The sequence below is a fragment of the Vibrio cionasavignyae genome, assembly GCF_050337155.1.
Lineage (GTDB): Bacteria > Pseudomonadota > Gammaproteobacteria > Enterobacterales > Vibrionaceae > Vibrio > Vibrio nomapromontoriensis.
In genome coordinates this window covers 1-115,343 of sequence record NZ_JAKJSR010000009.1, presented here as the reverse complement: position 1 = coordinate 115,343, position 115,343 = coordinate 1, and the positions used below count along the sequence as shown (strand labels likewise).

112 protein-coding genes, 19 tRNA genes, 1 rRNA gene and 1 other RNA gene (1 of these 133 running past the window's edge) are annotated in these 115,343 nt (G+C 44.7%); 46 read left to right on the top strand and 87 right to left on the bottom strand.

Translation table 11 applies throughout. The annotated features are described in order from the left end of the window. On the bottom strand, window positions 1–818 hold the start of the coding sequence (relA, locus tag L4D74_RS01205) for a GTP diphosphokinase (protein ID WP_428750349.1). Its footprint begins 1,405 nt before the window's first position; 818 of the gene's 2,223 nt are visible here — the first part of the coding sequence; it begins with the start codon at window positions 816–818; the stop codon falls past the left edge of the window. Window positions 819–900: 82 nt separating this feature from the next. Next, the gene (gene rlmD / locus L4D74_RS01200) at window positions 901–2,217 is read right to left on the bottom strand and encodes a 23S rRNA (uracil(1939)-C(5))-methyltransferase RlmD (protein ID WP_428750348.1); all 1,317 of its coding nucleotides are present in this window, start codon (window positions 2,215–2,217) and stop codon (window positions 901–903) included. A gap of 202 nt (window positions 2,218–2,419) precedes the next feature. On the opposite strand from rlmD, the gene barA reads away from it, so the two are divergent. After that, window positions 2,420–5,236, top strand: a complete 2,817-nt coding sequence (gene barA, locus L4D74_RS01195; RefSeq protein ID WP_428750347.1) for a two-component sensor histidine kinase BarA — start codon at window positions 2,420–2,422, stop codon at window positions 5,234–5,236. Between the two features lie 179 nt (window positions 5,237–5,415). Here the strand turns inward: barA and acpS are convergent, their stop codons facing one another. From acpS to rpoE, 11 genes are all read right to left on the bottom strand, one after another. Then, window positions 5,416–5,796, bottom strand: a complete 381-nt coding sequence (gene acpS, locus L4D74_RS01190) for a holo-ACP synthase (protein WP_428750346.1) — start codon at window positions 5,794–5,796, stop codon at window positions 5,416–5,418. 52 nt (window positions 5,797–5,848) lie between these two features. Next, window positions 5,849–6,583: a pyridoxine 5'-phosphate synthase gene (gene pdxJ, locus L4D74_RS01185; protein ID WP_265673615.1), complete on the bottom strand. Its 735-nt coding sequence runs from the start codon at window positions 6,581–6,583 to the stop codon at window positions 5,849–5,851. 17 nt (window positions 6,584–6,600) lie between these two features. After that, window positions 6,601–7,305 (bottom strand): DNA repair protein RecO, encoded by a 705-nt coding sequence (gene recO / locus L4D74_RS01180; protein WP_428750345.1) that lies wholly within the window; start codon window positions 7,303–7,305, stop codon window positions 6,601–6,603. 40 nt (window positions 7,306–7,345) lie between these two features. Next, window positions 7,346–8,320 carry a GTPase Era gene (gene era, locus L4D74_RS01175; RefSeq protein WP_428750344.1) on the bottom strand — a complete coding sequence of 325 codons (975 nt, stop codon included), beginning with the start codon at window positions 8,318–8,320 and terminating at the stop codon, window positions 7,346–7,348. Beyond that, the gene (gene rnc, locus L4D74_RS01170) at window positions 8,313–8,990 is read right to left on the bottom strand and encodes a ribonuclease III (RefSeq protein WP_265673612.1); all 678 of its coding nucleotides are present in this window, start codon (window positions 8,988–8,990) and stop codon (window positions 8,313–8,315) included. The genes era and rnc overlap by 8 nt, the downstream gene beginning before the upstream one ends. Window positions 8,991–9,000: 10 nt before the next feature. Further along, window positions 9,001–9,897, bottom strand: a complete 897-nt coding sequence (gene lepB / locus L4D74_RS01165) for a signal peptidase I (RefSeq protein WP_428750343.1) — start codon at window positions 9,895–9,897, stop codon at window positions 9,001–9,003. A 93-nt stretch (window positions 9,898–9,990) separates the two neighbouring features. After that, on the bottom strand, window positions 9,991–11,784 hold the full coding sequence (gene lepA / locus L4D74_RS01160; RefSeq protein ID WP_265673610.1) for a translation elongation factor 4: 1,794 nt from the start codon (window positions 11,782–11,784) through the stop codon (window positions 9,991–9,993). 112 nt (window positions 11,785–11,896) lie between these two features. Further along, window positions 11,897–12,367 carry a SoxR reducing system RseC family protein gene (locus tag L4D74_RS01155; RefSeq protein WP_428750342.1) on the bottom strand — a complete coding sequence of 157 codons (471 nt, stop codon included), beginning with the start codon at window positions 12,365–12,367 and terminating at the stop codon, window positions 11,897–11,899. After that, window positions 12,364–13,356, bottom strand: coding sequence for a sigma-E factor regulatory protein RseB (gene rseB / locus L4D74_RS01150; protein ID WP_428750341.1), 993 nt, complete (start codon window positions 13,354–13,356; stop codon window positions 12,364–12,366). Before rseB ends, L4D74_RS01155 begins: the two co-directional genes overlap by 4 nt. Continuing rightward, the gene (locus L4D74_RS01145) at window positions 13,353–13,985 is read right to left on the bottom strand and encodes an RseA family anti-sigma factor (RefSeq protein WP_428750340.1); all 633 of its coding nucleotides are present in this window, start codon (window positions 13,983–13,985) and stop codon (window positions 13,353–13,355) included. Before L4D74_RS01145 ends, rseB begins: the two co-directional genes overlap by 4 nt. Window positions 13,986–14,012: 27 nt before the next feature. Further along, window positions 14,013–14,591: an RNA polymerase sigma factor RpoE gene (gene rpoE, locus L4D74_RS01140; RefSeq protein WP_250615821.1), complete on the bottom strand. Its 579-nt coding sequence runs from the start codon at window positions 14,589–14,591 to the stop codon at window positions 14,013–14,015. 371 nt (window positions 14,592–14,962) lie between these two features. Between rpoE and nadB the strand changes: the two genes are divergently transcribed. Then, the gene (gene nadB, locus L4D74_RS01135; protein ID WP_428750339.1) at window positions 14,963–16,582 is read left to right on the top strand and encodes an L-aspartate oxidase; all 1,620 of its coding nucleotides are present in this window, start codon (window positions 14,963–14,965) and stop codon (window positions 16,580–16,582) included. Window positions 16,583–16,666: 84 nt separating this feature from the next. Here the strand turns inward: nadB and L4D74_RS01130 are convergent, their stop codons facing one another. Further along, the gene (locus tag L4D74_RS01130; protein ID WP_428750666.1) at window positions 16,667–17,080 is read right to left on the bottom strand and encodes a protein YgfX; all 414 of its coding nucleotides are present in this window, start codon (window positions 17,078–17,080) and stop codon (window positions 16,667–16,669) included. A 23-nt stretch (window positions 17,081–17,103) separates the two neighbouring features. After that, window positions 17,104–17,364 carry an FAD assembly factor SdhE gene (locus L4D74_RS01125; RefSeq protein ID WP_428750338.1) on the bottom strand — a complete coding sequence of 87 codons (261 nt, stop codon included), beginning with the start codon at window positions 17,362–17,364 and terminating at the stop codon, window positions 17,104–17,106. A 179-nt stretch (window positions 17,365–17,543) separates the two neighbouring features. Between L4D74_RS01125 and ygfZ the strand changes: the two genes are divergently transcribed. The 3 genes from ygfZ to L4D74_RS01110 all read left to right on the top strand — a co-directional run bounded on the left by ygfZ (window position 17,544) and on the right by L4D74_RS01110 (window position 19,913). Beyond that, window positions 17,544–18,515, top strand: a complete 972-nt coding sequence (gene ygfZ / locus L4D74_RS01120) for a tRNA-modifying protein YgfZ (protein ID WP_428750337.1) — start codon at window positions 17,544–17,546, stop codon at window positions 18,513–18,515. A 2-nt stretch (window positions 18,516–18,517) separates the two neighbouring features. Beyond that, on the top strand, window positions 18,518–18,982 hold the full coding sequence (locus L4D74_RS01115) for an aminoacyl-tRNA deacylase (RefSeq protein ID WP_428750336.1): 465 nt from the start codon (window positions 18,518–18,520) through the stop codon (window positions 18,980–18,982). Window positions 18,983–19,706: 724 nt separating this feature from the next. Continuing rightward, window positions 19,707–19,913: a DUF1107 domain-containing protein gene (locus L4D74_RS01110; protein WP_250615826.1), complete on the top strand. Its 207-nt coding sequence runs from the start codon at window positions 19,707–19,709 to the stop codon at window positions 19,911–19,913. Window positions 19,914–20,025: 112 nt separating this feature from the next. Here L4D74_RS01110 and L4D74_RS01105 read toward each other — a convergent pair whose 3' ends face one another. The 3 genes from L4D74_RS01105 to L4D74_RS01095 form a co-directional block, all read right to left on the bottom strand. Continuing rightward, window positions 20,026–21,252, bottom strand: coding sequence for an FAD-dependent 2-octaprenylphenol hydroxylase (locus L4D74_RS01105; RefSeq protein WP_428750665.1), 1,227 nt, complete (start codon window positions 21,250–21,252; stop codon window positions 20,026–20,028). Between the two features lie 6 nt (window positions 21,253–21,258). After that, window positions 21,259–22,413 carry a 2-octaprenyl-6-methoxyphenyl hydroxylase gene (gene ubiH / locus L4D74_RS01100; RefSeq protein WP_428750664.1) on the bottom strand — a complete coding sequence of 385 codons (1,155 nt, stop codon included), beginning with the start codon at window positions 22,411–22,413 and terminating at the stop codon, window positions 21,259–21,261. Between the two features lie 83 nt (window positions 22,414–22,496). Next, a complete protein-coding gene (locus L4D74_RS01095) occupies window positions 22,497–23,078 on the bottom strand; it encodes a YecA/YgfB family protein (RefSeq protein WP_428750335.1) in 582 nt (193 codons plus the stop codon). A 290-nt stretch (window positions 23,079–23,368) separates the two neighbouring features. Between L4D74_RS01095 and L4D74_RS01090 the strand changes: the two genes are divergently transcribed. From L4D74_RS01090 to serA, 5 genes are all read left to right on the top strand, one after another. Beyond that, entirely contained in the window at window positions 23,369–23,680 is a 312-nt protein-coding gene (locus L4D74_RS01090) for a cell division protein ZapA (RefSeq protein WP_265673599.1), read from the top strand. Then, window positions 23,681–23,864, top strand: a non-coding RNA gene (gene ssrS / locus L4D74_RS01085) — 6S RNA. It abuts the gene before it with no gap. Between the two features lie 3 nt (window positions 23,865–23,867). Beyond that, complete coding sequence (locus tag L4D74_RS01080) at window positions 23,868–24,455, top strand: 5-formyltetrahydrofolate cyclo-ligase (protein ID WP_428750334.1); 588 nt, start codon at window positions 23,868–23,870, stop codon at window positions 24,453–24,455. 189 nt (window positions 24,456–24,644) lie between these two features. Continuing rightward, window positions 24,645–25,301, top strand: coding sequence for a ribose-5-phosphate isomerase RpiA (gene rpiA / locus L4D74_RS01075; RefSeq protein ID WP_428750333.1), 657 nt, complete (start codon window positions 24,645–24,647; stop codon window positions 25,299–25,301). 240 nt (window positions 25,302–25,541) lie between these two features. After that, on the top strand, window positions 25,542–26,771 hold the full coding sequence (serA, locus tag L4D74_RS01070) for a phosphoglycerate dehydrogenase (RefSeq protein WP_428750332.1): 1,230 nt from the start codon (window positions 25,542–25,544) through the stop codon (window positions 26,769–26,771). A gap of 72 nt (window positions 26,772–26,843) precedes the next feature. Here the strand turns inward: serA and L4D74_RS01065 are convergent, their stop codons facing one another. Then, window positions 26,844–27,539, bottom strand: coding sequence for an oxidative stress defense protein (locus tag L4D74_RS01065; RefSeq protein WP_390902884.1), 696 nt, complete (start codon window positions 27,537–27,539; stop codon window positions 26,844–26,846). Between the two features lie 154 nt (window positions 27,540–27,693). Beyond that, window positions 27,694–28,590: a LysR family transcriptional regulator ArgP gene (locus L4D74_RS01060; protein WP_428750331.1), complete on the bottom strand. Its 897-nt coding sequence runs from the start codon at window positions 28,588–28,590 to the stop codon at window positions 27,694–27,696. 108 nt (window positions 28,591–28,698) lie between these two features. Here L4D74_RS01060 and L4D74_RS01055 point away from each other — a divergent pair, with 108 nt between their 5' ends. Both L4D74_RS01055 and L4D74_RS01050 read left to right on the top strand, forming a co-directional pair. After that, window positions 28,699–29,319, top strand: coding sequence for a LysE/ArgO family amino acid transporter (locus L4D74_RS01055; protein WP_428750330.1), 621 nt, complete (start codon window positions 28,699–28,701; stop codon window positions 29,317–29,319). 3 nt (window positions 29,320–29,322) lie between these two features. Further along, complete coding sequence (locus L4D74_RS01050) at window positions 29,323–29,823, top strand: YbaK/EbsC family protein (RefSeq protein WP_428750329.1); 501 nt, start codon at window positions 29,323–29,325, stop codon at window positions 29,821–29,823. Between the two features lie 32 nt (window positions 29,824–29,855). Here L4D74_RS01050 and L4D74_RS01045 read toward each other — a convergent pair whose 3' ends face one another. The 4 genes from L4D74_RS01045 to epd all read right to left on the bottom strand — a co-directional run bounded on the left by L4D74_RS01045 (window position 29,856) and on the right by epd (window position 34,535). After that, complete coding sequence (locus L4D74_RS01045) at window positions 29,856–30,719, bottom strand: mechanosensitive ion channel domain-containing protein (protein ID WP_265673591.1); 864 nt, start codon at window positions 30,717–30,719, stop codon at window positions 29,856–29,858. Window positions 30,720–30,981: 262 nt separating this feature from the next. Next, a complete protein-coding gene (fbaA, locus tag L4D74_RS01040) occupies window positions 30,982–32,058 on the bottom strand; it encodes a class II fructose-bisphosphate aldolase (RefSeq protein ID WP_265673590.1) in 1,077 nt (358 codons plus the stop codon). 137 nt (window positions 32,059–32,195) lie between these two features. Further along, window positions 32,196–33,359 (bottom strand): phosphoglycerate kinase, encoded by a 1,164-nt coding sequence (locus L4D74_RS01035; protein ID WP_428750328.1) that lies wholly within the window; start codon window positions 33,357–33,359, stop codon window positions 32,196–32,198. 150 nt (window positions 33,360–33,509) lie between these two features. Beyond that, window positions 33,510–34,535 (bottom strand): erythrose-4-phosphate dehydrogenase, encoded by a 1,026-nt coding sequence (gene epd, locus L4D74_RS01030; protein WP_428750327.1) that lies wholly within the window; start codon window positions 34,533–34,535, stop codon window positions 33,510–33,512. A gap of 282 nt (window positions 34,536–34,817) precedes the next feature. On the opposite strand from epd, the gene L4D74_RS01025 reads away from it, so the two are divergent. After that, window positions 34,818–35,048 (top strand): hypothetical protein, encoded by a 231-nt coding sequence (locus tag L4D74_RS01025; protein WP_428750326.1) that lies wholly within the window; start codon window positions 34,818–34,820, stop codon window positions 35,046–35,048. A gap of 52 nt (window positions 35,049–35,100) precedes the next feature. Here the strand turns inward: L4D74_RS01025 and tkt are convergent, their stop codons facing one another. Then, entirely contained in the window at window positions 35,101–37,095 is a 1,995-nt protein-coding gene (gene tkt / locus L4D74_RS01020) for a transketolase (RefSeq protein WP_428750325.1), read from the bottom strand. Window positions 37,096–37,422: 327 nt separating this feature from the next. Between tkt and metK the strand changes: the two genes are divergently transcribed. From metK to ruvX, 8 genes are all read left to right on the top strand, one after another. Continuing rightward, window positions 37,423–38,577 (top strand): methionine adenosyltransferase, encoded by a 1,155-nt coding sequence (gene metK / locus L4D74_RS01015; RefSeq protein ID WP_265676298.1) that lies wholly within the window; start codon window positions 37,423–37,425, stop codon window positions 38,575–38,577. A gap of 349 nt (window positions 38,578–38,926) precedes the next feature. Beyond that, window positions 38,927–39,721 (top strand): DUF2189 domain-containing protein, encoded by a 795-nt coding sequence (locus L4D74_RS01010; RefSeq protein ID WP_428750324.1) that lies wholly within the window; start codon window positions 38,927–38,929, stop codon window positions 39,719–39,721. 64 nt (window positions 39,722–39,785) lie between these two features. Continuing rightward, window positions 39,786–40,292: a SprT family zinc-dependent metalloprotease gene (locus L4D74_RS01005; protein ID WP_428750323.1), complete on the top strand. Its 507-nt coding sequence runs from the start codon at window positions 39,786–39,788 to the stop codon at window positions 40,290–40,292. A 105-nt stretch (window positions 40,293–40,397) separates the two neighbouring features. Next, the gene (locus tag L4D74_RS01000) at window positions 40,398–41,096 is read left to right on the top strand and encodes an endonuclease (protein WP_428750322.1); all 699 of its coding nucleotides are present in this window, start codon (window positions 40,398–40,400) and stop codon (window positions 41,094–41,096) included. 98 nt (window positions 41,097–41,194) lie between these two features. Further along, window positions 41,195–41,926 (top strand): 16S rRNA (uracil(1498)-N(3))-methyltransferase, encoded by a 732-nt coding sequence (gene rsmE, locus L4D74_RS00995; RefSeq protein ID WP_428750321.1) that lies wholly within the window; start codon window positions 41,195–41,197, stop codon window positions 41,924–41,926. A 13-nt stretch (window positions 41,927–41,939) separates the two neighbouring features. Continuing rightward, window positions 41,940–42,887, top strand: coding sequence for a glutathione synthase (gene gshB, locus L4D74_RS00990; protein WP_250615845.1), 948 nt, complete (start codon window positions 41,940–41,942; stop codon window positions 42,885–42,887). Between the two features lie 100 nt (window positions 42,888–42,987). Next, window positions 42,988–43,557, top strand: coding sequence for a YqgE/AlgH family protein (locus tag L4D74_RS00985; protein WP_428750320.1), 570 nt, complete (start codon window positions 42,988–42,990; stop codon window positions 43,555–43,557). Between the two features lie 2 nt (window positions 43,558–43,559). Then, window positions 43,560–43,985, top strand: a complete 426-nt coding sequence (gene ruvX / locus L4D74_RS00980) for a Holliday junction resolvase RuvX (RefSeq protein WP_428750319.1) — start codon at window positions 43,560–43,562, stop codon at window positions 43,983–43,985. Between the two features lie 105 nt (window positions 43,986–44,090). Here the strand turns inward: ruvX and luxS are convergent, their stop codons facing one another. From luxS to pncC, 22 genes are all read right to left on the bottom strand, one after another. Continuing rightward, window positions 44,091–44,609 (bottom strand): S-ribosylhomocysteine lyase, encoded by a 519-nt coding sequence (gene luxS / locus L4D74_RS00975; protein ID WP_428750318.1) that lies wholly within the window; start codon window positions 44,607–44,609, stop codon window positions 44,091–44,093. Window positions 44,610–44,745: 136 nt separating this feature from the next. Then, a complete protein-coding gene (gene gshA, locus L4D74_RS00970) occupies window positions 44,746–46,323 on the bottom strand; it encodes a glutamate--cysteine ligase (protein ID WP_428750317.1) in 1,578 nt (525 codons plus the stop codon). A gap of 87 nt (window positions 46,324–46,410) precedes the next feature. After that, window positions 46,411–49,266, bottom strand: coding sequence for a M16 family metallopeptidase (locus tag L4D74_RS00965; RefSeq protein ID WP_428750316.1), 2,856 nt, complete (start codon window positions 49,264–49,266; stop codon window positions 46,411–46,413). Between the two features lie 9 nt (window positions 49,267–49,275). Next, a complete protein-coding gene (locus L4D74_RS00960) occupies window positions 49,276–49,731 on the bottom strand; it encodes a YqaA family protein (protein ID WP_265676308.1) in 456 nt (151 codons plus the stop codon). Next, window positions 49,725–50,675, bottom strand: coding sequence for an NADP-dependent oxidoreductase (locus tag L4D74_RS00955; RefSeq protein ID WP_428750315.1), 951 nt, complete (start codon window positions 50,673–50,675; stop codon window positions 49,725–49,727). The genes L4D74_RS00960 and L4D74_RS00955 overlap by 7 nt, the downstream gene beginning before the upstream one ends. 183 nt (window positions 50,676–50,858) lie before the next feature. Continuing rightward, window positions 50,859–51,989, bottom strand: a complete 1,131-nt coding sequence (locus L4D74_RS00950) for a sodium ion-translocating decarboxylase subunit beta (RefSeq protein WP_250615855.1) — start codon at window positions 51,987–51,989, stop codon at window positions 50,859–50,861. Between the two features lie 9 nt (window positions 51,990–51,998). Further along, the gene (oadA, locus tag L4D74_RS00945; RefSeq protein WP_428750314.1) at window positions 51,999–53,786 is read right to left on the bottom strand and encodes a sodium-extruding oxaloacetate decarboxylase subunit alpha; all 1,788 of its coding nucleotides are present in this window, start codon (window positions 53,784–53,786) and stop codon (window positions 51,999–52,001) included. A 31-nt stretch (window positions 53,787–53,817) separates the two neighbouring features. Further along, window positions 53,818–54,075 (bottom strand): oxaloacetate decarboxylase subunit gamma, encoded by a 258-nt coding sequence (locus L4D74_RS00940; protein ID WP_265676312.1) that lies wholly within the window; start codon window positions 54,073–54,075, stop codon window positions 53,818–53,820. 400 nt (window positions 54,076–54,475) lie between these two features. After that, a tRNA-Arg gene (locus tag L4D74_RS00935) sits at window positions 54,476–54,552 on the bottom strand. A 38-nt stretch (window positions 54,553–54,590) separates the two neighbouring features. Continuing rightward, window positions 54,591–54,667: transfer RNA gene (locus L4D74_RS00930), tRNA-Arg, on the bottom strand. A 62-nt stretch (window positions 54,668–54,729) separates the two neighbouring features. Then, window positions 54,730–54,806, bottom strand: a tRNA-Arg gene (locus L4D74_RS00925). 40 nt (window positions 54,807–54,846) lie between these two features. Beyond that, window positions 54,847–54,923, bottom strand: a tRNA-Arg gene (locus L4D74_RS00920). Between the two features lie 63 nt (window positions 54,924–54,986). Continuing rightward, a tRNA-Arg gene (locus L4D74_RS00915) sits at window positions 54,987–55,063 on the bottom strand. A 39-nt stretch (window positions 55,064–55,102) separates the two neighbouring features. Beyond that, a tRNA-Arg gene (locus tag L4D74_RS00910) sits at window positions 55,103–55,179 on the bottom strand. Window positions 55,180–55,244: 65 nt separating this feature from the next. Next, window positions 55,245–55,337 (bottom strand) — tRNA-Ser (locus tag L4D74_RS00905). Between the two features lie 35 nt (window positions 55,338–55,372). Then, a tRNA-Arg gene (locus tag L4D74_RS00900) sits at window positions 55,373–55,449 on the bottom strand. Between the two features lie 51 nt (window positions 55,450–55,500). After that, window positions 55,501–55,593: transfer RNA gene (locus L4D74_RS00895), tRNA-Ser, on the bottom strand. Between the two features lie 210 nt (window positions 55,594–55,803). Beyond that, window positions 55,804–56,001 carry a carbon storage regulator CsrA gene (gene csrA, locus L4D74_RS00890; RefSeq protein WP_009847619.1) on the bottom strand — a complete coding sequence of 66 codons (198 nt, stop codon included), beginning with the start codon at window positions 55,999–56,001 and terminating at the stop codon, window positions 55,804–55,806. A 92-nt stretch (window positions 56,002–56,093) separates the two neighbouring features. Next, window positions 56,094–57,281: an aspartate kinase gene (locus L4D74_RS00885; protein ID WP_428750313.1), complete on the bottom strand. Its 1,188-nt coding sequence runs from the start codon at window positions 57,279–57,281 to the stop codon at window positions 56,094–56,096. A gap of 257 nt (window positions 57,282–57,538) precedes the next feature. After that, a complete protein-coding gene (gene alaS / locus L4D74_RS00880) occupies window positions 57,539–60,124 on the bottom strand; it encodes an alanine--tRNA ligase (protein ID WP_428750312.1) in 2,586 nt (861 codons plus the stop codon). Between the two features lie 235 nt (window positions 60,125–60,359). Further along, a complete protein-coding gene (recA, locus tag L4D74_RS00875) occupies window positions 60,360–61,400 on the bottom strand; it encodes a recombinase RecA (protein ID WP_428750311.1) in 1,041 nt (346 codons plus the stop codon). A 148-nt stretch (window positions 61,401–61,548) separates the two neighbouring features. Then, on the bottom strand, window positions 61,549–62,049 hold the full coding sequence (gene pncC / locus L4D74_RS00870) for a nicotinamide-nucleotide amidase (protein ID WP_428750310.1): 501 nt from the start codon (window positions 62,047–62,049) through the stop codon (window positions 61,549–61,551). 122 nt (window positions 62,050–62,171) lie between these two features. On the opposite strand from pncC, the gene mutS reads away from it, so the two are divergent. Continuing rightward, window positions 62,172–64,730: a DNA mismatch repair protein MutS gene (gene mutS / locus L4D74_RS00865; protein WP_428750309.1), complete on the top strand. Its 2,559-nt coding sequence runs from the start codon at window positions 62,172–62,174 to the stop codon at window positions 64,728–64,730. An 88-nt stretch (window positions 64,731–64,818) separates the two neighbouring features. On the opposite strand, the gene L4D74_RS00860 is transcribed toward mutS, so the two are convergent. Both L4D74_RS00860 and rraB read right to left on the bottom strand, forming a co-directional pair. Then, window positions 64,819–65,622, bottom strand: coding sequence for a glycosyl hydrolase 2 galactose-binding domain-containing protein (locus L4D74_RS00860; RefSeq protein ID WP_428750308.1), 804 nt, complete (start codon window positions 65,620–65,622; stop codon window positions 64,819–64,821). A gap of 127 nt (window positions 65,623–65,749) precedes the next feature. Next, entirely contained in the window at window positions 65,750–66,166 is a 417-nt protein-coding gene (rraB, locus tag L4D74_RS00855) for a ribonuclease E inhibitor RraB (protein WP_250615864.1), read from the bottom strand. Window positions 66,167–66,725: 559 nt separating this feature from the next. On the opposite strand from rraB, the gene arcA reads away from it, so the two are divergent. The 5 genes from arcA (at window position 66,726) to L4D74_RS00830 (ending at window position 71,263) form a co-directional block, all read left to right on the top strand. Further along, window positions 66,726–67,946: an arginine deiminase gene (arcA, locus tag L4D74_RS00850; RefSeq protein ID WP_428750307.1), complete on the top strand. Its 1,221-nt coding sequence runs from the start codon at window positions 66,726–66,728 to the stop codon at window positions 67,944–67,946. A gap of 119 nt (window positions 67,947–68,065) precedes the next feature. Continuing rightward, a complete protein-coding gene (gene argF / locus L4D74_RS00845) occupies window positions 68,066–69,073 on the top strand; it encodes an ornithine carbamoyltransferase (protein ID WP_428750306.1) in 1,008 nt (335 codons plus the stop codon). 288 nt (window positions 69,074–69,361) lie between these two features. Beyond that, window positions 69,362–70,291, top strand: coding sequence for an aspartate carbamoyltransferase (pyrB, locus tag L4D74_RS00840; RefSeq protein ID WP_428750305.1), 930 nt, complete (start codon window positions 69,362–69,364; stop codon window positions 70,289–70,291). Window positions 70,292–70,303: 12 nt separating this feature from the next. Next, window positions 70,304–70,765: an aspartate carbamoyltransferase regulatory subunit gene (gene pyrI / locus L4D74_RS00835; protein WP_428750304.1), complete on the top strand. Its 462-nt coding sequence runs from the start codon at window positions 70,304–70,306 to the stop codon at window positions 70,763–70,765. A 108-nt stretch (window positions 70,766–70,873) separates the two neighbouring features. Continuing rightward, complete coding sequence (locus L4D74_RS00830) at window positions 70,874–71,263, top strand: RidA family protein (protein WP_428750303.1); 390 nt, start codon at window positions 70,874–70,876, stop codon at window positions 71,261–71,263. Window positions 71,264–71,348: 85 nt separating this feature from the next. Here L4D74_RS00830 and L4D74_RS00825 read toward each other — a convergent pair whose 3' ends face one another. The 9 genes from L4D74_RS00825 to L4D74_RS00785 all read right to left on the bottom strand — a co-directional run bounded on the left by L4D74_RS00825 (window position 71,349) and on the right by L4D74_RS00785 (window position 76,866). After that, a complete protein-coding gene (locus L4D74_RS00825) occupies window positions 71,349–72,077 on the bottom strand; it encodes a 1-acylglycerol-3-phosphate O-acyltransferase (protein ID WP_428750302.1) in 729 nt (242 codons plus the stop codon). A 70-nt stretch (window positions 72,078–72,147) separates the two neighbouring features. Continuing rightward, window positions 72,148–73,413 (bottom strand): UDP-N-acetylglucosamine 1-carboxyvinyltransferase, encoded by a 1,266-nt coding sequence (murA, locus tag L4D74_RS00820; RefSeq protein ID WP_428750301.1) that lies wholly within the window; start codon window positions 73,411–73,413, stop codon window positions 72,148–72,150. A 9-nt stretch (window positions 73,414–73,422) separates the two neighbouring features. Next, window positions 73,423–73,677: a BolA family iron metabolism protein IbaG gene (gene ibaG, locus L4D74_RS00815; RefSeq protein ID WP_250615872.1), complete on the bottom strand. Its 255-nt coding sequence runs from the start codon at window positions 73,675–73,677 to the stop codon at window positions 73,423–73,425. Between the two features lie 9 nt (window positions 73,678–73,686). Continuing rightward, a complete protein-coding gene (locus L4D74_RS00810; RefSeq protein ID WP_428750300.1) occupies window positions 73,687–73,986 on the bottom strand; it encodes an STAS domain-containing protein in 300 nt (99 codons plus the stop codon). After that, window positions 73,983–74,624 (bottom strand): ABC transporter substrate-binding protein, encoded by a 642-nt coding sequence (locus L4D74_RS00805; RefSeq protein ID WP_428750663.1) that lies wholly within the window; start codon window positions 74,622–74,624, stop codon window positions 73,983–73,985. The genes L4D74_RS00810 and L4D74_RS00805 overlap by 4 nt, the downstream gene beginning before the upstream one ends. A gap of 4 nt (window positions 74,625–74,628) precedes the next feature. Beyond that, a complete protein-coding gene (gene mlaD / locus L4D74_RS00800; RefSeq protein WP_428750299.1) occupies window positions 74,629–75,117 on the bottom strand; it encodes an outer membrane lipid asymmetry maintenance protein MlaD in 489 nt (162 codons plus the stop codon). A gap of 17 nt (window positions 75,118–75,134) precedes the next feature. Continuing rightward, window positions 75,135–75,914 (bottom strand): lipid asymmetry maintenance ABC transporter permease subunit MlaE, encoded by a 780-nt coding sequence (gene mlaE / locus L4D74_RS00795; RefSeq protein WP_428750298.1) that lies wholly within the window; start codon window positions 75,912–75,914, stop codon window positions 75,135–75,137. A 1-nt stretch (window position 75,915) separates the two neighbouring features. Beyond that, the gene (mlaF, locus tag L4D74_RS00790; RefSeq protein WP_428750297.1) at window positions 75,916–76,710 is read right to left on the bottom strand and encodes a phospholipid ABC transporter ATP-binding protein MlaF; all 795 of its coding nucleotides are present in this window, start codon (window positions 76,708–76,710) and stop codon (window positions 75,916–75,918) included. A 21-nt stretch (window positions 76,711–76,731) separates the two neighbouring features. Continuing rightward, on the bottom strand, window positions 76,732–76,866 hold the full coding sequence (locus L4D74_RS00785; protein ID WP_428750296.1) for a hypothetical protein: 135 nt from the start codon (window positions 76,864–76,866) through the stop codon (window positions 76,732–76,734). A gap of 144 nt (window positions 76,867–77,010) precedes the next feature. Between L4D74_RS00785 and L4D74_RS00780 the strand changes: the two genes are divergently transcribed. The 12 genes from L4D74_RS00780 to mgtE all read left to right on the top strand — a co-directional run bounded on the left by L4D74_RS00780 (window position 77,011) and on the right by mgtE (window position 86,194). Further along, window positions 77,011–77,979, top strand: a complete 969-nt coding sequence (locus L4D74_RS00780; protein WP_428750295.1) for a calcium/sodium antiporter — start codon at window positions 77,011–77,013, stop codon at window positions 77,977–77,979. 10 nt (window positions 77,980–77,989) lie between these two features. Next, window positions 77,990–78,958 (top strand): KpsF/GutQ family sugar-phosphate isomerase, encoded by a 969-nt coding sequence (locus tag L4D74_RS00775; RefSeq protein WP_428750294.1) that lies wholly within the window; start codon window positions 77,990–77,992, stop codon window positions 78,956–78,958. Beyond that, on the top strand, window positions 78,958–79,515 hold the full coding sequence (kdsC, locus tag L4D74_RS00770) for a 3-deoxy-manno-octulosonate-8-phosphatase KdsC (protein ID WP_428750293.1): 558 nt from the start codon (window positions 78,958–78,960) through the stop codon (window positions 79,513–79,515). Before L4D74_RS00775 ends, kdsC begins: the two co-directional genes overlap by 1 nt. Next, entirely contained in the window at window positions 79,512–80,075 is a 564-nt protein-coding gene (gene lptC / locus L4D74_RS00765) for an LPS export ABC transporter periplasmic protein LptC (RefSeq protein ID WP_428750292.1), read from the top strand. Before kdsC ends, lptC begins: the two co-directional genes overlap by 4 nt. Continuing rightward, window positions 80,056–80,550: a lipopolysaccharide transport periplasmic protein LptA gene (gene lptA / locus L4D74_RS00760; RefSeq protein ID WP_428750291.1), complete on the top strand. Its 495-nt coding sequence runs from the start codon at window positions 80,056–80,058 to the stop codon at window positions 80,548–80,550. The genes lptC and lptA overlap by 20 nt, the downstream gene beginning before the upstream one ends. An 11-nt stretch (window positions 80,551–80,561) precedes the next feature. Then, entirely contained in the window at window positions 80,562–81,287 is a 726-nt protein-coding gene (gene lptB / locus L4D74_RS00755) for an LPS export ABC transporter ATP-binding protein (protein ID WP_428750290.1), read from the top strand. Between the two features lie 45 nt (window positions 81,288–81,332). Then, window positions 81,333–82,799: an RNA polymerase factor sigma-54 gene (locus L4D74_RS00750; RefSeq protein ID WP_428750289.1), complete on the top strand. Its 1,467-nt coding sequence runs from the start codon at window positions 81,333–81,335 to the stop codon at window positions 82,797–82,799. A 25-nt stretch (window positions 82,800–82,824) separates the two neighbouring features. Continuing rightward, entirely contained in the window at window positions 82,825–83,112 is a 288-nt protein-coding gene (hpf, locus tag L4D74_RS00745) for a ribosome hibernation promoting factor (protein WP_265676343.1), read from the top strand. Between the two features lies 1 nt (window position 83,113). Next, the gene (gene ptsN / locus L4D74_RS00740) at window positions 83,114–83,560 is read left to right on the top strand and encodes a PTS IIA-like nitrogen regulatory protein PtsN (protein WP_428750288.1); all 447 of its coding nucleotides are present in this window, start codon (window positions 83,114–83,116) and stop codon (window positions 83,558–83,560) included. Window positions 83,561–83,578: 18 nt separating this feature from the next. After that, window positions 83,579–84,436, top strand: coding sequence for an RNase adapter RapZ (rapZ, locus tag L4D74_RS00735; protein ID WP_428750287.1), 858 nt, complete (start codon window positions 83,579–83,581; stop codon window positions 84,434–84,436). Window positions 84,437–84,445: 9 nt separating this feature from the next. After that, entirely contained in the window at window positions 84,446–84,721 is a 276-nt protein-coding gene (locus L4D74_RS00730) for an HPr family phosphocarrier protein (RefSeq protein WP_428750286.1), read from the top strand. A gap of 114 nt (window positions 84,722–84,835) precedes the next feature. Next, window positions 84,836–86,194: a magnesium transporter gene (gene mgtE, locus L4D74_RS00725; protein ID WP_265676347.1), complete on the top strand. Its 1,359-nt coding sequence runs from the start codon at window positions 84,836–84,838 to the stop codon at window positions 86,192–86,194. Between the two features lie 154 nt (window positions 86,195–86,348). Here mgtE and rplS read toward each other — a convergent pair whose 3' ends face one another. The 5 genes from rplS to ffh form a co-directional block, all read right to left on the bottom strand. Then, window positions 86,349–86,702, bottom strand: a complete 354-nt coding sequence (gene rplS, locus L4D74_RS00720) for a 50S ribosomal protein L19 (protein WP_006074418.1) — start codon at window positions 86,700–86,702, stop codon at window positions 86,349–86,351. Between the two features lie 49 nt (window positions 86,703–86,751). Beyond that, window positions 86,752–87,501, bottom strand: coding sequence for a tRNA (guanosine(37)-N1)-methyltransferase TrmD (gene trmD, locus L4D74_RS00715; protein ID WP_428750285.1), 750 nt, complete (start codon window positions 87,499–87,501; stop codon window positions 86,752–86,754). A gap of 35 nt (window positions 87,502–87,536) precedes the next feature. Beyond that, on the bottom strand, window positions 87,537–88,091 hold the full coding sequence (gene rimM / locus L4D74_RS00710) for a ribosome maturation factor RimM (protein WP_265676350.1): 555 nt from the start codon (window positions 88,089–88,091) through the stop codon (window positions 87,537–87,539). A gap of 20 nt (window positions 88,092–88,111) precedes the next feature. After that, window positions 88,112–88,360: a 30S ribosomal protein S16 gene (gene rpsP / locus L4D74_RS00705; RefSeq protein WP_250615891.1), complete on the bottom strand. Its 249-nt coding sequence runs from the start codon at window positions 88,358–88,360 to the stop codon at window positions 88,112–88,114. Window positions 88,361–88,778: 418 nt separating this feature from the next. Next, window positions 88,779–90,161, bottom strand: coding sequence for a signal recognition particle protein (gene ffh, locus L4D74_RS00700; protein WP_428750284.1), 1,383 nt, complete (start codon window positions 90,159–90,161; stop codon window positions 88,779–88,781). A 172-nt stretch (window positions 90,162–90,333) separates the two neighbouring features. Between ffh and L4D74_RS00695 the strand changes: the two genes are divergently transcribed. Together L4D74_RS00695 and L4D74_RS00690 are read left to right on the top strand one after the other, a co-directional pair. After that, entirely contained in the window at window positions 90,334–91,128 is a 795-nt protein-coding gene (locus L4D74_RS00695; protein WP_428750283.1) for a cytochrome C assembly family protein, read from the top strand. A gap of 104 nt (window positions 91,129–91,232) precedes the next feature. Then, window positions 91,233–92,504: an HlyC/CorC family transporter gene (locus L4D74_RS00690; RefSeq protein ID WP_428750282.1), complete on the top strand. Its 1,272-nt coding sequence runs from the start codon at window positions 91,233–91,235 to the stop codon at window positions 92,502–92,504. Window positions 92,505–92,581: 77 nt separating this feature from the next. Here the strand turns inward: L4D74_RS00690 and metH are convergent, their stop codons facing one another. Next, window positions 92,582–96,259, bottom strand: a complete 3,678-nt coding sequence (gene metH / locus L4D74_RS00685; protein ID WP_428750281.1) for a methionine synthase — start codon at window positions 96,257–96,259, stop codon at window positions 92,582–92,584. A gap of 300 nt (window positions 96,260–96,559) precedes the next feature. Here metH and L4D74_RS00680 point away from each other — a divergent pair, with 300 nt between their 5' ends. Then, window positions 96,560–97,885 carry a cation:proton antiporter gene (locus L4D74_RS00680; protein WP_428750280.1) on the top strand — a complete coding sequence of 442 codons (1,326 nt, stop codon included), beginning with the start codon at window positions 96,560–96,562 and terminating at the stop codon, window positions 97,883–97,885. Window positions 97,886–98,226: 341 nt separating this feature from the next. Here L4D74_RS00680 and L4D74_RS00675 read toward each other — a convergent pair. The 7 genes from L4D74_RS00675 to mutY all read right to left on the bottom strand — a co-directional run bounded on the left by L4D74_RS00675 (window position 98,227) and on the right by mutY (window position 101,288). Further along, window positions 98,227–98,302: transfer RNA gene (locus tag L4D74_RS00675), tRNA-Asn, on the bottom strand. A 54-nt stretch (window positions 98,303–98,356) separates the two neighbouring features. Beyond that, window positions 98,357–98,432: transfer RNA gene (locus tag L4D74_RS00670), tRNA-Phe, on the bottom strand. Between the two features lie 7 nt (window positions 98,433–98,439). Then, window positions 98,440–98,515 (bottom strand) — tRNA-Thr (locus tag L4D74_RS00665). 74 nt (window positions 98,516–98,589) lie between these two features. Further along, a tRNA-Phe gene (locus L4D74_RS00660) sits at window positions 98,590–98,665 on the bottom strand. Window positions 98,666–98,768: 103 nt separating this feature from the next. Further along, entirely contained in the window at window positions 98,769–99,902 is a 1,134-nt protein-coding gene (gene mltC / locus L4D74_RS00655) for a membrane-bound lytic murein transglycosylase MltC (RefSeq protein WP_428750279.1), read from the bottom strand. 52 nt (window positions 99,903–99,954) lie between these two features. Next, a complete protein-coding gene (locus L4D74_RS00650; RefSeq protein WP_250615898.1) occupies window positions 99,955–100,227 on the bottom strand; it encodes an oxidative damage protection protein in 273 nt (90 codons plus the stop codon). A gap of 14 nt (window positions 100,228–100,241) precedes the next feature. Continuing rightward, window positions 100,242–101,288: an A/G-specific adenine glycosylase gene (gene mutY, locus L4D74_RS00645; RefSeq protein ID WP_428750278.1), complete on the bottom strand. Its 1,047-nt coding sequence runs from the start codon at window positions 101,286–101,288 to the stop codon at window positions 100,242–100,244. Window positions 101,289–101,440: 152 nt separating this feature from the next. Between mutY and trmB the strand changes: the two genes are divergently transcribed. Together trmB and glsB are read left to right on the top strand one after the other, a co-directional pair. Continuing rightward, window positions 101,441–102,160, top strand: a complete 720-nt coding sequence (gene trmB / locus L4D74_RS00640; protein WP_265676359.1) for a tRNA (guanosine(46)-N7)-methyltransferase TrmB — start codon at window positions 101,441–101,443, stop codon at window positions 102,158–102,160. Between the two features lie 71 nt (window positions 102,161–102,231). Further along, the gene (glsB, locus tag L4D74_RS00635) at window positions 102,232–103,152 is read left to right on the top strand and encodes a glutaminase B (RefSeq protein ID WP_265676360.1); all 921 of its coding nucleotides are present in this window, start codon (window positions 102,232–102,234) and stop codon (window positions 103,150–103,152) included. Between the two features lie 89 nt (window positions 103,153–103,241). On the opposite strand, the gene L4D74_RS00630 is transcribed toward glsB, so the two are convergent. The 8 genes from L4D74_RS00630 to L4D74_RS00595 all read right to left on the bottom strand — a co-directional run bounded on the left by L4D74_RS00630 (window position 103,242) and on the right by L4D74_RS00595 (window position 109,899). Beyond that, window positions 103,242–105,095, bottom strand: coding sequence for an LTA synthase family protein (locus L4D74_RS00630; protein ID WP_428750277.1), 1,854 nt, complete (start codon window positions 105,093–105,095; stop codon window positions 103,242–103,244). A gap of 95 nt (window positions 105,096–105,190) precedes the next feature. Continuing rightward, window positions 105,191–106,342, bottom strand: coding sequence for a radical SAM family heme chaperone HemW (hemW, locus tag L4D74_RS00625; protein WP_428750276.1), 1,152 nt, complete (start codon window positions 106,340–106,342; stop codon window positions 105,191–105,193). A gap of 2 nt (window positions 106,343–106,344) precedes the next feature. Beyond that, window positions 106,345–106,947 carry an XTP/dITP diphosphatase gene (locus L4D74_RS00620; protein ID WP_428750275.1) on the bottom strand — a complete coding sequence of 201 codons (603 nt, stop codon included), beginning with the start codon at window positions 106,945–106,947 and terminating at the stop codon, window positions 106,345–106,347. A gap of 45 nt (window positions 106,948–106,992) precedes the next feature. Beyond that, window positions 106,993–107,424: a DUF4426 domain-containing protein gene (locus L4D74_RS00615; protein ID WP_428750274.1), complete on the bottom strand. Its 432-nt coding sequence runs from the start codon at window positions 107,422–107,424 to the stop codon at window positions 106,993–106,995. 26 nt (window positions 107,425–107,450) lie between these two features. Then, the gene (yggU, locus tag L4D74_RS00610) at window positions 107,451–107,738 is read right to left on the bottom strand and encodes a DUF167 family protein YggU (RefSeq protein WP_428750273.1); all 288 of its coding nucleotides are present in this window, start codon (window positions 107,736–107,738) and stop codon (window positions 107,451–107,453) included. After that, the gene (locus L4D74_RS00605; protein ID WP_428750272.1) at window positions 107,738–108,295 is read right to left on the bottom strand and encodes a YggT family protein; all 558 of its coding nucleotides are present in this window, start codon (window positions 108,293–108,295) and stop codon (window positions 107,738–107,740) included. Before L4D74_RS00605 ends, yggU begins: the two co-directional genes overlap by 1 nt. A gap of 28 nt (window positions 108,296–108,323) precedes the next feature. After that, a complete protein-coding gene (gene proC, locus L4D74_RS00600; RefSeq protein ID WP_265676366.1) occupies window positions 108,324–109,142 on the bottom strand; it encodes a pyrroline-5-carboxylate reductase in 819 nt (272 codons plus the stop codon). A gap of 49 nt (window positions 109,143–109,191) precedes the next feature. Then, entirely contained in the window at window positions 109,192–109,899 is a 708-nt protein-coding gene (locus L4D74_RS00595; protein ID WP_428750271.1) for a YggS family pyridoxal phosphate-dependent enzyme, read from the bottom strand. 25 nt (window positions 109,900–109,924) lie between these two features. Between L4D74_RS00595 and L4D74_RS00590 the strand changes: the two genes are divergently transcribed. Together L4D74_RS00590 and L4D74_RS00585 are read left to right on the top strand one after the other, a co-directional pair. Then, window positions 109,925–110,965 carry a type IV pilus twitching motility protein PilT gene (locus tag L4D74_RS00590; RefSeq protein ID WP_428750270.1) on the top strand — a complete coding sequence of 347 codons (1,041 nt, stop codon included), beginning with the start codon at window positions 109,925–109,927 and terminating at the stop codon, window positions 110,963–110,965. Window positions 110,966–110,973: 8 nt separating this feature from the next. Next, on the top strand, window positions 110,974–112,083 hold the full coding sequence (locus tag L4D74_RS00585) for a PilT/PilU family type 4a pilus ATPase (RefSeq protein WP_428750269.1): 1,110 nt from the start codon (window positions 110,974–110,976) through the stop codon (window positions 112,081–112,083). Window positions 112,084–112,201: 118 nt separating this feature from the next. Here the strand turns inward: L4D74_RS00585 and L4D74_RS00580 are convergent. The 8 genes from L4D74_RS00580 to rrf form a co-directional block, all read right to left on the bottom strand. Next, a tRNA-Asn gene (locus L4D74_RS00580) sits at window positions 112,202–112,277 on the bottom strand. A 26-nt stretch (window positions 112,278–112,303) separates the two neighbouring features. Further along, a tRNA-Thr gene (locus L4D74_RS00575) sits at window positions 112,304–112,379 on the bottom strand. A 33-nt stretch (window positions 112,380–112,412) separates the two neighbouring features. Further along, window positions 112,413–112,488, bottom strand: a tRNA-Asn gene (locus L4D74_RS00570). A gap of 21 nt (window positions 112,489–112,509) precedes the next feature. After that, window positions 112,510–112,585, bottom strand: a tRNA-Thr gene (locus tag L4D74_RS00565). Window positions 112,586–112,641: 56 nt separating this feature from the next. Beyond that, window positions 112,642–112,717: transfer RNA gene (locus L4D74_RS00560), tRNA-Phe, on the bottom strand. 225 nt (window positions 112,718–112,942) lie between these two features. Continuing rightward, window positions 112,943–114,571, bottom strand: a complete 1,629-nt coding sequence (locus tag L4D74_RS00555) for a methyl-accepting chemotaxis protein (RefSeq protein WP_428750268.1) — start codon at window positions 114,569–114,571, stop codon at window positions 112,943–112,945. Window positions 114,572–115,088: 517 nt separating this feature from the next. Beyond that, window positions 115,089–115,165, bottom strand: a tRNA-Asp gene (locus L4D74_RS00550). 40 nt (window positions 115,166–115,205) lie between these two features. Then, window positions 115,206–115,321: ribosomal RNA gene (gene rrf, locus L4D74_RS00545) — 5S ribosomal RNA — on the bottom strand. Window positions 115,322–115,343 lie beyond the last annotated feature (22 nt).

Sequence of the window (115,343 nt, the reverse complement as noted above, 5' to 3'; positions counted from 1 at the left end):
AAAAGCTCATCAAAGTCCAAGCTCTTTTTCTGCATTTTTCGCCAAATACTATAAATGTGCTTCGGCCGACCGCTGACTTCAGCGAGAATTTGCGAGCGGTGCATTTCATCAGTCAAGTCATCGACGAAGTCTTTAATGTATTGCTCACGGACAATGCGTCGCTCAGCTAGTTGCTTAGCGATTTTTTTATAGGTAATGGAGTGCTGGTATCGAAATGCGTAGTCTTCAATTTCCCATTTCAATTGACCAATGCCGAGACGGTTAGCTAACGGCGCATAAATATTGGCGCACTCTTTAGCTGCGGCGATTCTTACTTCATCCGGCTCATCTTTCACTTCGCGTAAGTTACAGATACGCTCCGCCAGCTTGATGACAACACAGCGGAAATCGTCAACCATGGCTAACAACATACGTCTGACATTATCAACCTGACCCGAGGCAGCGGAACCCTCTAAAGTCACATTAAGTTGACCAATGGCGGCCATTTCTTCAACGCCATCAATCATTTTAAGGATTTCTTTTCCGTAGGTTTCTTCGAGTAATTCCCTATCAAATAACCCGTTAGAGACTATCGGATACAGCAAAGCTGTAATGAGAGTGGCTTTGTCCATCGAAAGGGTGATGAGAATTTCAATCATCTCTCTACCACGCCACAACAACAAGGACCCTTGTTCATTGCCTTCTACGAGAGTTTCGCATTGGGTATAAACTTCTTTCAGACGCGTAGCGATATTTTTGTCTTGCTTTAGTGAAGCAATCCAACTCGCTAACTCAAACTGTTCTTCAGGGTTCAAATGCGCGCTTCTTACCGCAACCATTACTTTGTTCTTCCTAGTTTTATTAGTTAACTAACCTATCCCAGTTAGCCCATGATCTGCGTTAGAGATCATTCAAAAATTGTCATTTTTCAAACAATGCCATCGACTCTAGATGACTAGTTTGTGGAAACATGTCCATCATACCGAGTTTCTTAAGCGTGTAGCCTTGTGCAATAAGGCTCTGACTATCTCTGGCAAGGGTAGCAGGATTGCAAGAAACATAAAGCACTCGCGTTGCTCCAAGTCCAGAAACTTGATCTATCACGCCAGTCGCCCCTGCACGGGCAGGATCTAATAAAATCGCGTCGAATTTTTGTTCAGCCCATGGCGAGTTCGTCAACGCCTCTTCCAAGTTAGCTTGATAAAATTCAACGTTATCGAGTTTATTTAACGCAGCATTGTTCGTTGCCCAATCAACCATATCTTGGATACCTTCCACACCAACGACTTGCTGGGATAATTTTGCCAGTGGAAGCGTAAAGTTACCAAGCCCACAGAACAGATCCAGTACTCGTTCCTGCTTTGTCGGTGCCAACCAACTCAGTGCCTGCGCGACCATTTCTTGGTTAATATTTTGATTTACCTGAATAAAGTGAGTTGGTAGAAAAGGGAGCGTTACGCCAGTCTCACGATATTGCGCCACATCGCCATGGACTCGATTTAGTACACCACTTTCTGGCATGAGGTATAAGGTCAAATCGTGTGTTTTTGCCAGCTGCAGTAGACGCTGTTCGTCTCCCTCGGTCAACGGCTGCATATGGCGTAACACCGCAACAGGACCATTGTCTGCCATCACTAACTCAAGATGACCGAGAGTATGAGGATGCTGGAAGCTCGTTAACAATGCTCTGAACTCAGGGATCAAAGCATTAAGTTGACTATCGAGAACCGGACAGCCATCAATTTCGACAAGTTGTTTGCTTTGCTTGCGACGAAAACCCATTTGCAAATGCCCTTTCGCTTTATCAGCGTAAAGGCTCAAACGAGCTCTTCTACGGTACCCCGTTCCCGCCCCAATAATAGAATCAGACAGTGACAACTGTTGCCCGGCAAACTTGCTCATTAATTGCGACAGCGCTTGCTGCTTATATTGACGTTGGTCGTCCAAAGAGAGGTGCTGTTGAGTACACCCTCCACACGCTTCATAGTGTGGGCATAATGGCTTAACTCGCTGTGCGCTAGGCTTAATTACCTTAATCAAGTTTGCTTTAGAAAACTTACTTTTGGTTTCCGTGAGCTGTACTAAAACCGTTTCATCTGGAAGTGCGCCCTCAATAAACACCGGTTTTTTATTTTGATAGGCGATACCTGCGCCGTGGTGATCTAAACGTGCGATCACCATTTCTTGGTGTTTCTTTGAGAATGCGGTTTGCTTTGTCGGTTTAAAAAAACGTGCCATGCCTATTTCCAGTATTTAGCCGTGCAGAAACGCTCTGCACTACAAAAATTTGTTAGAGTTTCACTATTCTTTGGTTGAATGATTGTCGAACAGCGCTGCTTTGATTAAGCTTACGACATCCTAGGGGATGCAGTACTGGGTATTGTCCCATATCCACTCAGTAGATGTAATCACTCCCAGCAAATTATGACTTCGAATTAAAATGACAAGATACGGCCTTCGCGCTCGCGTTATAACTCTAACCCTAGCACCCACGCTCATTATTGGGCTTTTATTGAGTGCTTTTTTTTCTTATAACCGCTATCACGACCTTGAGTCTCAGGTACTCAATGCCGGAGCAAGCATTATTGAACCCTTAGCCATCGCCAGTGAACAGGGTGTCATGGCGCAAAGTCGCGAGTCCGTTCGGCGTCTCATTAGCTACGCTCATCGAAAGAATTCTAAGTTTGTTCGCAGTATTGCCGTCTTTGATGCCAATCACGAACTGTTCGTTACCTCGAACTTTCATCCTAATTTCAATTCGTTAATGCTGCCAAAAAATAAGCCTATCCCCTACCTAAGCTCTTCTGAGTTTCATGACAACACACTCATTTTACGGGCGCCTATATTGGCAGAAAGTCAATTAGTCTCAGACACGCGACAGCTGACTTCCACCAGTAAAACATTAGGCTACATCGCGATTGAACTCGATTTATCTTCACTGCGGCTACAACAATATCAAGAGGTCTTCTCAGCCATTTTAGTGCTTATTTTAGGACTAATTCTGTCTGGAATTTTCGCCTATCGACTCATGCATGATGTCACGCGCCCAATTTCTCATATGAAAAACATGGTCGACCGAATTCGTCGCGGTCACTTAGATGTACGAATTGAAGGAAAAATGCATGGTGAACTCGACTCACTAAAGAATGGTATCAATGCCATGGCCGTGTCACTGTCCGAATACCATGTTGAAATGCAGCACAGTATCGACCAAGCTACATCGGATCTTCGCGAAACATTAGAACAACTAGAGATCCAAAACGTCGAGCTTGATATTGCTAAAAAACGAGCACAAGAAGCCGCACGGGTGAAATCAGAGTTTCTTGCCAACATGTCCCATGAGCTAAGAACGCCACTCAATGGCGTGATTGGTTTCACCCGACAGATGCTAAAAACCCAGCTGTCTAACAGCCAAACCGACTACCTGCAAACCATTGAAAAATCAGCCAATAACCTTCTTAATATCATCAACGACATTTTGGACTTCTCTAAACTAGAAGCGGGTAAACTGGCACTCGAGAACATTCCATTTGAATTCCAAGATAGCCTAGAAGAAGTGGTGGCGCTACAAGCCACCAGTGCGCATGAGAAAGGTCTAGAACTGACGCTTAAAGTCGATGCTAAGGTGCCAAATGGACTGGTCGGCGACCCTATGCGTATTCAGCAAATTCTCACCAACTTAGTTGGTAACTCCATTAAGTTTACTGAGCGCGGCAACATTGATATCAGTGTCGAGTTAAAATCGCAAAAAGAAGATCGTGTAGAACTGCAATTTATGGTGCGAGATACAGGGATTGGTATTTCCGAAAGGCAACAAGCACAGCTCTTCCAAGCCTTCAGTCAGGCTGATGCTAGCATTTCTCGCCGCTATGGCGGAACGGGACTAGGATTGGTCATTACACAGAAATTAGTTGGTCAGATGGGTGGCGAAATCAGCCTCACCAGCCGCTTACACCAAGGCTCTACCTTCTGGTTTACCATCAGATTACATTCTACAGAAATCCCAATGATTGATCCTGTAGACCCAATGATTATTCATAATAAGCGTTTGCTGTTGGTGGAACCTAACATGCAAGCAGCCTCGGTATTGCAACAAAATCTCACCAACCAAGGGGTGATGGTCACCTATCGTTCGACACTACCTGAACGACTTGAAGCCTTCGACTACATTATTTTGTGCTTACCTACCAATGAAGAAATTCCACTCACCACCATTGAGAGTTGGATTAAGCACTGCAAGAGCTCTACCTCTAACATCATTATCGGTACCGCTAGCACTCAATTGGCGCTGTCAGATTACCTAATGCAAACCCATGAAGTGCAGTGTTTAACGAAGCCGCTTGCCCGTAAGCGTCTGATGCAAGCGTTAGTAGATAAACAGCCCGTCAATCCGGTGCTGCCTGTCTTCTATGAGTCGACGGAAAAACGCCCTCTCAATGTCATGGCGGTGGATGACAACCCAGCCAACCTCAAATTGATTACCGCGCTGCTATCAGAACGCGTGGAAACCGTCGTCTCTTGTTCTAGTGGCCAACAATCGGTAGAGAAAGCTCAAGCGCAACATTTTGATATTGTTCTGATGGACATTCAAATGCCGCATATGGACGGCGTCACGGCCTGTAAGCTTATTAAAGAGACGAGCCTAAACAGTGCAACGCCCGTTGTCGCCGTCACCGCCCACGCAATGAGTGGAGAGCGCGATCGATTAATTTCTGAAGGTATGGACGACTATCTCACCAAGCCTATTGATGAAATGGCACTTCAGCAAATTCTTAATAAATGGATCCCGCCACGCACACTCGAGCATGATGCCATCCTTGACTTCGTTACCCCTGAGTCACAGAAAGCGCACCTGCCATCACCTGCGATAGATAACGCGGTAGTAACACCAATCAACACAGCAAAAGATGTCGTCATCGACTGGCCAGAAGCTCTGAAGCAAGCGGCAAATAAGGACGATCTCGCCGTCGATATGCTGCAAATGCTCATTGAGTTCATACCAGAAGTGCAACGTCTCGCTGAGCAAATTCTTGACGAAGCATTTTCAGACAAAGAAGAGGTGATTCATTTAATTCACAAGCTTCATGGCAGTTGCTCATACAGTGGCGTTCCAAGACTTAAATCAATCTGTGCGACCATAGAAAAAACTCTACGCTCGGGCGGTGCTATTGAATCGATTGAACCTGAATTGTTTGAACTGCAAGATGAGATGGAAAAAGTACTGGAAACCTCAAAGCTCTACCTCAATAAAAGCTAGCACTGAGGCTCGGTTGCGAATACAAAATAAAATTCGTATTGCTATAATTGGCCGAATAATAAAATAGAAAAGGCGCGAGGCAGTATTCACTGCGTCGCGCCTTTTTATTTTCAATCAACTTGCTTGGGGCAATTTGCTTTGGGCAATCATCCCCCAACAAATGCTAACCAGCGAAATGACTACCGCTCTATTATCACAGTAGCAACGGCATAGTGCCGCTCATCAGATATGGTCAGGTGGATTGACGTCGCACCCATTGCAGCGGCGATTTCCGCGGCTTTGTTCGTTAACGTCAGTAACGGTTTACCATTTTCATCGTTGGCAATGGTAAAGTCTTGAAAACTAACACCATGAGCAATGCCCGTACCAAGCGCTTTTGACGCGGCTTCTTTGGCTGCAAAACGCTTAGCAAGAAAGCGGCCTTTTTGTTTCAGCGAACTAAAAGTCACCCACTCCTCTGGAGTTAAGATTCGCTTTGCAAATGCCTCACCAGAGCGAACCAGTGACTTTTCAATTCGCTCTATCTCTGCGATGTCCGTGCCTAAACCCAAAATTGCCATACGACGTTACACCTAACTATCTTGCGAACTCATAGTACCAACGCTCGACGGATTAACCGCGTCGCGCCGCTTCCATTATCGCTTTCATATCGGCTACCGCTTTATGAAGACCGTCAAATACCGCTCGACCGATAATAGCGTGACCAATGTTCAGTTCATAAATTTCTGGTAGTGCCGCGATTGGAGCGACATTGTGGTAAGTCAAACCATGGCCAGCGTTAACGGTAATACCTAAGTCAGAAGCATAGCTCGCACCAGCGGCAATCTTCTTTAATTCATCTTGTTGATCTTCTTCCGTTTCCGCATCAGCGTAATGACCCGTGTGAAGCTCAATAAAAGGAGCACCAGCTGCTTTTGACGCATCAATTTGTTCTCTATCCGCATCAATAAACAACGACACCTTAATACCCGCCGCCGTCAATTTTGCCGTCGCCGCTTTAATTTTCTCTAGCTGGCCTTTAACGTCTAAACCACCTTCCGTCGTCAGTTCTTCACGCTTTTCCGGCACAAGACAAACGAACTCAGGCTTAGTTTTTAGAGCAATCTCAACCATTTCATCCGTCACCGCCATCTCTAGGTTCATACGGGTTTGTAGCGTTTCGCTCAGAATACGGACATCGCGGTCAAGGATATGACGGCGATCTTCACGTAAATGAACCGTAATGCCATCCGCACCAGCACGCTCAGCTATTTCTGCCGCGTGCACCGGATCTGGATATTTAGTGCCACGTGCATTACGTAGTGTCGCGATGTGGTCAATGTTGATGCCTAAAAGAATAGAACTCATGTATTAATACTCCATCATCAGAGCTGTTTTGGCTTAATACGAAACAACTCTCTGCTTTTTAACGGTTTTGAGCCAAGATACGGCTTTAATGCCATACGTGTAAAGCGTTTTGCCGCTTGTAATTGGGTTTTATTAGTAAAACGTCGTTCACTTATCGCAATCAACTCCTCTCCCATAAAAGTGAGGTTGTCTCGACGCACACTGGCGATGAAACCTTTTTGTTCACGATAACGATAAGTCATGGTTGGATCGATAGGCTCGCCTGTACCCGCACAATGTAGAAAGTCGACGCCATATCCCATTGCCGAAAGTAAAGCGAGTTCAAAACGTCGCAATGCCGGCTCGGGATTACTATATTGAGCAAGTTCTGTTAAAGCTTGAAGATAATCATGAAATAAAGCGGGAAAAGGGATTTCACTGGCGAGAACACGAGCAATAAGCTCATTTACATACATTGCCGAATAAAGGCTAATACCAGTAAGAGGCAAACCTAAGCTAATAGGTTCTGCTTGGCGTAAGGTTTTTAAGGACCCACCACCCGACCATTTGAGTAACAGAGGTGTGAAAGGCTGAAGCGCTCCTTTGAGATTAGAGCGCTTACTGCGAGCTCCCTTCGACAATAATGACACGCGGCCATACTCTTCACTGAAGACATCAAGGATTAAACTTGATTCACTGTATGGTCTGCGATGTAAAACGAAACAGCGTTGTAACCCTTCCATATCATCACATCTTGTCAAATTGCCGAAAGTCGCGCGTTTATTATTTGTTTTCTAAGTCGTCGATGTAACCTAATGAACGCAGTGCACGCTCATCATCAGCCCAACCCGACTTCACTTTGACCCAAGTCTCTAAGTACACTTTACGGCCAAACAGCTCTTCCATATCAAGGCGAGCTTCACGACCAATCGTTTTGATCTTATCTCCGCCTTTACCAATCACCATTTTCTTTTGACCAGTACGTTCAACAAGAATAAGCGCGTTGATGTGGAAACCATCGGTTTCTGGATTGTAGTCAAACCTTTCAACTTCCACAGTCACAGAGTAAGGCAGCTCTTCACCAGTAAAGCGCATCAATTTTTCACGGATAATCTCAGACGCCATAAAGCGTTGTGAGCGGTCGGTCACGTATTCTTCAGGGAAGTGATGCACCGCTTTAGGTAAATAACTACGAACGTGTTTACGAATCACATCGGTGTTTTTACCTTGCTTGGCAGAAATTGGCACCACATCCACAAACTCCATTTTCTTCGAGAGTTCTTGCATGTGCATCATGACGTCGTTGCGATCTTTTACATTATCTACTTTGTTAATGCACAGAACGACAGGGAAGTCTGATTTCTTCAGCTTATTTAGTACCATTTCATCGTCAGCAGTCCATTGCGTACCATCAACAAGGAACAACACTAGGTTCACATCACTCAAAGAGCTGTTAGCCGCGCGGTTCATCAAGCGGTTAATCGCGCGCTTCTCTTCGATATGAAGCCCAGGAGTATCCACGTAAATCGCTTGATAATCTCCTTCCGTCTCAACACCCATAATACGGTGGCGAGTCGTTTGAGGCTTACGAGAGGTGATCGATATTTTTTGCCCCAGAATATGGTTCAATAGTGTCGATTTACCTACGTTTGGACGACCAACAATGGCGATGAAACCACAGTGCTGGTTTTCTGGATTCGTTACTTCTTCTGCTGGAGAAGAAAAGTACGCATCGATATCAAATTCTTTATCAGACATTGGTCACTTTCTCTAATGCCATCTCGGCAGCCGCTTGTTCTGCCTTGCGGCGGCTAGTACCTAGACCAACAACAGGCTTATCCAAGCCCATCACTTCACATGAAACCGTAAACTCTTGGTTGTGAGCTTCACCTTTTATATTAGTCACAGTATAGACGGGCAGAGGTTTTCTGCGCCCTTGCAAAAACTCCTGGAGACGAGTTTTTGGGTCTTTCTGCGATACGCCGGGTTCAATCGCATCAAGGCGGCTTTTATACCACCCCAATACTACCTCACGTACTTTTTCAACATCGCTGTCTAAGTAAATGGCACCAATAATGGCCTCAACTGCATCAGCAAGAATTGAATCACGTCTAAAACCACCGCTCTTCAACTCACCTGGACCTAATTTTAAGTAATCTCCCAAACCGAATTCGCGCCCAAGTTCTGCAAGAGTGTGACCCCTTACTAACGTGGCACGCATGCGGCTCATGTCCCCTTCATTAATTTTAGGGAAGCGATGATAAAGATCGTCAGCGACGACAAAACTTAAAATTGAATCGCCCAAAAACTCGAGTCGTTCATTGTGCGTTCCATTGGCACTACGATGTGTCAGTGCCAATGCCAAGCGCTCGCTATCATTAAATTGATAGGCGAGCTTTTTTTCTAATCGTTCAATAGGAGAATTCATGCTCTCTCGTTCAGTTAATTCCACCGATGCGATTCAATCTCACACCAGTTGGGATCCATGCAGGCAAAAAGCTGTCTGCACTACGTTCAAATTCAAAACTAATCCATATTGCTACAGCTTTACCCACTAAGTTAGCTTCTGGTACAAAGCCCCAATAACGGCTATCAGCACTATTATCGCGGTTGTCACCCATCACAAAATAATGGCCTTCTGGTACCACCCATTCATTAATGCCGTTACGTGGCTGATACTGATCAACACGGTCACGACGCAATGGGTTAACCAATACTTGGTGTTCAACATCCCCTAGTTTTTCATCCATTTGAATCAATGGAATACCGTTTTGTACAAACGGGCTATCTACTACATTAGATAACTTAACGGGTTTGCATTCTGATGTACCCTTAGTTTGAATACAGATGTCCTTGCTTGCGCTGTAGCGCACCATATCACCCGGTAAACCCACTACACGTTTAATATAGTCAATATTGGGCTGAGGCGGATATTTGAATACAATTGAATCGCCGCGTTCAGGCTTACCCACGTCGACTAATTGTGTACGCCAAACCGGATCTTTCAATCCATAGGCATATTTTTCCACCAAGATAAAATCACCGACCAATAAGGTTGGCATCATCGAACCCGATGGAATTTGAAAGGGTTCATAAATAAAGGAGCGTAAGACTAATACAAACGCAATAACCGGAAAAATCGACACACTGTTCTCAACAAACCACGATGGTGCCGTCGCTTTTTGAGCAACCTCATCATCAATTTGGTTGGCTTGTGCTTGGATATCTGCCAGTTTTTGCTGTCGTTTCTTTCTCAGTACGAGTTTATCTAAAACCCAAACTACACCTGTCACCAGTGTCACGATGACTAGGATTAGTGAGAACGTATTAGCCATTAAATTCCCTTAATTTCGTATCTTCAAAAATAACGAAAGTGAAAGCCCTTTTCAGAGCTTCCACTTTACTTGTTCTTGCACTTAGCAATGAGCTTAATCTTTGCCTACATGCAGAATCGCAAGGAACGCTTCTTGAGGCAGTTCAACATTACCGATCTGCTTCATACGCTTCTTACCTTCTTTCTGTTTCTTCAACAGCTTCTTCTTACGACTCACGTCACCACCGTAACACTTCGCAATTACGTTTTTACGCAGTTGTTTCACGGTAGAACGAGCGATGATGTGGTTACCAATTGCCGCTTGAATCGCAATATCAAACATTTGGCGAGGAATAAACTCTTTCATCTTCTCAACAAGCAGACGGCCACGGCTTTGCGCTTGATCTTTGTGAGTAATGATAGCCAATGCATCAACCGTATCACCGTTGAGTAATACGTCCACACGAACCATGTTCGATGCTTCAAAGCGTTGGAAGTTATAATCCAGTGACGCATAACCACGAGATGTTGACTTCAAACGGTCGAAGAAGTCGAGAACAACTTCAGCCATAGGAATATCGTAAGTCACGGCGACTTGGTTACCGTGATACACCATATCAACCTGCATGCCACGCTTTTCGACACACAAAGTAATCACGTTACCTAGGTAGTCTGAAGGAACCAAAATATTACAACGTGCGATTGGTTCACGCATTTCTTCAATATCGTTGGTCGCTGGCAGCTTAGCCGGACTATCTACATACAACGTCTTACCATCGGTTTTTTCTACTTCGTAGACCACGGTTGGTGCTGTCGTAATTAGGTCAAGATCATATTCACGCTCAAGTCGCTCTTGGATGATCTCCATGTGAAGCATACCCAAGAAGCCACAACGGAAACCAAAGCCTAATGCTGCTGAGCTTTCTGGCTCATAAAATAGCGATGCGTCATTTAGGCTAAGCTTACCTAGTGCATCACGGAAATTCTCATAATCATCAGATGATACAGGGAAAAGACCCGCATACACCTGAGGCTTCACTTTTTGGAAACCAGGTAGCGCCGTTTCGCTGCCGTGTTTTGCCGTTGTTAGCGTATCACCAACAGGCGCACCAAGAATATCTTTAATACCACAAACCACCCAGCCTACTTCGCCAGTGTTTAGCTCTGTCGTATCGATCTGTTTTGGAGTGAAGATACCTAAACGGTCTACCCCCCAAACCTGTCCGGTGCTCATGACTTTAATCTTGTCATTTTTCTTCAGCTTACCGTTTTTAATACGAACCAAAGAAACGACACCTAGATAGTTATCAAACCAAGAGTCGATGATCAAAGCTTGCAATGGTGCCTCAGGGTCGCCTTCTGGCGCGGGAATTGATGCAACGATCTCTTCTAGAACGGCATCCACACCTAAACCTGTTTTCGCGGAACAGCGCACGGCTTCTAATGCATCAATACCAACAATCTCTTCGATTTCTTCAGCAACACGCTCTGGTTCTGCTGCAGGCAAATCGATCTTGTTCAGGATTGGCACTACCTCAAGATCCATCTCAATCGCAGTATAGCAGTTAGCCAGTGTCTGAGCTTCTACACCTTGACCAGCATCGACAACCAATAGCGCGCCTTCACAAGCAGCTAGGGAACGAGATACTTCATAAGAGAAGTCTACGTGTCCTGGGGTGTCGATGAAGTTGAGCTGATAGGTTTCCCCATCGTTCGCTGTATAGTCAAGAGTAACACTCTGAGCTTTGATGGTAATACCGCGCTCGCGCTCAAGGTCCATAGAATCTAGAACTTGAGCTGCCATTTCACGGTCACTTAAGCCGCCACAAACTTGAATGAGACGGTCTGACAACGTTGACTTACCGTGGTCAATGTGGGCGATAATCGAAAAGTTACGAATGTGCTTCATAGATTTGATGTGGCTTAACTCTAAAAATGGGAAGTATAAAACGCCTGTTTGGTCACAGCGTTTCAATTTAGTTGGCAGATTCTACCCAATTTCTGTACGGTTCGCACCTTATTTAGACAATGGACTGCCCGAGTATGCGGATCAAGACAACCTCTTGGCTCGACGTTTGCTCGACGGAGTGAATGAATTTACGGGCAAGAAGAAAACCAATAAATGAGAACCCAGCCGCGGAAAGAATCACAACACCTTCGCCAGCCTCGAATAAAGGAGCGAGCCAAAGTTGCCCTAGACCTGCGCCCATAAACAAAAAAAACAACGGAAGTAAGTACACCAGTGCCGCAGATTGAAGCAGACTTTTCTCTGGAAAGCCTATTTCCACTACATCCCCTGATTGCACTTTTTCGTCAGTCAGTAAATTCCAAATGAGCGCTTTACTGCCTACAGCTTTACTTACGATACCCGTTCCACAACTACTTTTTGAGGCACACGAACTGCAACTGGTCTGCTGCTCGCAGCTTAATTGTATCTGTAGTTGATGCCCCTGCTTTTCAACAGAGGTCACCGTAGCAAGCGCCGTCATCATGGCGTTGTATTCGCATCAAGAGTAGGGGGTAGTGTTTGTTTAACAGGATTTAGCTTCACTGACTGCGCGATTCTTTGCGCTGTTGCTGGCGGAATATCCCCCACTACCGATATTTGTCTATCGCCACTCACGACACTATGCACCGTTCGGCGACCTTGACGAATAAGATCACCTTTCAGCGAGTGATTATCGCGTTCAGAAACATAGACCGAGAAGCTAAACAACCCATCGGTAAACATTTGGCTTTCAACAATATTTTCTGTTGAAAACATACGATAGCGATTGAGATCTTTCGGCTTAAATCCAGCGGGTACCCAACCGACTTGCCAGTATGTTGCTTCGATATTACCTTTTGGTAAAGAAAGCACGGCCGGTAGTTGAACCTTTTCTAACGCACTCAACATTTCTGCGATACGGTCATTCACAGAATATGAAATCACTCGAAATTGCTCGAGAATTTCACCATCTCGATCCAATAAGTCCGCTCGAAGAGGCAACTTACTCGCCTCATCAACCCACAATACATAGGAATATCTCAGCCCATCTTTAGGGACGATACGAAAGACTTGCGTTGCCGCGCCCGCTTCTCGAGCTCGTCCCACTCGCACGTAATCGTAGAACTCACTCAATTGGGTAATATTACCGTTAAGTAACGGCATTAATGGCGCCACCATTTTCCCTGATTCAATGGTAAAAGGATCAACGCCCGGTTCGATATAGCTCACCTCACTACCGCGGCGGATAACCTCTCGCACGGGCCCACTCAAGTACACCAAATGTGCAAATTGCTGAGTTTCAAAGGTGGCATGGCGATAGAGCAGCGGTTCGATGCTATTCTTCTTAATCAGGATGTAAGACAGTTCATAATTCAACTGCTGACTTGCGTCACTCATTTGATGCAACAAAGCCTCCGCAGAAGCTTCTTCTGCAAAGGCTTTAGCACCAAATAAACTGAACAGCAGTAAAGAACTGGTCAGAAATTTTTTCATTCAATTACCGATTCTGTTTCAACACTCAACGAGCTCTGATGATCACTATTTAATCTTAATTGTAGCTCATAGTCTTGCAGCAATGCGTTGACTCGACGGCGCTGCTCTTGAACATTAGCCGTATCGCTGCTGGTTTTAGCAACGGAGTCTCGTGTTAAGCTTACTGGCTCAGCGCTGCCTGCAAAAGGAATGGTCTGCAATACAGGAAGCTGGTCCGCTTCTGGCTGAGCGGCATCTTGACCCGAATACTGCTGTACACCCAGTATCACCGCCATAGACACACAAGCTGCCACGGCCACTTGACCAAACTGACTAAGCCATGCCGGCAGTTGACGCTTAGCTTGCGCTGGAGTGGGTTGCGATTCAATCGGCGTCGCAACACCAACCTGATCAGCAGTCACTGAAGACGGAGCCTGCGAATACGTCGGCTCGGCTTCTAGCGCTATCGCGACACTTTCAGCAATATTCCAATCTAAACTTTTCGGCTCATCGCCTCGCATGACGTCACCAATTAAATGGTAGTTCTGCCATGCTTCTTTGCTTTCCAAATCATTTTCAAACGCTTCAATAAGCGCCTCATCGATCTGGTCTCCATCCATGAATGCTGAAAGCTTTTGTTTATCAGCCATTATATTCACCATAAGTTGATACTGGTTTTAGCGTTGAAGAAGAGGCTTAATCTTCTTCTCTACTGCTTCACGAGCACGGAAGATACGCGAACGTACCGTTCCCACTGGACAATCCATTACTTCTGCGATTTCTTCATAACTTAACCCATCGAGTTCTCGTAGGGTCATCGCAGTCTTAAGGTCTTCTGGTAACGCTTCAATTGCAGCAAATACCGTTCGCTTCAATTCATTCGACAACGTTAAGTTCTCAGGGTTCGAAATTTCTTTCAACGCATTACCAGATTCATAAAACTCTGCATCTTCTGCATCCACATCTGTCGCTGGCGGTCTTCTGCTCTGCGCAACGATATGGTTTTTGGCTGTATTTACTGCGATGCGATACAACCACGTATAAAAGGCACTTTCACCTCGAAACGTTGGGATCGCTCTATACGCCTTAATAAATGCTTCTTGGGCAATATCTGCGACATCACCAGAGTTGCTCACGTATCGTGATATGAGATTGCAAACCTTGTTTTGATAACGCAAAACTAACAGGTTAAATGCTTGTTTATCTCCACTTTGAACGCGCTCAATCAGCACCTGATCGGTTGGCTGCTCGTTCATTCGAGCGTTCACTCCTATTCGTTCTTACCCTTACCTTCTCAGATATGAGTATTAATAATGCATATTGTAGTCTTGACACCACCGCTAACATGAGCACTATTGTGACTCTATGAAAAAGAGAAAGTTCAAAACTTTCTGCGTTTTTTTGTGATGAATCATTCACAATGTAATTTGGCGTCGACTACAATGTTGTCAATTTACAAGAATGGATTACTTAGCTCATTAACACAATCGATTTTTCAGCGTGTTATCGCCAAGTAATCCTTGTTGAAAGTGCCCCTCGCCAGCTGTTTTACACAGCTCCCTATCGCGCACTTTTTATCTAAGTAGGGTATCGTTACGCTACTGTAGGTTAGGATTTTAATAGAATTATGAACACAAACCGAGAGCATCTTTGTGATGTTTTAGTCATAGGAAGTGGCGCAGCAGGTCTATCACTCGCACTAAGAGTCGCGGAGCGCGCTAAGGTTATCGTTTTAAGTAAAGGCCCTCGTAGTGAAGGGGCCACTTATTATGCCCAAGGTGGCATCGCGGCCGTTTTTGATGAATCTGATAGCATCGAATCACATGTTAATGATACCAATATTGCTGGTGCTGGGCTGTGCGAAGAAGAAACCGTTCAGTTTATTGCAGAGAATGCCAAAGAATGCGTTCAATGGTTGATCGACGGCGGCGTTCCCTTTGACCAAGTCGAAACCGATAAAGATGAACAACCTCGCTACCACCTTACTCGTGAAGGTGGACACAGCCACCGCCGGATTTTGCACGCAGCCGACGCTACTGGTATGGCAATGCAAACCACTTTGCAAGATAACGTACACAGCCATCCTAACATTGAGATCTTTGAGCGCTACAATGCGCTCGACCTCATCGTGGACGAAAGCAATGACCATGCGGATAACAATGTCGTTGGGGCGTATATCTGGAACCGCAATGAAGAACATGTAGAAACCGTACGTGCAAAATTTGTGGTACTGGCAACAGGTGGGGCGTCAAAAGTGTATCAATACACATCCAACCCTGACGTATCATCAGGTGACGGTATCGCTATGGCTTGGCGCGCTGGATGTCGAGTCGCTAACCTAGAGTTTAACCAATTCCACCCCACTTGCCTGTTCCACCCAGAAGCGCGTAACTTCTTGCTCACCGAAGCTCTGCGTGGCGAAGGCGCTTACCTGAAGCGTCCAGATGGCACGCGCTTTATGCCTGACTTCGACGAACGAGAAGAACTAGCCCCACGCGATGTAGTGGCTCGTGCTATCGACTTTGAAATGAAACGTCTCGGTGCTGATTGCATGTACTTAGACATCAGTCATAAGCCTGAAGACTTTATTATTAAGCACTTTCCAACCATTCATATGCGCTTGCAGGATTTGGGCATAGACATGACCAAAGAGCCTATCCCTATTGTTCCAGCAGCACATTACACGTGCGGCGGAGTGATGGTGAACCAAGCGGGCCGTACCGATATAGAGCAACTCTACGCCATTGGTGAGGTTAGTTATACTGGTCTTCACGGGGCCAATAGAATGGCATCCAACTCGCTATTAGAGTGTGTGGTCTATGCTTGGTCTGCCGCGCAAGATATCTTGACCAAACTAGACGACGTGTCATTGCCAGGAGCGCTTCCACAATGGGATGAGAGCCAAGTAAGTTGCTCTGACGAAGAAGTCATTATCCAACACAACTGGCACGAGCTGCGCCTATTTATGTGGGATTATATGGGTATTGTTCGCACAGATAAACGCTTAGAGCGTGCATTGCGTCGAATTCAATTACTGCAACAAGAAACGCATGACTACTACAGTAACTTTAAGGTTTCCAATAACTTACTTGAGTTGAGAAACCTATTACAAGTAGCAGAGTTAATGGTTCGCTGTGCAATGCAACGTAAAGAGAGTCGAGGCCTTCACTACACGCTAGACTACCCTGATATGCTGGAAGTCAGCAAACCGACCATACTAACACCAAGTGATGATTCAACTAGCTAGTACTACCACAGCAAAAATCGGGCGATGTATGTACGAATAAACCGCTCTTGAGAATACACACTACCTCATCAAAAAGCAGTCTATTCACTTTCTGGGAATGGACTGCTTTTTTATTACGACCAATAAATGACGATAAGCGGACTCGTTGCTACTATCTCGCCACAAAATATGCCGCTTACCGCTTTGTTCACGAACCGCAATGCACCATTCGCTGAAAACGAGAGTGAATGAGGGAGAACACAATGGCGTGCCATTGTAGTGCCATTGCTTCTCTTTCATCATAAGTACACCGTTGATTGGTGGATAAAGATAGCAAGATCTAAAACACGACCCAACAATATAAACCATAACGGCAAGGGGTAACGATGTCAGTATCAAAGCAGCCAATAGCAGGGCATGACAGATAAGGTTAGCCACATAGGCATGAAAAGAAAAAGAAGCATGTAGGTAAGCGTGCTCAAGACTACGCTTACCTAATTCATTAGGATGAGTGGTAATATTCTTTTGAATAACAGACTGAATTATCGAACTTTACTCAGGTTATGCGCAACAATTTTGTCCACCATTGACGCGTGACCTAAATTCTCACTGCGCCCATGCCCCATGATCCAGGTAAATAGATCCGGATCTTGACACTCCAACAAAGATACGAAGTCATTTTGCTCTTGCCCCGTTAAGGTATCAAAGCACTCCTCAAAGAACGGCATAACCACAACATCAAGCTCTAGCATACCTCGTCGGCAAGCCCATTTTATCCGTGCTTTTTGTTCATTAGAGTACATTGCATTCTCCATCTACTACTTAATTTGAGCTGAGTGTAACAAGCCTGTTTCGCACTAACCACTGCTGACATCACACAAACTCTACTTCTATCACAACAAATCGTGCAACAACATTCAGCTGACAAATCCAGCTCAGCGCATTAACATATTCATTATGATATCTAAAGAGACCTCTAATTATGGATTGGCAACCTAACACTCAGTCATTCAACGATACTCCTTCTAAGGCACTGCCTGAATTAGTTTTAGCGTTACTCCCATCTTGGGGAGCGATCGACATGGTCGGAGCGGATAAAAAAGCCTACTTACAAGGACAAGTGACGTGCGATGTTGTCACCCTTGCAGAAGAGGAATCCACACTTGGGGCACATTGCGATGCCAAAGGAAAAGTGTGGAGTATTTTTCGCCTTTGTCATACGCACAATGGCTATACCATGATTCAACCACGCTCAGTGATTGCAAAAGAGCAGGCAGAACTTAGCAAATATGCGGTCTTTTCAAAGGTAGACATCACGATAAGTGACAATAGCATTGCGGGTATTATTGGTGCGCAAAGTCATGCCTTTGTGACTTCTCTCTTCCCGACAAAGGGTGACGTACGAACAACAGAATCGGCAACCGCTATCAAAATCAGTGATGATCGTTGGATGATTGTTGCGCCTAATGCTTGGCTACAAGAGCATCTTAATGATGACGCCCTCACTTGGAGTGATGAATCACTTTGGACTCGACTCGATATTGAGCAAGGATTACCGACTTTAACCCCTGAGTTGCAGAACCAACATATTCCGCAAGCCTTTAATTTGCAGGCCATCGGTGGTATCAGCTTTAAAAAGGGATGCTATACGGGGCAAGAAACTGTCGCTAGAGCAAAGTATCGCGGTATCAACAAGCGCATGTTAATGACACTGTCTGGTGTCCTTTCAACAAAACTGTCAGGATCTGACAACGTTGTCGTTGAGCGCTCTGTTGGGGAGAACTGGAGAAAAGCGGGTGATACGCTTGCTTACTATCAGTTTTCTGATGGTACGACTGTTGTTTCCGCAATCTTACCCAACAATTTGGATGCGGATACCGAGTTTCGAGTAACGTCGTCGCTTGAAGATCGACTCATTCCCATCGCACTCCCTTACTCAATTGATGACGAGTAGTCATGCTTTCAACGCCAATTACCCGCTACTTGCAGCAACGTAACATCCCCTTTCAACTGCTGATGCAAGGTAAAGAAGCTGCTTCGATTCAAGAAGCAGCTCACCTACGCGGCATCAAAACCGAGATAATGGTCAAAGCTATTGTATTACGGGATATGGGAGGGCAATACGCTTTAGCTTGCTGCCCAGGGAATGAATCTATTGACCCTAAAAAGGTTCGTCATACCCTTGCGACTCGTCGTATGACTTGTGTATCTAGTGAAGACGTAGAGTCCATTACAGGTGCTACTATCGGAACGGTGACCCCGCTCATGCTGCGCACTTCAATGCCTATTCTTTTTGATACTCGCTTAAAACAACATCGTATGGTGACGATAAGCAGCGGCGACAAGAGCGCAGGACTTTTATTATCCTTAAACGATTTAGCTCAATGTTGTTTACCTCTATGGGGAGACATCTGCCGATAGCACAAACCTACAAACTTTACGACCGACTCTTACCTAACTTAGCTCGTTAATTAATGCAAACCACTGTCACTCTGCAACTACTCAATGAGATGCAGATCAAATTACCACCACAAACAAAATGAAATATTACTCAACATATAAGCATAAATAGTCACATCCAATTTTTTAGGGTATGGTAGTTCCTGACATCAACGAGCAACTCCGCTACGTTGTTGTCCACACTAGAGTGACGCTCTGCGTAAGCAGTAACTCCCTTTTGTGTAATGCATCTGTGACATTTGGCCCGCTGAGCGGGCTTTTTTTTACTCATGATAACGGTTCTCCCCCCCATCTTCCTGCTGGTTTGTAACACCGTATGTCCAACTGAAAACTTTTTGAGGTTTCTCTGGTCTATATAAATAAGACTCATATTTAGTAGCAAAATACACCAATATAAAGTTCCGAAAATAATGCATTTAGATTCATAGTACTGTCACATTAGGAAGCTTAAATAGCCCTCGTTTTTCAACGTGAGCTACTCTCTGATTTTAACGGAATCTACTGTCTAAATAATTTTTTGCGCTACGTATCACGAGATACTTTGTCACTCGTAATGAAATTGATAAACGCAGCACAAAACGATGAATTTACTGAGTTAAATCCTCGTAAACACTGGTTAATCACACATTATATGAAGGGTTTTATCTATAATCCTTCGTGCTAGGTAAACGATAAGGAAGAGTAAATGAGACTGTTTAAGCGCTATACACCAAGTATGATTGCTAAACACATAAGTCGACTATTTAAAGGGCGAATTTATATCCATGGATTGGGTGGTTTTGAGTTTGATAACGGTAAACTCATCATTCCTGCGCAAGCTGAAAAACGTCACTTCACCGCAGTAAAAGAAGTCAATCAAGAGATTAAAAGGCTAAGATGCGCCTACGCTTGATTATCAAAAATGACTTAGTGAAAAGGTAGGCTTTAAATCAGTTTTTGCACACGACAGAGACAAAAAAGAGGGCTTTATGCCCTCTTTAAAATTCTAACAGCATCACTCACAATTAGCTGCTTTGTTGAACGGGTGACTTAGCTAATTCAGGCAAACGCCCTTTCATTCCCAACGCGCGGCTCATGATTTCTTGTTTTGCTCCAGGTAATTGCCCCACCAGCCTCATTCCTAGACTGCGAACCATTTTTTTAGCTGGGTTATCACCATCAAATAGGTCTTTGAAGCCCTGCATCGCCGCAATCATTTTAGCAGCCTCTGCTTTTCGCCAGCGTTCAAACTCTCTTAGATGACGCTTACGTCCAATATCTTTCCCTGCTTTCCATAGCTTAATAAGCTCTTCGGATAGACTTGCTGCATCTAAAAGACCAAGATTGACGCCTTGACCAGCCAGCGGATGAATCGTATGAGCTGCGTCTCCAATCAAAGCCACTCGCTCAGTCACAAAATCTCGTGCATAGCGCATTTTTAAAGGAAAGACTCGACGTTCAGAGGTTAAGTGACAAAGCCCAAGTCGGCCATCAAATTCTGCCGTAATGGCTTTGTTAAATTCAATCTCCGACATTTTTGCCAACCTCTCCGCTCTTACTGGATCCGTCGACCACACCACGGAACACAGTTTGCGGTCATCGAGAGGCAGAAACGCTAAAGGACCTTGCGGGGTGAAGACTTGACGCGCCACACCGTCGTGATAATCATCGACTTTGATATTGGCAACTAAAGCGCTATGTCCATAGTCCCAATGCGTCAATGGTATCCCTTGCTGCTCTCTTACCCAAGAGTTCGCTCCATCAGCACCCACGACTAATTTACTTGTTAGTGCCATGCCGTTGTCGAGCGTCATCCAAACCTCACTCTCACCAACCGCCATAGACTGGCAACGGTTTGGCATAAAGAAGGTGACGTTGCTCTGTTGCTCAACTTGAGCTAACAATGCCGTTTGAATAATGTGATTTTCTACAATGTGACCAAGGTTAGGTTGAGAAAACTGGCTAGCTGAAAATTCAATACGAGCAAAACTGTCTTGCTCCCACACTTCCATTGCCTGATAAGCGGCGCAACGATGTCTTTCTATCGCATCCCACGCCCCTAAATTTTTTAAGATGGTCTCACTCGCGCGGCTTAACGCAGAAACACGAATATCCGGCTCGTCTGGTATGGATTTAGAAGGCATATTCCCTTCTATCACGGCAATACGAAGATCGGTATCCTTCAGAGATCGCGCTAACGCTAGACCGACCATTCCACCACCAATAATGGCTAAATCATAACTTTGCATAATGTTGTACTACCTGTTCACCACGCCGAGCGCACGATTAAAAAGCGGAGATTTCAACAGCGGGAAAGTATCCAATACTCCCAACCCCACGTTTCGTCCCACTCGAAATGCGAATAAATCATTGGAAAAAATTTGTACAAGAGTTGATGTCATCGCAATCGTAGTTGACCGATCTTGCTCGCGCTGCGTTTGGAATCTAATAAGATTAGCGTAATCCCCGACATCTTTCGTATTCCCAAGCAGCAAATCCACCAGAGTCGCAATATCGCGAATCCCTAGATTAAAGCCTTGACCCGCAATTGGGTGCAACGTTTGCGCAGCATTGCCCACGGCGGCAAAGCGATGGGTGGTAATACGCTCTCGATGACGAAGTAGCAGCGGGTAACTCGCAATGCTGCCAACTTTGGTAAATTGCCCTAAACGCCAACCAAAAGCTTGCTGTAATTCACCTAAAAACTCAGCTTGAGGCAAGTTCAAAATACGCTGAGCCTCCGCAGGGGGTAAACACCAAACCAACGAACTCCGCCCTTGGCTCATTGGCAATAATGCTAATGGTCCGTTTGCGGTAAAACGTTCGAATGCACGACCTTGGTGAAGTTCACTGGTCACAACATTGGCGATAATCGCAGTTTGGTTAAAATCGAAGCTTTGCTGCGTTAAGCCAACTGACTGGCAACTCACTGACTCCGCGCCATCCGCAGCTACAATTAGCTTCGTTTCTAGTTGTACGCTCTCTCCGTCATTTGACGATAGAGTCACGGTTGCCGAATCCGTCCTACGCTCAATGTATTGCACCGAGTAAGGGCAAAATAATTCAATATGATGCTGCTGTGATAAATGCTGACTAAATCGACGCCCGACTTCCGCCAACTCGACCACGTATCCCATCGCTTCTAACCCTTCTTTATCGGCATAGAAGTCCGTCATTCCTGCATGACCACGATCGGAAACATGAATGTGGGTGATCGGCGTAGCATGATCTTCAATAAGCGACCACAAATGGAATTGCTTTAAAATAGCCACCGTGCCATAGGAAAGCGCAATCGAGCGCGCATCAAAACCAGGATGAGCTTTATGATCAGGCTGATAGGGTTCTACGACAGCTATTTTTAACGACTGATTGCTTCCTTGGTTTAGCGCCATAGCTAAGGTAGCCCCTGCCATAGCGCCACCAGCAATCACAATATCATACAGTCTCGACACGAAGTGTTCTCTTTAAGTGTTAGCGATTGATTAGTGATGATTGATTAGTGAATCGTTGGAGTATCAGCCTGCTTGGTCGGTTTAATACCAAACTCAGCATGTATGATTAATACGCATGCTTTAACATGTTCGATCACTTGCTCAAACAGTTGGGCTTGCTCTTCTAGGTCATCATCTTCATCAACACCCAGCTTGGCAATTTCTTCCAGATCACCAAGTGCTTCTTTACTCTGCTCTGATGCCTGCGCTAACTTAGTGCTAATTAAACCCAACCCAGAAATAAAGTGGTTCACCCATTCGCTCAAGCCATCGGCTTTTTCTACTAATGTCGCATCCACCGCATCATCGGGGATGAATAAAGAAACTTCAAAGCTCTCATTGTCTGTTAATTCGCTAATTGAATGCGTTAGTAAGGTTTTCGCCGTCGCAATAGCAGACTGTGGCCAGCCCATTCCGTCATTCGTATAATCAAACAATAGTGGCTGCCAGCTATCATCGTTGAGTCCCAGACCACCACTCAACATCCCAACTAATAGGCCATGCAGTTCTGCAGGGCTAACAGCAAGGCTAGCCTGCTGTAATTCAGTCGCAACGGTAATATAATTTGGTAGTGTGGTATCTGTCATAGTGGCTCTCATTCTATTCTTTTCTGACTTTCCAGCAGACGATGGTTTGAACAAATCGTTGACTGGAAGCGCTTTGGTATTGGTTGGTCATGCTATCACTTCCCATCGCAAGCGAAAACGGCATTTGCCTCGTTTCTGGATAGCTTTTGTGCGAATTGTCGATTTCGTGTGTGATTAAACACGCATTTGGCATTGAGTCACTAGAAAAGCTTGAATCTTAATGGCCGTTTACCTATAGTTTCCTCCTCAGATTACCTTTGTTGGTGATAACAAAAAGAGTTCTTGTCATTATGGAAAATCAAGCAGTCGAAGTGGAAATATTAGGTAAATTGACTCGGGTAAATTGCCCTGCAGGTCAAGAAGAAACCTTGATCCAAGCGGCAAAAGATCTTGATGACCGATTGCAAGAAATGACTCAGCGGACAAAAGTAACGAATGAGCTAAAATTGCTCACGATCGCCGCTTTGAATATGTCTTACGAGCTGAATACAAAAAGTGATGAGGTGCAACAAAATACCTCTCAACTTACCGAGCGAATGGAACAGCTCGCCGCATCACTTGATGATGCTATTAATAATGTAAGGCAAGGACAGCGAAACTAATTTACCCTGGAGTGTGCGTCAGAGGATTTAAGTCCCTGAGCCGATAAGCAATCCTTAAGGGTTAGTATTTGGGCACTATTGAGCAAGCTCGGCTCGTACCGAGAAGCCTACGGTTACCTTTGCTGATCCGCCTTGAACCAGCAGGTTCAAGGGCCACAATCTTCAACGGCACTTTGGGGTATTCCTTATGTCTGTCAATACTAGACAACGTATTCGCACTGACATCCGACATCTTCGTCGGGCAATAACAGCAAGTCAGCAAACTGACTACGCTTTTCAACTCGCCGAACAATGCCAGTCCTTACCTGAACTCACACGAGCTAAGCACGTTGCACTCTATTTAGCCACTGATGGTGAGCTTGATACGCAACCTCTCATTGACGATCTATGGCGACAAGGCATCAATACCTACTTACCAGTAATTCACCCCTTCTCCAAAGGCCAGCTACTTTTTTTACGTTACCATGCCGATACTCCCTTAGTGGCTAATCAATATCGAATTTTGGAACCACAGCTTGATCAACGCATGATATGCCCAGTTAGACAATTGGATATTATCTTTACTCCGCTTGTCGCGTTTGATAAACAAGGGCAACGACTTGGTATGGGTGGTGGCTATTATGATCGAACTCTAGCACCATGGCGGTTTTCCGGCCAAGGTCCTAATGCCATCGGGCTTGCCCACAATTGCCAACAAGTTTCAGCGCTGCCTAGCGAATCTTGGGATGTTCCCCTTGCCACTATCATTACGCCTGAACAAACCTGGCGTTGGTAGCCCTTCACTCGCGATAAAAATTAAAATCACCACGCCTTATCGCTAGGGTATAACTAAGGCCACTGGAGCAACCGATTGCTAAATGTCACTAATTTTGGCTTAACACTCGGTTTTAAGCGCCAATTTCGTTCATTTTGATATATACTTCGCCGGCGTTTTCACCCTAACTTTCTAACTGGGATTTCAACCATGACTCAAGACGAGATGAAAAAAGCAGCTGGCTGGGCCGCTCTCAAGTACGTAGAAGAAGGCAGTATTGTTGGTGTTGGTACCGGCTCTACCGTTAATCACTTTATTGATGCGTTAGGCTCAATCAAAGATGACATCAAAGGCGCAGTCTCTAGTTCTATCGCATCAACAGAAAAACTTGAAGCATTAGGCATTGAAGTTTTTGAATGCAATGATGTGTCTATACTTGATGTTTATGTCGACGGTGCGGATGAAATAAACCCATCTCGAGACATGATCAAAGGCGGTGGCGCGGCACTGACTCGTGAAAAAATTGTTGCTGCAATCTCGAAAAAATTCATTTGTATTGTTGATGGCACTAAAGCCGTTGATGTACTGGGCGAATTCCCACTTCCAGTTGAAGTGATTCCGATGGCTCGCTCATACGTAGCCCGAGAGCTCGTTAAATTAGGCGGTGACCCTGCATACCGCGAAGGCGTCGTCACAGATAATGGTAACGTGATTCTTGATGTATACGGCATGAAGATCACCGATCCAAAAGCAATGGAAGACAAAATTAACGCGCTTGCTGGCGTAGTGACAGTAGGCCTATTTGCTCACCGTGGCGCAGATGTTGTGATTACTGGTACGCCAGAAGGCGCAAAAATCGAAGACTAGTTCTTTTTACGTCATTTGATTACAAACGGCACGCCTTAGTGCCGTTTTCTCTCCTTAACTATAAGAAAATTATTCCTTATTCCGTAATTTTCTTACCCAAGTCGAAAATTTTTTGTTACTTTATTGCTTAGAAGACGCACAAGGAAAACGTTTGCCTCAGCAGTAAGAAGCTCCTCCTTGAAATTCTCGCTGTCAACTGTGCGCCGCGATTGCCCCATTTCCATTTTAAGGACGAGTTAAATGGCCAAAGTTTCACTGAATAAAGATAAAATTAAAATCCTCCTGCTTGAAGGGTTACACCCATCTTCAGTCGAAGTATTGCAAGCTGCTGGATACACAAACATCACTTATCACAAAGGTTCACTACCTGAAGAAGAACTGATTGAAGCGGTTAAAGACGCACACTTCATCGGCATTCGTTCACGTACAAACCTTTCTGAAGAAGTCATTAATGCCGCAGAAAAATTAGTCGCAATTGGCTGTTTCTGTATTGGTACCAACCAAGTCGATCTAAACGCTGCTGCTAAGCGTGGCGTTCCTGTTTTTAACGCACCATTCTCAAATACACGAAGTGTGGCAGAGCTAGTACTGGGTCAAATCCTTTTACTTCTTCGTGGCATTCCTGAGAAAAACGCGCTAGCTCACCGTGGTATATGGAAGAAGAGTGCCGATAACTCGAACGAAGCGCGTGGTAAACGTCTTGGTATCATTGGCTATGGTCATATTGGCACGCAACTCGGTATTATTGCCGAGAACCTTGGTATGCGTGTCTATTTCTATGATATTGAAAACAAACTGTCTCTGGGTAATGCCACACAAATCCATAATATGACAGAGCTATTAAACAAGTGTGACGTGATTTCATTGCATGTCCCAGAAACACCTGAAACGAAAAACATGATGGGCGAAGCTGAATTTGCTCGCATGAAGCCAGGCTCTATTTTTATCAACGCGGCTCGTGGCACGGTTGTGGATATCCCAGCGCTTTGCGCGACGCTCGAAACGGGTCACCTTTCCGGTGCTGCTATCGATGTATTCCCTGAAGAACCAAAAACCAATGCTGACCCATTCGAATCACCATTGATGAAGTTCGACAACGTGATTCTAACGCCTCACGTAGGGGGCTCGACACAAGAAGCTCAAGAAAATATTGGTGTGGAAGTGGCTGGAAAACTGGCTAAGTACTCTGACAATGGCTCAACACTGTCTAGCGTTAACTTCCCTGAAGTATCACTGCCAGAACACCGTGAATGTTCTCGACTGCTGCATATTCACCAAAACCGCCCTGGTATTCTTACGCAAATCAATACCATCTTTGCGAAGGAAGGCATTAACATTGCAGGCCAATACCTACAAACAGCCTCGGATATTGGTTATGTAGTTATTGATGTGGAAACTGCACGCTCAGAAGAAGCATTAGAGCAACTGAAGCTCATTGAAGGTACGCTGCGCGCGCGAATTTTACATTAATTCTCTGCTGTAGGTATGACCTTCAACGTATCGCTTTCAAATAAAAATGCCCTTGCAAAGCAAGGGCATTTTTTAGTTCGATAACTTGTACACCACATCCACTCTATCACGGATAGTAATCACCGAATCTTGATAGCTGTTAGATTCAGGTTGACTGTCCATCATCATACTTCTCATCACGACAGGCTGATTTTGCGGCTGTTTATAGGTAATTTGCCACACTTTCCCAAGCTTTTGCTCAAACCCTTGCGCTAATGACTGGGCTTTTTTCTGTGCATCTTGGATAGCCGCAGTCCGTGCTTTCGCTTGATACTGACTTTCGTCTTTCACTTTTAAACGAATATTGTCAACTTGGTTAATCCCAGATGCTAATGCCGAATCTAAATAATCATTAAGCCTTTCTATATCCATGACCTGAACGGTCACCGTTCTCGATGCTCGATATCCAACTAACTCAGGCTGACCTTTATCAGGGTATTGATATTGGGGGGTAAGATACAAATTTGAGCTTTTAATATCCTCTTTGCTTACACCCGCACTCGCCAGTTTCGCCAAAAAGGTATCGACAACTGAATCTACACCTTCTTTCGCTTGATCGGCATTGAGTTGTGACTGAACCACTCTAACGGAAAACTCCGCCATATCAGGCGTTGCTTCTATTTGCCCATACCCTGTTGTCACAATATGGGGAAAGTCTACCTGGCTTGCAACACTTGGCAGCGCAATAAAACTGGCGGCTAGAGCACAAAGCGTCAATGTTGATTTCATTATCTGTTTCCTCATCTAAGCAAAGATCGATTACTCAATGTTAGGCAAAATAATAACGTATGAGTTCCATCAAATGATAACCCTGACAAAACAATGACGTTATCGATAAACGTGTGGTTTGCTGACGATTTAAAAACACAGCGCCCGCTCCCCCTTACTGTGGCAAATACGCATGGGCGTAATGAGTAATGGCATCCGATAATTCACCAAGCACACCGCTTTCCAGCTGCCAATGATGCCAGTAGATACGATGTGACAGCTCAATATTAGGTGTCAGTTCAACTAGAGCCCCGCTGGCTAACTCATCCTCTATTTGCAGTCTCGGAATCAAACAGTAAGCCACACCGGCGACCGCGAGCTTAACAAAGGCTTCTGAACTCCGCACTGTATGCTTAAGAATACTGCCAGGCATAATACTAAAGTGTTTATTAACAAAGTGTTGGTGCATTTTATCATGCTGATCAAAGGCCACAGCAGGCGCTTTTATCAACGCCTCGCGATTAACACCGTGATTAAAGTAACGCTTAATAAAACTTGGACTGGCCACACAAAGGTAGTCAACTCGGCCTAAATAATCCGCCACGCAACCCGGAATCGATTGTGGCTCTAAACTGATGGCTCCAACCACTTCGCCATTTTTAAGCTTTTCAATTGTCCGTCCCTCATCATCAACAATAAGATCCAGCTCAATACGTTTAGACTCAATTAAAGGAAATAGACTAGGTAATAACCACGTCGCTAAGCTATCGGCGTTGGTTGCCAATGAAACTGATAAGGGTTTATCACTAAACTCCGATGTCAGCTCTGGCACCAACTCTTGCTCTAATAAACACACACGACGATAAAGTCCAAGTAACTTTTTACCTACGGCGGTAGGGCGTGGTGGCTGCTCTCGCACTAAAACAGGCTGTGCGAGCCATTTTTCGAGTTGCTTAACTCGCTGAGACACGGCAGACTGAGAAATGTAAAGGTGCTCTGCCGCCTTTTCAAAACTCCTTTGTTCAACAATCGCATCTAATGCTTCTATCCATTTGTAGTCAAGACCGCGCATCCTCTCTCCATTAGGCTTTCTTATAAAGCATAAATATTATTAATTTAACTAATGATAGTAAAATCCGTATTCTCACGCTCTCTTTAATTGTTCAACTAGGAAATAAAAGTGAATTTTTGGGTACTTCTTCAAGGTTTTGGGTTAGGTGCAACCATGATTATTCCAATCGGCGCTCAAAATGCCTATGTATTAAATCAAGGGATTAAACGTAATCATCACCTGACAACCGCCACGGTCTGTAGCCTCTTAGATACCACCTTTATTTCTCTGGGTATCTTTGGCGGAGGAGCGATTTTATCTCAAAATGAAATGCTACTTACCATGGTGACCCTGGGGGGAATCCTATTCTTAGTGGGTTACGGCATGCTGTCATTACGTAGTGCATTTAAACAACCCGCAAGCAGTGAGTCTAACGGAGAAGTATTGGCCAGAGGCAAGAGAACCGTTATTCTCGGTGCGCTTGCCGTCACTGTATTAAACCCCCATCTCTATCTTGATACCGTGGTAATTTTAGGCTCTATTGGTGGTCAATTTGAAGGAAGTGACAGAATTGCATTTGCTATTGGTACCGTTCTGGCTTCATTCGTTTGGTTTTATTCGCTGTCTATAGGCGCAGCAAAACTTGGCCCTACGCTATCAAAACCAAAAGTAAAAAAGAGCATCGACCTAGCAGTGGCTACGATGATGTTTACTATTGCTGCAATGCTGACAAAAGGGCTCATGGCGTAACTTATGACAAATCGAATCCAAGAAATATATCAAATAAATAGGGAGCTCCTACATCACCTATCGATCTCGTATCAACAATGGCAACATGAACCTATTTTAGACTTTGCTACCGATGAACGGGTCGCTCAGCAACTTGGTTGGACAGGTATTCATAGCAAGAGTTTGTTCTTAAAAAAGAAAGGCGGTGGCTTTGCGCTATTCTTGACTGACAAAGATAGCCGCTTAGACAAAACGCAGCTCAAGCAATTACTAGGTAAGCGCACTTCAATCTGCAGTAACGACGAAATGATAGAGGAAATAGGTTGTCTACCCGGCGCAGTATGCCCGTTTGGGTTACCTAAAGACATCACGCTTGTCGTCGATAGTCGCTTATTCGCGCTCGAAGAGATTTTATATACACCTGGATTACCTGACTGGACGTTTGCGGTATCAGGTGCCGATCTGCGCTTGCTGCTAACTACGCTTCCCAACCAGGTTATCGAAACAAAAAAAGGTGAAGCTTAACGCTTCACCTTTTCATAGCAAACTCAAAAATCTTAGTCAGCTTTATTCAGATGTACGTCCATTTGAGGAAATGGAATTTCGATACCTTCTGCATCTAATGCTTCCTTGATCGCTTGTAGCGAGTCAAAGTACACATCCCAATACTGCTCAGTACGTACCCAAGGACGAACCACAAAATTCACTGATGAATCCGCTAGAGCAACAACACCAACGGTGATACCTGGCTCTTTAAGAATGCGCTCGTCCGCTTCCAATGTTTTACGAATCACTTCTTGTGTTTTTTTCAAATCAGCACCGTAAGACACACCAATCACATGATCAATACGACGGGTTGCATGACGGGAATAGTTAGTAATTGGTGAACCAATCACTGAAGCGTTAGGAACAACGACCATTTTGTTATCTGGTGTCGTTAAAATAGTTTGGAAGATTTGAATCGCATCCACAGAACCGGCTACGCCACCAATCTCAACATAGTCGCCAGATTTAAACGGACGGAAAGCAACAATCAGCACACCTGCAGCAAAGTTAGACAATGATCCTTGCAGTGCTAAACCAATAGCCAAACCAGCCGCACCAATTACCGCGACGACAGAGGCTGTTTGTACACCGACTCGGCTTAAGGCAGCAATCAATACAATAACGAACAAAGTATAGCGCACAATGCCATTCATGAACTCGACGACGGCTTTGTCCATCTTCTTCTTGTGCAAAACCTTAGAAACACTGTTTGCCACGGCTTTAACAAACAAGTTACCGATAAATAGAATCAAGAGCGCTGAAATGATGTTGACACCATATTGAACAAATAAGTCAGAGTTATTTGTTAGCCATTGTTCAGCTTTTGAAAGACCATCCACCAGCGGGGTCTCGATATCCATAGACTCACCAGCCATATGTTTTACCTCATATTAAAATTTCAACATTCCGCTCGACCCACTAGTTACCACTGCTTAGTTAGCCAAACTACGTCCACTTCATACAACATTGAATACATGAATATTCAAGATACATTACTTAACAAAAGGTTACGCAATCAGATGACTTTGTGCCAGTTTTTTTCACCGCTTTAACTTTATTTTCATAAGACACAAAAAAAGCCGCTCAAAAGAGCGGCTTTTTAAACTGTCTATCAGTTAAATCTTATAAGATTTAAACTTATAGTACGTCGATAGCGTTAAGGTCAGCGAACGCTTTCTCTAGACGAGTTACCATAGAAGCTTGACCTGCACGTAGCCATACGCGTGGATCGTAGAACTTCTTGTTTGGCGCAGCTTCGCCAGTTGGGTTGCCGATTTGACCTTGTAGGAAATCAAAGTTCTCAGCAGAGTAAGTACGGATACCGTCCCAAGTTGCCCACTGTGTATCTGTATCGATGTTCATTTTGATAACACCGTAACCGATAGACTCTTGGATTTCAGCTTCAGAAGAACCAGAACCACCGTGGAATACGAAGTTTAGAGCGTTAGGTGCAATACCGAACTTCTCTGCACAGTATGCTTGAGAGTCACGTAGGATAGTTGGAGTCAGTACAACGTTACCTGCTTGGTAAACACCGTGTACGTTACCGAAAGAAGCCGCGATAGTGAAACGTGGGCTGATAGCCGTTAGTTTTTCGTATGCGTAAGCTACGTCTTCTGGAGAAGTGTATAGCTCAGATGCGTCCATGTGAGAGTTATCTACGCCGTCTTCTTCACCACCAGTACAACCTAGTTCAATCTCTAGAGTCATGCCCATTTTCGCCATGCGAGCTAGGTACTGACCAGAAATTTCGATGTTCTCTTCTAGAGACTCTTCAGAAAGGTCAATCATGTGAGAAGAGAATAGTGGCTTACCAGTTTGAGCGAAGAACTCTTCACCCGCATCTAGAAGGCCGTCGATCCAAGGTAGTAGTTTCTTAGCCGCGTGGTCAGTATGAAGAATAACTGGAACACCGTAAGACTCAGCTACAGCGTGTACGTATTTAGCACCAGCAACTGCACCTAGGATTTGTGCGCCTTGACCTTCAAGCTTAACGCCTTTACCAGCGAAGAAGCCAGCGCCACCGTTAGAGAACTGAACAACAACTGGAGCTTTTACTTTAGCTGCTGCTTCAAGAACACCGTTGATAGAGTCAGTGTTAACTACGTTTACCGCAGGAAGTGCAAATTTGTTCTCTTTTGCTACTTCAAATACTTTCTGTACGTCATCGCCAGAGATAACACCAGGTTTTACGAAGTCGAAGATCTTAGACATGGAATAAGTCCTATTTTCTGTCGTTTTAAATAAAAAAGGGCAATCGTTTGCTCACAATGGGCGGCATTGTATCAAAGTTAACCACGCATTGCAGCATAGATAAAAGCGAGCTATAAGCTCGCTTTATCAAAAAATAATTAAGCTTTAGCGCGCTCTTCAAGCATCGCTACTGCTGGTAGTACTTTTCCTTCAACAAACTCAAGGAACGCACCGCCACCAGTTGAAATATAAGACACGTCAGCTTTAATGCCAAACTTGTCGATAGCCGCTAAAGTATCGCCACCGCCAGCTACAGAGAAACCTGCAGATTCTGCGATTGCTTTAGAGATACCAGCCGTACCTGCTTCAAAGTTTTTGAATTCAAATACGCCTACTGGGCCATTCCAAAGAATAGTTTTAGCGTTGCCGATGATTTCTGCAAGCGCCGCAGTTGAATCAGGACCAAGGTCAAAGATCATGTCGTCGTCTTGAACGTCAGCCACGTTTTTGATTTCAGCTTCTGCGTTTTCATCAAATGCTTTTGCACACGCTACGTCAGTGGCAACAGGAATTGCACACTCTTTCATTAGCTTCTGCGCGGTTTCAACTAGGTCTGCTTCATAAAGAGACTTACCTACGTTGTGGCCTTCAGCTGCAATGAACGTATTTGCAATACCACCACCAACAACCAGTTGGTCAGCAATTTTAGAAAGAGACTCAAGAACGGTAAGCTTAGTCGATACTTTAGAACCACCAACAATTGCAACAAGAGGGCGAGCTGGGTTGTCCATTGCTTTACCTAGCGCTTCAAGCTCAGCAGCAAGAAGAGGACCAGCACATGCGATTGGCGCGTTCATGCCAACACCGTGTGTAGACGCTTGAGCACGGTGAGCCGTACCAAATGCATCCATGACGAAGATGTCACAAAGTGCAGCGTACTGCTTAGACAGTGCTTCTTCGTTTTTCTTCTCGCCTTTGTTGAAGCGAACGTTTTCAAGAACCACTAGCTCACCTGCGTTTAGCTCTAGGCCATTTAGGTAATCTTTTGCTAGTTTAACGTCACAATCAAGTGCGTCGTTTAGGTAGTTAACAACGGGTTGTAGAGAGAACTCTTCAGCGTATTCGCCTTCAGTAGGACGACCTAGGTGAGAAGTCACCATAACTTTAGCACCCGCTTCTAGACAAAGCTTGATGGTTGGTAGCGATGCTAGGATACGAGCATCTGAAGTTACTTTGCCTTCTTTTACAGGAACGTTCAGGTCAGCACGGATAAATACGCGTTTACCTGCTAGATCCAGGTCAGTCATCTTGATTACAGACATGTTTAGTCCTCTCAACTAAAAATAAATAAAGTTTTTGAAAACTCGGCGTCATGCCAAGTTTATGAATTCATCAACTGCTTACTTATATTGAGCCCATCAATATTAATTTCAACCCTCAAAATTAATATTTTGCTCAAGTAGCATCTTAAACTATTGGGACGCTTGCATAGCTAAAGCCGTATCAAGCATCCGGTTGGCGAAGCCCCACTCATTGTCACACCACACTAGCATTTTGACTAAACGTCCATCGCTGACTCGCGTTTGCGTACCATCAACAATTGCGCTGTGTGGATCATGATTAAAGTCGATTGAGACTAGCGGCGCTTCAGTATAGTCAACAATGCCGTCTAATGTACACCGAGATGCGTTAATAATGACTTGATTTACGTCATTAACTTTCACATTTGTATTTATAGTTACACTTAAATCCATAGCGGTGACATTAACTGTTGGTACTCGTACAGAAATTGCTTCAAATTTGTTAGAAAATTTCGGAAATATTCTCTCAATACCTTTATGAAGTTTGGTATCGACAGGAATGATGGATTGACTCGCAGCTCGGGTACGACGTAAGTCCGGGTGATAAGCATCGATCACTTGCTGATCGTTCATGGAAGAGTGGATTGTCGTAATAGTACCCGAGTCGATACCAAAGGCCTCATCAAGCACTTGTATAATAGGCACAATACAATTCGTCGTACATGAACCGCTAGATACGATGGTGTGCTCCTTTTTAAGGGAGTCGTGATTCACACCATAGATGATGGTGTTATCGATATCATGATCGCCAGGGTGTGAAAATAGTACCTTTTTCGCACCCGCAGCAATATGCTCTAAGCCATCGGCTCGACTACCAAAAACACCCGTACAATCTAAAACAATATCGACATCTAAATTACGCCACGGCAATAAATTAATATCCGCGAGGTGAAGAATTCTAATGCTGTCAAATTCGCCGTTGGAATGATTAACATACAAATGCTCTTGATCATGAGAAATCGTCTTAGCGAATCGACCATGACTGGTGTCATATTGAAGCAAATGAGCCATTGCTTCTGGTTGAGCGAGTTCATTCACTGCGACGATTTTTATTTTATCATTCTTGCCGCTTTCATAGATTGCTCGAAGGACATTTCGTCCAATGCGACCAAAGCCGTTAATTGCTACCTTTAGCATCGCATGACATCCTTAAATTCACGTTATAGAGGGTGTGCATATTAACCGATCGACATCGATTACGCGACATCGTTTACGCAACTTGGTTTCACAACATTAGCTTCATGACATAGCGTTCACATTCATGCTTTTTGCAATAATCACGGGAAAAAACATAAATCGTTGCGAAGCACTCCAATAAATGCCCCTCAGACAACCAAGTGAGAGCTGCTACTATCGATATGACGCATTTTCTTCGTGCCATTTGAACGACCTCGTTTTCACTGCACAGGAGGTGTGCTCATGTTTACAGGCAAACATCATTGCCAGTCATGCAATAAAGAAACTATTCATAAAGAGGTCTTGATAAGAAAACCTAGCAGCTATGACCAACAGCCTACTTTCCTGGGACGGTTTAAGCTATTGCTGCATAGCTTTATTAACGGCGGGCATTACTACGATATGGATCGCTATATAGCATGCCAAACTTGTGGACAACGTAAGTTGGATAACAAGGGTAATGAATTTGAATAGACATAAAAAAACCGAGCCTTAGCTCGGTTTTTCATTTCAAGAAACAACAAGCTTACGCTAAAAGCTCTTTTGCAGTATTCACAACGTTTTCCGTTGTAAAGCCAAACATTTTGAATAGCTCACCTGCAGGTGCAGACTCACCAAATGTTGTCATACCGATGATCTTGCCACCAAAGCCAACATACTTGTACCAGAAATCAGCAATACCGGCTTCAACTGCAATACGAGCTGTCACGTCAGATGGAAGTACAGATTCACGGTACTGCACATCTTGCTTATCAAACGCGTCAGTTGCTGGCATTGAAACCACACGTACCGCTTTACCTTCAGCAGTCAATTGCGCAGCCGCTTCAACCGCTAGCTCAACTTCAGAGCCAGTAGCAATTAGAATTAATTCCGGTTTGCCTGCACAATCTTTCAGGATGTAACCACCCTTGGCGATGTTTGCTACCTGCTCAGCGTCACGATCTTGCTGCGCAAGGTTCTGACGAGAGAAGATAAGCGATGTTGGGCCATCTTTACGCTCAATCGCCAGTTTCCAAGCAACAGCAGATTCAACTTGGTCACATGGGCGCCATGTGCTCATGTTTGGAGTTAAACGTAGAGAAGCAATTTGCTCAACCGGTTGGTGAGTCGGACCATCTTCACCAAGACCAATAGAGTCATGCGTGTACACTTGGATGTTTTGAACTTTCATCAAAGCAGCCATGCGCATTGCGTTACGAGCGTATTCCATGAACATTAGGAATGTCGCGCCGTATGGTACGAAACCACCGTGTAGAGCGATGCCGTTCATGATAGCCGTCATGCCGAATTCACGTACACCGTAGTGGATGTAGTTGCCAGAGAAGTCTTCTGCCGTTAGCGACTTAGAACCAGACCACATGGTTAGGTTAGAAGGCGCAAGGTCAGCCGAGCCGCCCATGAACTCAGGAAGCATTTGACCAAATGCTTCTAGTGCATTTTGAGACGCTTTACGCGATGCGATGTTTGCTGGGTTAGCTTGAAGATCAGCAATGATTGCTGATGCTTTTTCTTCCCACTCCGCTGGCAACTCACCGTTTGTACGACGAGTAAACTCAGCCGCAAGTTCTGGGTAAGCCGCTGCGTAAGCGTCAAACTTAGCATTCCACGCTGCTTCTTTGGCCGCACCCGCTTCTTGTGCATTCCATTGCGCTGCGATATCAGCTGGAATTTCAAAAGGACCGTGCTCCCAACCCAGCGCGGCTTTAGTTGCTGCGATTTCATCGGCACCTAGTGGTGCACCGTGGCAGTCGTGCGTACCGGCTTTGTTTGGAGAACCAAAACCGATAACGGTTTTAGTACAGATTAACGTAGGACGAGGATCGGCCTTCGCCGCTTCAATCGCTGCATTAATGGCATCAGAGTCGTGGCCATCAACGGCAGGGATAACATGCCAACCGTAAGCTTCAAAACGCTTAGGCGTATCGTCAGAGAACCAACCTTCTACTTCGCCATCAATCGAGATGCCGTTGTCATCCCAGAAAGCAATCAGCTTACCAAGACCTAGCGTACCCGCTAGTGAGCATGCTTCGTGTGAAATACCTTCCATCAGACAGCCATCACCCATGAAGGCATAAGTAAAGTGGTCTACGATATCGTGACCTTCTTTGTTGAACTGCGCCGCCAACGATTTTTCTGCCATCGCCATACCAACCGCGTTGGTGATGCCTTGACCTAGCGGGCCCGTTGTCGTCTCTACACCCGGTGCGTAACCATACTCTGGGTGACCAGGGGTTTTAGAGTGTAACTGACGGAAGTTTTTCAGATCATCGATTGATAACTCGTAACCGCTTAAGTGAAGCAGAGAATAAATCAACATAGAACCGTGGCCGTTTGACAAAATAAAACGATCACGATCAGCCCATTCAGGGTTTTGAGGGTTGTGATTTAGGTGAGAGCGCCAAAGTACTTCGGCGATATCAGCCATACCCATAGGGGCGCCTGGGTGACCAGAGTTGGCTTGTTGAACACCATCCATGCTAAGGGCACGGATTGCATTAGCTAATTCTTTACGAGACGACATGTCTGCTCCTGAGTGCATTAAGCGAATTTCAAGTTGATTCCTTGCTGAATAAAGTCAGCGGCAAGCATTGTCGCAAAGCCCCCCAACCTCTGCAAACGTTTTACCGCCATTTTGAGCATTTTTACTGGGTTTTTTTACCCCGTTCCACTGTGATACCTCCAAAATGCGCAAACGTTTGGCTATAACATAAAAGTAAAAATCGCTTGATTCTCAAACATCGATGACTAGAATAGACGTCTAGATGTAGATACACCTACAAAATATCATTGTATTTTTTATAGGCGAGCACAATATTGCTGGCCTTATTTAACTGTAATTGGAGCTCTCATGGCTAAGCACCTGTTCACTTCTGAATCTGTTTCAGAAGGACATCCTGATAAAATTGCTGACCAAATTTCTGATGCTGTACTTGACGCGATTCTAGAACAAGACCCGAAAGCGCGTGTTGCTTGTGAAACGTATGTAAAAACAGGCATGGTAATGGTTGGTGGTGAAGTCACGACCTCAGCGTGGGTAGACATCGAAGAAATCACTCGTGAAACGGTTCGCGAAATTGGCTACGTTCACTCTGATATGGGCTTTGATGCCGACTCTTGTGCAGTACTAAACACCATTGGTAAGCAATCTCCAGACATCAACCAAGGTGTTGATAAAGCCGATCCAAAAGAGCAAGGCGCGGGTGACCAAGGTATCATGTTTGGTTACGCGACTAACGAAACGCCAATCCTAATGCCTGCTCCGATTACTTACTCTCATTTACTTGTGAAAAAACAAGCTGAAGTTCGTAAGAGCGGCAAACTTGATTTCCTTCGTCCAGATGCGAAATCTCAAGTTACCTTCCAATACGACCAAGGTAAGATCGTTGGTATCGATGCGGTTGTACTTTCAACTCAGCACTGCGATTCCGTCACAACACCAGATCTTCGTGAAGCCGTAATGGAAGAGATCATCAAGCCAGTGCTTCCGGCTGAGTGGATCAACAAAGACACTAACTTCTTCATCAACCCAACGGGTCGTTTCGTTATCGGCGGTCCTATGGGCGATTGTGGTCTAACGGGTCGTAAGATCATCGTTGATACCTACGGCGGCGCAGCTCGCCACGGTGGCGGTGCGTTCTCTGGTAAAGATCCATCAAAAGTTGACCGTAGTGCAGCATACGCGGCACGTTATGTAGCGAAAAACATCGTTGCTGCTGGCATGGCAGATCGTTGTGAAATTCAATTGTCGTACGCTATCGGTGTTGCTGATCCTACGTCGATCATGGTTGAAACATTTGGTACCGAGAAAGTCGCACACGACATCATCATTGAAGCAGTTCGTCAAAACTTCGACCTGCGTCCGTACGGCCTACAAGAAATGTTGAACCTGCTTCAACCTATCTACAAGCAGACGGCGGCTTATGGTCACTTTGGTCGTGAAGAATTCCCATGGGAAGCGACTGATAAAGCGGCAATCCTACGTGACTTTGCTGGTATTAAATAACGCTCTCTATCACGCATAGCGATAATTCAAACAAAAAGCCCTCAAAAATATTTGAGGGCTTTTTTTTTACTATTAGTAATCATTTCAATCACTTTGTTATAAAAGTGTTACAAAGCTGCGTTATAGCCCATCTTTTCTACCCTACAAAAATTGTGTTTTTTCCCGACTAGGTCAATAGTTAACGTTAAGAGTAACGATGCAGAATGAGAATTACGCTAACTCATCAACACGCATCCTTAACTCCATTTTGGGAACACGCTGCGCCAATACCGTGATCACATGATCATACGGCTCGTTCATGTCCCTTAAATCAGAGACGAAGGCCAGATTGTCAAATCAGGGAGGACATATGCCTCGAACCGCTCAGACAGAAGACTTCCAAAAAAAACACGAAGTCAAAGATCAGGATTACGCTAAAACCATACCTTGTAACCAAGTCAGCATTTCTGCACCCTTTCACTGGCTCGCACTGGGCCTGCATGACCTAATCAGAATGCCGGTTATCAGCGCATTTTATGGGCTGTGTTTTACCGCAGCAGCCGTCGCGATTGTTCAGCTAGTACAGTGGCAAGGTACCCATTTAGTCATCATGCCAAGCCTTGTGGTGTATATGCTCATTGGCCCTTTCCTTGCATTAGGGCTTTATGACGCCGCTTGGGAAAGAGAGAAAGGTCATAAGGCCAGCTTATTTCATTCCATGAAAGCCATTGGTCGCAACTCCACCTCACAGTGGGCGTTCGCCGTGTTGCTCGCGGTTGCCATGATATTTTGGATGAGAATAGCCGCGCTGTTACATGCGCTTTACCCATCCGTCCAAGGCGCGCCACTGACAGAATTCGCTCCATTTCTCATTACTGGCTCTGTGATTGGCTTTGTCATCGCTAGCATCATATTTAGCTTATCGGCTTTTTCTATCCCTCTCATGATGGAACGTCGAGTTGATGTAATGACGGCGGTTTTCACCAGTTTTAATGCGGTCAAATCGAATATCCCAGCCATGATTGTCTGGGCATTCATTATTTGCGGTGGAATACTGATTGGCTTTGCCACCTTTGGGCTCGGAATGATCGTCACCATGCCAATATTAGGTTACGGTACTTGGCATGCCTATCATGAAGTCATTAAGAAAAGACACCATACGTAGTCTTGCTTTACTCACTCGCTAACCTACAATAACGCCCTTCTATAGGGCGTTATTAGGTTTAACAATGGCTCCATTGACAACTGACTTACACTATCGAGCATCAAAGCGTTTGGCTGAGTGTATGGCCATTGCCGAGCAGCATTTCCAACAGGCTCTGCCTATACCGACACTCAGTTTTAAGTTGAGAGGTAAAGCGGCGGGCAAGGCCTATCTGCAGTCATGGGAAATTAGACTTAACCCGATCCTCTTTACAGAAAACAGCGACACTTTTATAGAAGAGGTGATCCCACACGAGATCGCCCACTTGCTCGCCTTTAAGTTCTATGGTCGCGTTCCTGCTCACGGCGCTCACTGGCAATCCATAATGCACCACGTATTTAATGTTTCGCCTAAAACCACACATGCCATGGATGTCACATCAGTACAGGGCAAAACATTTGAATATCAATGCCAGTGCTCAACCTACCCGTTGACGATTCGCCGACACAACAAAGTACAACGGCAACAAGCACGCTACTTATGTCAAAAATGTCGCGGTGCTCTTCAATTCTCGGGTAAGCAGCTTAGCTAGTATCCACTAAGTCGCTAATATCAAATAAGGTAGTAGTCATAGGCTAAAGTGCGATCTACACTAGGTTACCTAGCACTTTTATCAGACTTATAAATGACCATTCGCGTGACTTCAGCCCTTGTATTAGGCCTACTTTTTCTGCCCTTAACCGTGCAATCAGCACCACCGAGTAGCTTTAGCTCAGCCAAAAGGCAAGCGGTTAAAATCTACGCCGATCACCCTATCAGCTTTTACTGCGGTTGCGATATTCAGTGGCAAGGAAAAAAAGGCACGCCTGATCTTGCCTCTTGTGGCTATCAAGTTCGTAAGCAGCTAAAACGCGCCAGTCGTATTGAATGGGAACATGTTGTCCCAGCGTGGCAATTTGGCCACCAGCGTCAATGTTGGCAGGAGGGCGGTCGAAAGAATTGCACCAAAAATGACAAAACATTCCGGTTAATGGAAGCGGATCTTCATAACCTGACGCCAGCTATTGGCGAAGTGAATGGCGATCGCTCCAATTACAATTTTAGTCAGTGGAATGGCGTTGATGGTGTGAGCTACGGTCGATGCGAAATGCAGGTCAATTTCAAACAACGTAAAGTGATGCCACCAGATCGCGCGAAAGGGTCGATTGCTCGCACCTATCTTTATATGAGCCAAGAGTATGGCTTTACGTTGTCAAAGCAACAAACACAGCTTATGAATGCGTGGAATCGCTCTTATCCCGCTGATGCATGGGAGTGTGAACGCGACAAACGTATTGCCTCTCGACAAGGCAACAATAACCCTTTTGTTGTTGCAGCCTGTCGTGATCGCTCATAGCGCCGACTCGTTGACTATTTTAGCCAGCAAGCCCTTGTAATTTCTGGGGCTTGCATCCATGTTATACCTCAATACCTTTTTGTTCGTTGGAAGCTACTATGCGCATACCTCGTATTTATCACCCTGAAACCATCGTAGACTTGGGTCGACTCGCACTGAGTGAGGATGCGTCCAATCACATTGGCCGTGTATTACGAATGAAAGAAGGCCAAGACGTATTACTCTTTGATGGCAGTGGGCATGAATTCCCTGCTACCATAGATGAAGTCACAAAAAAATCGGTCACCGTCGCCTTAACCAACAAAGTTGCTAACAGCATTGAGTCTCCGCTCGATCTGCATTTAGGGCAAGTGGTCTCTCGCGGCGACAAAATGGAATTTACCATTCAAAAGTCCGTTGAATTAGGCGTCAATACCATCACTCCGCTTATTTCAGAGCGTTGCGGTGTAAAACTGGATCCCAAGCGCTTTGAAAAAAAGATGCAGCAATGGCAAAAGATCGCCATTAGCGCCTGTGAGCAGTGCGGCCGCAATACGGTGCCAACCATACGCCCAATCATGTCATTAGAACAATGGTGTGCAGAGCCCTCTGAAGCGCTAAAACTCAATTTACACCCTAGAGCAAAATACTCGATTAACACACTACCTGAACCAATTAACAAGGTCAGACTGTTGATAGGCCCTGAAGGTGGCTTGTCACCTCAAGAGATCGAGATGACGGAACAATACCAATTTGAAGAAACCCTGCTTGGCCCCCGCGTACTGAGAACAGAAACCGCTGCCCTAACAGCGATCACTGCCCTTCAAGTACGCTTTGGCGATTTAGGCTAACTGGAGAATACGCATGATTAAACTCGGAATCGTAATGGACCCTATCTCGTCCATTAATATCAAGAAAGACTCTAGCTTTGCCATGATGCTCGAAGCGCAGCGTCGTGGCTATGAAATCCATTATATGGAAATGCAAGACCTGCACCTTGACCAAGGCGTTGCGGTTGCGGATACAAAAACCGTAACACTTAAAGAAGATCCGGCAAGCTGGTATGAGTTTACCTCAGAGCAGACTATTGAACTTGCCGATCTTGACGCGGTGCTAATGCGTAAAGATCCTCCTTTTGATACTGAGTTTATCTATGCGACCTATATTCTTGAACGAGCAGAAGAGAAAGGCACATTAATCGTTAACAAGCCGCAAAGCTTGCGCGACTGTAATGAAAAGCTCTTTACGGCGTGGTTCCCAGAACTCACCCCAACCACTATCGTGACCCGTAAAGCGGAAAAAATTAAAGCTTTCCGTGATACTCATGGTGATGTAATCCTAAAGCCGTTAGACGGTATGGGCGGCGCTTCCATTTTCCGCGTCAAGCAAGATGATCCAAACGTGTCTGTGATTATTGAAACACTCACCAATCACGGGCAAAACTACGCAATGGCGCAGACTTTTGTTCCAGATATCAGCAACGGTGATAAACGTATTCTTGTGGTTGACGGTGAGCCAATGCCATATTGTCTTGCTCGCATCCCGGCAAAAGGGGAGACACGTGGCAACCTTGCAGCAGGTGGAACTGGCGAAGCTCGTCCACTAAGTGAGACAGATAAACAAATTGCCCTAGCGGTTGCTCCCACTTTGAAGGAGAAAGGGTTAATATTTGTAGGTCTTGATGTCATTGGCGATAAGCTGACAGAAATCAATGTGACGAGCCCAACCTGTATTCGCGAGATTGAAGCGGCATTTGATGTTTCTATTACCGGTAAACTGATGGATGCCATTGAACGCCGATTAGGTAAATAACTGGGGTTTATACCTGTGGTGAATGCCCTAGTATAAACCGGCGGTTATTACTAATGGTGAGCACCACTGGTCCCAAACCATGTCACGTTAGGAGGCGAAAATGAACTTAGCCAATCATTTTCTTGTAGCAATGCCCGGGATGAAAGACCCTTATTTTCAACGCACGGTTATCTATGTGTGTGAGCACAATGACGATGGTGCGATGGGGATTATCATCAATACCCCGATTGATGTCACCGTGGCCAACATGCTTTTGCAAGTACAAAATGAGCTGCCCATCGCCTCCCAAACACAACATAGTAAAAGCCTAGATGAACCGGTTTTAAATGGGGGCCCAGTCTCTGAAGACCGAGGCTTTATCCTGCATAAACCTAAAGATAAATATCAATCCAGCATTCAAATTACCGAAAAAATTTCCGTTACCACATCGAAAGATATCCTCGCGGTACTCGGCACTGACGCTCAACCAGAAAACTATTTGGTTGCCTTAGGCTACGCTGGGTGGGAGGCGGGTCAATTAGAAACGGAATTGGCGGATAACTCTTGGCTAACGATTGAAGCGGACACCAGCGTGATCTTTGATACGCCCGTCAAAGATCGCTGGCACAGCGCGGTCCAAATGCTCGGTATTGATATTGCACACCTCTCCACTCAAGTTGGGCACGCATAGTCATGACAACAAGAACCATACTCGCCTTTGATTTTGGTACCAAAAGTATCGGAAGTGCCATAGGGCAAGAAGTTACAGGGACCGCGAATCCTTTAAAGGCATTTAAAGCCAAAGATGGAATTCCCAACTGGGATGACATTGAGAAAACGATTAAAGAGTGGCAACCCGATTTAATCGTTGTTGGATTACCGACCGATCTTCATGGCAAAGATCTCGAGAGCATTACCCCAAGAGCGAAAAAATTTGCTAACCGACTACACGGTCGCTTTGGTCTGCCTGTAGAGCTTCAAGATGAGCGCTTATCAACAACAGAAGCGAGAGCTGATCTGTTTAGTATGGGCGGTTATAAAGCTCTATCGAAAGGCAATGTCGATTGTCAATCGGCAGTCGTAATTCTAGAAAGCTGGTTTGAGGCGCAATGGGGCTAGGCTCGCGTCAAATCGCTGACATATCCTCGTTCACTTTAAAGCAAGACAAACAATAGATACAAAAAAGGATGGCTAAAGCCATCCTTTTTTACTTTCATCGACCAATTAGTCCACTTTTAGCTCTTGAAGCATCGAGTCAGGCAATGCCAATTCATCGTTTTTATTTACTTGAATACCTGCTGCAATGATCGTCGTAGCAATCGATTTAGCCTCTTCTAGAGAGTGCATCGCGGCCGTACCACATTGGTACTCATTCAACTCAGGGATCTTATTTTGGCTTTCTACTTTTAGTACGTCTTGCATTGAGTCTAACCATGCTTGTGCAACATCGGACTCAGAAGGCGTGCCAATCAAACTCATGTAAAAACCAGTACGGCATCCCATTGGAGAAATGTCGATAATTTCAACTTGGTCACCATTTAGATGCGCGCGCATAAAGCCCGCGTACAAATGCTCAAGTGTATGAATCCCTGTTTCAGACAAGATGTCTTTATTAGGAACAGTAAAGCGAAGATCGAACACAGTGATCGTATCCCCCTTTGGGGTTTGCATCGTTTTTGCTACGCGCACAGCAGGAGCGTGCATTTTAGTGTGATCGACGGTAAAGCTATCCAATAAAGGCATCGTTATTTCTCCGTTAAGGCTTCAAGAGGTGAAGCACTGAATTCATTAGTGTGTGATGATTGTAAAAGCACAGCACACACGGTGCAAGCCGAGTATTATCAGGCTCGGCTTACGTACAAATTGACTTAGTGCCGTACTAGTCAATTTTTGTTTGAAGGTGAGCAAAGTAATCGGCCAAAAACTCATCAAAGCCTTGCGTATCTGCTGCTTCAATGTCTTTTTGCGCCGCAAATGAGCGAGTTACTTCTTCTTCCATCATCGCCTCACTATAAGTGCGATAACGTTGTTCTGTGTTGCTATTTCGGTATTTTTTACCCAGTTCACAGCCCACTTTTCCTAAACCACCTAATTCTTTCGTCATCGCCAATAACTGACCGGAAATAGTTTGCTGAGGATCATCATTCCATTGTTCTAACAAGTTGCACACCGCGACATAATCATCACTGCCGTGCGCTTCATCCATGACAATAGCTATACTGCGAAGATCTTCAAAGACGCGCTTAACCCAAAGCTGGCTAGAGAGTTTTTCACCTTCACAGCCAATTTTAAGTTCCAAGCCTTTCTTACGCCCTTCTAGAATGACTTTGTTCCAGTTCTGACGCCAACATTCCAGTTCACAATCATCCATCGGCTCTGAGTCTTTCAGCGCACACCATGTAATAAATAGGTCAAGGAAACGGATCTGCTCCTTAGTGATACCAATAGGACTAAACGGATTGACATCCAAAGAGCGAACTTCAATGTATTCCACGCCGGCTCTTGATAGTGCTTCTGATGGCTTTTCACCATTTTTCGCAACTCGCTTTGGTCGAATCGGTGCATATAGCTCATTTTCTATCTGCAAGACGTAATCATTTAATTGACGGTACTCTCCGTCAACTTTGACACCAATTTTGGCAAAGTCACCCGATGGGGTATGAATCGCTTCATTCAACCCTTCTAAATATTGATTTAGGCTGTTAAAACCGATTTTTAGCGAGCTTTGCGCATTGTTGGTATAGCCCAAATCACTCAGACGTAATGACGTCGCTTCAGGGAGATAAAGCGTCCCGCCAATTTTCTCAAATGGCAACGCACTCTCTTTTCCTTGTACAAACGAACTACATAAGGCTGGCGAAGCGCCAAAGAAATAAGGAATTAACCACCCAAAACGGTAGTAGTTGCGAATTAAGCCAAAATACCCTTCCGATTTAGATGCTTGACGAGTTGTCTCATCTTGTTCGCCATATAGCGCATCCCAAAAAGACTCTGGGAACGAAAAGTTAAAGTGTACACCTGAGATAACCTGCATCAAACTGCCATAACGGTGCTTTAAACCTTGTCGGTACAAGGTTTTCATTCGCCCTGCATTCGAACTGCCGTACTGAGCAAGGGCAATATCATCTTCTTTGCCGACGTAGCAAGGCATCGAAAGCGGCCATAGCTTTTCGTTGTCTAACTTCGCTTGAGTGAAGTGATGAATATCTGACAATTGATTAACGAGAGTATCCACGTCGTGGGAGACTGGCGTAATAAACTCGAGTAATGATTCAGAAAAGTCCGTTGTAATATATTCATTCGTCAGCGCAGAACCTAGCGAGGTAGGGTGAGGCGTCATAGCCAATTGGCCATCTTCGGTATAACGTAACGTCTCTCTTTCTACACCGCGACCAAACTCTTTAAAGACAGTCTGATCTTTAGCAACCTGCTCCAGTCGCGTAGCAAAATTAGTCAAAATGCGATTCGCTTATATGTTGTTGTTCCAATTGAGGGCTAGGTGAAACATTATCAATGCCACTCCTATCCCCCCTATATGGTCACTCTATTGAGAGATTTCAAGCATTTCAATTGGAATATTCAGTTTCTCTAATTGTGGTTTTAATGCCTTGGCATCACCCACGACAATAATCTGATACTGACTCGGGTCAAACCATTTTTCCGCTAGGGCATCCAACTCCGATTTTTCAACGGTTTCAACAATCTCGTTACGCTGCTTGAGGTAATCTCTGTCTAAACTATAGGTCAAAATACTCGATAGTAAGCTGGCTTTTTGGCTCGGAGTTTCGTACGTCAACGCATCTTGCTGACCAACCGCTAATCGCATGAAATTCAGTTCATCTTCTGTCATGCCATTGTCACTGTAATTTTTTAGCTCTTTAAGCAACTCTTCAATGGAAGCAATGGTTGAATCTGCACGTACCTGTGCACTAAAAACGATCGCGCCCACTTCGCGGTTACTGGCAAAGTACCCACTCGCACCATAGGTGTAGCCTTTATCTTCACGCAAATTCTGATTAATCCTGCTATTAAAATTGCCCGCCAAGTTAAAGTTCGCTAAGCGGCTCAAATACAACTCTCCCGTTGCATCAAAGCGCATCCCTTGGCGAACCAAACGCACAATGCTTTGTGGCGCGGCGGGTTTATCCACCAAGTAAATGTGTTGACCCGCTAACGGCTTCACCGCTTCTGGAGCCAACAGAGGGGCAGCTGCACCCTGCCAGTTTTTCCAAAAGCCAAGATTTTGCTCTATCTGTTTACGGCTTACATCACCAACCACCACAATTTGCGCACTTTGCGGCGTGTAGTGCGAACGATAGAAGGCTTTAACTTCATCGAGTGTAATGGAGGCAATCGACGACTCTGATCCGTCAGAAGAACGCCCAAAGACCGTATCACCAAACAGTACATCACGTGTTGCTTGCGATGCCATCCAACTTGGTTTCTGATGCTGATATACCAAACCTTCTAACATCTGTGCTTTCAGGCGGTCAAAGTCACTCTGCTTCATCGCTGGGTTAAACAACACGTCTTGAACTAGCGCTAATGTTTGAGTCAGATTTTTCTCTAGAGAAGAGACGGTGACTCGTGTCGAGTACGAGCCTGCGCTGATGCTAATTTGGCTACCAAGCTGGTCAAGCTTTGCTTGCAGTTCTTCGACACTTAATGTTGTTGTGCCCTCTTCCATCATGGAGGCTGTCATACCAGCAAGGCCTTCTTTGCCTCTCTCGACGTAACGCTCTCCCGCTGGTAACTGAAAATGTATTTCTACGGTTGGTGTTTCTGAGCTCACGGTACCAAGTAGCTCACTACCGTTATCAAAGTGTACTTGGTAAAGCTCTGGCATGGTTGCTTTTACTGCCTGCGCCACTTCTGGCATCGCGCTGCGATCAAAATCATCAACCGGACGGCGGAACGTTAACTGATCTTCGGTCACTTTGACATAAGCAGGTAGCGTGCGTTTAGGGGTCTCAAAGTTCGCCTGTTGCACCGCCGTATCCGACTGCCCCACAGGTACCACACTTAATGTCACTTTCGGTTTGTTGTTGATGAATTGATTGTAAGCCGCTTTAACATCTTCAGGTGTGACTGCACGGATCTGAGTAAGCTGCTGCTCTAACCTGTCTGGTTGATTAAAGAAGGTTTGGTTAGACGCAAGCTGCGTGACTTTGCCTTTAACACTTTGCAACGCAAAGACTGAGCCTGATTCAGACAATCCCGTGATCTGTTCTAAACGAGCCTGACTAATGCCTTCTTTTTCAAACTCATCCAGCGTGCTCAACAATTCTTGATAAAGTGCCTTTAAGCCATCTTTATCTGTTGAAGCGCCCATTGCATACACAAAGAAATTGCATGACAACTCATTACATTCGGTAAAAGCACCTGCATCGAGCGCTTTCTGAGTCTTAATCAACTTTTGATACAGTAATCCATTCGTCCCGCCACCAATAGCATCAGCCATTGCTTCGAGTGTGGCTTGATTGTCAGCCCCTCTATAGCTATCGGTCGGCCAGCCTATGACAACCATAGGTTGACGAATTCGGTCTTCTAATGTGACGTAACGATCATTTGGGACAATAGCTGGCTGTTTCGGCGCCTTATCGACACTTGGACCTTTTGGAATAGAACCATAGTACTTACTAATCCACTGTAAGGTCTGCTCGGTATCGATGTCGCCACCAATAGTTAATACCGCATTATTCGGACCATACCAGCGTAAAAAGAAAGCTTTTAGATCATTCACATCCACACGATCTAAATCCTCTACATAACCAATTGGCTGCCACGAATATGGATGCCCTTCTGGATACATGGCTTCGCCCATTTTTTCCCAAACTAAGCCGTAAGGGCGATTGTCATAGTTTTGCGCTCGTTCATTTTTTACTGTATCTCGCTGGATCTCAAATTTGTGCTGAGAAACTGCGCCAAGTAAAAAGCCCATACGATCGGCTTCAAGCCAAAGAATTTTTTCTAACTGATTCGCAGGGACAGTTTCAAAGTAGTTGGTGCGATCACGTGTCGTGGTGCCATTAAGCGTACCACCAGCTTCGGTGATAATTTTAAAATGTTGCTGGTCACCAACGTGTTCCGAGCCTTGAAACATCATATGCTCAAAAAAGTGTGCAAAGCCCGATTTTCCCACTTCTTCGCGCGCAGAACCTACATGATAAGTGACATCGACATGCACTAACGGATCGGAATTATCAGGGGCAAGGATGACCGTTAAGCCATTATCTAACTGGTACTTCGAATAGGGGATCATCGTTTTACTCGGATCCGGCTTTGCTTCTTCAATCAGACGCACACCATCAGGCAAGTTAACTGTCGTCGATGTTGTAGTCTCGCTGCTACAACCGTAAATAAAGACTAACGACATCATGCCGAGCCAGATCTTTTTCATATATGCTCCTTAGAAGAGACCAAAGAAGATCGCTGCCAATGCAGCGTAGCGAAGCGCCTTACCAATTGCGATAAGTACAACACAAGGAAGAAATTTCATTCTTAACCACCCTGCGGCTAAACACAGGGGATCACCAATGACAGGTAGCCAACTGAACAACAGTGTCCAGTAACCATATTTTTGTATCCAAGCTATGGCTTTATGACCATGCTTTTCGTTTTGAGTTCGATTTGGTAACCAAAGACCGATCCAGTAATTCGTCAACCCACCGAGAGTGTTACCAATTGTCGCTACCAAAATAACGGTCAAAGTACTGTACTGACCCAGACTTAACGTTGCAACTAATCCTGCTTCCGACCCACCGGGTAGCAACGTCGCACTTAAAAAACCGGAGATAAATAAGACCGCTAACGCAGAGTCGGCAAACCAAGACTGCGCTAGATATTGAGAAAACGACTCTAACATTGCATATCCAATAAGACTTTCCCACGCGTGCGGCTGGTTTCAACTTGCTTATGAGCGCTAATAACATCATGCCATGGGAAAATGTGCTGTATTTCTGTTTTCAGTAAACCAACTCCGACCATATATAGCAATGTCTCCATCTGTTTAGGGTCTGGAGACACCAACATGCCGCTGGCACTAAAACCTAGCAGCGTCGCTTTCTCACAGACGAGTTCAGCCGTTACTGTAGGAATGGTGATCACTCGTGCATGGTCTTTTAAACACTTCAATGCATCAAGTGCAACCTCTCCACCAACAAGGTCAATCAGGACATCGATATCAGATAACCGTTCCGAGGCAGGTGCAAATTGATAGTTAATCGCGTGTGCACCAAGCGTCGCCAGATAGTCCAAATTAGCTTCACTGCATGTGGTATACACTTCCGCTTTTGTCGCAATCGCAATTTGCACCGCAATATGCCCCACCCCACCCGCTCCTGCTAAAATAAGTACACGCTCGCCTTCTTTAACTTGCGCTTTATTAATCGCTTGAGCGGCAGTTTGACCAGCTAAAGGCAATGCCGCCGCCGCTTCTAAGGTCACTGTGCTAGGGACTGAGGATAGCTCGCTCTCTGGGACGCAAACGTATTGGCTATACCCCCCACCTCGAACTGGAAACCCAATAAAGCCTGCCACTTCATCACCAACAGAGAAACGGGATACATTGTCGCCGCACTGCTCGATTTTCCCCGAAATGTCATATCCAGGCACCCAAGGCAAGTTATCTTTATTCTCACTGGCTGCCCAACCAAGACCCGCCCGTGTTTTGACATCAATTGGATTAATGCTAGAAAAAGCGACTCTGACTAGCACTTCCCCCTTGCGGGGTGTTGGCATGTCAATTTCACGCGTTTGGAGCACCTCTGGAGCGCCAAATTCAGGGATTACAATTTGTTTGCATTGCATGTCACTATCCTTTTTTCGTGCAGTGACAACATATTAGCCATTTAGTACCCAGACTACTAGGTCATTAAATCAACCATTCACTGCCGCTATGTAACAAAATAAGCGCCAGATATCGTATCTGAAATACGACAGGCAACAAAAAGGGGAAGCTTAGCTCCCCCCTTTTACTATCTAGCAACCTGATTAGCCAACCAGCGCCAGTAGTATGCCTGCCGCAACGGCTGAGCCTAATACACCAGCAACATTTGGTCCCATCGCATGCATCAACAAGAAGTTTTGTGGGTTGGCCTCTAAACCAACTTTATTCACAACTCGCGCTGCCATCGGTACCGCAGAAACTCCTGCTGCGCCAATGAGTGGGTTAATGTCCTCTTTAGAGTACTTATTAAGAAGCTTAGCCATAAGCACGCCTCCGGCAGTACCAATACTAAATGCCACGGCCCCTAAGGCTAAAATGCCTAAGGTTTCAAAGTTTAAGAACTGATCCGCCTGTAACTTTGAACCAACACCTAACCCTAAAAAGATAGTTACGATATTGATAAGTTCGTTTTGCGCGGTTTTGGATAGACGATCAACGACACCAGCCTCACGCATCAAGTTACCAAGACAAAACATTCCGACCAATGGCGTTGCTGAAGGTAAGAACAAGATAGTCATCAACAAGACAGCTAGAGGAAAGAGGATCTTCTCACCTTTACTAACATGACGCAGCTGAGCCATTTTTATCTTGCGCTCTTCCGGAGTCGTCAGTGCTTTCATGATAGGCGGCTGAATTATCGGTACCAATGCCATGTAACTATACGCAGCAACCGCGATGGCTCCCAATAAATCTGGGGACAAACGGCTGGCTAAGAAAATAGCCGTCGGCCCGTCGGCACCACCAATAATGGCAATCGACGCCGCATCTGGCATAGAAAACTCCATACCAGGCACGTAGTTAAGTAAAATTGCGCCAAATAGCGTTGCAAAAATACCAAACTGAGCCGCAGCGCCTAGCCATAACGTTTTCGGGTTGGCAATTAATGCCCCGAAATCGGTCATAGCGCCAACGCCCATAAAGATTAGCAATGGAAAAACGCCAGTTTCAATACCGATGTAATACACGTAGTACAATAAACCGCCAGGATCGGTAAATCCAGCATTAGGGATGTTAGCGAGTACTGCGCCAAAGCCGATCGGCAATAGTAACAGTGGTTCAAAGCCCTTCTTTATCGCTAAAAACAGCAATAAACCACCGACTAACATCATACAGATCTGGCCAAACTCAAAGTTAGCGATCCCTGTTTCTGACCATAAGGTCATCAATCCGTCCATGGTACTCCCTTACGCCAAACTAACGAGAGGTGCGCCAACGGTAACCGCATCGCCCTCTTTGACATGTATATCGTGCACCACACCACTTTGTGCTGCTCGGACCTCTGTTTCCATTTTCATGGCTTCTAAAATCAGTAGTACGTCGCCCTCTTCCACCTGAGCGCCGGACGCGACGTTAACCTTAAAGATATTACCTGCCAACGGTGCACCTACCGCTTCTACGTTCGTAGCTGCAACTGGGGCAGATTGTACCGGAGCGGCAGCAGCAGAAGGCGTTACTGATGTGAGTTCACCTTTAGGACCGACTTCAACATCATAAACTTGTCCATCAACCTTCACGCTATAAGACTCAATCCCACCACTGCTCGGTGCCGGAGACGTTGCTTGAGCAACTGGTTTCGCTGTTTCTAACGTCGGCGCTGGTTCAAATGCATCGGGGTTGTGACGATTTTTTAAGAACTTTAACCCTACTTGTGGGAACAAAGCATACGTCAGTACATCATCAACCGTATCCTCTGCTAAGGAAATCCCCTCGGATTTCGCCTTAACGAGCAGCTCATCGGTTAATGTATGCATTTCCGCTTCCAATCGATCCGCAGGACGACAAGTAATAGGCTCTGCACCATCGAGTACTTTCGCTTGTAGCTCGGCGTTCACTGGTGCTGGCGCAGTTCCGTACTCACCTTTGAGGACACCAGCAGTCTCTTTAGTGATACTCTTATAACGCTCACCAGTCAGCACATTAATGACCGCTTGAGTACCGACAATTTGCGATGTTGGCGTGACCAATGGAATATGCCCTAAGTCTTCGCGTACGCGAGGGATCTCTTCAAGTACTTCATCAAGACGATCAGCGGCGCCCTGCTCTTTAAGTTGACCTTCCATGTTAGTCAACATGCCACCCGGAACCTGAGCAATCAAAATACGCGAATCGACACCTTTCAGTTGTCCTTCCCATTTTGCGTATTTTTTACGAACTTCTCTAAAGTAAGCTGCGATAGGCTCAATTTGTTCTAGTTTGAGGTTAGTATCACGCTCAGTCCCTTGTAACATCGCCACCACGGTTTCAGTTGGTGTGTGACCATAAGTCTGACTCATTGATGAAATAGCGGTATCTAAGATATCAATGCCGGCCTCAACCGCTTTTACTGCCGTTGCAGCAGATAAACCCGTTGTAGCATGGCAATGCAACGCGAGTGGCACATCACAAGACTCTTTAATTCTAGCAATAAGATCTTCTGCTTCATAAGGTTTTAAAAGACCTGCCATGTCTTTTATACAAAGAGAGTGACACCCAAGATCTTCAAGGCGTTTCGCTAGATCAACCCAAGTATTCGTGTTGTGTACTGGGCTTGTGGTGTAAGACAATGTTCCTTGTGCATGGGCACCCACGTCAACGGTTGCCTTCACTGCTTTTTCAAAGTTGCGAACATCGTTCATCGCATCAAAGATACGGAAAACATCCATGCCATTTGCATGAGCACGTTCAACAAACTTTTCCACTACGTCATCAGCATAATGGCGGTAACCCAATAAATTCTGACCACGCAGAAGCATTTGCATCGGCGTATTTGGCATTGCCTTCTTTAGTTCACGTAAGCGCTCCCAAGGATCTTCACCCAAGAAACGAATACATGAATCAAAAGTGGCACCGCCCCATGTTTCCAACGACCAGTAGCCGACTTTATCCAGCTCGGCGGCAATAGGTAACATATCTTCAATTCGCATACGGGTAGCAAACAGTGACTGATGGGCGTCACGAAGTACCACGTCCGTGATAGCTAGTGGTTTAGACATGCTCATTAACTCCTTTTAATCTTAACTTAATCTATTTTGCGGCCGAAGTGCGGTATTGGTGTACGGCTGCAGAAATAGCAGCGACAACACTCGGGCTAACAGTATTCGATGGGGACAGTGATGGTTTAGTTTGTTTTGGGGCAGCGATCGGCTCTGGCGCTTCTTCTGGCACCAATTTCGACATTAACCGAACGAGATAAACAAGAATAGTTAGAAATACGAATACAACGGACATGCCCGTTAGCATTAGGGTAGCCGCATCGCCTAGCAGGCTTCCAATATTAGTCATTTTGCGTCCTTTCTTTGTCATCCTGACAAGTCATTCAACCAAGTACTAGGCATCATTGCCTAAGGTTAGATATGCATACGTTCTTACATTGCTTCCATTGCAAGAGGACTAGGATTATCTCGATTGGTGAAAGTTTGTCAATTTTGTTTAATCTAGAGTTGCCATTAAAACGTTATTCAAACGAAAAACTATGATGAAGGCGACAATTTATCGTGTAAGACACGTTACACAGAACTTCATACTGAGTGAACAACATAACAAAGTAAGGGTTTAAAACTGAGACACGCTTAAAATTACAAGTAACTTTCTTTTAAAAAACAGCCATTTGTAATAATAAGGTTAGTGATATGATAATTTTTTGTTAATAAAAAACCCCGCCAAAGGCAGGGTTTTAAATAAGTGGCGCGTCCTGGAGGATTCGAACCTCCGACCGCCTGGTTCGTAGCCAGGTACTCTATCCAGCTGAGCTAAGGACGCACAGATGCTTAATATTACTATCAAACACTTCCAAATTGTGGCGCGCTCTGGAGGATTCGAACCTCCGACCGCCTGGTTCGTAGCCAGGTACTCTATCCAGCTGAGCTAAGAGCGCACAAAGTTTTAATATCGTATTCTTTTCAAGAAAACCATATCAGGATCTAAGACCCTAAAAGGTGGCGCGTCCTGGAGGATTCGAACCTCCGACCGCCTGGTTCGTAGCCAGGTACTCTATCCAGCTGAGCTAAGGACGCACGGGATGTTTAATATTGCTACCAAACATTTTCCAAATTGTGGCGCGCTCTGGAGGATTCGAACCTCCGACCGCCTGGTTCGTAGCCAGGTACTCTATCCAGCTGAGCTAAGAGCGCACAAGGTTTTGATGTCGTATTCTTTTTCAAGAAAACTGCATCAGGGTCTAAGACCCTAAAAAGTGGCGCGTCCTGGAGGATTCGAACCTCCGACCGCCTGGTTCGTAGCCAGGTACTCTATCCAGCTGAGCTAAGGACGCGCAGTATGCTCGATATTACTATCAAACATTTTCAAATTGTGGCGCGCTCTGGAGGATTCGAACCTCCGACCGCCTGGTTCGTAGCCAGGTACTCTATCCAGCTGAGCTAAGAGCGCGCAGAATGTGAAGCATATCACATTAGATTGTCTTGAGAACAAAAAAATTGACTCAAGGTCAATAATGGCGGTGAGGGAGGGATTCGAACCCTCGATACGGCTATAAACCGTATACTCCCTTAGCAGGGGAGCGCCTTCAGCCTCTCGGCCACCTCACCGTCTTGTATTGCTAATCTTCCTTTGCAAGAGGAAGTGGCGCGCTCTGGAGGATTCGAACCTCCGACCGCCTGGTTCGTAGCCAGGTACTCTATCCAGCTGAGCTAAGAGCGCATCATTTACTTCGCTTTATGAATTCCTTCACAAAATTAAGTAGTGCAAGAATGGCGGTGAGGGAGGGATTCGAACCCTCGATACGGCTATAAACCGTATACTCCCTTAGCAGGGGAGCGCCTTCAGCCTCTCGGCCACCTCACCGTCTTGCGGAGGCACATATTACGATTTACCAAAAATAAGTCAAACACTTTCTTGGCAAAAATTGCAAAAAACAGCTTAACCGTTGGCAAATTAATCAAAGTGCCACATAAGCACATTTTCACTGTTTAAAATTCGCACTAAGTCTAAGACATAATAGCAAATTGTAGATAATAAAAAGGCCAGCAAAATGCTAGCCCTCTTTAAAAGAAATTAGTAGTTGCCAGGTGCAACATTACCATTTCCCTTTTCTGCTTGAATGCGCATGTAAATTTCTTCACGGTGCACTGATACTTCTTTAGGAGCATTAACACCAATGCGAACCTGGTTACCCTTTACACCCAATACAGTAACAGTGACTTCGTCACCAATCATTAATGTTTCACCAACACGGCGAGTCAAAATCAGCATTCTTTGCTCCTTGAGTAATCTCTAATTATCTTGCTACGAAACACATTATCCAACATAAGTTATATTTTCGTAAACTATCTTCTAACAACTATTTACCCCAAATAGGCCAATTTCTCTTCTCTTGAAACGGTGTCATTGGAAATAATGTAGTTATCATGCAGTACGTTAGCCGCTTTGTCGATAGCCTCAGAGGCTATAACGAAAGTAAATGAGTGTTTATCTTCACAAAAGTGTAGAACAGATATTTCCGCCAAGTTGAGAAGTTGTTGAGATTGTGAGGTAAAGGATGGCGAGATATCCCCCACAACGGTCACTAGCCCCACTGGACTTTTTTCTGTCACAGCCTCGGATAACATGGCCATAACTCGATGTATCGCATCAGGCTGAGCAATTAGGATGTAATCAGCGTCATCGGTAATCTGACATTCAATCTCTATACCACATAACTTGATTTGCTGGTCAATACGCTGCTTTTGCTGCAAGGGTATCGATATTGCTAACAAGTGCTTTTGCAATGCGACACCTGAAATACCTGACGCAGGGACTCGCCCCTTAACCAACGTGCCGGCTCCGGACTCAAAACTGGAGAGAACACGTAGAGGAACATCATTCTCCCCAGCATACATCACGCAAGGCAGGTGCAATACCTTTGCCCCTCTTTTCGACATTACCTCCATCGTGGTAAAGTCGATACTCTCTAAACACTTCGCATTCACTACTATACGTGGGTCAGCGGTATAAATGCCGGCTACATCAGTGTAGATTTGGCACTCATCAGCCAACAGCGCACCCGCTAGTGTCACTGCGGTTGTGTCCGACCCTCCCCTTCCCAAAGTGGTAATATCGCCAAGGGCATTAACCCCTTGAAAACCAGCAACAATAACAATGAGATCGTCATCTAGGTAACTCTGTATTGCTTGCGGGTTTATTTCGCTAATCGTGGCGTGGTTATGCAGATTATTTGTCTGGATCTGAGCTTGATGCCCTGTCAATGAGACAGAGTGGTGACCTAATTTACTCAAGGCCATGGCTAACAATGCCATTGACACCTGCTCCCCCGTAGACAGCAGGACATCGAGCTCACGAGCATTCGGTACACTATCAATTTGTTTTGCTAACTCGACTAAGCGATTTGTCTCACCTGACATCGCAGAGACCACAACCACAAGTCGATTTCCCGCTAGTTTAGCTTGAATCACTTGCTCTGCAACACTTTGAATACGCTCAATAGAGCCGACCGAAGTCCCACCAAATTTTTGTACGATTAGCGGTTTTTTCACCAGTTTTCACCATCCCAGACAGCTGTAATGTGTCTCTTACCCACAGGAGCCCTATACCAATTGTCTGCTTAACCTGTCATTGACGCTAGCGACGGTTTAAACATTCGAAGCACAGATAAACTGTTGCGTGGTAATAGAACCATAAAATATAACGCATTGGTTTGTATTGCCATTGACTGCGCTTATCAAAGACACCTTAAAGCAACAATGCCCAATCAATAGCTATTGATTGGGCATTGTATTACGAGCTTAAATCGTTACAAGCGTTCTTCTAACCAAACGCGTACCGACAGAAGCGCTTCTGGCAATGCCTCAACATCTGTGCCTCCAGCTTGGGCCATATCTGGACGGCCACCGCCTTTACCACCAATCTGTTCCGCTACCATCTTAACGAGATCACCCGCTTTGACTTTACCGATAAGATCTTTTGTCACACCAGCAATAAGACCTACTTTTCCATCCGCTACGTTGGCAATCAAAATAACGCCGCTACCCACTTGGTTCTTAGCATTATCGACCATAGTACGTAAGTTTTTATTGTCAGCACCTTCAATCGCTGCGACCAATACTTTTGTCCCTGCGATTTCTTCAACTTTACCCATGATATTGGCACTTTCTGCCGCCGCCATCTTGTCTTTCAGTTGTTGAATTTCTTTTTCAAGCGACTTCGACTTTTGAGCCGACTCTGCAAGTTTAGCTTCTAGTGCATGCTGTTGAGCTTCCACAGCATCAAGTGCTGTTTCACCCGTTACCGCTTCAATACGACGGATCCCGGCAGCAATACCACCTTCTGACGTGATCTTAAACAGACCAATATCACCGGTATTTTGTGCGTGAATACCGCCACACAATTCCGTTGAGAAGTCACCCATTGAAAGTACGCGAACTTCTTCGTCATATTTCTCGCCAAAGAGCGCCATCGCGCCTTTTTTCTTCGCCGATTCAATGTCCATAACTTGAGTTTCAATGCTATGGTTAATTCGAACCTGCGCGTTAACAAGTCGTTCAACTTCTTTAATTTCTGCTTTTGTCATGGCTTCTAAATGAGAGAAGTCAAAACGCAAGCTGTCGGCTTTAACCAAAGAGCCTTTCTGTGCAACATGTTCACCTAATACTTGACGCAATGCCGCGTGCAATAAGTGGGTCGCCGAGTGATTCAAAGTAATCGCAGCGCGACGCTCAGCATCAACGATCGCATCCACATCATCATTTTTAGCAAGCACACCTTCAATCAGCTCGCCATGGTGTGCAATCGCATTACCTAGCTTTTGAGTATCTTCAACTTTGAAGCGTCCTGCCGATGTTTTCAATACACCAGCATCACCACACTGACCACCAGACTCAGCGTAGAAAGGCGTTTCTTCAAGAATCACAATCGCTTTATCGCCCGCAGAGAGTGCGTCGACTTCGTTGCCTTCAACAAATAGTGCTGCAATCGTGCTAGCACCTTGCGTCGCGCTATAACCACAGAACTCGGTGTTTGTGTCAACTTTAATCGTCGCATTGTAATCAGTACCAAATTGACCCGCTTCGCGAGCACGTTGGCGCTGTGCTTCCATTGCTTTTTCAAAGCCAGCTTCGTCAATAGTAAACTCGCGTTCACGAGCCACATCATTGGTTAAGTCAGCAGGGAAGCCGTAAGTATCGTAAAGCTTAAACACGGTTTCGCCATCAAGGATTTTCTCGTCGCCAAGTGCGTCCAGGGCGTCATTTAGGATGACCATGCCACGCTCAAGTGTGCGGCTAAAATTTTCCTCTTCGATACGTAGTACTTTTTCAACCAGCGCCTGCTGCTTCTTCAGTTCTTCGCCAGCCGTGCCCATGATCGTAGCCAGAGTGCCAACAAGTTTATAGAAGAACGCACCTTGTGCACCCAGCTTGTTACCGTGACGTACAGCGCGACGAATAATACGACGTAATACGTAACCACGACCTTCATTTGAAGGCATCACACCATCAACGATCAGGAATGAACATGAACGAATGTGGTCAGCAATTACACGTAACGACTGGTTAGACAGGTCTTCATAACCAATCGTCTCTGCCGCGTCTTTGATTAGTGTTTGGAAAACATCGATTTCATAGTTGGAGTGCACCCCTTGCATGATGGCAGAGATACGCTCAATACCCATACCCGTATCTACTGACGGCTTAGGTAATGGCTCCATCGTACCGTCGGCATGACGGTTGAACTGCATAAATACGTTGTTCCAGATCTCGATAAAGCGGTCGCCATCTTCTTCAGGCGTGCCAGGGCGTCCACCCCAAATGTGCTCACCGTGATCATAGAATATTTCCGTACAAGGACCACATGGACCGGTATCACCCATCTGCCAGAAGTTATCTGACTCATAGGCTTTACCGCCTTTCTTATCACCAATACGAATAATACGGTCAGCAGGAATGCCAACTTTTTTATTCCAAATCTCAAACGCTTCGTCATCTGTCTCGTAGATAGTGACTAATAGGCGCTCTTGTGGAAGTTTCAATGCTTCCGTCAGGAATTCCCATGCAAAGCCAATCGCATCTTCTTTGAAGTAATCACCAAAGCTGAAGTTACCCAGCATTTCGAAGAAAGTATGGTGACGAGCAGTAAAACCAACGTTTTCAAGATCGTTGTGTTTACCACCAGCGCGCACACAACGCTGTGACGTCGTCGCACGCGTATAGCTGCGTTTTTCTGAACCTAAGAAGCAGTCTTTGAACTGGTTCATACCGGCGTTAGTGAAAAGCAACGTTGGGTCATTGTGAGGAACCAATGATGAACTTTCTACGATTTGGTGCCCTTTGCTCTCAAAGAACTTAAGGAACGCGTTGCGAACCTCATCTGTGCTCATGTACATGCAGCTTTTCCTGAAATAATTCGAGTTAGATTTTGGGGACATATTGTAACCCCATGAATAAGCATTCGCCTAGTCTTCTCATAAAAAAGGACAGAAACAAAGCGATTTCATCGGTCATGTTAGGCAAGAAAAGTGATGTCTGCTACACAGGCTTTGCCGATAAAAATAATAAAGCCCCGCATTAGCGAGGCTTCATTCAATATTCAATCTATTTTAGGATGAGACAATCTCAGCGTTAGAATTCTTCTTCTGCTGGAGCTTCGCCTTTTTCAGGCTCTTCTGGTAGCGCAGGGGTAAGCAACATTTCACGAAGTTTTGTATCAATCGCTAGTGCAGCCTCAGGGTTTTCACGAAGATATTTACCTGCGTTTGCTTTACCTTGACCAATTTTATCGCCATTGTAGCTGTACCATGCACCTGCTTTTTCAACCAACTTATGTTTCACGCCTAAGTCAATCAACTCACCTTCACGGTTAAAGCCTTTGCCATACAGAATTTGTGTTTCAGCTTGCTTAAATGGCGCAGCAATCTTGTTCTTAACAACCTTAATACGTGTTTCGTTACCAACAATCTCATCGCCTTCTTTGATAGAACCTGTACGACGGATATCAAGACGAACTGATGCATAAAACTTAAGTGCATTACCACCTGTCGTCGTTTCTGGGTTACCAAACATCACACCAATCTTCATACGAATTTGGTTGATGAAAATACACATACAGTTAGATTGCTTAAGGTTACCTGTTAGCTTACGCATTGCTTGAGATAACATACGAGCTTGCAGACCCATGTGGCTATCGCCCATTTCGCCTTCAATTTCAGCTTTTGGGGTTAGTGCTGCAACGGAGTCGACAACCATGACATCAATCGCACCAGAGCGTGCTAGTGCATCACAAATTTCAAGTGCTTGCTCACCCGTATCTGGCTGAGAAACCAACAACGCATCGATATCTACACCTAGCTTTTTAGCATAAATAGGGTCTAGCGCGTGTTCAGCATCGATAAAGGCACAAGTTTTACCAGCACGTTGCGCTGCCGCAATCAGTTCGAGTGTTAACGTGGTTTTACCTGATGATTCTGGACCGTAAACTTCAACGATACGTCCCATTGGCAGGCCACCCGCTCCCAACGCGATATCAAGAGAAAGTGAACCCGTTGAGATAGTTTCAACATCCATCGTACGGTTGTCACCAAGGCGCATGATAGAACCTTTACCAAATTGTTTTTCAATCTGACCTAGTGCTGCTGCTAATGCCTTTTGTTTATTCTCGTCCATTACTTTCTCCACAAGTATCCGCTAGGGATAACACGCTATGCGCAATTCTTAAAATAAGTGAGCGGTTAGTATTAAAAGTGACCGCGATATGGTTTTATTATACTGTTGATTCATACAGTGTCCATAGCTGTATGAAAATTTTATTGGTTTATTTAAAAGGGAGCCCTTCTAGAAGCGAATGATACAAGATGAGCAAAGCATGCAACACCGCTTGTTGTCTGACTTGCGCACGATCTCCACTAAAACAACACGTCTCTGTCATGCTCCACCCAGAAGAGGATGCCCAAGCAAAACATACCGTCCCTACCGGTTTATCTTCTGTCCCACCGCCAGGTCCTGCAATACCACTAATTGCAATACTTAACGTTCCATTAGAAAACTGCAACGCGCCTCTCGCCATTTCAGTCACAACCGCTTCACTCACCGCCCCTTCTTGATGCAGCGTTTCGGACGATACTTGCAACATCTCAAATTTGGCTTCATTGCTGTAAGTCACAAAAGCGCGGTCAAACCACGCCGAGCTCCCTGCTATATCGGTAATCGCTGTCGCGACCCCACCACCAGTGCAGGACTCCGCGGTGACCAGCTGCTGATTTTTATCGAGGAGCAGCTCCCCAAGGGTTGCGCTTAATTCTTGAATATTGTGCATAAATCCCATCCTTCAATGCCGTTAAAACATCACGGTCGTACAGTTACCAACAATGTCTCTTTCCGCTCAGGGCGGTTTCACGTATCCTAACAACACTCCAAACTAGCAGCAAAGATGTCACAGTGAAATCGGAACAAAAACACACGCCAATGATGCAGCAATACCTGAAGCTAAAAGCTGAAAACCCAGAGATATTGCTTTTTTATCGCATGGGAGATTTCTACGAGTTATTTTATGACGACGCAAAAAAAGCGTCTCATCTACTCGATATCTCTCTAACCAAACGCGGCGCCTCTGCTGGCGAGCCGATTCCAATGGCGGGTGTTCCCTTTCATGCCGTAGAAGGCTATCTCGCAAAGTTAGTACAGTTAGGTGAATCTGTCGCTATCTGTGAGCAAGTGGGCGATCCTGCGACGAGCAAAGGCCCGGTAGAACGCCGAGTCGTTAGGATCGTAACACCAGGCACAGTGACTGACGAAGCGTTACTCTCTGAGCGACTCGACAATCTAATTGCCGCAATTTATCACCACAATGGTAAATTTGGCTATGCGACTTTAGATATCACCTCTGGACGATTCCAGCTTTGTGAGCCAGAAACCGAAGAAGCGATGCTTGCAGAGCTGCAAAGAACAGCGCCTAAAGAGCTGCTCTTTCCAGAAGATTTTGAACCAGTTGATATTATGGCGAGCCGCAACGGTAACCGTCGCCGACCTGTTTGGGAATTTGAGATAGAAACAGCCAGACAACAGCTCAACCAACAGTTCGGCACCAAAGATCTGGTTGGCTTTGGTGTTGAACAATGTCTGCTTGGACTATCTGCAGCAGGGTGTTTGATTCAATACGTCAAAGATACTCAGCGAACCGCACTGCCTCATATCCGCGCATTGACACTTGTCAGCCAAGATCAATCCGTGATCTTGGATGCGGCGACACGACGCAACCTTGAGCTCACACAGAATCTATCTGGCGGTTACGACAATACTCTTGCTGAAGTGCTTGATCATACAGCAACAGCCATGGGTAGTCGTATGCTTAAGCGTTGGATTCATCAGCCAATGCGTTGTCAAAAAACACTCAACTATCGTCTCGATGCTATCTCAGAGCTAAAAGAAGACACGCTATTTTCTGAACTTGCTCCAGTCCTTAAACAGATTGGCGATATCGAACGTATATTGGCGCGCCTTGCATTGCGTTCTGCTCGACCTAGAGACATGGCTCGCCTACGTAGTGCCATGCAACAACTGCCTGATCTTGCCCTCAGTTTAGAGTCGGTGTCACACCCATATTTACAACAGCTCGCTCAGTTTGCAGCACCCATGAACGACGCCTGTGAATTGTTAGAGCGAGCCATTAAAGAAAACCCACCAGTTGTGATTCGCGACGGGGGGGTTATTGCTGATGGCTATCATGCTGAGCTTGATGAATGGCGTGAGCTTGCCAATGGCGCAACGGCTTACTTAGATAAACTGGAACTCGATGAGCGTGAACGTCACGGTATCGACACCTTAAAAGTGGGCTATAACAACGTCCATGGTTTTTTTATTCAGGTGAGTCGTGGTCAGAGCCACCTTGTCCCAGCACATTACGTACGCCGCCAAACGCTAAAAAATGCCGAGCGCTACATTATTCCGGAGCTTAAAGAACACGAAGACAAGGTTTTAAGCTCGAAATCTAAAGCACTTGCGATTGAAAAGCAGCTCTGGGAGTCGCTGTTTGATCTCCTGCTCCCGCAGCTTGAGCAATTTCAAAACTTGGCATCAGCACTGTCTCAACTCGATGTACTGCAAAATTTAGCAGAACGCGCTGAAAGCCTAGACTATTGCCGTCCGACCATCAGCGAAAAAGTAGGATTAAGTATACAAGCTGGTCGCCACCCTGTGGTCGAGCAAGTGATGAACGACCCGTTTATTGCCAACCCAATTTCACTGAGTGCACAACGACAAATGTTGATCATTACCGGACCTAATATGGGGGGTAAATCCACCTATATGCGTCAAACGGCACTGATCGCCCTACTGGCTCACATTGGATCTTATGTCCCAGCAGAGAGCGCTGAAATTGGATCGATTGATCGTATCTTCACTCGCATAGGCGCTTCTGATGACTTAGCATCAGGTCGCTCAACCTTTATGGTAGAGATGACAGAAACCGCGAACATTTTGCACAATGCTACCCCAAATAGCTTGGTATTAATGGACGAGATAGGACGCGGTACTAGCACCTATGACGGTCTGTCCCTTGCCTGGGCAAGCGCCGAGTGGTTGGCTTCAAAAATTGGCGCGATGACCTTATTCGCCACTCACTATTTTGAACTCACTGAGTTGCCTAACCAATTACCACACCTTGCTAACGTGCATTTAGATGCGGTTGAACATGGTGATTCCATTGCCTTCATGCATGCCGTTCAAGAAGGTGCGGCAAGCAAATCTTATGGGTTGGCTGTTGCTGGGCTTGCTGGGGTACCAAAAGCGGTCATCAAAAATGCGCGTCAAAAACTTAGCCAGCTAGAGCAACTAGCACAAAAACCCATGCCTTCCTCTTCTCAAGTAGATGTGGCGAACCAACTTAGCCTGATCCCTGAGCCAAGCGAAGTCGAAGAGGCATTAGCGGGGATTGATCCCGATGACCTCACTCCGCGTCAAGCACTTGAAGCTCTTTATCGCCTTAAGCATATGTTGTAGATCTCGCTATAACCGCTAGTTACACATGCGAAAAAGCGACCATTAGGTCGCTTTTTTAACATTAAGTTGTACGTGCTTATAAACAAGATCAAAGTGGGCAATGCGTCGCACAAAGGGAGCGATTTAACACTACATCCAACGTCTGCTCTTGCCCATCGAGCTCAACATGTAAAGGGTACACATCATCTCTATTAGGCTGCTTAGGATCCGTATACCGAGGCGCTTCCACTTGAAACAACGCAGATACTTGCTGCTTTCTTACGTCAATGGGCAATGAGTAAGTCATGCCGTTAAATTTTACTGACGCCGACAATAGACCTGATCGATACGTTTTGTAGTAAAGATCCACCTTAAACTCACAACCACCACCATGGTGCCAAATTTGCTCCATGGCCACGTATTCTAAGCGAACATGAGGAATAAATTGCAAGTAAGGCAAATGCCAAATGCCCATTCTTGGGTCATTTTCAGGCGACGTCACTCCTAATGAACATTGAGGCGTTGCAGCCTCTTCATCGACGAGTAAATCCTCTTCATCATACTCAAGGAACAGCACTTCAATGCGATTACGTCCAAGCTGTAGATGTGGTCGCACTTCTTTACGGTATGTCACTTCACTGCCGTCGCAATCCATAACAGCAACACCGTTAACTCTTACTTCCGCAAAGTAATCAATACCGGAAAAAACGAGATCGACAGCTGGATGAGACAAGTCGTGCTCAGTCAGCTCAAAATCATGCATCAGATGCCATTCTTGCTCAGCAATCGTTGCTTCAGACAAGGTTTCTGGGAGGATTTGACTAAGGGCACCGGGAAATTGCAGATCCCCTTGAGGAATAGAAAGATCGGTCAGCGGGGAAAGCTGCCAATAACCTGAAATGTTTACTTTCATTGTAATAATGAGACCTACGCCGTATTTTGCGCAGTATAGTCAAATTGTTGCTAGAAAGATACCGTTGTTAAAAACATGAACAAGAGACAAAAAAGGCCAGCAATGCTGGCCTTTCAATCAATGACGCTTACTCTTCGTCAGCGTCATCTTCTTCGGTATATAAAGCGTCTTCGCCTTCGTAGTACGTACCCCAACCATCGTAGATGATGTCGTACTTTTCAGCGAGGTTCACAAGCTTTTCAACCTGAGCATCTATTTGCTCAGCGTTTAACGCTGATTCCATCGTCGCATCACAACAAAGCAGCTTATTGCCATCTTCGTCTTCTGTTTCTTCAGCTTCAAGTACTTCAAAGCCCAGTTTGAACGCCTCGACCACCGCTTTTTCTAGACGCTCAAAATCTTCAGCGAAAAAATGATGCTCGATCTCATAAAGAGAGTCTGGATCACTACCATCTTCAATTAATGCTTGAATGATATCGCGAGTTTCTTCCTTTTGAATTTCGATCAATTCTTCAACGGTTAGATACTCATCTTGTTGAGACATAAAAGTGCTCCAGCTAAATTAGGTTATCGGACGAATAATACGGTATGTCGCTATAAATCGAAAGATCGAAGCGAGATCTTTCGCAACAAATTTTCGCTGTTGTTGATTTTTGCAGATCGATCTAGATCACAGATACATAAATTTAACATTTCACTGTTACATTACCTGTCATGCCAATTCATGTCGTAATGCGCCGTTTTAGCGTCATAATCACCAGAGAAAAATTATGACTTCATTTTGCATATCATCTCGCCGCACCTCAGAGCACTCATGTGGGTTTTAATCACTGAGCGAGGGAAAAACCATAGCATTTTGTGTATTTATGCACAGATAATCGATGAATAGTAATGCCTTGCTCGCTGGTCTTGCTGAATATTCAAGCAATAATGCAACGCTTACGCCGTTGACCAAAGCAGAAAATTTGTCTGCTTTGTATTCGAAATATAGCCATTAGTTGCTGCATATTGGCCTATTTGCAGCAACTAACGCCAGTTTCCACACTTGCATCTTGATAACAAGCTTGTCATAAATAGCGCATTCAAAATGGAAAGGAATCACAATGAGCACGTTGTACGTAGGGTCCGAAGTTGGCCAGTTGCGCCGAGTATTACTAAATCGCCCGGAAAGAGCGCTTACCCACCTCACACCATCCAATTGTCATGAACTGTTGTTTGATGATGTGCTGGCAGTAGAAGCTGCTGGGGTTGAACACGACGCGTTTGCTGACACACTGCGTAGCCAAGAAGTCGAAGTACTACTACTTCACGACCTTCTCGTAGAGACACTCGCAGTGCCAGAAGCTAAATCTTGGCTGCTTGAAACTCAAATCTCAGATTATCGTTATGGCCCTATCTTTGCTGGTGAGCTAAAAATATACCTGGCGGAGATGGACAACGAGCACCTTGCCTCGATTTTACTTGGCGGCCTTGCTTACTCAGAGCTCCCCATTAAAACCACGTCAATTTTACAAAAAATGAGCCGCCCACTCGATTTCGTTATCGAGCCTCTACCTAATCACCTATTTACTCGTGATACTTCATGCTGGGTTTATGGTGGTGTCTCATTGAATCCAATGATGAAGCCAGCTCGTCAACGCGAGACTAATCATTTGCGTGCTATCTACCGCTGGCATCCTACTTTTGCCGGCCAAGATTTCATCAAGTACTTTGGCGATGAAGACTTACACTACGACAATGCCAACATTGAAGGTGGCGATGTTCTTGTCATTGGCAATGGCGCCGTACTTGTCGGAATTTCTGAGCGTACAACTCCACAAGGTGTCGAAAACTTAGCGGCCAATCTTTTTAAAACTGGTCAAGCAAGCCAAGTGATTGCTCTGGATCTTCCTAAACATCGCTCTTGCATGCATCTTGATACAGTCATGACACATATGGACGTCGATACTTTCTCTGTCTACCCAGAAATTATCAGTGACAAGCTTGATACATGGCGACTCACTGCCGCTCCTGAAGGAAATATGCAAGTTGAAAAACTGCCTAACTATTTAACTGCATTGGAAAGTGCTTTAGATGTCGATAAATTGAATATCATTACGACTGGTGGTGACAACTATGAGGCCGAGCGTGAACAATGGAACGACGCAAACAATGTGCTTACCGTGAAGCCTGGCGTTGTCATCGGTTACGAGAGAAACGTCTATACTAATGAAAAATATGATAAAGCAGGAATAGAGGTTCTCACTATCCCTGGTAACGAACTAGGCCGAGGGCGTGGTGGCGCACGCTGTATGAGCTGTCCAATAGAACGTGATGGCATCTAATCATCGCTAGAATAAAGCGCCATATTGGCGCTTTATTTAACTTAAAAGAAAAATAAATATTCACTTTAAAAGCATTTATATGTATAAATAAGCTAACCCTCACTCACTAGGTACGGCACATGGCTTATAACTTACGTAATAGAAACTTTTTAAAGCTTCTAGATTTTACGCCCAAAGAAATCCAATTCCTTCTCGACCTTTCTCTGTCTTTAAAATCGGCAAAATACGCAGGCACAGAACAAAAAAAATTGGTCGGAAAAAATATTGCTTTGATCTTTGAAAAAGCCTCTACCCGTACCCGATGTGCTTTTGAAGTAGCGGCGTTTGACCAAGGTGCACAAGTCTCTTACCTAGGGCCTTCTGGGTCTCAAATCGGCCATAAAGAGTCAATGAAAGATACGGCACGGGTCTTAGGTCGAATGTATGACGGCATCGAATATCGAGGCTTTGGACAAGAGATTGTTGAAGAGCTTGGCGCACACGCAGGTGTCCCAGTCTGGAATGGCTTAACCGATGAATTCCATCCAACACAAATCTTAGCGGATTTTCTCACTATGCTTGAGCATGGCAAAGGAAAACAACTGCATCAAATGACCTTCGCCTACCTTGGTGATGCCCGTAATAACATGGGCAACTCTCTTATGGTGGGCGCGGCAAAAATGGGTATGGATATTCGCTTAGTGGCTCCAAAAGCCTTTTGGCCAGAACAGAAGTTAGTCGAAGAGTGCCAGGCTATCGCAGAAAAAACAGGCGCGACGATCACCTTAACGGAGAATGTAGCGCAAGGTGTTAAAGGCTGTGATTTTCTCTATACCGACGTGTGGGTATCGATGGGCGAACCTGCTTCGGCTTGGGAAGAACGCATTGCACAAATGAAGCCTTACCAAGTCAATATGGCCATGCTTGAATCCACTGGTAATCGTGATGTGAAATTTATGCACTGCCTACCAGCATTCCATGATGACCAAACGACTATAGGCAAAGAGATTGCGGAAAAATATGGTCTTAATGGTTTAGAGGTCACTGATGAAGTGTTTGAATCCGAACATTCTATCGTCTTTGATGAAGCAGAGAATAGAATGCACACCATAAAAGCGGTGATGGTTGCGACACTTGGCAATGGATAAAAAGTCACAATATAACGGTTAAACCTTTGATGTAATCGCTTGCGCTCACAGTTGTTAAGAGTATAATCCTCGGCAATTTGTCAGGGGGATAGTACATGGCGCAACCGAGTTTCATTACATTGCTGAGCTTTACTACATGTTTAAGCGTTAATGCAGTGGCAACTCACGATAGGTTCTTTACTTATCACGCACCGTTATTATTTCCTATTGAATACTAAGCCTCCCGCTATGGGGGGCTTTTTTATGGCTGCTAACTCTGGTTTAGTTTTAACTATAGGGAAGATAAACATGGCGAATACGCTGTACCAAAAGCACATTATCTCAATTCCTGAGCTGTCTCGTGAAGAGCTAGAACTCATCGTGGAAACGGCTGGACAACTTAAGTCAAACCCACAACCTGAGCTGATCAAAAATAAGGTGATCGCGAGCTGTTTCTTTGAACCCTCAACTCGTACTCGCCTATCATTTGAAACAGCTATCCAACGTATTGGTGGCGATGTCATTGGTTTTGATAGTGGCGGCAATACATCGCTGGCTAAAAAAGGCGAAACGCTTGCTGATTCCGTTCAAGTTATCTCCTCATACGTTGATGCTTTTGTTATGCGCCACCCACAAGAAGGGGCTGCTCGCCTTGCGTCTGAGTTTTCAAATGGCACGCCTGTTATCAATGCCGGTGATGGTGCGAATCAACACCCAACACAGACTCTTCTGGATCTCTACAGTATTTATGAAACACAAGGGCGACTCGATGACATCAATGTCGCATTCGTCGGTGATCTAAAATATGGTCGAACGGTTCACTCGTTAACTCAAGCGCTAGCAAAGTTTAATAATGTGCGTTTTTATTTCATCGCGCCAGAGGCACTTGCCATGCCTGACTATATCTGTGAAGAACTAGAAGAATCGGGCATCAAGTTTAGTATTCACCAAGATATTGAAGAAGTTGTACCTGAATTGGACGTACTCTACATGACCCGAGTGCAGAAGGAGCGATTTGATGAATCCGAATATGCGCACATCAAATCAGCCTACATCCTATCAGCTGAGACATTGAAACAAGCACGCGACAACCTAAAAGTACTTCACCCTCTTCCTCGTGTTGATGAAATCACCGTGGACGTTGATAAAACGCCTTACGCTTACTATTTCCAGCAAGCAGAAAACGGCGTATATGCGCGTGAAGCACTCTTAGCTCTTGTGTTAAATGAAACGTTGTAAGGTAGGCATAACATGACTAAAGAAACTCAACTACAAGTCGAAGCAATTAAAAACGGCACGGTCATTGATCATATTCCGGCCAATATTGGCATCAAGGTATTAAAGCTGTTTGCCATGGATCAGTCCCAACAACGTGTGACGATTGGTTTAAACCTTCCTTCTTCAGCGTTGGGCACTAAAGATCTACTCAAAATTGAGAATGTCTTTGTGAGTGAAGAGCAAGCCAACAAATTGGCTCTTTATGCACCTCATGCCACGGTTAACCAAATCGAAAATTATGAAGTCAGTAAGAAGTTAGCGCTGGAATTGCCTGAACATATCAATGGTATCTTTGAGTGCCCAAATACTAACTGTATTACTCATAATGAGCCGGTAGACAGTAGCTTCCAAGTCTTCGAAAAGCATGATGACATTCGCCTCAAATGTAAGTACTGCGAGAAAGTGTTTGCCAGAGAGATCCTAACTGAGCGCTAATCACGATAGTGTTATTAATCAAGCCTACTAAATGTAGGCTTGATTTTTATGGAGCCAGTTGGCAGTCTAGTCTTATATTATTTCCCCTAAAACAATGGAAGATGAACAATGACTAAAGTACTTCATACTGAATCGGCTCCAGCTGCAATTGGCCCTTATGTTCAAGGCGTCGATCTCGGCAATATGGTTCTGACTTCAGGTCAAATTCCAGTCAACCCTATTACTGGCGACGTCTCTGATGATATCTCTGAACAAGCTCGTCAATCTCTTGATAATGTAAAAGCAGTCGTCGAATCATCAGGTCTCACTGTTGGAGATATTGTAAAGATGACGGTTTTTGTTAAAGATTTGAATGACTTTGGTACGGTCAATGAAGTCTATGGCAAGTTTTTTGATGAGCATGAAGTTGCTAACTACCCAGCTCGTTCATGTGTTGAAGTCGCACGCTTACCAAAAGATGTGAAGATTGAAATCGAAGCCATTGCGGTTCGTAAATAACACGCCACTGGCTTATTTCACTATCGATTCATTAAGATATTGAAACGTCAGACACTAAAAAGGGTTGTTCACACAACCCTTTTTATTATTTCTTTTTATTGAGTTCGATAACTTCCGCATCAAGCTGCTCTAGCTTATGCTTCATCTGCTCTCGACACAGGTTAGCAAGTTCTCGAATATTCTCCTTACTGCACCCTTCGGTAGAAACAGGTGGCAGCATCTCAACTATGATATGACCATTATCCCACTTATTCAGCTTTAAGTGAGAAGTACTGCTACACACGATAGGGATAATTGGCACTTTCGCACCTATTGCAGCATGAAATGCACCGGTTTTAAAGGGTAACATCCCGCGTCCACGTGAACGTGTTCCTTCCGGAAACATCCAAACCGATAGGTTGCTTTTCTTCATGCTATCGACAACTTGGTCAATCGTTCCCTTCGCCTTGCTGCGGTTCGCACGGTCAATCAAAATATTCCCCGTGAGATAATACAACTGCCCAAAAAAGGGCATCCACGCTAAGCTCTTTTTCCCAACTGTTACAACATTAGGTGTCACAGCAGCAGAGACGGTAAATAAATCCCAATTGTTCTGGTGGTTAGCAATGTAGACATGCTGACCACGCTGATAGGCATCTTCTGGCAATCTAAGTTCGAGCTTAACGCCAAAGACTTTAGACATAGCGCCAAAATAGCGGCCAAATCTAAATACGTGTTTTGGATTTCTTGGGCTCAACAAACAGTAGCCACACCCAAAAACAAACATGACGATAGCGAAAATAGCCACTGCGATGCAGCGGAAAAAAGCGATCATTTTGTGCTCCGACAAATATCAAAAAAAAGCCGAAACCTCTCGATTCCGGCTAATTGCTATTACTTAAATACTATTCTGAGCCCTGAATGCGAGTAATATTCGCACCGAGCAACGTTAGCTTATCTTCAATGCGGTCATAACCACGATCAATGTGGTAAATACGATCAACTATCGTTTCGCCTTTCGCAATACAGCCTGCAATAACCAAGCTTGCTGATGCTCGAAGATCCGTTGCCATCACTTGAGCACCACTTAACGAGTCAACATCGCCACAAATCACGGTATTGCCTTCAATGTCAGCTTTTGCACCCATTCTCATCAGTTCAGGTACATGCATGAAGCGATTTTCGAAGATGGTTTCGGTGATAACGCCACCACCTTTTGCCATAATATTTAATAGCGTAAACTGCGCTTGCATATCCGTTGGAAACCCTGGATGAGGAGCGGTACGAATAGAGACAGCTTTTAGATCACGTCCGGTCATATCAAGCGATATCCAGTCTTCACCACTTTCAACCTTTGCACCCGCTTCTTCAAGCTTAGCGATAACAGCTTCTAACAAATGCGCACTGGTGTTACGACATGTTACTTTACCGCCAGAAACTGCAGCGGCAACCAAAAATGTTCCGGTTTCAATGCGATCCGCAACCACACTATGTTTGCCACCAGAAAGGCGCTCAACACCTTCAATGGTAATCGTATCCGTACCTGCGCCAGACACTTTTGCTCCGATCGCATTCAGGAAGTTCGCCGTGTCAACAATTTCAGGCTCGCGCGCCGCATTATCTAGAACGGTCTTACCTTCTGCTAAGGTCGCAGCACACATAACGGTAATCGTCGCACCAACACTCACTTTGTCCATGACAATATGAGCGCCCTTAAGACGACCATCGACTTCAGCTTTCACGTAACCATCTTCTAATGTGATGGTCGCGCCAAGCTGTTCAAGGCCGTGAATATGCAGATCAACGGGTCTAGCACCAATTGCGCAGCCACCAGGAAGAGACACTTGGCCTTTACCAAATCGAGCCACCAGTGGACCTAAAGCCCAAATCGAGGCACGCATGGTTTTCACTAAATCATAAGGTGCGCAAAATTCATTAATTTGGCTACCATCGACATGAACTGAACCATTACGGTGAACTTTAGCGCCTAGACGGCCCAGCAGCTTCATCGTGGTATCGATATCACGTAAACGAGGAACATTCGCTACTTCTACTGGCTCTTCTGCAAGAATCGAAGCAAACAAAATTGGTAGTGCTGCATTTTTAGCACCTGAGATCAACACTTCACCTTGTAGCGGCGCGTCCGATCCAATAACTTTAAACTTATCCATTACTTAACCTTACAGTGACATCAACTTTTTATCTCGAGCCCACTCTTCTGGAGTAAAGGCTTTTATCGAGACGGCGTGGATGTCATTACGCTGAATGTATTCCATCAGAGGCTTATAAATCATCTGCTGTTTTTTAACTCGGCTCATGCCTGCGAATTGAGCATCTACTGCGATCACTTCGTAGTGGCTACCTTCACCTTTAACATGTACTTCTTCTAGGTTTAGTTCGCTTTGCAATAGTTCCTGTACTTTTGTGCTATCCACAAGATACTCCTAAATGTGTTTCTCAATTACCGATTCAACATTACTTAGCTGAAACAACATTTTCAGCTCGTCGGGCACGAAGCTGAGCATTATATGACACTTTCGATTTTTTGCATGCTCTATTAAGTGAATTAGCATCACCATACCAGCAGAATCTATACGTGCTACCTCTTTTAGAGACACATTAATACTAGATTCAGGGTAGTCAAGCGCCTCAATTTGCTTCCAAAGTGAAGGAACGCTATCGCGAGTCAAGATACCGCTGAGACATAAATTGCTGCCATCACTAAAGTCGAATTTAGCACTCACTGTCCTGATTTCCCTTCAAATCGAATCGATGCCTGAGATAAGGTTTCCAATTCTTTAGCAACGGAGAGGATGCCTTCTTGACGAATTTTGCTGTTCCACTCTGATTGCTTACTCGACAATAGGCTTATACCTTCGGCGATCATATCAAACGCTTTCCAATCGCCTGTTTTCTTATCTTTTCTTAGTTTAAACTCAAGATTAATGTTAGGTCTTGGCGAATCCAATATCGTGACTCGAACGCCCGTTATCGTGGTTTTATCGTCAATAATAGGCCTAGGTCCAAATTGAATCTCTTGTCCAGTATATTGAGTTAACACTTGCGCATAAGAGGTGACGAGATATTCGCGAAAAGCTTTTGCAAACTCTAATACGTCCTCGCGCTTCGCCCCTTTTAAATTCGGACCCAGCAATTTCAATGCCGCATAGCGATCGTTAACGTAGGGCATCAGCTCTTCCTCAACCACCACTTTTAGGTAATTAGGGTCACGTTGAACTAACGACTGCTCTTTTGCTAATCGCGTAAAAGTGCGATCCGCCACCTTTTGCATCATCTCGTAAGGCTGACTTTTATCAATGTCCTGAGCCGACACGCTAAACGTGCCTAAAACAACCATCAGCATCACCCAAATTCTGATCATCGTATTACTCTTTGTTAGTATCATCTGAATTTCCTCCAATGCTGTATAGTACTTGACCTATCATATCTTCCAGTACTAAGGCTGACTTGGTGTCTTCTATTCTGTCTCCATCCACCAAGTACTCTTCATCATCAAATATAAAGCCTGGAACGAGACCAATATATTGCTCACCAATTAACCCAGACGTGAGTATTTGCGCACTGGAAGTGTCTGGAAACTGATAATCAGCATTAATCGATAACTCAACAACCGGTAAATAGCTTTCCTTATCTAGGTGTATCTTACTAACTCGCCCTACAACTACCCCACCAACCTTGACTGGAGAGCGTGCTTTTAAGCTACCAATGTTGTCAAACCGAGCCTCTAACGTATAAGTATCCGTTGAACCAAGCCCTTTAACGTCAGCAACCTGAAAAATGATAAACAAAATTGCGCAAAGTCCCGTGAGAACAAAGCCACCCACCCACAATTCTAGCTTTCTAGTTTGTTGCATTCATAATTCCTTTATTCTCAATTGCCAAACATCAATGCGGTTAGTACAAAATCCAACCCTAATACCGCCAGCGACGAATGAACAACCGTTCTTGTTGTCGCCTGACTGATGCCTTCGGATGTAGGTACGGCATCGTAACCATTAAATAGGGCTATCCAAGTCACCGTTATCGCAAATACAATACATTTTAAAGCACTGTTACCAATGTCTCTTCCCAGTTCTACCGAAGACTGCATCGCCGACCAAAAGCTCCCATGGTCGATGCCTTTCCAGTCCACACCGACTAACTGTCCACCCCAAATACCAATGGACATAAAAATCATCGCCAGTAATGGCATCGAAATAACACCAGCCCAGAAACGAGGGGCAATCACGCGTTTTAGCGGATCCACGGCCATCATTTCCATACTCGATAGTTGCTCTGTCGCTTTCATCAAGCCAATTTCCGCGGTTAACGCTGAACCAGCTCGACCAGCGAATAACAATGCCGTCACAACCGGCCCGAGCTCCCTTAGCAATGACAAAGAGACCATTTGTCCAAGACTACCCTCTGCACCATAATCCACCAGCACAACATAACCTTGTAAGCTTAACACCATGCCAATAAACAAGCCTGAGACGCTAATAATGGCAAGAGACTGTACACCGACATTGTGCAATTGCTTCATTAACAAGGGGAAGTGTTTCACCGGTTGAGGTTTGGATAGTAGGACTCCCAATAAAACAAAGGTTGCACGCCCCCATGACTGACAAAACATCAAAGTGCGATGACCGAGCTTTTGTACCAGTTGCAACATATTAAAAAAGATCCTGTTCTAGTGACTTGGCAGGATAGCGAAAAGGCACAGGGCCATCGGCATCACCAACTAAAAACTGCTGAACTCTCGGATCTGGGTCATTCCTAAGCTCTTCAGGTGAGCCTTTGGCAACCACTTTACCGTCGGCCAACAAATATACCCAGTCCGCAATGGACATCACTTCAGGGACGTCATGTGAAACGACGATAGAGGTAAGGTTGAGCGCCATATTTAGAGAGCGAATGAGCTCAACTAAAATCCCCATGGTGATAGGATCCTGCCCAACAAAAGGTTCATCATACATAATAAGATCAGGATCAAGTGCGATCGCTCTGGCCAATGCGGCTCGCCGCGCCATACCACCAGACAACTCACTCGGCATTAACTGAGCGGCCCCTCTTAGGCCAACGGCCTCAAGCTTTAGCAACACTAAGGTTCGTATCAAGGGTTCGGAAAGTTGGGTATGTTCTCGAAGGGGGAAGGCGACATTGTCAAAGACCGTAAGATCGGTGAACAGTGCTCCAGACTGGAACAGCATACTCATTTTTTTTCTTACGTCATATAAACGCTTACGAGATAATGAGGGAATATTATCGCCTTCAAACCATATTTCGCCACGATCTGGATACAGTTGCCCACCAATTAGGCGAAGCAATGTTGTTTTACCTATTCCAGATGGCCCCATGATTGCCGTGATCTTCCCTTTAGGCACATGCAATTCAATATCATCGAAGATAACACGTTCACCTCGAGAGAATGACAGTCCTTTCACGGAAACCAAGTCATTGTTTGACATAGTGTTCCTTATCAATAAAGCCTAATCCTTAGAGGCTTTCATCATAATGATCGTAACGCCCAATGAAAACCCTAAAATGACGACGGTTGGAGATAGAGTAGCAAACACATGTGAGTATTCATCACATTTCCAGCCAATAATGGTATGTACATTCATACGGCACTTTGATTCGCCTCTATTATTAGCGTATATGGTTCTGAAACATATTGTCATTTTATTTGTTGATTAGCTTCCATTTTGGATGCTAAACCGTCAAAATTACCCGCCAAATATCTTAGTAAAAGTGAATGGATCTAAAGCATGCTTGAAGCAGTGGTGTTTCTTATAATTGGTCTGGTATTCCTGGTATGGAGTGCAGACAAACTCGTTTATGGTTCCGCAGCATTAGCTCGTAACTTTGGTATATCACCGCTTGTTATCGGTATGACAATCCTTGCTATGGGCTCTTCTGCACCAGAAATGATGGTTTCTGCAACGGCGGCTCTGGAAGGAAAAACAGATACCGCCGTTGGTAACGTTCTTGGCTCAAACATCGCCAACATAGCACTGATCCTTGGTATCACCGCTATGATCAAGCCGCTTTCAATCTCATCTGGCATTTTAAGACGTGAACTCCCGCTCATGATTGCGGTCACACTAATTGCCGGCATTTTACTTTGGGACAGTCACCTCGGTTTTTATGAAGGCATCATTTTATTTGCGTTATTTGGCGCTTTTATTATCGCCATGCTTCATATCAGCAAAGCGGAAAAAGCCAGTGGCGGAGACGTCATGCTTGACGATCAGGAATCTGAGATTCCAGAAGGGGTGAGCAACGGCAAAGCGGCTATGTGGGTTATTATCGGTCTAATTATTCTCCCTATCGCTGCTGACCGCCTCGTTGATAGTGCCGTGACCATTGCACAATTCTTTGGTATGAGCGACTTGGTTATTGGTTTAACCATCATTGCTATTGGCACCAGCTTACCTGAACTCGCGGCTTCTTTGGCTGGTGTGTTAAAAGGCGAAGATGACATGGCCGTCGGTAATATTATTGGCTCTAATGTCTTTAATATTCTTGCAGTCATGGGCATACCTGGCGTATTAAATCCGTCAGTATTGAGCGAATACGCCATGGGTCGTGACTTTTGGGTCATGCTAGGTGTGTCACTGTTACTTGTGATCATGGCACTCGGAAAATCTAGAAGCATCAACCGTCTAGAAGGTTTCATATTATTTGCTTGCTTCCTAGCTTATCAAATCTATCTCATCGCCAATATGGCTGCTTAGGAGTCACATTATGTCTTCATTTGATTATATCGGTTCAGCAAAGCGCGTATTGGATACTGAAATCTTGGCACTACAGAACCTTGAGCATTATATCGATGCTAATTTTGCAGCGGTTTGTCATAGTATTTTGAACCATCAAGGCAAAGTGATTGTCATGGGGATGGGCAAGTCTGGCCATATTGGAAAAAAGATGGCTGCGACCTTTGCTAGTACTGGGACATCCGCCTTTTTCGTACACCCAGGCGAAGCTGCGCATGGTGACTTAGGTATGATTGAAGCTCAAGACCTCGTTATCGCGATTTCTAATTCAGGTGAGTCCCATGAAATCATCAGTCTTTTCCCTGTCTTCAAACGCCTAGGGATCACGACGGTAAGCATGACAGGCAAGCCAACCTCGACAATGGCTAAGCTCTCCGATCATCACTTACAAATCACAGTGCCAAAAGAAGCATGCCCATTAGGTCTAGCGCCTACATCAAGCTCTACCGCCACTCTTGTCATGGGAGACGCCTTAGCTATCGCCCTGCTTGAAGCGAGAGGGTTTAGTGAAGAAGATTTCGCACTCTCTCACCCTGGTGGTGCGCTTGGTCGTAAGCTATTGCTAAAACTAAGTGACATCATGCACTCTGGAGAGGCATTGCCCTTTGTTACCCCAGAAACACTCATCCGCGATGCCCTACTAAGAATTACCGAAAAAGGGCTAGGTATGACCGCCGTGGTCAATAAGTCTCGCGAGCTACTGGGTATTTTCACCGATGGCGATTTGCGCCGTATTTTAGATAAACGCATTGATATTCATACCACGAGTATTGGTGAGGTTATGACACTCAACCCAACCACAGCAACGCCAAACATGCTTGCGGCAGAAGGGCTGCATCTAATGCAATCTAAAAATATCAATGGCCTAATTTTACTAGAAGACAACCAGGTTGTTGGGGCGCTCAACATGCACGACTTACTCAAAGCAGGTGTGATGTAATGACTCAAATGACAGAAACACTTTATGGGCCGATAAAAACCACGGTTGTTGAGCAAGCAGCACAAATCCAACTGCTTATTTGTGACGTAGATGGGGTCTTTTCTGATGGCCTTGTCTATATGGGTAATGATGGCGAAGAACTAAAAACCTTCCATACTCGCGATGGATATGGCGTCAAAGCGCTAATGAATGCGGGCATTGAAGTGGCGATCATTACTGGCCGAACATCACAAATTGTTGAGAACCGAATGAAAGCTTTAGGTATTTCTTTGATTTATCAGGGCCAAGATGACAAGGTTATTGCGTACCAAGATATCTGTAATAAACTCAATATAGCCGCCAACCAAACCGCCTATATCGGTGACGACCTCATTGATTGGCCGGTTATGGAACAAATTGGCTTTAGTGTTTGTGTGGCTGATGGGCACCCATTATTGGCAAGAAAAGCAGACTACGTCACTTCAATACCAGGGGGACGCGGCGCAGTTCGAGAGGTTTGCGATATTATTTTAGAATCCAAAGGACAGCTAGAACTTCATAAAGGTTTGAGTATATGAGTCTATCTCGTACTCTTTATACCCTTTTATTCATCATATCGCTTGGTTGCGCGTATTACCTCTATACCAAAGAGGATACTGGCGTTATTCAAGTTGCACCGAATATTGAACTTCCAGCCTTCAGTGGTAAAGATCTGCTTAACATCTCTTACTCTGATAATGGTGTGCGCAGCTACAGCATTAGCTCCGTCTATCTTGAACATTTTTCGAAAAAAGGCGACACGGTATTTGACCGCCCAGTACTCAAGATCTATGCACAAGGCACCACTCAAGAGTGGGAAATATCGGCAGCAACAGCCATTCTAGATAAACAAGATGTCTTAACGCTCTATGACGACGTCATTGCTAGAAATTTGCTTGATGACTCCGGTTTCGATACTTTATCGACAGACCAGATGAGCATTCAGTTAGACAATCGTGATTTTTGGGCAGATACTAACGTTCTTATGTTAGGCCCACAGTTTGAAACGCGTGGGGATGCGATGAAAGGAAACTTCGCAGACAACCTCGCAGAGCTTTATAAAAAAGTGAATAGTAAATATGAAACTCTCACACCTTAGCCTTGGGCTTTGCCTGATATTACCAGTAGCGGCATACGCACTCTCTACGGATACGGAGCAACCCGTGTATATCGACTCTGACAGTCAGCAACTTGATATGAAAAGCAATCAAGTTACGTTCGTCGGCGATGTAAAACTAAAGCAAGGCAGCATTAATATTAACGCTGACAAAATCATCGTCACCAGAGAAGCAAAAACTGGAGCCCTTCAAGTCATTGAAGGGTTTGGTAACTTAGCGACGTTCTCACAATTGACTGACGACGGTAAAACCTTATATGGCGAAGCAAAGACGTTACATTACTCCCTACAAAATGATCAATTGACGATGACGAACCAAGCCATGTTATCTCAAGATGGCAGCATCATTCGCGGCACCAAGATTCGTTATAGAATTTCGTCGCAAAAACTGATTGCCGACGGTAACTCAAATGAACGGGTATCGACCGTTCTTCAACCTCAACAAGCTCAAGAGTAAATATTTCGATTATGGCGCTACTTAAAGCAACTCACTTAGCAAAAAGCTATAAAAATCGAAAGGTCGTTTCTGACGTGAGTCTCTCCGTAGAATCGGGCCAGATTGTCGGCTTACTCGGCCCTAACGGTGCAGGTAAGACGACGTCTTTCTATATGATTGTCGGACTTGTTGCGCGCGATGAAGGTTCTATCACCATTGATGACGAAGACATCAGCATTTTGCCGATGCACAGCCGCGCAAAAATGGGTATAGGCTATCTGCCGCAAGAAGCGTCTATTTTCAGAAAACTCAGTGTTGAACACAACATATTGGCAGTACTGGAAACTCGAAATGAGTTAACGCAAGAAGAGCGTCAAGATCGCTTAGAAGACCTACTTGAAGAGTTTAGTATTCAGCATATTCGCAAAAGTGCCGGAATGGCATTGTCTGGTGGCGAGCGTCGCCGAGTAGAAATAGCCCGAGCATTGGCCGCGAACCCACAGTTTATCTTACTCGATGAACCTTTTGCTGGGGTTGATCCAATCTCGGTTATTGATATTAAAAAAATCATCGAGCATTTAAGAGACCGAGGTCTAGGTGTATTAATCACAGACCATAACGTTCGTGAAACACTGGATGTCTGTGAAAAAGCCTACATCGTCAGCCAAGGACACTTGATCGCCGAAGGAACACCGGAAGATGTTCTCAATAATGAACATGTAAAACAGGTTTATCTCGGAGAACAATTCCGACTATGATTTAATAGTCAGGTAGAACATTTATTAATAGGCCAACAAGACTGCATGAAACCCTCATTACAACTCAAGCTAGGTCAACAGTTAGCAATGACACCACAGTTGCAGCAAGCCATTCGCTTATTGCAACTGTCTACACTCGACCTTCAACAAGAAATTCAAGAAGCTTTGGATTCGAACCCGCTACTTGATGTTGAAGAGTCAGTAGAAGAGACAAGCGCTAATGAAGAAAAGAACAGCCTAGAAAAAAAAGAGGACTCCAGTCTTGAGGCGACAAGCGAGCCAGAGCCTAAAGATAGCTCGGAGCTCATCGAGTCTTCTGAGATAACCAATGATCTAGAAATAGATACCACTTGGGATGACGTCTACAGCGCCAATACAGGCAACACGGGCATTAGCTTAGATGACGACCTACCGATCTACCAAGGCGAAACGACGCAATCACTGCAAGACTACCTTATTTGGCAGCTCGATCTTACGCCGTTTTCTGACACCGACCGAGCAATTGCGCTAGCCGTTATTGACGCTATTGACAGCCAAGGCTATCTCACTCAATCGTGTGAAGAGTTACTCGAAAGTGTCGATATCAACGATCTTGAACTTGATGAAGTAGAAGCGGTCCGTAAACGTATTCAGCAATTTGATCCATTAGGTGTTGCATCCGTTAATTTACAAGATTGCCTTTTACTGCAACTGGCCACATTCCCTGAAGACACCCCATGGCTACATGAAGCCAGACTCATTTTAGCGCATCATATTGACCAATTAGGCAATCGTGATTACAAACTCGTGATTAAAGAGACTAAGCTAAAAGAGACAGAGCTTCGAGAAGTCCTACAGCTTATTCAGCAACTCGACCCTCGCCCGGGCAGTAAGATCACACCAGATGAAACCGAGTATGTGGTTCCTGATGTCTCTGTCTTTAAAGACCGTGGTAAGTGGGTGGTACAAATAAACCCAGACAGCGTGCCACGATTAAAGGTCAACCAACAATACGCGCAGCTAGGCATGGGGAATAGCGCGGATAGCCAATACATTCGCTCAAACCTTCAAGAGGCGAAATGGTTAATCAAAAGCCTAGAGAGTCGAAACGAGACTCTGCTCAAAGTCGCAAAGTGCATTGTTGAGCATCAGCATGACTTCTTTGAGTATGGTGAAGAAGCGATGAAACCGATGGTATTGAATGACGTTGCGTTAGCGGTTGATATGCACGAGTCAACAATATCTAGGGTTACAACACAAAAGTATATGCATACACCACGTGGTATTTTTGAACTGAAATATTTCTTTTCAAGTCACGTATCGACAGACAATGGTGGTGAGTGTTCCTCTACCGCTATTCGAGCCCTTATCAAGAAGCTTGTTGCTGGAGAAAATTCAGCCAAGCCATTGAGCGATAGTAAAATCGCAGCTCAGTTAGCTGACCAAGGCATCCAAGTTGCTAGACGGACCATAGCAAAATATCGAGAGTCCTTAGGCATCGCCCCTTCAAGTCAGCGCAAACGCCTACTTTAAGGCCCATAACCAAAAAGGAAAGTCTATGCAAATTCAAATCCAAGGCCACCATGTTGATCTTACTGAGTCAATGCAAGACTACGTTAATAGTAAATTTCAGAAACTAGAACGCTTTTTTGATCATATAAATACCATTCAAGTGATATTACGTGTTGAAAAATTAAATCAGATCGCTGAAGCTACGCTCCACATAAATCAAGCTGAAATTCATGCGACAGCAGAAGACGAGAGTATGTACGCCGCTATAGACTCACTCGTTGATAAGCTTGTCCGACAATTGAATAAGCACAAAGAAAAAATAAGTAATCACTAACATGCAAATAAGTGAAGTATTGACTCTGGACTGCACAAAAAGTGCAGTTCCTTGTACGAGTAAAAAACGCGCCCTCGAAATCATCAGTGAAATTGCCGCTGAACAAACGGGTCAAAGCTCAACAGAATTGTTTGAGTGCATGCTAAACCGCGAAAAAGTCGGCAGTACTGGTATTGGGAATGGTATTGCGATTCCTCACGCACGAATGCAAGATAGCGATAAAGCTGTCGCTATCTTATTGCAGTGCCAAGAGCCTGTTGAGTTTGATTCGATAGATAATCGACCTGTTGATTTGATGTTTGCATTACTAGTTCCTGACGCTCAATGTAAAGAGCACCTTAAGACACTATCGTGCATGGCTGAGCGCTTGAACGATAAAGTTGTACTTAAGCAACTACGTAAAGCCCAAAGTGATCAAGAGCTTTACGACATTATCGTTAGCCACTAATTATACAGAGTCAGAATTATGCGATTGGTTGTTGTAAGTGGGCATTCTGGAGCAGGAAAAAGTGTTGCTCTAAGAGTACTAGAAGACTCTGGTTATTACTGCGTGGATAACCTACCCGTCGATTTACTTGACCATTTTGTTGAGAGTACTCAAGACTCTCAACAAAATGTTGCTGTTAGCATCGATATCAGAAACCTACCAGAGAATCTCAACCAACTCAGTATCAAGCTTGATGAGTTAGCTAAGCAGCATGACGTAAAAGTGTTGTTTCTCGATGCGACGAAATCGGTTCTTCTTACTCGCTACAGCGAGACAAGACGAATTCACCCACTTTCACAGCAAAAAGAAAAGCTCTCGCTCGAGCAAGCGATCGATCTTGAGCACAAACTATTAAAGCCAATCAAAGAACAAGCTGACTACTTAATCGATTCCAGCAAGCGTTCCATTCACGATCTTAGTGAAACTATTCGCATTGAACTAGAAGGCAAAGAAAAGAAAGAACTGGTGATGGTGTTCCAATCATTCGGATTCAAATATGGAATGCCTAACGATGCCGACTACGTTTTTGACGTGCGCTTTCTCCCTAACCCTCACTGGCAACCCGAATTAAGACCACTGACTGGCCTTGACGCGCCTATCAAGTCATTTCTTGAATCACATCCAGAAGTCATTGAATTGAAGTTGCAAATCCAAAACTTCATTGAGCGATGGTTGCCGATGCTAGAGAAAAACAACCGCAGCTACCTAACCGTTGCTATCGGCTGTACAGGGGGCAAACACCGCTCAGTTTATATCACACAACAAATCGGTGAATACTTCGCTCAAAGCGGGCATCAGGTCCAAATACGGCATGCTTCGCTAGAATATCATCAATAGGAACCCTTCATGTCGACATCCCGAACCGTTTTGATTCAGAATCGTTTAGGGTTGCACGCTCGTGCAGCCGTCAAACTCGTCGAACTTGCACAAAGCTTTCATGCAACCGTTACTATCTGTAATCACGAACAAAAAGAAGCGACGGCGGACAGTGTCATGGGGTTACTGATGCTAGAGTCAGCTCAAGGCGAGTTCATCACTATCAAGGCTGATGGAGAACAAGCAGAGCAAGCCCTACAAGCGGTTTGTGAACTGGTTGAGCATCGTTTTGATGAAGATGAGTAAGCCAATTCTTAGCGAGTAAAAATTTCGCATCGCCATTCATACGTTGTTATTAATTAACGTGTAGAATTAGGCTAATATTCAGTACATTAAAGCAGTTAAGTTCAAGGGGTAGCCATGGCAGAGCAAATAGAATTCGACCAAGCTCACCAAACGCTCCAAGAAGTAAGTGAAGCACTAGAAAATGGTCGCTTTGTTTACGTACGCAGACAGCTTCAGGATATGGAACCTGAAGACATTGCTCACCTTCTCGAGGCCTCCCCTCGTAAAAGTCGCGACGTCCTTTGGCAACTCACTGACCCTGAAGACTATGGCGAAATTCTTGATGAATTAAATGAAGACGTCAAAGACAATCTCGTGTCAAAAATGGCACCAGAAAAACTGGCGGAAGCAACTGAAGGCATGGACACCGATGATGTCGCCTATGTCTTACGAAGCTTACCAGATGACGTTTCACGCGAAGTATTGTCTCAAATGGACACGGCTGATAGGCAACGTGTAGAGACTGCCCTCTCTTATCCAGAAGACAGCGCCGGCGGTATCATGAATACCGACGTAATTACTATTCGTGGTGATGTGGATGTCGATGTAGTACTTCGCTACCTTCGCATGCGAGGCGAGCTACCAGAGGCAACTGACGCTCTCTATGTCATCGACGAAGAAAGCATGCTTATCGGACATTTGTCCCTCAGTACTATTTTAACAACGCAGCCTGATGTAAAAGTTATTGATGTTATGGATGATGCCGACGAGGCTATCCATGTGGAAACTAGTGATTCCGATGTCGCATCTTTATTTGAACGTCGAGACTGGGTATCGGCACCGGTTGTGGATAGTGATCATCACCTTGTTGGTCGTATTACGATCGATGATGTGGTCGATATTATTCGAGAAGACGCCGAGCACTCCATGATGAGTATGGCGGGTATGGACGATGATGAAGATACGTTTGCACCTGTCGTTAAATCCGCAAGGCGTCGAAGTGTGTGGCTTGGTGCTAACGTTCTAGCAGCACTTGCTGCTGCTTCTGTTTCTAATATGTTTGAAGCCACCTTAGAGCAAATGGCCGCTATCGCCGTGCTGATGACTATTGTACCTTCAATGGGAGGGGTTGCAGGGAACCAAACCGTCGCCTTGGTCATTAGAGGTCTGGCATTAGGTCACATTGGTGACAGTAACAAGCGCGAGCTATTACTTAAAGAAGCGGCAATAGGCTTTCTAAACGGCATACTCTGGGCATTAATTATTGGTGGCATTGTCGTGGCGTGGAAAGGAAACTGGATGCTAGGAGGCATTATTTCAGCCGCGATGCTTACCAACTTACTCGTGGCAGGTATTGCTGGGGTAACCATCCCTATTTTCCTGAAGAAACTGAACATTGACCCGGCGCTTGCGGGGGGCATGGCATTGACGACGATTACCGATGTAATCGGTTTATCTGTCTTCCTTGGCTTAGCGACTGTACTCCTCACGTAATCGTATTCGCCGCTCTATCCAATGGTAAGTCCCTAGAATTATCGTCATATTAGGGCCTTATCTCTCGACATAGAGCCCAGAAATAAAGATAACACCATAAAAAAACGGAGCCCAATGGGCTCCGTTTTTATTTGAGAACGCTAGTTTAATAGCATTACTTCTTAGCAAGTTTCTCTTTGATACGAGCTGACTTACCAGAACGCTCACGTAGGTAGTACAACTTGGCACGACGTACTGCACCACGGCGTTTAACTTCGATGCTATCAACCATTGGAGAGTGAGTTTGGAACGTACGCTCAACACCTTCACCGTTCGAGATTTTACGAACTGTGAATGCAGAGTGAAGACCACGGTTACGAATAGCGATTACAACGCCTTCGTATGCCTGTAGACGCTCACGGTCACCTTCTTTTACTTTAACCTGAACTACAACAGTGTCACCTGGTGCAAATTTAGGTAGGCCTGATTTCATTTGCTCTTCTTCAAGAGCCTTGATGATGTTACTCATGTTCTTAAATTCCTAGAATAAACTGATACTAAAATAAATAGGTTACTGCTTACTTTTCATCTAAACGATACGCTTTGATAAATTCAGCCAGTAATTGTTCCTGTTCGTCAGTCAGAGCTAGGTTTTCCAGGAGTTCCGGTCTTCTTAGCCAAGTACGGCCCAACGACTGTTGTAGTCGCCAGCGACGAATGTCTTTGTGATTTCCAGACTTTAATACACTCGGTATTTCCAGTCCATCCAGCACGTCAGGGCGCGTGTAATGCGGACAATCCAACAAACCATTTGCAAAAGAATCTTCTTCTGCTGACGCAAAGTCACCCAATACTCCCGGAACAAACCGAGACACTGAATCAATCAACGTCATGGCTGGGATTTCCCCACCCGTCATCACAAAATCTCCAATTGACCATTCTTCGTCAACTTCAGTTTGGATGATGCGCTCATCTACCCCTTCATAGCGACCACATATCAACACTAGGTTGTCGTTCTTCGCTAATTCCTCTACCCCTTGTTGGTCGAGTTTACGACCTTGGGGAGACAGGTAAATCACTTTCGTCTTACCCGGTGATGCAGCTTTGGCAGCTGTAATGGCATCGCGCAAAGGCTGAACCATCATCAACATACCTGGACCACCACCGTAAGGTCTATCATCGACAGTGCGATGCTTGTCATGAGTGAAATCTCGAGGATTCCAAGTCTCAATAGACAATAAACCTTTTTTAACCGCTTGACCTGTTACTCCGTAGTCAGTAACGCTGCGGAACATGTCTGGAAACAGGCTAATTATGCCAACCCACATCTGTTCTCTCGCTCTATTGGTTACCAGCTACTGGATTAGAATCCAGGATCCCAGTCAACTTCGATCCGTCGAGCTTCGCGATCAACATTTTTGATCACTTGCTCTTCAAGGTACGGTACCAACCGTTCCTTTTGCCCGAAAGCATCTTTAAGATTTGCTTTCACTACCAAAACATCATTTGAACCGGTTTCCAACATGTCAGTTACTTCACCTAAGTCGTAACCTTTTGTCGTAAACACTTTCATTCCAAACAATTCACGCCAGTAGAATTCATCTTCTGACAGTTCAGGCAGCACCGCTGGGTCGATTGCGATTTCAAAGTTAGTCAGTAGGTGAGCTTCTTCTCGAACCTCTAAACCTTCTAGTTTACACACCATACCTTTGTTATGGCGCTTCCAACTTTCAACCTTAACCTCAACCCATTTGCCCTTCTGGTTAATATACCAAGGGCTGTAATCAAAAAGGTTTTCAGGATCGTCTGTATAGGAAAAAACTTTCAGCCATCCACGAATGCCATAAGTAGAACCTAATTTACCTACAACAATTCTTTCGCTTTGGTTACTCATCGTGTCTTTACCTTTCATCGACATACTGCTTACTGAGCTAATAATTAAGCCGCTTTTTGAGCGTCTTTAACTAGCTTAGCTACGCGGTCAGAAACTGTAGCGCCTTGGCTAACCCAGTGGTTAACGCGCTCTAGATCTAGACGTAGGCCTTCTTCTTGACCTTGAGCAGTTGGGTTAAAGAAACCTACTTTCTCAATGAAACGACCAGTTGCAGCATTGCGGCTATCCGCTACTACGATTTGATAGAATGGACGCTTCTTCGCGCCGTGACGTGCCAAACGAATGGTTACCATATCGTCCTCTTTGCTTTCTCAATAATAAAAATGACCTCAGAAGTGTTTCTCTTATGAAAAACCTGAGGTCTCGTGCCAAAATAAAGCCCCGGAATTTTACTCTTATTCCGTTTCAATGCAAGGTATTTAGCTATTTTTTCACCAGCACAATCGTGAGCTTAGCAACGTGACTGAGTTAACAGTTTGAAAAATAAGCTCGCTGATAACTAAAATCACAACTCTTCATTGGTTAAATTTCAACCTCACATGTACATCCAGACCGATTGATACGTCGTTATGGTTAAACGAGGACTACTTCACTATCGAGGGGATGATAAAAAGGGTTACGGCCTATGCACGTAACCCTTTTTATCAGTCAAAACGATGGCGCTATTAATAGGTCGTATTTGCTAGTTCATCCCATCGTAAAGCGAGAGTATTAGCGCCCGAATGGATTAAAACCACCACCGCCACCCATGCCGCCCATCATGCCTTGCATATTACGCATCATGCCGCGCATGCCGCCTTTTTGCATTTTCTTCATCATCTTCTGCATCTGTGTAAACTGCTTAAGTAGACGATTAACATCTTGAACTTGAGTACCAGAACCCGCAGCAATACGCTTTTTACGCGAGCCTTTAATAAGCTCTGGACGCTGGCGCTCTTTCATCGTCATAGAGTTGATGATGGCTTCCATCTGCTTAAACATTCTGTCATCAACTTTATCTTTAACATTATCTGGGACGTTCGACATGCCTGGTAGCTTGTCCATCATTCCCATCATTCCACCCATATTTTGCATTTGGCCAAGCTGTTCACGGAAGTCTTCAAGGTCAAAACCTTTCTTTTCCTTAAACTTCTTAGCCATTTTTTCGGCTTTTTCGGTATCGACATTACGCTGTAGATCTTCAATCAGCGACAGCACATCGCCCATACCTAAAATACGCGAGGCTACACGATCAGGATGGAATGGTTCAAGTGCGTCAGTTTTTTCACCCACACCCAAGAATTTGATTGGCTTACCCGTAATATGACGAACCGATAAGGCTGCACCACCACGCGCATCACCATCGACTTTAGTCAGTACGACACCAGTTAATGGCAGCATATCGCCAAATGCCTTTGCGGTATTCGCAGCATCTTGACCTGTCATCGCATCAACTACGAACAGCGTTTCAACTGGATCGATAGCCGCGTGAAGATCGCGGATCTCTTCCATCATTTCATGGTCAACCGCTAGGCGACCCGCCGTATCGACAATCAGAACATCGTAGAATTTCTTCTTGGCATGTTCGATAGCATTATTGGCAATATCAATAGGTTTTTGATCAGCCGATGAAGGAAAGAAATCAACACCCACATCGCCAGCCAATGTCTCGAGTTGTTTGATCGCAGCAGGGCGATAAACATCCGCAGATACCACGAGAACTTTCTTCTTCTCACGCTCATGGAGCATTTTAGAAAGTTTACCAACACTGGTCGTTTTACCGGCACCTTGCAGACCAGCCATCAAAATAACGGCAGGTGGCTGCGCGGCAAGATCCAAAGCTTCATTTGATTCGCCCATCACGGACTCAAGCTCAGCTTGAACAATCTTAATGAACTCTTGGCCAGGTGTCAGTGACTTCGATACTTCAACACCAACGGCGCGCTCTTTAACGCCTTTGATAAACTCACGAATAACAGGCAGTGCCACGTCCGCTTCTAGAAGCGCCATGCGAACTTCGCGCAACGTGTCTTTAATATTATCTTCGGTCAAGCGACCTTTACCGCTGATGTTCTTCAGCGTTTTGGATAGACGATCCGTTAAATTCTCAAACATTTTTTTCTCTTCGCTTAAAAATTGCGATCAATTATGGTCAGTATACCTTAGCCAGCGATCAGAGTCATACTTAACAAGATCAAATACTAATCAATACTTTTTACATATGACGTAGCTCATTGGGTCGATGCAGGGTATAATTCAAGCTCTAAACCATAGATTTTTAGGCAAAATGGACAGTTTAATCGCAACTTCTGCAGCCATTTTTTATGCGCTTGCTATCGCTACTATTATCCCAGGCTTGGTTCAACAAGTCGGGATCCGCACGAAAACTGTTCTCACCAGTGCTTCGCTAGCACTGCTGTGTCATGCCTGGTTGCTAAGTGATCTTATCCTAAGTGGCTCAGGACAAAACCTTAGCATCCTAAATGTCGCTTCGCTCATCGGCTTCATCATTTCACTGTTTATGAGTGTAGCGATGATGAAAACGCGTATTTGGTTTTTACTGCCTGTCGTCTATAGCTTTGCTGCGATTAATTTATCCGTCGCTGCGTTTGTACCGACCGCCTTCATTACGCACTTAGAGCATAACCCAAAGCTATTACTTCATATTGCTTTAGCACTGTTTTCGTATTCCACGCTATCAATTGGGGCGCTGTACGCCATTCAACTTGCTTGGCTCGATCACAAACTAAAAAATAAGAAAGCGTTGGGCATCAACCCAAACTTACCCCCATTAATGATGGTGGAAAGGCAACTTTTCAAGATCATTTTAATTGGAACCGCTCTACTCAGTGCCACACTGATCACAGGTTTCATCTTTGTCCAAGATATGTTTGCTCAAGGCAAGGCACATAAGGGTATTCTATCATTCATGGCATGGGTGATTTACTCGGTGCTACTTTGGGGTCACTACCATAAGGGATGGCGTGGTAAAAAAGTGACTTGGTTTGCGATTGCAGGCGCAACACTGCTCACCTTGGCGTACTTTGGTAGTCGCTTTGTTCAAGAAATCATACTCAACTAATTCAGAATGACGCTTCGCTCACTGTTATTCAAAAGTAGCATTGACATCAAGCGTCAACTCGCTCATTAATTGACCAATACTATTATTAAAGGAACGGATACGTTTTGGACGACATTTCGACCGGTATTTTATTTGCAGTTCTCGCAGGTCTGATTGTAATTTCCGGCTATTTTTCTGGTTCAGAGACAGGGATGATGTCTTTGAATCGCTATCGACTCAAACATCTCTCAAAAACAGGTCACAAAGGTGCGAAGCGCGTGGAACGATTATTAAATCGTCCAGACCGCCTTATTGGCTTGATCCTTATCGGCAATAACCTCGTCAATATTCTCGCATCCGCGATTGCAACCGTTATTGGCTTACGCCTCTACGGTGATGTTGGTGTCGCTATAGCTACAGGGGCCTTGACCCTTGTTATTTTAGTTTTTGCGGAAGTCACGCCAAAAACACTAGCCTCTCTCTATCCCGAGCGAGTGTCTTTCATGAGCAGTATCTTACTTACCATTTTAATGAAAGTGCTCTCGCCTCTTGTCATTCTAGTTAACTTCATTACTAATGGGTTTATTCGACTACTTGGTATTAAAGCTAACCACACCGATGAAGATCATCTAAGCTCTGAAGAATTACGTACTGTGGTCAATGAAGCTGGCTCATTAATCCCTAGACGTCACCAAGACATGCTGATTTCTATTTTGGATCTTGAGCATGTCACCGTGAACGACATTATGATTCCGCGTAATGAAATCACTGGCATCAACATCAATGATGACTGGAAGTCTATTGTGCGTCAGCTAACACACTCGCCTCATGGCCGAGTAGTACTTTATCGCGATCAAATCGATGAAGTTGTCGGCATGCTAAGACTCCGTGAGTCTTATCGCCTTATGCTGGAAAAAAATGAATTCACTAAAGAAACCCTGCTACGCAGCGCTGATGAGGTCTACTTTATTCCAGAAGGTACTCCCCTCAACGTACAGATGCTAAAGTTTCAGCGCAATAAACAGCGAATTGGCCTTATCGTCGACGAATATGGCGACATCAACGGCCTTGTAACGTTAGAAGATATTTTAGAAGAGATTATTGGTGAGTTTACCACTTCAATCGCCCCAACCTTAGCCGAAGAGATTTCTCCACAAGGTGACGGCAGTTTCTTAATCGAAGGCAGCGCCAATATAAGAGATATCAACAAGGGGCTAAAGTGGTCACTTCCCACAGATGGTCCAAGAACGCTTAATGGCTTGATGCTCGAGTACTTAGAGGACATTCCCGAAAGTCACCTTAGCGTAGAAGTAGCTGACCACTTGATGGAAATTGTCGAACTAGAAGAAAACCGAATCAAGATGGTTAAGGTATTTCCGAAAAATCATCAAGCTTAATAGACATAGCTTCTACCTAATAAAAAAACGGCTCATCAAAGAGCCGTTTTTTCGTTACCAGTTACCAGAGAAGGGAATCAGTTGATGTTTGGTCCAAGCCATTTTTCAGCTTCAACTCTATCCCAACCTTTGCGATCGGCATAACTCAACAATTGATCTTCTTGAATTTGAGCTATCGCAAAATAACGTGAATCTGGATGCGAGAAATACCAACCAGACACCGATGCTCCAGGCCACATCGCATAGCTTGTCGTTAACGACATATTGATCGATTCTTCCACTTGAAGTAAATCCCAAAGCGGTCCTTTCTCAGTATGCTCTGGACACGCAGGATAACCTGGTGCAGGTCGAATACCTTGGTATTTTTCACGAATAAGATCTTCATTATCTAATGACTCATCGGGAGCATAGCCCCAAATGTCTTTACGAACACGAACATGCAAGTATTCCGCAAACGCTTCTGCCAGCCTGTCAGCAACGGCCTGAATCATAATCGCGTTATAATCATCACCATTGGCTTTATATTCATCGGCTAACTCTCGCTCTCCAATCCCACCAGTTACCGCAAAAGCACCAATCCAGTCTTGCTTGCCACTATTTTTCGGCGCAATGTAATCAGAAAGACAGTAGTTATAACCTTTCGGCTTCTTAGTCTGTTGCCTTAGATTGCACAGTAACTGTTTAACTTCGGTTCGAGATTCATCGGTATACACTTCAATATCATCATCGACACTCGACGCAGGGAATAAACCGCAGATGCCTCGCGCTTTAAGTAGCCCTTCTTTTTCGACGCGATCAAGCATGTCATTCGCATCTTTAAATAATCGCTTCGCCTCTTCTCCCACTTCTTCATGTTCAAAGATTTTCGGGTATTTACCCATTAGCGTCCACGTCATGAAAAATGGCGTCCAATCGATATATTCACGCAACGCCGCAACATCAAAGTCATCAAAAATATGGATGCCAGGCTTTAATGGCGCGGGAGGTGTATAGTTATCCCAATCAATCGCGACTTTATTATCTCTTGCTTGCTCAAGCGTAACGGGCGCTGTTCTAGGCTTCTTACGGTTATGCTGATCACGAACACGTTCATAATCGACATCAAGCTTGCTAACAAAATCAGGCTTCAGCTCGTTTGACAATAATGAAGTACACACTCCCACGGCTCGTGATGCATTGTTAACATAGACGACAGGTTGACTGTAGTTTTGTTCAATTTTGACGGCGGTATGGGCTTTAGAGGTAGTAGCGCCACCGATGAGCAATGGTAGATCAAAACCCTGCCGCTCCATTTCTTTGGCGACATGCACCATTTCATCTAGCGATGGGGTAATCAATCCTGATAGACCAATAATATCGACGTTCTCTTCCTTCGCTACCTTCAGGATTTTTTCACACGGCACCATGACGCCTAGATCAATAATCTCATAGTTATTACATTGCAGTACCACACCGACAATGTTCTTTCCGATGTCGTGAACATCGCCTTTTACAGTAGCAAGCAATATTTTACCGTTAGTAGAGCCTGCTTCTTTCATGGCATTAATGAAAGGTTCTAAATGTGCCACCGCCTGCTTCATAACTCGAGCAGACTTCACTACCTGAGGTAGGAACATTTTCCCTTCACCAAATAAATCACCTACCACATTCATACCATCCATTAACGGACCTTCAATGACATGTAGTGGTTTTTCGGCATTAATGCGCGCTTCTTCGGTATCCTCAACAATATACTCGGTAATGCCTTTAACCAGAGCATGCTCTAAACGTTTTTCGACCGACCAAGTGCGCCATTCAAGTGCGCTGGCATCTTCTTCCTTACCAACGCCTTTCCCTGCATACTCTGCGGCAATATCAAGTAGCCTTTCGGTACCATCATCACGACGGTTCAATACCACATCTTCAACCGCTTCACGGAGCTTATCCGGAACATTGTCGTAAATTTCTAATTGACCAGCGTTCACAATGCCCATATCCATACCATTTTTAAAACAGTGGTAAAGGAACACGGCATGAATCGCTTCACGAACATAATTGTTGCCACGGAACGAAAACGAAACGTTCGAGACACCACCGGAGATCATGGCGTGAGGCAGATCTCGTTTGATATCTGCAACGGCTTCAATAAAATCGACGGCATAATTGTTATGCTCATCAATGCCCGTCGCAACAGCGAATATATTGGGGTCAAAAATAATATCTTCGGGCGGGAAGCCGACTTCATCCACCAGCACACGATAAGCTTCAGTACAAATTTCAATTTTTCTTTCGCGTGTATCCGCTTGGCCCACTTCATCAAATGCCATCACAATGACAGCTGCGCCATAACGACGAATCAGCTTAGCTTGCGCGACAAATTTTTCCTTGCCTTCTTTTAACGAAATCGAGTTAACGATCCCTTTACCTTGGATGCATTTCAATCCCGCCTCGATCACTTCCCACTTAGAGGAGTCGACCATAATCGGCACTTTAGATATCTCAGGCTCTGACGCACAAAGATTTAAAAATCGCACCATACAGGCTTCGGCATCCAACATACCTTCATCCATATTGATATCGATGATCTGTGCACCGTTTTCAACTTGCTGCCTAGCGACTTCAAGTGCTTCATCATAGAGCTCTTCTTTGATAAGACGCTTAAAACGAGCAGAGCCTGTCACATTGGTTCGCTCACCAACGTTAATAAACAAGCTGTCTTTTTCTATGGTCAGTGGCTCAAGACCTGACAGTCTACATGCAACAGGAATCTCAGGTAATGGGCGAGGCGTTACACCTTCCACGGCTAGCGCCATCTGACGAATATGTTCAGGGGTGGTTCCACAACATCCCCCGACTAGGTTTAGAAAACCACTTTGTGCCCATTCACCAATGTGCTCAGCCATGTCTTCAGGCGATAAATCATACTCGCCAAATGCGTTAGGAAGGCCTGCGTTAGGGTGAGCGGAAATATAGCCTTCACCAATACGGGAAATTTCTTGTACGTATTGACGTAGTTCATCAGGACCTAGCGCGCAGTTAAGGCCAAACGAGATAGGATTGACATGACGCAATGCGTTATAAAAAGCTTCGGTGGTTTGTCCGGATAACGTACGTCCAGACGCGTCGGTGATGGTGCCCGAAATCATTATAGGCAAATCGATATCGAGCTCTTCAAGTACCGTTTCAACCGCAAATGCACAAGCCTTAGCATTCAGCGTATCAAATACAGTTTCGATAAGAATAAGATCCGAACCACCTTTAATCAGTGCTCGTGTTGATTCAGAGTAAGCCACAACGAGCTCATCAAATGAGACATTACGATAACCTGGATCATTCACGTCAGGAGAAATTGAACATGTTCGGTTTGTTGGACCTAAAACCCCAGCGACAAACCTTGGTTTATCTGGATTTTTTGCCGTCCACTCATCGGCAACCTCACGAGCAAGGCGTGCCGCTTCAAAGTTAATCTCATCACTTAGAGATTCCATGTCATAATCGGCCATCGCTATCGTGGTGGCGTTAAATGTATTGGTTTCAAGGATATCGGCACCAGCCTCTAAATAAGCACCGTGGATTTCTTTGATAAGATCAGGTTGAGATAAAACCAGAAGATCATTATTACCTTTAAGATCGGATGGCCAATCAGCAAAACGTTCTCCTCGATAATCGGCTTCTTCCAACTTATAGCCTTGAATCATCGTCCCCATCCCACCATCAATCAGTAGGATGCGTTTTTTCAATTGAGTCTCAATCACTTGTCTAATGCTGCTTACCACAATACTGCCTCGTTCCTTGCTGTTGTAGCCATCCTATCATAGTAACTTTAGAAATCTAGACGTCTAAAATAACTTTTGAGTGCTTTATTTCCAACCAAACTAACCAAGTCCAATCTCTCTCGCAACCTTTTCGTTACTTCCCATGTCATAACAAGAATAAAAATAAAATTCAGGCAAAGAAAGTCATTCAATGACCAAACGTTCTATACCTAAAAGGTATGAATTTTCAATTAGTGATTGATCTTCACTCACGACAGGAACAAAATCCCATTCACAATTTATTACAATTAAGGTGATTTAATGTCCGTTTATCAGACACTCTGTTTTTTGTCTGCGGCAGCCATGCTGATTGCATTCATCAATAGTAAGATCGGTAAAATGCAAACCACCATCGCAATTACTGCGGGAGCCATGATACTTTCTTTGATGATTCTCATTGGAGGACAAAACGGTTGGTTCGATCTAACGGGTGTCGCCTCTAAAATGGTCGCCAATATTAATTTTGAAGACTTTCTTCTCAAAGGTATTTTAGGCTTTCTTCTGTTCGCCGGTGGCCTAGGCATCAAATTGCCCCACCTGAAAGATCAACGGTGGGAGATCACCGTATTGGCATTAGGCGCGACGTTATTTTCAACCTTTTTTATTGGCACTGTTCTTTATGGCTTCTGTCAGTTTATTGGCGTGCCATTTGACCTAATTTACTGCTTACTCTTTGGCGCGCTTATCTCCCCGACCGATCCTATCGCCGTGTTAGCTATTGTAAAAAAACTGGATGCGCCTGAGCGAATTTCAACACAAGTAGAGGGCGAATCTCTATTCAACGATGGCTTTGGCTTAGTGATTTTCGTTACGTTATACACCATTGCCTTTGGCAACGAAGCTCCTAGTTTGACTGGCGTTTCCTTACTCTTCTTGCAAGAGGCCGTCGGCGGCATTGTTTATGGCTTCTTACTTGGTCTACTGTTTCATTATCTAATAAGTGCAACAGATGACCACTCAATGGAATTGTTGCTTACCATTGGCATTCCGACTGCAGGTTATGCCTTCGCTGATGTCCTACACGTCTCTGGCCCACTATCCATGGTGGTATCAGGTATCATGATTGGCAACTGGACTCGCTATATTGGTTTTTCAAAAGAATCAGAAGAGCACCTTGACCATTTCTGGGAATTGGTCGATGAATTTTTAAATGGCGTGCTGTTCCTATTGATTGGTATGTCGATGCTCCTCTTTCAATTTCATGAAGAAGATTGGATTCTGATGGCTTTCTCCATTCCACTGGTATTAGGAGCCCGGTATTTAAGTGTGGCACTTTCTTACGTCGGTTTTAAGCGCTTTAGGCGCTACAACCCATGGTCGATAAGAATACTCACTTGGGGCGGTTTAAGGGGAGGACTAGCGCTTGCTATGGCATTATCAATACCAGCAGGGGTGTGGGTAATTGAAGATAAACTCATCGACGTGAAAGAGATTATCCTCGTCATGACGTACTCTGTGGTTGTGTTCTCGATTTTAATCCAAGGCTCAACTATTACCCCTATGATTGAAAAAGCCAAGTTAGCAGAAAAAGCCATGGCGAATAAAGATTCGACTCCAACTGATATTTCATCAGATAAGACTGAGTAGTACATTCTATTTCAATGAATTCAGGGAGCAGAAATGACGGATAATCTTTGTTAACTCCGTTCTGCTCTCTCTGCTCCCTCTGTAACAAGCGATAAATACAACCGAGAGAGCTGTAGAGGCCGATACCAGCACCAACCCTAACCACCCTATACCCCATTAACCAGAACCCAATGGTGAAGCTAGAAAGTGGCAAAGCGATAAGGTACTGAATAAAGAAGAAATACGACGGGGATAACGAAAGCGCACCAAGCCCCCTTAGAGCAGCACGATGCAAAACTATCAGGTGTAAAACCATAAAATGCAAAAAAGGCCTCATCTTTCGATGAGGCCTTTTTCTAAAGTGGCTCCCCTTGCAAGACTTGAACTTGCGACATACGGATTAACAGTCCGCCGTTCTACCAACTGAACTAAAGGGGAATTATCTGTGTCAACATCAGGTCCTAAGACCATTATTTGTTAAGCACCAAATAATGGTGCCTCGAGGCGGAATCGAACCACCGACACGAGGATTTTCAATCCTCTGCTCTACCGACTGAGCTATCGAGGCAAAAGAATGGTGCCGACTACCGGAGTCGAACTGGTGACCTACTGATTACAAGTCAGTTGCTCTACCTACTGAGCTAAGTCGGCACACTAAATTCTTTATGCTTCTGTTCGTGCTGCAAATCTTTACTAAAAATCGTTGGCACCAACAAATCAAATTGTGGTGCCCGGAGGCGGAATCGAACCACCGACACGAGGATTTTCAATCCTCTGCTCTACCGACTGAGCTATCCGGGCAACGGGGCGCTATTAAACGGATTTTCCGCTCTCCCGTCAACAGGTTTTTTAAAAAAACTTCAAAAAACCGTTTAAGCGCTGCATTTTTCAGCAAAAGTAACTATTAACCCTTTCCTGCGTTAAAATCCTTTTTGAATTTTGTTACTTTTTCTAAGTATCTGCGTGATTCGGAATTTGGATGTTTTTTTGTTAATGCCCAATAAACTTGGTTAGGTTGCAGAGAGTTCAAATCATTCATTGCCCGCTTTCTATCTTTACTGAACGTATTCAGTACTCCACCGGTTCCTCCGTTGTAAGCTGAGATCATGCTGTACTCTAGCGATGTAGGATGACGAACCGCCTTTAGGTAGCGATTTTTAAGGATATAAAAGTAAGCCGTACCCGTATCTATATTCTGCTCAGGATTAAAAAGGTACTCCGGTGATGGCTCACCAGGCTTATTCTTAACCAGTTTAAATACGTCTCGCCCGGCTGTTTTAGGCACCACTTGCATCAAGCCATACGCATTGGCCCAACTTACCGCATAGGGATTAAAGCTACTTTCTGTTTTAATGATGGCGTATATGAGGTCTTCTGGAATGTCATATTTGAGCGATGCGCGCCTAACGATATCGGCATATTGATAACTTCGCTTGCTCGCATGGTCTTTTACCATGGGGATTTCTACGTAGTACGCTTTTTTATAATCGACATTTTTTGTTTTGACTTTATTGGCGATAAGGTAGTCCGCAAAGCGACTCGCGCGCCATGACCATTGCATCGGCTTTTGTTCTTGATCGACAACTTGATTATAGAGAAAAGGCTGCCCCTCAAGCTTAATACTGCGAGACGAGAATAAATCGACACTCGCGGGATCATCTGGGGTAAGCAAAGTCGTCACGATCGCGTTTTTAAGATGCTTTTCTGGTTCGGTCGGGGAAACGGTTTCAATGGTTATTACCCCCTTACTAAAATCCACCTCTGCGCGACTCAGGTAATTATCAATGTACTTAACGTAGTTGCTTTTCCCTGCCACTTTAATCTCACTGCTGCCCCAGCGCTTTTCGATATTGCCATTGAAGCTACCAATTAAAGCATCCATCGCCTTGGTATCTTTAAGGTACTGCCCTGGAAGTTCAGCAAGATTTTTGGCAAAGCGATTGGTCGGCTCATAATTAACATCGTAAATTTTTTCAATAAATTCACGGCTGCAACCCACCAGCAGTATCGGTACCAAGAAGTAAATCAGTTTTTTCATAGTCGCTAATAAAAACACCACGCTAGGTGGTGTTTTCTAATATCCTTATTTCTTATTCTGACGGCGGCGTGTAACCATCAATGACAACGTCTTTCCCTTCAAACAAAAAGTTAACCATTTCTGTTTCAAGCAGCTTTCGATGCTCAGGATCCATCATGTTAAGCTTCTTTTCGTTGATCAACATCGTTTGTTTGGATTGCCACTGCGCCCACGCTTCTTTTGACACATTGTCAAAAATACGTTTGCCTAAATCACCTGGGTAAAGTTGAAAGTCTAACCCTTCGGCATCTTTTTGTAGTCGAGCACAAAAGACCATACGGCTCATAATGTTATCCTTAATTACATTCGTTGTAAGGCGTGGATGAGCTGCTTGACTGGTGCAGCTAAGCCAACCTTATCTGGTTTAGACATGTTATACCAAAGACCTTGCGACGGTTCCATGATCATTGTAGGAAGCTGATTCAAGGTCACGATGATTGGCGTAATATCGAGATGGTAATGACTAAAGGTATGGCGAAAAGCGATATCAGTTTCCGTCGACTGAATCATACCTTCTTCAATGTTCAGTTTATCCAAGGTCTCCGTGATATCAGCAACTTGGCTTTCAGGGAAACAAAAAAGTCCCCCCCAAATCCCAGACTGAGGTCGTTGCGCTAACCACACGTCCTCTTTGTGCTTCAAAATAACAAACCATGTTTCTTTTTCTGGCTTGATCTTCTTCGTTTTTTTGCCAGGAAATTCTAATTGCCTGCCCTGCTTGTTCGCAACACAAAGCGTTGATATTGGACACAACGTACATTTTGGGCGACTGCGCGTGCATACCAGCGCCCCCATATCCATCATGGCCTGATTATACTTGTCGGTCTGTGTTGACGGTGTATGGCTTTCAGCTATCTCCCACAGTACGTTCTCTACTTTTTTCTGCCCTGGCCAACCTTCTACAGCAAAGCTTCTCGCTAAGGTACGCTTTACATTGCCGTCCAAAATAGCATGGGGCAATTTATACACCGACGACAAAACAGCCGCAGCGGTTGAACGCCCAACACCAGGCAAAGCATTCATGGCTTCAAGCGATTTAGGAAATTCGCCCCCATGTTCACTCATCACTATTTGTGCTGCTTTGTGTAGATTACGAGCCCTTGCGTAATAACCAAGTCCAGTCCATAAATGTAGAACCTCATCTTGAGGCGCACACGCTAGCGCTTCGACGGTAGGGAAATGTTGTAAAAAACGTTCAAAATATGGAATAACAGTGGTGACTTGCGTCTGCTGCAACATAATCTCAGATAACCAAACTTTATACGCAGTTTTGTCTTGTTGCCACGGAAGAGACTTTCGTCCGTATTTTTCATACCAGTCTAAAATTGAGCTTGCATAAGGCGTCACATTTCTTCTCTTTTTACTTATAATTTGCGTGAAATTGCACCACACTTATTGAAAGAAGTAAAACACTGGGAATTTCCTGAGTAATAACACTTGCACCTTGGCAAATTCTTTGGATAATTCCCGCTCTGATTATTGATTGAACAGGCAGACCAATGAGTGAAGTGACAACAAATGAATACACAGAAGATGGCAAGCTAGTACGTAAAATACGCAGTTTTGTCCGTCGCGAAGGACGCCTAACAAAAGGGCAAGAAGCCGCGATGGAAGCATGTTGGCCAACAATGGGTATTGATTACCAAGACACTTTACTCGATTGGAATCAAGTATTTGGCAACGATAACCCCGTTATTCTAGAGATTGGGTTTGGCATGGGAGCCTCACTCGTTGAGATGGCAAAAAATGCACCTGAGAAAAACTTCTTTGGTATTGAAGTACACAGCCCAGGTGTTGGCGCTTGTCTGTCTTCAGCGAGAGAAGCCGGTGTAACGAACTTACGTGTTATGTGTCATGACGCCGTTGAAGTTTTCGAAAATATGATTCCAGACAGCAGCCTAACGACGCTGCAGCTGTTTTTTCCAGATCCTTGGCACAAAAAACGTCATCACAAACGTCGCATCGTACAATTAGACTTTGCGGAAATGGTGCGCCAAAAGCTTAAGCTTGAAGAGGGCATTTTCCATATGGCCACCGATTGGGAAAACTACGGTGAACATATGATTGAAATCATGAATCAAGCACCAGGCTACGCCAATACGGCGACGGACGGAGACTTCATCCCAAGACCTGAAGATCGACCACTGACGAAATTTGAGGCTCGCGGCCATCGACTCGGTCACGGTGTTTGGGACATTAAGTTCCGCCGTACGAAGTAACACTACGACCCATTCGAAAGCCAACATTATGTTGGCTTTTTTGTTCCTAGCCCTTTACCTCTCAGGTGTATATGAAACCAACTCAGCAAATATTATCGCAAATCGTCAGCGAAGTTCGCCCTCTTATCGGTCAGGGTAAGGTCGCAGACTACATCCCTGCACTTGCTCGTGTCGCCAATGATAAGATTGGCATCGCTGTATGCACCAATGATGGCGAGATTATTTGCTCAGGGGACGCGGAAGAGGCTTTTTCCATACAATCTATTTCCAAAGCGTTAAGTCTTACCTTGGCGATGATGCTATACAAACCAGAAGAGATTTGGCAACGGGTTGGCAAAGAGCCGTCTGGACAAGCTTTTAATTCTCTAATTCAGCTCGAGATGGAACACGGTATTCCGCGTAATCCGTTCATTAATGCTGGTGCTATTGTGGTCGCCGATCTTTTGCAAAGCCGCTTATCTGCGCCTAAACAGCGCATGCTCGAGTTTGTAAGGCTACTTTCAGGTGACAATCATATTGTCTACGACAAGGTGGTTGCAGCCTCAGAAATGATGCATAGCGATCGTAATGCGGCTATTGCCTATTTGATGCGTTCTTTTGGAAATTTTGAAAATGAAGTGATCCCGGTTCTTAATAACTACTTTCACGCATGCGCATTAAAAATGAGCTGTGTCGACTTAGCAAAAACCTTTAGCTACCTCGCCAATAAAGGTCAATCGGTCCACACAAAGAAACACATTATCACGCCGACACAGACCAAGCAGCTCAATGCTATGTTAGCCACTTGTGGACTGTATGACGGAGCAGGTGAGTTTGCTTATCGAGTAGGTATGCCCGGGAAGTCTGGTGTGGGTGGCGGTATTGTCGCGATAGTTCCAGGCGAGATGACCATCGCGGTATGGTCTCCTGAACTAGATTCATCGGGGAACTCCTTAATCGGCACTCGCGTCTTAGAGATGCTATCTACTCGAATAGGTCGTTCGATCTTTTAGTGACAGCCACCAGCATGACGTGTCTTCAATAACAATAAAGCCAGCAAATATTGCTGGCTTTATTGTTATCTGTTCAATTTATTGGCCGCTTAATATTGCTGGGTAGTGCCATCAAATAGGTGCTGTTGACTATACAACATGTAGCGTTTTCCTTGCTGATACATAGTCTGAAACTCTGGTGAATCACATGTTTGCTCAGTGAGGGTGGTCGTGTTATCGCCAATTTGGTAACACGCTTCTTTCTCCCCAGACGTTGCGTTGATTCTCACCAACTTTTGTTGTGCCGCCCAATAGAATTGATTATTAACCGTAAAATCAGCACCTTGCTGGTAATTCGAAGACAATAAACTTCGGCCAGAGAACCAACTTACTTCACCACCTAACCAATCCATGATCGTTGGCGCGATATCTTTGTGAGAGCCAGCAACATCTAACTCCTGAGGAGCAAGATCTGTATTGATGCCAACCATGAGAAACGGGATTGATACATGACGTAAGTCGCTGCGAGCACCCACCATCGTATGATCAGCAACCAGCACTAGCAATGTCGGTTTTTCTGTTTGTGCTTTCAGTTTCGAGACAAATCGCTCCAAAGATTGATCAGAGTAATTCACGACACTGCGGCGAGTCTCATCGGGGGTTGACTTGCCGAAAGCATAATCCGATTCATTCGGTAAATAGCTATCGTGAGTCGTGCCGGTATTAATGACCATAAATTGAGGCTGTGAGTGGGAAGCCAACTTTTCCAAAGCAAAATCATAGATGCCATCATCCATGTAACCCCAATAATTCTGCTCTTGTCCCACGTCTTCATAATCAAACTTACCAAATGAATCCGTGAATCCCAAAGCTTGAGCAAAAGCACCAACCATCCCTTTACCACTACCTTGAACAAACGTGGTGTGCCAGCCTTGCTCTTTTAATACTTGAGGAAGACACTGGTAAGGCATACTTTCCAAGCGGCTACCAGCAACGCTGCCTCCGACAGGATTAGGTTGAGAGCACATTGTGGTAAAGACACCTTCCACCGTTCGAAAGCCATTCGAATAGAAACTAGTGGTGGTCAATGACTCTTCTCGCAGAGAATCGAAAAAAGGTGTGGTATCAAATTCCGACCCGTAACTTTTCATGTCAACGGCGGTCCAGCTCTCCAACAAGACAACTATCACGTCATGATCAGAAAGCGTTTCTAGCTGGGTCGATGTGGCTCGGTTAAGTTGCTGGCGCAGGTCTTCCATCGCTTCAAGTGACTGCTCAGGCGTCCAACGATGGCCAGATTTATCTTCACCAATAAGAGAATAATAGGTGATGCCATACGGAGCACTCCAAGCAACACGCGCCTGGTTCACATCGCCTATTTTGTAGGCATACATGGGACTTTGTGGTTTATCACTAAACCCACCACGAACCACCGTAACCGTCAATAAAACCCAAACTAAGGCTATTGCAATACTGCTATACCATTTGTTGGCAAAGCGAATAGCGGGAACACAACGAATAACTACATAGCTATAAATCGCCAGCAATACCACTGCAACAAGTATCAAATGACCAAACTGTGTTAAGGCGGTAGTTGCCAGCTCTAGCTCCATTCCTTTGCCAAGATGCAAGTCAACCGTTACATGGCGACTGGCCTGACTCAAATAAATCGTATCCCCCACGGTCGCGAAGATAATCCACGCTCCGCATAGCACTAACCATACTTTATGGCAGAGCTGATGAGCCTTAGAAAACGGTGCGATAGGCAATAACAACAGAAAGCCTAAACAGGACAGCAAAAAGGCAACCGTTAGATCAAATCTCACTCCCCAAACTGTTGCCTTAAAGAACTCTAGTAATGAGGTATTGGTATACGAAAATTCGTACCAGCCAAGAAAGGTAACTTTGGAAATAACCGCCAATAATAGAAATGACAGTAGCACTCTAGCAAGAGAAAGAAACATAACGCACCTAAAAACAATTGATTACAGCATCCATACTGTTAAATTATCCAAGGCGCGTATATTAATAAGCTTTTACACAGTTGTGAAGTAAGTTACTAGATTTCGAAGATCTCTAGCAGATCATTGAGGAATAGCTTCCCTTTCTCTGTTAACTGCCAAGCTTCACCAGTATCGGTAATAAATTGACGCTCTAGCGCTTCAGCAATTGGTTTTTGAATCACATCTAAGCTCAGTCCAGTCCGTGTCACGAAATCTTGCTTAGGGCACGGTTCAAGTAACCTAAAGCGATTCATAAAAAACTCAAAAGGGCGATCTTGTAGAGAAACATCAACTTCGCTATCTAGGTATGGCTTAACCAAATTCAGATACCCTCTTGGATGCTTAACTTTACTCGTACGAAGGATTCTCCCATCAGTAAAGCTTAGCTTGCCATGAGCACCACAACCAATACCAAGGTAGTCACCGAAGCGCCAATAATTTAGGTTATGCTGGCACTGGTAACCACGCTGACTGTACCCTGATATTTCATACTGCTCATAGCCTGCATTCGCGAGCATCTGATGACCTTTTTCAAAAATATCCCACAAGTCATCTTCATCAGGTAGCGTTGGTGGCTTTGAATAAAATAACGTATTCGGCTCAATGGTTAGCTGATACCAAGATAAATGTGGCGGCGCTAAATCAATGGCCTGTTGCAGATCCTCAAGCGCATCGTCGATGGTTTGCTCTGGCAAGCCATGCATTAAATCAAGATTAAAACTGTTTAGTCCTATTTCATGCGCCAACTTGGCGGCGGTTACCGCCTCTTTCTCACCATGAATACGACCTAGTCGTGTCAGCTTTTCTTGCTGAAAACTCTGCACGCCAACAGAGATACGAGTCACCCCAGCGTGCTGATATTCGGCAAAGCGCTCAACTTCTATAGTCCCAGGGTTTGCCTCCATCGTGATTTCTATATCGTCACGAAATGGTAAACGGCGCTGTACCTGCTGTAATAGCTCGGCAATATATTGAGGCTCGATCAAGCTTGGTGTGCCGCCACCAATAAATATGGAATGCAGTGGACGGACATCACTTTGCAGCTGATAGCGCATGATATCTACATCCAGGTCCTCAATGAGTGCTGCCATATACTCCTGCTGAGGAATCCCTCCCTTAAGAGCATGTGAGTTAAAATCACAATAAGGGCACTTTTGCACACACCAAGGTATATGTATGTATAGACTAAGTGGTGGTGGCACTAGCATAACTAAAGTCCCTGCGACTGAATCAGTGAAAACAGCTCACTTAACGCTTTTCCACGATGAGACAACTGCTTCTTCCTTACTGGTTCTAGCTCTGCTGAGGCACAGTTATCTTCAGGGACAAAGAAGATAGGATCATAACCAAAGCCCTGCTCTCCCGCTCTCTCAAATAAAATTCGTCCCTCCCATTTTCCATGGCAAACGATCGGTGTAGGGTCATTAGCATGACGCATTAGTACTAGAACGCAATGAAATCGAGCGGTACGCTTAGATTCTGGCACCTCGGCAAGTTCGGATAAAAGCTTGTCTATATTCGTCGCATCTGTCGCACCCTCACCCGAATAACGAGCAGAGTAAATACCCGGAGCGCCGTTGAGGTAGTCAACTTCAAGGCCGGAATCGTCCGCTATCGCAGCTAAGCCAGTCTCTTTTGCGGCGTGTCTAGCTTTGATAATGGCGTTTTCTATAAACGTTGTGCCAGTTTCTGCAACATCAGAGACATGAAACTCACTTTGCGCGTGCACTTCAAAACCAAAGTCTGCCAGTAAATCGGCCATCTCTCGAACTTTGCCTTGGTTACCCGTCGCCAATACTATTTTTGTACTCATATTGTTCGTCTCTATTTACGCTCCTACCGACCCGTCGGTGAGAAACTATTTTTCTGTATAAAGCTGCTGTGAAAATGAAATCGGCCCACGCCCTTTCATTCCTGCGTCGACATCAATCGTGAACTGATAGCGCTCTTCATTTGTGATACTAAACTGAGCAAGATAGTATATCGCATCGCCTTCTTTGATTTCTTTAAAATCCAGTGTTTTCGTTTGCCCTATTAGATTTTTAGCCTCACCTGTAATCTCTGCCGACATTGCTGGTTTTCCAAGGCTTGCGCGATCTAACACGCTCACATTAACAATCGCAATTGTGTCATTTCTCTTCAGGCCATAGCTTCGCGCGACCTCTGGCGTCAAAAAAGTTGAATTAAATACCACGTAATGTACTTCCGCATCTTTGATCGTTTTATACTGCCCCGCGTACCCCGCAGTTGAAAACACCAGTAAAACCAATAACCATACGTACTTTCTCATCACTATCTCCTTGTAAAAAAAGACCCTCATAAGAGGGCCTGAAATTCATTTGGCGTCAACACGGGAGCAATCACCCTTATCTGCTTATGTCGACCCAATTCACCCTTTTCGATACAAACCTGACTTTTGGCCACTTTACACTGCTTCGCTAAATACTTAATCAAGTGAGCATTCGCTTTGCCATCTACTGGGGGCGCTGTAATCGCGATTTTAAACTCATTGCCATGCAGGCCAACCAGTTTATCACGGCTAGCCTTGGGCTGAATATAAACATGCAGCACTAGATCACACCCATCCCAAGCAACCGCTGACACTATAATTTATACCAAAGTGGACCAACGAAATCGCCCATCAGAAAGTTGGCAAATTGTAAGACGATAAACAACACCAACACGCTCAAGTCAAAGCCGCCCATTGCAGGCAAAATACGACGAATGGGCGCCAACATTGGTTCTGTTAGTTGATGAAAAACGAACTCGATAGGGCTTCGACCTTGGCTCACCCAACTCAAAATAGCACGAATCAATAGCACCCAAAAAAGCAAACCACCTGCCGCTTTTAGCAAGGAAAGTAAACCTAAAAACAAGAAGTCCGGGCTAAAGCTAAAGTTTGCGCCAGCCGCGATTAATACCAAGGCAACATACTTACCAACACATAGTACATAAGCGAATACCACAGTAGCCAAATCAAGCCCACCTATCGATGGAATCACTCGGCGAAGCGGGGCTACAACAGGCTGCGTCGCTTTAACAATAAACTGTGAAAATGGATTATAAAAATCGGCGCGAGAGGCTTGTAGCCAAATGCGCAGAAGCACAACCATGATGTACAAATCGAACAGTGTCGACACCAAAAAACTCATTGCATTCATAAGTAACCTTTACGATTTTGTAAATACGTTAAAATTGTTTTTCCATTTCTTCCGCGCGAGAAATAGCTGCTTGCATCGCTTGAGAGACAATATCTCGAAGACCGCTATCTTCGAAGGTTCTTACCGCCTCTGCTGTTGTTCCACCTTTTGATGTGACCTGCTGCCTTAAAGTGGCAAGATCTGTATCGGGGTTACAGCATACCATCTTAGCGGCCCCATACGCGGTTTGTTGTACCAGCAAACGGGCTGTTGCTTCATCCATTCCATTGCGCATGGCCTCTTGCTGAATCGCCTCCATAAAGAGAAAGAAGTACGCTGGTGCACTACCCGCAGCTGCAATCACGTCGTTAATAGCCGATTCTTTCTCTACCCAGCATACCTTGCCTACCGCTTCCATTAAGTCAGTAGCAAATTGCTTATCTAGAGAGAGTATTGCCTCATTCGCATACAAGCCACTCATTCCCTCCCCTAAAAGAGAAGGCGTGTTAGGCATAACACGTACTAAATTGAGTTCTGTAGCAAACATTTCCTCAAGGCGTTGAATAGAAATCCCCGCCGCAATGGAGACGACGAGCTTACTATTAAAATCAACCCCAACGAAGCCACGAACGACCGTTGCCATCAATTGTGGTTTTACTGCTAAAACAATCACATCAGCTTGCTCTGCCGCTTGAAGGTTATCATGAGTTGTCATGACACCGTATTCATTCGCTAGAGCAATTAACTTCTCTTTACTTGGGTTCGTCGCTGTGATTTTCGTAGGTTCATAACCACTGGCAACCAGCCCCGCAATAATTGAGCGCGTCATGTTTCCTGCGCCAATAAAAGCAATCTTTCTTTGTTCCATTAAAGATATTCCTAAACAAAGAGGCAACATAAGCGCCTCTAAACAATAATTATTGCTGTCCGTAATCTCGAGCACCAAAGATCGCTGTTCCGATACGAACCATTGTGCTTCCAGCTGCAATAGCAGCGTCCATGTCACCACTCATTCCCATGGAAAGCGTGTCAATATTGGCATACTGCGCCGCCAGTTTATTATTCACTTCTCGCAATACCATAAAAGCTTGAAGCTGCTCTTCATATCCAGAGACATTAGCCGGAATAGACATCACCCCTCTAAGCACCAAATTGGGCAAGTCATCAATGACTTCTGCCAGTTCAAATACCTGATCAATTTGAGCTCCTGACTTTGTCGCTTCCTCGCTCGTGTTCACCTGTATGAGCACTTGTAATGGTCCCATACTCGATGGTCTTTGATCATTTAGACGCTGAGCTGTTTTAGCACGATCAATAGTGTGGACCCAATCAAAGTGCTCCGCGACTACACGAGTTTTATTCGATTGAATAGGCCCTATAAAGTGCCATTCAAGATCAAATTCAGGGTGGTTATCGTTAAAGAACGCGACCTTAGATACGCCTTCTTGAACGTAATTCTCACCAAATTGTCGCTGTCCTGCCAAGGCGGCCTGAATGATCGCTTCGTTAGGTTTCGTCTTACTAACAGCAAGCAATTGCACCCCACCTTGCACTCTCCCGCAATTTTGTTCTGCACGAGCTATCTGGGTGGTGATTAGTTCTATATTTTGTTGAATACTGGTCATAGGTTACAAATCATAAGGAAATTAAATGGATATCACCGAGTTGCTAGACTTTAGTGTAAAGCATAATGCTTCAGATCTACACCTTTCCGCAGGCGTACCACCAATGGTACGAATTGACGGAGAAGTAAGAAAACTTGGTATCCCGGCTCTCGATCACTCTGCTGTACACAAGTTAATCTTTGATATCATGAATGACAAGCAAAGAAATGATTATGAGTCCCGACTTGAAACCGATTTTTCTTTTGATATCCCCAATGTCGGCCGATTCAGGATCAATGCATTTAATCAATCCCGAGGATGCTCCGCTGTATTTAGAACTATCCCCACAACAACACCAACTCTAGTACAACTTGGCGCCCCGGATATTTTAACCGATATCGCAAACATTGAACGAGGCCTCATTCTGGTGACTGGCCCGACAGGCTCAGGAAAATCAACAACACTGGCAGCTATGGTTGATCACATCAACCAAAGCAAAAATAAGCATATTCTGACTATCGAAGATCCTATTGAGTTTGTTCACCAAAATAAGAAATGCTTAATAAACCAAAGAGAAGTTCATCGCGACACGCACAGTTTCCAAAACGCACTACGATCTGCTTTGCGTGAAGATCCTGATGTTATTGTTGTCGGAGAACTTCGCGATCAAGAAACGATCAGCCTTGCTCTGACCGCTGCAGAAACTGGACACTTAGTCTTTGGAACGTTACACACCGTTTCTGCGGCTAAAACCATCGACCGTATCATTGATGTATTTCCTGGTAACGACAAAAATATGGCTCGCTCGATGTTATCAGAATCACTACGAGCGGTTATCTCACAGCAACTTCTAAAGCGCACAAATGGCGGCCGCGTCGCATGCCACGAAATCATGACTGCAACTCCTGCAATTCGAAATTTAATTAGGGAAGATAAAGTGGCACAGATGTACTCAATGATACAAACAGGCGCCGCTCATGGAATGCAAACGCTAGAACAACATAGTAGACAATTACTTTCTCAAGGTATTGTTGAACTCGAAGAAGTGAATAAACAGGTCACCCAACATAACTCGATGTTTCATTAGGACCAGTAATGAACAATATTGATGCCATCCTCGATCAAATGTTGACACTCAATGCATCGGATCTCTACCTCACTACTGGTGCCCCTATACTCTATCGAGTTGATGGGGATTTAAAGGCAATAGGTGATAACTTATCGAATGCCGAGGTTGCTACACTTCTAAAATTGATGATGGATGACGCAAAATATAGCGCCTACCTCGCAAGCAAAGAATCTAACTTCGCCATTGTTCGAACTACCGGTCGATTTCGAGTCAGTGCCTTTTTTCAAAGAGAACTACAAGGTGCTGTGATAAGAAGAATAGAAACCCGTATTCCCACCTTTAAGGAACTTTCTCTTCCAGACGTACTACAAACCCTCTCAATAGCAAAAAGAGGCCTTGTCCTAATTGTTGGTGCAACCGGTTCAGGTAAATCCACAACAATGGCGGCAATGACAGGATATCGAAACCAACACCGAACAGGGCATATCCTCACGGTAGAAGACCCGATAGAGTTTGTTCATGAACATCAAAAGTGTATTGTGACTCAGCGAGAAGTGGGCCTCGATACTGAGAGCTATGCTGTGGCACTGAAAAATTCACTTCGGCAAGCACCTGATATGGTTTTAATCGGCGAAATCAGAACAAGAGAAACAATGAAGTATGCGATGTCCTTTGCAGAAACCGGACACCTTTGTATGGCAACACTGCATGCTAACAACGCCAGTCAAGCGATCGAACGTATTCTTCACCTTGTACCAAAAGAACAAAAAGAGCAGTTTCTTTTCGACTTAAGTTCAAATCTCAAAGGTATTATTGGACAGCAACTCATTAGGGATAAACAAGGCAGAGGTCGTCATGGTGTATTCGAGATACTACTAAATAGCCCAAGAGTTTCTGAACTGCTCCGTAAAGGAGAGCTTGGCGAAATTAAAGTAGCTATGAGTAAATCTCGAGAGGTTGGAATGCAAACTTTTGACCAAGCACTCTTCGACTTAGTAAACGCAGGTAGTATCAACGAAGAGGACGCGCTACACAGTGCCGACTCATCCAATAACCTCCGTTTAATGCTAAAGCTAGCAAACTCAGAAACATCTTCTAAGTCGGAACTATCGAAAATAAAAATAGACATGAGCTAGAAAAAAGTGCCCATTTTACTGCCTTCTGAACTCGTGAATAGAGGCGTTTAACTGGAAGATAACTTACTCTTTAAAAAAGCAAAAAGGCCTCATCTTTCGATGAGGCCTTTTCTTAAAGTGGCTCCCCTTGCAAGACTTGAACTTGCGACATACGGATTAACAGTCCGCCGTTCTACCAACTGAACTAAAGGGGAATTACTAGTTATACTCGAGTAAAGAGTGGTGCCGACTACCGGAGTCGAACTGGTGACCTACTGATTACAAGTCAGTTGCTCTACCTACTGAGCTAAGTCGGCACGTAAAAACAAGCTAAGCTTATTTTTTAAAAGTGGCTCCCCCTGCAAGACTTGAACTTGCGACATACGGATTAACAGTCCGCCGTTCTACCAACTGAACTAAGGGGGAATTACTATATGTTGTAAAGAATGGTGCCGACTACCGGAGTCGAACTGGTGACCTACTGATTACAAGTCAGTTGCTCTACCTACTGAGCTAAGTCGGCGCACTTATCTTTACTTATTGACGCTTGTTTTACTAAGCACCAACAATTTTAAATCGTGGTGCCCGGAGGCGGAATCGAACCACCGACACGAGGATTTTCAATCCTCTGCTCTACCGACTGAGCTATCCGGGCAACGAGGTGTATTAAACGGCTTTTCGACCTTAACGTCAACACTAAATTGCAAAAAAAATATCGTTTGTCGATTTTCTATACTTAGCGTTCTATTTTTATGCATTTTGCGCCCACAATTAAGCCCTGTGGGCATACAGGGCTTAAGTTAAACCATAATTCCTTCCGCAAACCCTTTACTTAATTCCGGCATTAACTGAAGAAAATCGCTGTTTTTAACTCGATAACTTAACCGTTTTTGACTTCAAACTGATTCATTTTTTCAGTTAACTCTCCAGACAGTAGACCAAGAGAACGAGTCGCAGCTCTTGTTTGTTCAACTACCCCCCTTAATTCGCCGCCACTTTGCTCTATTAAATTAATTCTTACCGATATGTCATCGCTCACTTCAGTCTGCTCTGCCGCCGCCGTTGCTATCTGATGACTCATTTCAGAGATTTTTTCTAAGCTTACCACTACGTCATGTAGGGCTCGAGAGGCAGTTTGAGACTCTTCTACCGTTGCTTGACTGGTTTCCGTACAACTTTGAATACTTTGAATCGCTTTTTTTGAGCCCGATTGAAGGTTCGAGATCATATCTTGAATCTCTTTCGTGCTGCTCTGTGTTCTTCCTGCCAAGCTTCTTACTTCATCGGCAACAACCGCAAAACCTCGACCTTGCTCGCCAGCACGAGCGGCCTCAATCGCAGCATTCAAAGCCAGTAGATTCGTTTGCTCAGCAATATCACCAATAACCTCCAAAACACGTGCAATATTATTTACATCACTATCAAGCTCTGAGACCGCAGTATTCGCCCCATCTAATTGATGAGCTAGACCTTCGATATTTGAAAGGGCTGAAGAAATAAGCGAACTAACATGCTGGCTCTGCTTATCAGCTTCATCCGTGCTCAACGCGGTATCCGTAGCAGACTTTGCCACATGACTTGCCGATGAAGCCATTTCCGTCATGGCGGTGGCAATCATCTCAGTGCTCTGTTGCTGGGTTTGCGTGAGTGTCGCAATAGATAGTGCTCTCTTATCTGTTTCAGAAAGCTGAGAACCAATAGAGCCGGTAACCTTTTCAATACTAGAAAGAAGTGCTGCTAGAGAATAATTCATCTGCTGAACAGAATGGTAAATACTGCCGGTTTGCGCTTTATTATCAAATTTAGTTTCAATTTTTCCCGACGCGACACTTTGAACAGCGTGCAGCACATCCGCAGGTTCTCCTCCTAATATCGCCAATATCTTCCGAAGTGAAATAAGTAAAATTGACAATATAATCGCCATGATCAGTACGCATAGCCCTAGTTGCCACTGCGCTGTCGACCAGAAGCGTTGATTAACTTCATTGAAGCCTATGCCAGTACCAACAACCCACTGCCACTTCGGCGTTCTCTCTGCGATAGATAGCTTATTTTCAATTTCGCCATTAGGGAGTCTCTGAGACCACTCATATTCAATTAGATGATCCTTTCGATTACCTAGTTCTTTAACAATAATCTCACCGACACTTCTACCGGAGCTATCTTTAAAATCGTGAAAGCTAGTCCCGTGTAACTGAGGGTCTAAAGGCGCAGCTATGAAAGTCATATTTTCATCGGCGACATAAACATACTCATTATCTTTATAGATGTTGTTACGAAGCACCCTGGTCGCAATCATTTTAGCGTCATTAGTACTCAGTACCCCTTCTTCAGCGAGTTTTTCTAGCTGAACAATCGTTGAATATGTACTGGTGAATATTTCCGTCACTCGCATCTTGTTATCATTACTACTCGCTAGACGTAAAGCCCAAAGACCCGTAATGGTCACTGCCACCATGGCAAATAGGATTATTAATGATAAAAAATAAGTTTGTGTTTTTAGCTTCATAAACAGCTCTAAGTTATATCGCATAGGATTTCATAAGTAATTCGACATATTAGTCAGCCCTTTTCAAATAGAAAGCAGTTTATTGCGAAACTATGACTGCGATTAAATTCACGAAGAAAAATATGTTTTCAATTAAACTTTTCGCTGGTTTGGTCGAGTGGCATGAGAACCCCATTCAAATTAAACGTCATCTGGTTCTGCATATAGCTACGAGCGTTCTCAAATCAACAGTTCCCCTATTTGAGGGGATCTCTACCAAGGAGGGTATAGTCGTAGGGTAATAAGCTATTTAAGCCCCTTACGGGCACTAATCCTTATTACTCCACACATGACTTGTATGTGTGGAATAAATTTTGATAAATGCGTACTCTTCGATGAGAAGGTCGAATTTAGGACTTAGTAATAAGTGGCCTAACCAACCACCTACCTGGCTAAAAGGGAAAGTAACTGCCCCGTCACTGACAATTTTCTTCAAACGTAAAAAAGCCTCAGTCTTTCGACTGAGGCTTAGTATAAATGGCGGAGTGGACGGGACTCGAACCCGCGACCCCCGGCGTGACAGGCCGGTATTCTAACCAACTGAACTACCACTCCGCAGTGGCTTACTCGCTATTGCAAGTGTCCATAAATTAAAGCCTGGCGATGTCCTACTCTCACATGGGGAAACCCCACACTACCATCGGCGCTACTGCGTTTCACTTCTGAGTTCGGCATGGGATCAGGTGGGTCCGCAACGCTATGGTCGCCAAGCAAATTCTTCAGCAAATTCTTC

What these genes read in the sequence shown, in the direction of transcription:
- rlmD (WP_428750348.1), bottom strand. Translation starts at nt 2,217, where the DNA reads ATGGCACGTTTTTTTAAACCGACAAAGCAAACCGCATTCTCAAAGAAA.
- barA (WP_428750347.1), top strand. Translation starts at nt 2,420, where the DNA reads ATGACAAGATACGGCCTTCGCGCTCGCGTTATAACTCTAACCCTAGCA.
- acpS (WP_428750346.1), bottom strand. Translation starts at nt 5,796, where the DNA reads ATGGCAATTTTGGGTTTAGGCACGGACATCGCAGAGATAGAGCGAATT.
- pdxJ (WP_265673615.1), bottom strand. Translation starts at nt 6,583, where the DNA reads ATGAGTTCTATTCTTTTAGGCATCAACATTGACCACATCGCGACACTA.
- recO (WP_428750345.1), bottom strand. Translation starts at nt 7,305, where the DNA reads ATGGAAGGGTTACAACGCTGTTTCGTTTTACATCGCAGACCATACAGT.
- era (WP_428750344.1), bottom strand. Translation starts at nt 8,320, where the DNA reads ATGTCTGATAAAGAATTTGATATCGATGCGTACTTTTCTTCTCCAGCA.
- rnc (WP_265673612.1), bottom strand. Translation starts at nt 8,990, where the DNA reads ATGAATTCTCCTATTGAACGATTAGAAAAAAAGCTCGCCTATCAATTT.
- lepB (WP_428750343.1), bottom strand. Translation starts at nt 9,897, where the DNA reads ATGGCTAATACGTTCTCACTAATCCTAGTCATCGTGACACTGGTGACA.
- lepA (WP_265673610.1), bottom strand. Translation starts at nt 11,784, where the DNA reads ATGAAGCACATTCGTAACTTTTCGATTATCGCCCACATTGACCACGGT.
- L4D74_RS01155 (WP_428750342.1), bottom strand. Translation starts at nt 12,367, where the DNA reads ATGATGACGGCGCTTGCTACGGTGACCTCTGTTGAAAAGCAGGGGCAT.
- rseB (WP_428750341.1), bottom strand. Translation starts at nt 13,356, where the DNA reads ATGAAAAAATTTCTGACCAGTTCTTTACTGCTGTTCAGTTTATTTGGT.
- L4D74_RS01145 (WP_428750340.1), bottom strand. Translation starts at nt 13,985, where the DNA reads ATGGCTGATAAACAAAAGCTTTCAGCATTCATGGATGGAGACCAGATC.
- rpoE (WP_250615821.1), bottom strand. Translation starts at nt 14,591, where the DNA reads ATGAACGAGCAGCCAACCGATCAGGTGCTGATTGAGCGCGTTCAAAGT.
- nadB (WP_428750339.1), top strand. Translation starts at nt 14,963, where the DNA reads ATGAACACAAACCGAGAGCATCTTTGTGATGTTTTAGTCATAGGAAGT.
- L4D74_RS01125 (WP_428750338.1), bottom strand. Translation starts at nt 17,364, where the DNA reads ATGTACTCTAATGAACAAAAAGCACGGATAAAATGGGCTTGCCGACGA.
- ygfZ (WP_428750337.1), top strand. Translation starts at nt 17,544, where the DNA reads ATGGATTGGCAACCTAACACTCAGTCATTCAACGATACTCCTTCTAAG.
- L4D74_RS01115 (WP_428750336.1), top strand. Translation starts at nt 18,518, where the DNA reads ATGCTTTCAACGCCAATTACCCGCTACTTGCAGCAACGTAACATCCCC.
- L4D74_RS01110 (WP_250615826.1), top strand. Translation starts at nt 19,707, where the DNA reads ATGAGACTGTTTAAGCGCTATACACCAAGTATGATTGCTAAACACATA.
- ubiH (WP_428750664.1), bottom strand. Translation starts at nt 22,413, where the DNA reads ATGGCAGGGGCTACCTTAGCTATGGCGCTAAACCAAGGAAGCAATCAG.
- L4D74_RS01095 (WP_428750335.1), bottom strand. Translation starts at nt 23,078, where the DNA reads ATGACAGATACCACACTACCAAATTATATTACCGTTGCGACTGAATTA.
- L4D74_RS01090 (WP_265673599.1), top strand. Translation starts at nt 23,369, where the DNA reads ATGGAAAATCAAGCAGTCGAAGTGGAAATATTAGGTAAATTGACTCGG.
- L4D74_RS01080 (WP_428750334.1), top strand. Translation starts at nt 23,868, where the DNA reads ATGTCTGTCAATACTAGACAACGTATTCGCACTGACATCCGACATCTT.
- rpiA (WP_428750333.1), top strand. Translation starts at nt 24,645, where the DNA reads ATGACTCAAGACGAGATGAAAAAAGCAGCTGGCTGGGCCGCTCTCAAG.
- serA (WP_428750332.1), top strand. Translation starts at nt 25,542, where the DNA reads ATGGCCAAAGTTTCACTGAATAAAGATAAAATTAAAATCCTCCTGCTT.
- L4D74_RS01065 (WP_390902884.1), bottom strand. Translation starts at nt 27,539, where the DNA reads ATGAAATCAACATTGACGCTTTGTGCTCTAGCCGCCAGTTTTATTGCG.
- L4D74_RS01060 (WP_428750331.1), bottom strand. Translation starts at nt 28,590, where the DNA reads ATGCGCGGTCTTGACTACAAATGGATAGAAGCATTAGATGCGATTGTT.
- L4D74_RS01050 (WP_428750329.1), top strand. Translation starts at nt 29,323, where the DNA reads ATGACAAATCGAATCCAAGAAATATATCAAATAAATAGGGAGCTCCTA.
- L4D74_RS01045 (WP_265673591.1), bottom strand. Translation starts at nt 30,719, where the DNA reads ATGGCTGGTGAGTCTATGGATATCGAGACCCCGCTGGTGGATGGTCTT.
- fbaA (WP_265673590.1), bottom strand. Translation starts at nt 32,058, where the DNA reads ATGTCTAAGATCTTCGACTTCGTAAAACCTGGTGTTATCTCTGGCGAT.
- L4D74_RS01035 (WP_428750328.1), bottom strand. Translation starts at nt 33,359, where the DNA reads ATGTCTGTAATCAAGATGACTGACCTGGATCTAGCAGGTAAACGCGTA.
- epd (WP_428750327.1), bottom strand. Translation starts at nt 34,535, where the DNA reads ATGCTAAAGGTAGCAATTAACGGCTTTGGTCGCATTGGACGAAATGTC.
- L4D74_RS01025 (WP_428750326.1), top strand. Translation starts at nt 34,818, where the DNA reads ATGTTTACAGGCAAACATCATTGCCAGTCATGCAATAAAGAAACTATT.
- tkt (WP_428750325.1), bottom strand. Translation starts at nt 37,095, where the DNA reads ATGTCGTCTCGTAAAGAATTAGCTAATGCAATCCGTGCCCTTAGCATG.
- metK (WP_265676298.1), top strand. Translation starts at nt 37,423, where the DNA reads ATGGCTAAGCACCTGTTCACTTCTGAATCTGTTTCAGAAGGACATCCT.
- L4D74_RS01010 (WP_428750324.1), top strand. Translation starts at nt 38,927, where the DNA reads ATGCCTCGAACCGCTCAGACAGAAGACTTCCAAAAAAAACACGAAGTC.
- L4D74_RS01005 (WP_428750323.1), top strand. Translation starts at nt 39,786, where the DNA reads ATGGCTCCATTGACAACTGACTTACACTATCGAGCATCAAAGCGTTTG.
- rsmE (WP_428750321.1), top strand. Translation starts at nt 41,195, where the DNA reads ATGCGCATACCTCGTATTTATCACCCTGAAACCATCGTAGACTTGGGT.
- gshB (WP_250615845.1), top strand. Translation starts at nt 41,940, where the DNA reads ATGATTAAACTCGGAATCGTAATGGACCCTATCTCGTCCATTAATATC.
- L4D74_RS00985 (WP_428750320.1), top strand. Translation starts at nt 42,988, where the DNA reads ATGAACTTAGCCAATCATTTTCTTGTAGCAATGCCCGGGATGAAAGAC.
- ruvX (WP_428750319.1), top strand. Translation starts at nt 43,560, where the DNA reads ATGACAACAAGAACCATACTCGCCTTTGATTTTGGTACCAAAAGTATC.
- luxS (WP_428750318.1), bottom strand. Translation starts at nt 44,609, where the DNA reads ATGCCTTTATTGGATAGCTTTACCGTCGATCACACTAAAATGCACGCT.
- L4D74_RS00965 (WP_428750316.1), bottom strand. Translation starts at nt 49,266, where the DNA reads ATGAAAAAGATCTGGCTCGGCATGATGTCGTTAGTCTTTATTTACGGT.
- L4D74_RS00960 (WP_265676308.1), bottom strand. Translation starts at nt 49,731, where the DNA reads ATGTTAGAGTCGTTTTCTCAATATCTAGCGCAGTCTTGGTTTGCCGAC.
- L4D74_RS00955 (WP_428750315.1), bottom strand. Translation starts at nt 50,675, where the DNA reads ATGCAATGCAAACAAATTGTAATCCCTGAATTTGGCGCTCCAGAGGTG.
- L4D74_RS00950 (WP_250615855.1), bottom strand. Translation starts at nt 51,989, where the DNA reads ATGGACGGATTGATGACCTTATGGTCAGAAACAGGGATCGCTAACTTT.
- oadA (WP_428750314.1), bottom strand. Translation starts at nt 53,786, where the DNA reads ATGTCTAAACCACTAGCTATCACGGACGTGGTACTTCGTGACGCCCAT.
- L4D74_RS00940 (WP_265676312.1), bottom strand. Translation starts at nt 54,075, where the DNA reads ATGACTAATATTGGAAGCCTGCTAGGCGATGCGGCTACCCTAATGCTA.
- csrA (WP_009847619.1), bottom strand. Translation starts at nt 56,001, where the DNA reads ATGCTGATTTTGACTCGCCGTGTTGGTGAAACATTAATGATTGGTGAC.
- alaS (WP_428750312.1), bottom strand. Translation starts at nt 60,124, where the DNA reads ATGTACATGAGCACAGATGAGGTTCGCAACGCGTTCCTTAAGTTCTTT.
- recA (WP_428750311.1), bottom strand. Translation starts at nt 61,400, where the DNA reads ATGGACGAGAATAAACAAAAGGCATTAGCAGCAGCACTAGGTCAGATT.
- pncC (WP_428750310.1), bottom strand. Translation starts at nt 62,049, where the DNA reads ATGCACAATATTCAAGAATTAAGCGCAACCCTTGGGGAGCTGCTCCTC.
- L4D74_RS00860 (WP_428750308.1), bottom strand. Translation starts at nt 65,622, where the DNA reads ATGAAAGTAAACATTTCAGGTTATTGGCAGCTTTCCCCGCTGACCGAT.
- rraB (WP_250615864.1), bottom strand. Translation starts at nt 66,166, where the DNA reads ATGTCTCAACAAGATGAGTATCTAACCGTTGAAGAATTGATCGAAATT.
- arcA (WP_428750307.1), top strand. Translation starts at nt 66,726, where the DNA reads ATGAGCACGTTGTACGTAGGGTCCGAAGTTGGCCAGTTGCGCCGAGTA.
- argF (WP_428750306.1), top strand. Translation starts at nt 68,066, where the DNA reads ATGGCTTATAACTTACGTAATAGAAACTTTTTAAAGCTTCTAGATTTT.
- pyrB (WP_428750305.1), top strand. Translation starts at nt 69,362, where the DNA reads ATGGCGAATACGCTGTACCAAAAGCACATTATCTCAATTCCTGAGCTG.
- pyrI (WP_428750304.1), top strand. Translation starts at nt 70,304, where the DNA reads ATGACTAAAGAAACTCAACTACAAGTCGAAGCAATTAAAAACGGCACG.
- L4D74_RS00830 (WP_428750303.1), top strand. Translation starts at nt 70,874, where the DNA reads ATGACTAAAGTACTTCATACTGAATCGGCTCCAGCTGCAATTGGCCCT.
- L4D74_RS00825 (WP_428750302.1), bottom strand. Translation starts at nt 72,077, where the DNA reads ATGATCGCTTTTTTCCGCTGCATCGCAGTGGCTATTTTCGCTATCGTC.
- murA (WP_428750301.1), bottom strand. Translation starts at nt 73,413, where the DNA reads ATGGATAAGTTTAAAGTTATTGGATCGGACGCGCCGCTACAAGGTGAA.
- L4D74_RS00805 (WP_428750663.1), bottom strand. Translation starts at nt 74,624, where the DNA reads ATGATCAGAATTTGGGTGATGCTGATGGTTGTTTTAGGCACGTTTAGC.
- mlaD (WP_428750299.1), bottom strand. Translation starts at nt 75,117, where the DNA reads ATGCAACAAACTAGAAAGCTAGAATTGTGGGTGGGTGGCTTTGTTCTC.
- mlaE (WP_428750298.1), bottom strand. Translation starts at nt 75,914, where the DNA reads ATGTTGCAACTGGTACAAAAGCTCGGTCATCGCACTTTGATGTTTTGT.
- mlaF (WP_428750297.1), bottom strand. Translation starts at nt 76,710, where the DNA reads ATGTCAAACAATGACTTGGTTTCCGTGAAAGGACTGTCATTCTCTCGA.
- L4D74_RS00785 (WP_428750296.1), bottom strand. Translation starts at nt 76,866, where the DNA reads ATGAATGTACATACCATTATTGGCTGGAAATGTGATGAATACTCACAT.
- L4D74_RS00780 (WP_428750295.1), top strand. Translation starts at nt 77,011, where the DNA reads ATGCTTGAAGCAGTGGTGTTTCTTATAATTGGTCTGGTATTCCTGGTA.
- L4D74_RS00775 (WP_428750294.1), top strand. Translation starts at nt 77,990, where the DNA reads ATGTCTTCATTTGATTATATCGGTTCAGCAAAGCGCGTATTGGATACT.
- kdsC (WP_428750293.1), top strand. Translation starts at nt 78,958, where the DNA reads ATGACTCAAATGACAGAAACACTTTATGGGCCGATAAAAACCACGGTT.
- lptC (WP_428750292.1), top strand. Translation starts at nt 79,512, where the DNA reads ATGAGTCTATCTCGTACTCTTTATACCCTTTTATTCATCATATCGCTT.
- lptA (WP_428750291.1), top strand. Translation starts at nt 80,056, where the DNA reads ATGAAACTCTCACACCTTAGCCTTGGGCTTTGCCTGATATTACCAGTA.
- lptB (WP_428750290.1), top strand. Translation starts at nt 80,562, where the DNA reads ATGGCGCTACTTAAAGCAACTCACTTAGCAAAAAGCTATAAAAATCGA.
- L4D74_RS00750 (WP_428750289.1), top strand. Translation starts at nt 81,333, where the DNA reads ATGAAACCCTCATTACAACTCAAGCTAGGTCAACAGTTAGCAATGACA.
- hpf (WP_265676343.1), top strand. Translation starts at nt 82,825, where the DNA reads ATGCAAATTCAAATCCAAGGCCACCATGTTGATCTTACTGAGTCAATG.
- ptsN (WP_428750288.1), top strand. Translation starts at nt 83,114, where the DNA reads ATGCAAATAAGTGAAGTATTGACTCTGGACTGCACAAAAAGTGCAGTT.
- rapZ (WP_428750287.1), top strand. Translation starts at nt 83,579, where the DNA reads ATGCGATTGGTTGTTGTAAGTGGGCATTCTGGAGCAGGAAAAAGTGTT.
- L4D74_RS00730 (WP_428750286.1), top strand. Translation starts at nt 84,446, where the DNA reads ATGTCGACATCCCGAACCGTTTTGATTCAGAATCGTTTAGGGTTGCAC.
- mgtE (WP_265676347.1), top strand. Translation starts at nt 84,836, where the DNA reads ATGGCAGAGCAAATAGAATTCGACCAAGCTCACCAAACGCTCCAAGAA.
- rplS (WP_006074418.1), bottom strand. Translation starts at nt 86,702, where the DNA reads ATGAGTAACATCATCAAGGCTCTTGAAGAAGAGCAAATGAAATCAGGC.
- trmD (WP_428750285.1), bottom strand. Translation starts at nt 87,501, where the DNA reads ATGTGGGTTGGCATAATTAGCCTGTTTCCAGACATGTTCCGCAGCGTT.
- rimM (WP_265676350.1), bottom strand. Translation starts at nt 88,091, where the DNA reads ATGTCGATGAAAGGTAAAGACACGATGAGTAACCAAAGCGAAAGAATT.
- rpsP (WP_250615891.1), bottom strand. Translation starts at nt 88,360, where the DNA reads ATGGTAACCATTCGTTTGGCACGTCACGGCGCGAAGAAGCGTCCATTC.
- ffh (WP_428750284.1), bottom strand. Translation starts at nt 90,161, where the DNA reads ATGTTTGAGAATTTAACGGATCGTCTATCCAAAACGCTGAAGAACATC.
- L4D74_RS00695 (WP_428750283.1), top strand. Translation starts at nt 90,334, where the DNA reads ATGGACAGTTTAATCGCAACTTCTGCAGCCATTTTTTATGCGCTTGCT.
- L4D74_RS00680 (WP_428750280.1), top strand. Translation starts at nt 96,560, where the DNA reads ATGTCCGTTTATCAGACACTCTGTTTTTTGTCTGCGGCAGCCATGCTG.
- mltC (WP_428750279.1), bottom strand. Translation starts at nt 99,902, where the DNA reads ATGAAAAAACTGATTTACTTCTTGGTACCGATACTGCTGGTGGGTTGC.
- L4D74_RS00650 (WP_250615898.1), bottom strand. Translation starts at nt 100,227, where the DNA reads ATGAGCCGTATGGTCTTTTGTGCTCGACTACAAAAAGATGCCGAAGGG.
- trmB (WP_265676359.1), top strand. Translation starts at nt 101,441, where the DNA reads ATGAGTGAAGTGACAACAAATGAATACACAGAAGATGGCAAGCTAGTA.
- glsB (WP_265676360.1), top strand. Translation starts at nt 102,232, where the DNA reads ATGAAACCAACTCAGCAAATATTATCGCAAATCGTCAGCGAAGTTCGC.
- L4D74_RS00630 (WP_428750277.1), bottom strand. Translation starts at nt 105,095, where the DNA reads ATGTTTCTTTCTCTTGCTAGAGTGCTACTGTCATTTCTATTATTGGCG.
- hemW (WP_428750276.1), bottom strand. Translation starts at nt 106,342, where the DNA reads ATGCTAGTGCCACCACCACTTAGTCTATACATACATATACCTTGGTGT.
- L4D74_RS00620 (WP_428750275.1), bottom strand. Translation starts at nt 106,947, where the DNA reads ATGAGTACAAAAATAGTATTGGCGACGGGTAACCAAGGCAAAGTTCGA.
- L4D74_RS00615 (WP_428750274.1), bottom strand. Translation starts at nt 107,424, where the DNA reads ATGAGAAAGTACGTATGGTTATTGGTTTTACTGGTGTTTTCAACTGCG.
- L4D74_RS00605 (WP_428750272.1), bottom strand. Translation starts at nt 108,295, where the DNA reads ATGAATGCAATGAGTTTTTTGGTGTCGACACTGTTCGATTTGTACATC.
- proC (WP_265676366.1), bottom strand. Translation starts at nt 109,142, where the DNA reads ATGGAACAAAGAAAGATTGCTTTTATTGGCGCAGGAAACATGACGCGC.
- L4D74_RS00595 (WP_428750271.1), bottom strand. Translation starts at nt 109,899, where the DNA reads ATGACCAGTATTCAACAAAATATAGAACTAATCACCACCCAGATAGCT.
- L4D74_RS00590 (WP_428750270.1), top strand. Translation starts at nt 109,925, where the DNA reads ATGGATATCACCGAGTTGCTAGACTTTAGTGTAAAGCATAATGCTTCA.
- L4D74_RS00585 (WP_428750269.1), top strand. Translation starts at nt 110,974, where the DNA reads ATGAACAATATTGATGCCATCCTCGATCAAATGTTGACACTCAATGCA.
- L4D74_RS00555 (WP_428750268.1), bottom strand. Translation starts at nt 114,571, where the DNA reads ATGAAGCTAAAAACACAAACTTATTTTTTATCATTAATAATCCTATTT.